Annotated in this window: 102 protein-coding genes and 2 pseudogenes (1 of these 104 only partly in view); 40 read left to right on the forward strand and 64 right to left on the reverse strand. The window is 64.6% G+C overall.

Translation table 11 applies throughout. From position 1 onward, the window contains the following. Positions 1 to 258: 258 nt before the first annotated feature. The 23 genes from J8G26_RS05840 to surE form a co-directional block, all read right to left on the reverse strand. Entirely contained in the window at positions 259 to 783 is a 525-nt protein-coding gene (locus J8G26_RS05840) for a phosphoribosyltransferase (RefSeq protein WP_210568265.1), read from the reverse strand. Between the two features lie 54 nt (positions 784 to 837). Next, positions 838 to 2,211 carry an adenylosuccinate synthase gene (locus J8G26_RS05845; RefSeq protein ID WP_210568266.1) on the reverse strand — a complete coding sequence of 458 codons (1,374 nt, stop codon included), beginning with the start codon at positions 2,209 to 2,211 and terminating at the stop codon, positions 838 to 840. Positions 2,212 to 2,223: 12 nt separating this feature from the next. Next, positions 2,224 to 3,387, reverse strand: coding sequence for an ATP phosphoribosyltransferase regulatory subunit (locus J8G26_RS05850; RefSeq protein ID WP_087744693.1), 1,164 nt, complete (start codon positions 3,385 to 3,387; stop codon positions 2,224 to 2,226). Positions 3,388 to 3,481: 94 nt separating this feature from the next. Continuing rightward, the gene (locus J8G26_RS05855) at positions 3,482 to 3,667 is read right to left on the reverse strand and encodes a DUF2065 domain-containing protein (protein ID WP_026436286.1); all 186 of its coding nucleotides are present in this window, start codon (positions 3,665 to 3,667) and stop codon (positions 3,482 to 3,484) included. Between the two features lie 16 nt (positions 3,668 to 3,683). Further along, the gene (gene hflC, locus J8G26_RS05860) at positions 3,684 to 4,592 is read right to left on the reverse strand and encodes a protease modulator HflC (protein ID WP_210568267.1); all 909 of its coding nucleotides are present in this window, start codon (positions 4,590 to 4,592) and stop codon (positions 3,684 to 3,686) included. Positions 4,593 to 4,601: 9 nt separating this feature from the next. After that, positions 4,602 to 5,966 (reverse strand): FtsH protease activity modulator HflK, encoded by a 1,365-nt coding sequence (hflK, locus tag J8G26_RS05865; RefSeq protein WP_210568268.1) that lies wholly within the window; start codon positions 5,964 to 5,966, stop codon positions 4,602 to 4,604. Positions 5,967 to 6,019: 53 nt separating this feature from the next. Further along, positions 6,020 to 7,195: a GTPase HflX gene (gene hflX / locus J8G26_RS05870; RefSeq protein WP_246881277.1), complete on the reverse strand. Its 1,176-nt coding sequence runs from the start codon at positions 7,193 to 7,195 to the stop codon at positions 6,020 to 6,022. Between the two features lie 60 nt (positions 7,196 to 7,255). Then, positions 7,256 to 7,510 (reverse strand): RNA chaperone Hfq, encoded by a 255-nt coding sequence (hfq, locus tag J8G26_RS05875; protein ID WP_086928773.1) that lies wholly within the window; start codon positions 7,508 to 7,510, stop codon positions 7,256 to 7,258. A 106-nt stretch (positions 7,511 to 7,616) separates the two neighbouring features. Further along, positions 7,617 to 8,960: a ribosome biogenesis GTPase Der gene (gene der, locus J8G26_RS05880; RefSeq protein WP_210568269.1), complete on the reverse strand. Its 1,344-nt coding sequence runs from the start codon at positions 8,958 to 8,960 to the stop codon at positions 7,617 to 7,619. Positions 8,961 to 8,973: 13 nt separating this feature from the next. Continuing rightward, positions 8,974 to 10,140: an outer membrane protein assembly factor BamB gene (gene bamB, locus J8G26_RS05885; protein ID WP_210568270.1), complete on the reverse strand. Its 1,167-nt coding sequence runs from the start codon at positions 10,138 to 10,140 to the stop codon at positions 8,974 to 8,976. Then, positions 10,137 to 10,823 carry a tetratricopeptide repeat protein gene (locus J8G26_RS05890; RefSeq protein WP_087744678.1) on the reverse strand — a complete coding sequence of 229 codons (687 nt, stop codon included), beginning with the start codon at positions 10,821 to 10,823 and terminating at the stop codon, positions 10,137 to 10,139. Before J8G26_RS05890 ends, bamB begins: the two co-directional genes overlap by 4 nt. Before the next feature lie 14 nt (positions 10,824 to 10,837). Next, positions 10,838 to 12,103 (reverse strand): histidine--tRNA ligase, encoded by a 1,266-nt coding sequence (hisS, locus tag J8G26_RS05895; RefSeq protein WP_232476547.1) that lies wholly within the window; start codon positions 12,101 to 12,103, stop codon positions 10,838 to 10,840. Between the two features lie 151 nt (positions 12,104 to 12,254). Then, entirely contained in the window at positions 12,255 to 13,526 is a 1,272-nt protein-coding gene (gene ispG / locus J8G26_RS05900) for a flavodoxin-dependent (E)-4-hydroxy-3-methylbut-2-enyl-diphosphate synthase (protein ID WP_087748205.1), read from the reverse strand. Between the two features lie 8 nt (positions 13,527 to 13,534). Continuing rightward, on the reverse strand, positions 13,535 to 14,479 hold the full coding sequence (locus J8G26_RS05905; protein WP_087744672.1) for a helix-turn-helix domain-containing protein: 945 nt from the start codon (positions 14,477 to 14,479) through the stop codon (positions 13,535 to 13,537). Beyond that, a complete protein-coding gene (pilW, locus tag J8G26_RS05910) occupies positions 14,472 to 15,305 on the reverse strand; it encodes a type IV pilus biogenesis/stability protein PilW (RefSeq protein WP_087744669.1) in 834 nt (277 codons plus the stop codon). Before pilW ends, J8G26_RS05905 begins: the two co-directional genes overlap by 8 nt. A gap of 26 nt (positions 15,306 to 15,331) precedes the next feature. Next, the gene (gene rlmN, locus J8G26_RS05915; RefSeq protein ID WP_087744664.1) at positions 15,332 to 16,453 is read right to left on the reverse strand and encodes a 23S rRNA (adenine(2503)-C(2))-methyltransferase RlmN; all 1,122 of its coding nucleotides are present in this window, start codon (positions 16,451 to 16,453) and stop codon (positions 15,332 to 15,334) included. A gap of 84 nt (positions 16,454 to 16,537) precedes the next feature. Then, positions 16,538 to 16,963, reverse strand: coding sequence for a nucleoside-diphosphate kinase (gene ndk / locus J8G26_RS05920; RefSeq protein WP_087744661.1), 426 nt, complete (start codon positions 16,961 to 16,963; stop codon positions 16,538 to 16,540). Positions 16,964 to 17,049: 86 nt separating this feature from the next. Next, positions 17,050 to 18,621, reverse strand: a complete 1,572-nt coding sequence (locus tag J8G26_RS05925; RefSeq protein ID WP_087744658.1) for a pseudouridine synthase — start codon at positions 18,619 to 18,621, stop codon at positions 17,050 to 17,052. Beyond that, the gene (gene scpB / locus J8G26_RS05930) at positions 18,618 to 19,358 is read right to left on the reverse strand and encodes an SMC-Scp complex subunit ScpB (RefSeq protein ID WP_087744655.1); all 741 of its coding nucleotides are present in this window, start codon (positions 19,356 to 19,358) and stop codon (positions 18,618 to 18,620) included. Before scpB ends, J8G26_RS05925 begins: the two co-directional genes overlap by 4 nt. A 153-nt stretch (positions 19,359 to 19,511) precedes the next feature. Next, the gene (locus J8G26_RS05935; protein WP_232476544.1) at positions 19,512 to 20,480 is read right to left on the reverse strand and encodes an RluA family pseudouridine synthase; all 969 of its coding nucleotides are present in this window, start codon (positions 20,478 to 20,480) and stop codon (positions 19,512 to 19,514) included. Between the two features lie 122 nt (positions 20,481 to 20,602). After that, complete coding sequence (locus J8G26_RS05940) at positions 20,603 to 21,481, reverse strand: peptidoglycan DD-metalloendopeptidase family protein (protein WP_210568271.1); 879 nt, start codon at positions 21,479 to 21,481, stop codon at positions 20,603 to 20,605. Positions 21,482 to 21,492: 11 nt separating this feature from the next. Further along, positions 21,493 to 22,257: a protein-L-isoaspartate(D-aspartate) O-methyltransferase gene (locus tag J8G26_RS05945; RefSeq protein ID WP_210568272.1), complete on the reverse strand. Its 765-nt coding sequence runs from the start codon at positions 22,255 to 22,257 to the stop codon at positions 21,493 to 21,495. Then, complete coding sequence (surE, locus tag J8G26_RS05950) at positions 22,257 to 23,039, reverse strand: 5'/3'-nucleotidase SurE (protein WP_210568273.1); 783 nt, start codon at positions 23,037 to 23,039, stop codon at positions 22,257 to 22,259. Before surE ends, J8G26_RS05945 begins: the two co-directional genes overlap by 1 nt. 125 nt (positions 23,040 to 23,164) lie before the next feature. Between surE and J8G26_RS05955 the strand changes: the two genes are divergently transcribed. The 4 genes from J8G26_RS05955 to J8G26_RS05970 all read left to right on the forward strand — a co-directional run bounded on the left by J8G26_RS05955 (position 23,165) and on the right by J8G26_RS05970 (position 29,376). Then, positions 23,165 to 24,139, forward strand: coding sequence for an NADPH:quinone oxidoreductase family protein (locus J8G26_RS05955; protein ID WP_087744644.1), 975 nt, complete (start codon positions 23,165 to 23,167; stop codon positions 24,137 to 24,139). A gap of 95 nt (positions 24,140 to 24,234) precedes the next feature. Further along, positions 24,235 to 25,761 carry a diguanylate cyclase gene (locus J8G26_RS05960; RefSeq protein WP_210568274.1) on the forward strand — a complete coding sequence of 509 codons (1,527 nt, stop codon included), beginning with the start codon at positions 24,235 to 24,237 and terminating at the stop codon, positions 25,759 to 25,761. Positions 25,762 to 25,800: 39 nt separating this feature from the next. Continuing rightward, positions 25,801 to 27,378 (forward strand): alkaline phosphatase D family protein, encoded by a 1,578-nt coding sequence (locus tag J8G26_RS05965; protein WP_210568275.1) that lies wholly within the window; start codon positions 25,801 to 25,803, stop codon positions 27,376 to 27,378. A 162-nt stretch (positions 27,379 to 27,540) separates the two neighbouring features. Continuing rightward, positions 27,541 to 29,376: a gamma-glutamyltransferase family protein gene (locus J8G26_RS05970; protein WP_210568276.1), complete on the forward strand. Its 1,836-nt coding sequence runs from the start codon at positions 27,541 to 27,543 to the stop codon at positions 29,374 to 29,376. 197 nt (positions 29,377 to 29,573) lie between these two features. Here the strand turns inward: J8G26_RS05970 and bioD are convergent, their stop codons facing one another. The 4 genes from bioD to J8G26_RS05990 form a co-directional block, all read right to left on the reverse strand. Further along, positions 29,574 to 30,347 (reverse strand): dethiobiotin synthase, encoded by a 774-nt coding sequence (gene bioD / locus J8G26_RS05975; protein WP_210568277.1) that lies wholly within the window; start codon positions 30,345 to 30,347, stop codon positions 29,574 to 29,576. Beyond that, entirely contained in the window at positions 30,344 to 31,561 is a 1,218-nt protein-coding gene (gene bioF / locus J8G26_RS05980) for an 8-amino-7-oxononanoate synthase (protein WP_210568278.1), read from the reverse strand. The genes bioD and bioF overlap by 4 nt, the downstream gene beginning before the upstream one ends. Beyond that, the gene (gene bioA, locus J8G26_RS05985) at positions 31,551 to 32,870 is read right to left on the reverse strand and encodes an adenosylmethionine--8-amino-7-oxononanoate transaminase (RefSeq protein WP_210568279.1); all 1,320 of its coding nucleotides are present in this window, start codon (positions 32,868 to 32,870) and stop codon (positions 31,551 to 31,553) included. The genes bioF and bioA overlap by 11 nt, the downstream gene beginning before the upstream one ends. A 254-nt stretch (positions 32,871 to 33,124) precedes the next feature. Further along, the gene (locus J8G26_RS05990) at positions 33,125 to 34,771 is read right to left on the reverse strand and encodes an acyl-CoA synthetase (protein ID WP_210568280.1); all 1,647 of its coding nucleotides are present in this window, start codon (positions 34,769 to 34,771) and stop codon (positions 33,125 to 33,127) included. Between the two features lie 160 nt (positions 34,772 to 34,931). Between J8G26_RS05990 and dnaG the strand changes: the two genes are divergently transcribed. Next, a complete protein-coding gene (gene dnaG / locus J8G26_RS05995; protein ID WP_210568281.1) occupies positions 34,932 to 36,908 on the forward strand; it encodes a DNA primase in 1,977 nt (658 codons plus the stop codon). Between the two features lie 263 nt (positions 36,909 to 37,171). Continuing rightward, positions 37,172 to 39,544, forward strand: a complete 2,373-nt coding sequence (rpoD, locus tag J8G26_RS06000) for an RNA polymerase sigma factor RpoD (RefSeq protein WP_087744623.1) — start codon at positions 37,172 to 37,174, stop codon at positions 39,542 to 39,544. Positions 39,545 to 39,722: 178 nt separating this feature from the next. Here rpoD and J8G26_RS06005 read toward each other — a convergent pair whose 3' ends face one another. From J8G26_RS06005 to J8G26_RS06015, 3 genes are all read right to left on the reverse strand, one after another. Then, positions 39,723 to 39,872 carry a hypothetical protein gene (locus J8G26_RS06005; RefSeq protein ID WP_232476494.1) on the reverse strand — a complete coding sequence of 50 codons (150 nt, stop codon included), beginning with the start codon at positions 39,870 to 39,872 and terminating at the stop codon, positions 39,723 to 39,725. Between the two features lie 273 nt (positions 39,873 to 40,145). Next, complete coding sequence (locus tag J8G26_RS06010) at positions 40,146 to 41,390, reverse strand: CaiB/BaiF CoA-transferase family protein (protein WP_210568282.1); 1,245 nt, start codon at positions 41,388 to 41,390, stop codon at positions 40,146 to 40,148. Positions 41,391 to 41,409: 19 nt separating this feature from the next. Beyond that, a complete protein-coding gene (locus tag J8G26_RS06015; RefSeq protein ID WP_210568283.1) occupies positions 41,410 to 42,375 on the reverse strand; it encodes a hydroxymethylglutaryl-CoA lyase in 966 nt (321 codons plus the stop codon). Positions 42,376 to 42,446: 71 nt separating this feature from the next. On the opposite strand from J8G26_RS06015, the pseudogene J8G26_RS06020 reads away from it, so the two are divergent. The 3 genes and pseudogenes from J8G26_RS06020 to J8G26_RS06030 all read left to right on the forward strand — a co-directional run. Further along, positions 42,447 to 42,623, forward strand: a pseudogene (locus tag J8G26_RS06020) (LysR family transcriptional regulator); the annotation flags it as partial. Between the two features lie 307 nt (positions 42,624 to 42,930). Continuing rightward, positions 42,931 to 43,236 (forward strand): winged helix-turn-helix transcriptional regulator, encoded by a 306-nt coding sequence (locus tag J8G26_RS06025; protein WP_005796313.1) that lies wholly within the window; start codon positions 42,931 to 42,933, stop codon positions 43,234 to 43,236. Between the two features lie 127 nt (positions 43,237 to 43,363). Continuing rightward, positions 43,364 to 43,720, forward strand: a complete 357-nt coding sequence (locus tag J8G26_RS06030; protein ID WP_210568284.1) for an FKBP-type peptidyl-prolyl cis-trans isomerase — start codon at positions 43,364 to 43,366, stop codon at positions 43,718 to 43,720. 109 nt (positions 43,721 to 43,829) lie between these two features. On the opposite strand, the gene J8G26_RS06035 is transcribed toward J8G26_RS06030, so the two are convergent. The 4 genes from J8G26_RS06035 to ppsA all read right to left on the reverse strand — a co-directional run bounded on the left by J8G26_RS06035 (position 43,830) and on the right by ppsA (position 49,347). Then, a complete protein-coding gene (locus tag J8G26_RS06035; RefSeq protein WP_210568285.1) occupies positions 43,830 to 44,309 on the reverse strand; it encodes a hypothetical protein in 480 nt (159 codons plus the stop codon). A 181-nt stretch (positions 44,310 to 44,490) separates the two neighbouring features. Then, on the reverse strand, positions 44,491 to 46,590 hold the full coding sequence (locus tag J8G26_RS06040) for a VC_2705 family sodium/solute symporter (protein ID WP_087744612.1): 2,100 nt from the start codon (positions 46,588 to 46,590) through the stop codon (positions 44,491 to 44,493). Beyond that, positions 46,583 to 46,909 (reverse strand): DUF4212 domain-containing protein, encoded by a 327-nt coding sequence (locus tag J8G26_RS06045; RefSeq protein WP_087744610.1) that lies wholly within the window; start codon positions 46,907 to 46,909, stop codon positions 46,583 to 46,585. The genes J8G26_RS06040 and J8G26_RS06045 overlap by 8 nt, the downstream gene beginning before the upstream one ends. 47 nt (positions 46,910 to 46,956) lie before the next feature. Next, on the reverse strand, positions 46,957 to 49,347 hold the full coding sequence (gene ppsA, locus J8G26_RS06050) for a phosphoenolpyruvate synthase (protein ID WP_210568286.1): 2,391 nt from the start codon (positions 49,345 to 49,347) through the stop codon (positions 46,957 to 46,959). Positions 49,348 to 49,538: 191 nt separating this feature from the next. On the opposite strand from ppsA, the gene J8G26_RS06055 reads away from it, so the two are divergent. Beyond that, positions 49,539 to 50,360 carry a pyruvate, water dikinase regulatory protein gene (locus J8G26_RS06055; protein WP_210568287.1) on the forward strand — a complete coding sequence of 274 codons (822 nt, stop codon included), beginning with the start codon at positions 49,539 to 49,541 and terminating at the stop codon, positions 50,358 to 50,360. A 254-nt stretch (positions 50,361 to 50,614) separates the two neighbouring features. On the opposite strand, the gene J8G26_RS06060 is transcribed toward J8G26_RS06055, so the two are convergent. The 4 genes from J8G26_RS06060 to ahpC all read right to left on the reverse strand — a co-directional run bounded on the left by J8G26_RS06060 (position 50,615) and on the right by ahpC (position 53,767). After that, positions 50,615 to 51,016, reverse strand: coding sequence for a type II toxin-antitoxin system VapC family toxin (locus J8G26_RS06060; protein WP_246881263.1), 402 nt, complete (start codon positions 51,014 to 51,016; stop codon positions 50,615 to 50,617). A gap of 84 nt (positions 51,017 to 51,100) precedes the next feature. Then, positions 51,101 to 51,286, reverse strand: coding sequence for a type II toxin-antitoxin system Phd/YefM family antitoxin (locus J8G26_RS06065; protein WP_246881264.1), 186 nt, complete (start codon positions 51,284 to 51,286; stop codon positions 51,101 to 51,103). Between the two features lie 178 nt (positions 51,287 to 51,464). Further along, complete coding sequence (gene ahpF, locus J8G26_RS06070; RefSeq protein WP_210568289.1) at positions 51,465 to 53,033, reverse strand: alkyl hydroperoxide reductase subunit F; 1,569 nt, start codon at positions 53,031 to 53,033, stop codon at positions 51,465 to 51,467. Between the two features lie 170 nt (positions 53,034 to 53,203). Continuing rightward, entirely contained in the window at positions 53,204 to 53,767 is a 564-nt protein-coding gene (gene ahpC / locus J8G26_RS06075) for an alkyl hydroperoxide reductase subunit C (RefSeq protein WP_210568290.1), read from the reverse strand. A gap of 212 nt (positions 53,768 to 53,979) precedes the next feature. Here ahpC and bfr point away from each other — a divergent pair, with 212 nt between their 5' ends. Continuing rightward, positions 53,980 to 54,456 carry a bacterioferritin gene (bfr, locus tag J8G26_RS06080; RefSeq protein WP_210568291.1) on the forward strand — a complete coding sequence of 159 codons (477 nt, stop codon included), beginning with the start codon at positions 53,980 to 53,982 and terminating at the stop codon, positions 54,454 to 54,456. 306 nt (positions 54,457 to 54,762) lie between these two features. Here the strand turns inward: bfr and J8G26_RS06085 are convergent, their stop codons facing one another. Continuing rightward, positions 54,763 to 56,655, reverse strand: a complete 1,893-nt coding sequence (locus tag J8G26_RS06085; RefSeq protein WP_210568292.1) for a B12-binding domain-containing radical SAM protein — start codon at positions 56,653 to 56,655, stop codon at positions 54,763 to 54,765. 169 nt (positions 56,656 to 56,824) lie between these two features. On the opposite strand from J8G26_RS06085, the gene J8G26_RS06090 reads away from it, so the two are divergent. Further along, on the forward strand, positions 56,825 to 57,148 hold the full coding sequence (locus tag J8G26_RS06090; protein ID WP_198314767.1) for a VF530 family protein: 324 nt from the start codon (positions 56,825 to 56,827) through the stop codon (positions 57,146 to 57,148). A gap of 85 nt (positions 57,149 to 57,233) precedes the next feature. On the opposite strand, the gene J8G26_RS06095 is transcribed toward J8G26_RS06090, so the two are convergent. From J8G26_RS06095 to J8G26_RS06105, 3 genes are all read right to left on the reverse strand, one after another. Continuing rightward, positions 57,234 to 58,202: an alpha-E domain-containing protein gene (locus J8G26_RS06095; RefSeq protein ID WP_087744593.1), complete on the reverse strand. Its 969-nt coding sequence runs from the start codon at positions 58,200 to 58,202 to the stop codon at positions 57,234 to 57,236. Further along, entirely contained in the window at positions 58,196 to 59,659 is a 1,464-nt protein-coding gene (locus J8G26_RS06100; protein WP_210568293.1) for a circularly permuted type 2 ATP-grasp protein, read from the reverse strand. Before J8G26_RS06100 ends, J8G26_RS06095 begins: the two co-directional genes overlap by 7 nt. A 98-nt stretch (positions 59,660 to 59,757) precedes the next feature. After that, complete coding sequence (locus tag J8G26_RS06105; RefSeq protein ID WP_246881280.1) at positions 59,758 to 62,229, reverse strand: DNA internalization-related competence protein ComEC/Rec2; 2,472 nt, start codon at positions 62,227 to 62,229, stop codon at positions 59,758 to 59,760. A 228-nt stretch (positions 62,230 to 62,457) separates the two neighbouring features. Here J8G26_RS06105 and J8G26_RS06110 point away from each other — a divergent pair, with 228 nt between their 5' ends. Further along, positions 62,458 to 62,916 (forward strand): RidA family protein, encoded by a 459-nt coding sequence (locus J8G26_RS06110; RefSeq protein ID WP_087748202.1) that lies wholly within the window; start codon positions 62,458 to 62,460, stop codon positions 62,914 to 62,916. Between the two features lie 21 nt (positions 62,917 to 62,937). On the opposite strand, the gene J8G26_RS06115 is transcribed toward J8G26_RS06110, so the two are convergent. The 4 genes from J8G26_RS06115 to J8G26_RS06130 all read right to left on the reverse strand — a co-directional run bounded on the left by J8G26_RS06115 (position 62,938) and on the right by J8G26_RS06130 (position 70,071). Then, positions 62,938 to 64,734, reverse strand: coding sequence for a methyl-accepting chemotaxis protein (locus J8G26_RS06115; protein ID WP_210568295.1), 1,797 nt, complete (start codon positions 64,732 to 64,734; stop codon positions 62,938 to 62,940). Between the two features lie 140 nt (positions 64,735 to 64,874). Continuing rightward, positions 64,875 to 67,229, reverse strand: a complete 2,355-nt coding sequence (gene parC / locus J8G26_RS06120) for a DNA topoisomerase IV subunit A (protein ID WP_210568296.1) — start codon at positions 67,227 to 67,229, stop codon at positions 64,875 to 64,877. A gap of 15 nt (positions 67,230 to 67,244) precedes the next feature. Beyond that, entirely contained in the window at positions 67,245 to 68,051 is an 807-nt protein-coding gene (locus J8G26_RS06125) for a lytic transglycosylase domain-containing protein (RefSeq protein ID WP_210568297.1), read from the reverse strand. 37 nt (positions 68,052 to 68,088) lie between these two features. Further along, entirely contained in the window at positions 68,089 to 70,071 is a 1,983-nt protein-coding gene (locus J8G26_RS06130) for a DNA topoisomerase IV subunit B (protein WP_210568298.1), read from the reverse strand. 122 nt (positions 70,072 to 70,193) lie between these two features. Here J8G26_RS06130 and J8G26_RS06135 point away from each other — a divergent pair, with 122 nt between their 5' ends. From J8G26_RS06135 to bamC, 5 genes are all read left to right on the forward strand, one after another. Then, entirely contained in the window at positions 70,194 to 71,411 is a 1,218-nt protein-coding gene (locus J8G26_RS06135) for an MFS transporter (RefSeq protein ID WP_087744583.1), read from the forward strand. Between the two features lie 29 nt (positions 71,412 to 71,440). Further along, positions 71,441 to 71,590 carry a hypothetical protein gene (locus tag J8G26_RS06140; protein ID WP_210568299.1) on the forward strand — a complete coding sequence of 50 codons (150 nt, stop codon included), beginning with the start codon at positions 71,441 to 71,443 and terminating at the stop codon, positions 71,588 to 71,590. A gap of 76 nt (positions 71,591 to 71,666) precedes the next feature. Beyond that, positions 71,667 to 72,218, forward strand: a complete 552-nt coding sequence (locus J8G26_RS06145; protein ID WP_087744581.1) for a class I SAM-dependent methyltransferase — start codon at positions 71,667 to 71,669, stop codon at positions 72,216 to 72,218. Between the two features lie 34 nt (positions 72,219 to 72,252). Continuing rightward, entirely contained in the window at positions 72,253 to 73,149 is an 897-nt protein-coding gene (gene dapA, locus J8G26_RS06150; RefSeq protein ID WP_087744579.1) for a 4-hydroxy-tetrahydrodipicolinate synthase, read from the forward strand. A gap of 44 nt (positions 73,150 to 73,193) precedes the next feature. Then, complete coding sequence (gene bamC, locus J8G26_RS06155; protein ID WP_087744577.1) at positions 73,194 to 74,285, forward strand: outer membrane protein assembly factor BamC; 1,092 nt, start codon at positions 73,194 to 73,196, stop codon at positions 74,283 to 74,285. 534 nt (positions 74,286 to 74,819) lie between these two features. On the opposite strand, the gene J8G26_RS06160 is transcribed toward bamC, so the two are convergent. The 3 genes from J8G26_RS06160 to J8G26_RS06170 all read right to left on the reverse strand — a co-directional run bounded on the left by J8G26_RS06160 (position 74,820) and on the right by J8G26_RS06170 (position 76,961). Beyond that, positions 74,820 to 75,107 (reverse strand): hypothetical protein, encoded by a 288-nt coding sequence (locus J8G26_RS06160; RefSeq protein WP_210568300.1) that lies wholly within the window; start codon positions 75,105 to 75,107, stop codon positions 74,820 to 74,822. A gap of 199 nt (positions 75,108 to 75,306) precedes the next feature. Next, positions 75,307 to 75,825, reverse strand: coding sequence for a hypothetical protein (locus tag J8G26_RS06165; protein WP_210568301.1), 519 nt, complete (start codon positions 75,823 to 75,825; stop codon positions 75,307 to 75,309). Then, positions 75,822 to 76,961 carry a cupin domain-containing protein gene (locus J8G26_RS06170; RefSeq protein WP_210568302.1) on the reverse strand — a complete coding sequence of 380 codons (1,140 nt, stop codon included), beginning with the start codon at positions 76,959 to 76,961 and terminating at the stop codon, positions 75,822 to 75,824. The genes J8G26_RS06165 and J8G26_RS06170 overlap by 4 nt, the downstream gene beginning before the upstream one ends. A gap of 54 nt (positions 76,962 to 77,015) precedes the next feature. On the opposite strand from J8G26_RS06170, the gene J8G26_RS06175 reads away from it, so the two are divergent. Then, positions 77,016 to 77,540, forward strand: a complete 525-nt coding sequence (locus tag J8G26_RS06175) for a peptidylprolyl isomerase (RefSeq protein WP_210568303.1) — start codon at positions 77,016 to 77,018, stop codon at positions 77,538 to 77,540. Between the two features lie 39 nt (positions 77,541 to 77,579). Here the strand turns inward: J8G26_RS06175 and J8G26_RS06180 are convergent, their stop codons facing one another. The 3 genes from J8G26_RS06180 to coaBC all read right to left on the reverse strand — a co-directional run bounded on the left by J8G26_RS06180 (position 77,580) and on the right by coaBC (position 80,128). Then, on the reverse strand, positions 77,580 to 78,134 hold the full coding sequence (locus J8G26_RS06180; protein ID WP_210568304.1) for a glycine zipper 2TM domain-containing protein: 555 nt from the start codon (positions 78,132 to 78,134) through the stop codon (positions 77,580 to 77,582). A 216-nt stretch (positions 78,135 to 78,350) separates the two neighbouring features. Then, the gene (gene dut, locus J8G26_RS06185; RefSeq protein ID WP_210568305.1) at positions 78,351 to 78,797 is read right to left on the reverse strand and encodes a dUTP diphosphatase; all 447 of its coding nucleotides are present in this window, start codon (positions 78,795 to 78,797) and stop codon (positions 78,351 to 78,353) included. A 107-nt stretch (positions 78,798 to 78,904) separates the two neighbouring features. Continuing rightward, positions 78,905 to 80,128 carry a bifunctional phosphopantothenoylcysteine decarboxylase/phosphopantothenate--cysteine ligase CoaBC gene (coaBC, locus tag J8G26_RS06190; RefSeq protein ID WP_087744568.1) on the reverse strand — a complete coding sequence of 408 codons (1,224 nt, stop codon included), beginning with the start codon at positions 80,126 to 80,128 and terminating at the stop codon, positions 78,905 to 78,907. Between the two features lie 92 nt (positions 80,129 to 80,220). On the opposite strand from coaBC, the gene J8G26_RS06195 reads away from it, so the two are divergent. The 5 genes from J8G26_RS06195 (at position 80,221) to J8G26_RS06215 (ending at position 85,130) form a co-directional block, all read left to right on the forward strand. Continuing rightward, positions 80,221 to 81,879 (forward strand): CTP synthase, encoded by a 1,659-nt coding sequence (locus tag J8G26_RS06195; RefSeq protein WP_210568306.1) that lies wholly within the window; start codon positions 80,221 to 80,223, stop codon positions 81,877 to 81,879. Between the two features lie 12 nt (positions 81,880 to 81,891). Next, complete coding sequence (gene kdsA, locus J8G26_RS06200; protein ID WP_087744564.1) at positions 81,892 to 82,749, forward strand: 3-deoxy-8-phosphooctulonate synthase; 858 nt, start codon at positions 81,892 to 81,894, stop codon at positions 82,747 to 82,749. Positions 82,750 to 82,846: 97 nt separating this feature from the next. Beyond that, the gene (gene eno / locus J8G26_RS06205) at positions 82,847 to 84,133 is read left to right on the forward strand and encodes a phosphopyruvate hydratase (RefSeq protein WP_210568307.1); all 1,287 of its coding nucleotides are present in this window, start codon (positions 82,847 to 82,849) and stop codon (positions 84,131 to 84,133) included. A gap of 132 nt (positions 84,134 to 84,265) precedes the next feature. Continuing rightward, the gene (locus J8G26_RS06210) at positions 84,266 to 84,544 is read left to right on the forward strand and encodes a septum formation initiator family protein (RefSeq protein ID WP_087744560.1); all 279 of its coding nucleotides are present in this window, start codon (positions 84,266 to 84,268) and stop codon (positions 84,542 to 84,544) included. Between the two features lie 43 nt (positions 84,545 to 84,587). Next, positions 84,588 to 85,130, forward strand: coding sequence for a hypothetical protein (locus J8G26_RS06215; protein WP_087744558.1), 543 nt, complete (start codon positions 84,588 to 84,590; stop codon positions 85,128 to 85,130). On the opposite strand, the gene J8G26_RS06220 is transcribed toward J8G26_RS06215, so the two are convergent. Together J8G26_RS06220 and J8G26_RS06225 are read right to left on the reverse strand one after the other, a co-directional pair. Continuing rightward, positions 85,120 to 86,112 (reverse strand): Hsp33 family molecular chaperone HslO, encoded by a 993-nt coding sequence (locus tag J8G26_RS06220; protein WP_087744556.1) that lies wholly within the window; start codon positions 86,110 to 86,112, stop codon positions 85,120 to 85,122. The two genes, J8G26_RS06215 and J8G26_RS06220, sit on opposite strands and share 11 nt — an antisense overlap. A gap of 38 nt (positions 86,113 to 86,150) precedes the next feature. Then, positions 86,151 to 86,675: a gamma carbonic anhydrase family protein gene (locus tag J8G26_RS06225; protein WP_087744554.1), complete on the reverse strand. Its 525-nt coding sequence runs from the start codon at positions 86,673 to 86,675 to the stop codon at positions 86,151 to 86,153. 95 nt (positions 86,676 to 86,770) lie between these two features. Here J8G26_RS06225 and J8G26_RS06230 point away from each other — a divergent pair, with 95 nt between their 5' ends. The 3 genes from J8G26_RS06230 (at position 86,771) to J8G26_RS06240 (ending at position 90,339) form a co-directional block, all read left to right on the forward strand. Beyond that, positions 86,771 to 87,574 carry a ferritin-like domain-containing protein gene (locus tag J8G26_RS06230; protein ID WP_210568308.1) on the forward strand — a complete coding sequence of 268 codons (804 nt, stop codon included), beginning with the start codon at positions 86,771 to 86,773 and terminating at the stop codon, positions 87,572 to 87,574. Between the two features lie 170 nt (positions 87,575 to 87,744). Continuing rightward, positions 87,745 to 88,944, forward strand: coding sequence for an HDOD domain-containing protein (locus J8G26_RS06235; RefSeq protein ID WP_232476540.1), 1,200 nt, complete (start codon positions 87,745 to 87,747; stop codon positions 88,942 to 88,944). A 111-nt stretch (positions 88,945 to 89,055) separates the two neighbouring features. After that, a complete protein-coding gene (locus J8G26_RS06240) occupies positions 89,056 to 90,339 on the forward strand; it encodes an HDOD domain-containing protein (protein ID WP_087744548.1) in 1,284 nt (427 codons plus the stop codon). A gap of 11 nt (positions 90,340 to 90,350) precedes the next feature. Here the strand turns inward: J8G26_RS06240 and xerD are convergent, their stop codons facing one another. Continuing rightward, on the reverse strand, positions 90,351 to 91,250 hold the full coding sequence (xerD, locus tag J8G26_RS06245) for a site-specific tyrosine recombinase XerD (protein WP_087744546.1): 900 nt from the start codon (positions 91,248 to 91,250) through the stop codon (positions 90,351 to 90,353). A 65-nt stretch (positions 91,251 to 91,315) separates the two neighbouring features. Then, a complete protein-coding gene (locus J8G26_RS06250) occupies positions 91,316 to 92,278 on the reverse strand; it encodes a tripartite tricarboxylate transporter substrate binding protein BugE (protein WP_087744544.1) in 963 nt (320 codons plus the stop codon). Positions 92,279 to 92,401: 123 nt separating this feature from the next. Between J8G26_RS06250 and J8G26_RS06255 the strand changes: the two genes are divergently transcribed. Next, a complete protein-coding gene (locus J8G26_RS06255) occupies positions 92,402 to 93,307 on the forward strand; it encodes an AEC family transporter (RefSeq protein WP_210568309.1) in 906 nt (301 codons plus the stop codon). A gap of 76 nt (positions 93,308 to 93,383) precedes the next feature. On the opposite strand, the gene queG is transcribed toward J8G26_RS06255, so the two are convergent. Beyond that, positions 93,384 to 94,445, reverse strand: a complete 1,062-nt coding sequence (gene queG, locus J8G26_RS06260; RefSeq protein WP_210568476.1) for a tRNA epoxyqueuosine(34) reductase QueG — start codon at positions 94,443 to 94,445, stop codon at positions 93,384 to 93,386. Positions 94,446 to 94,457: 12 nt separating this feature from the next. Between queG and tsaE the strand changes: the two genes are divergently transcribed. The 4 genes from tsaE (at position 94,458) to J8G26_RS06280 (ending at position 97,485) form a co-directional block, all read left to right on the forward strand. Continuing rightward, positions 94,458 to 95,000: a tRNA (adenosine(37)-N6)-threonylcarbamoyltransferase complex ATPase subunit type 1 TsaE gene (tsaE, locus tag J8G26_RS06265; protein ID WP_210568310.1), complete on the forward strand. Its 543-nt coding sequence runs from the start codon at positions 94,458 to 94,460 to the stop codon at positions 94,998 to 95,000. Then, a complete protein-coding gene (locus tag J8G26_RS06270) occupies positions 94,997 to 96,517 on the forward strand; it encodes an N-acetylmuramoyl-L-alanine amidase (protein ID WP_210568311.1) in 1,521 nt (506 codons plus the stop codon). Before tsaE ends, J8G26_RS06270 begins: the two co-directional genes overlap by 4 nt. Positions 96,518 to 96,552: 35 nt before the next feature. Continuing rightward, entirely contained in the window at positions 96,553 to 96,885 is a 333-nt protein-coding gene (locus J8G26_RS06275; protein WP_210568312.1) for a cupin domain-containing protein, read from the forward strand. Between the two features lie 360 nt (positions 96,886 to 97,245). Next, a complete protein-coding gene (locus J8G26_RS06280) occupies positions 97,246 to 97,485 on the forward strand; it encodes a glycine zipper 2TM domain-containing protein (protein WP_087744530.1) in 240 nt (79 codons plus the stop codon). A 73-nt stretch (positions 97,486 to 97,558) separates the two neighbouring features. On the opposite strand, the gene J8G26_RS06285 is transcribed toward J8G26_RS06280, so the two are convergent. After that, positions 97,559 to 98,206, reverse strand: coding sequence for a DedA family protein (locus tag J8G26_RS06285; protein WP_210568313.1), 648 nt, complete (start codon positions 98,204 to 98,206; stop codon positions 97,559 to 97,561). 98 nt (positions 98,207 to 98,304) lie between these two features. Here J8G26_RS06285 and mutL point away from each other — a divergent pair, with 98 nt between their 5' ends. Further along, on the forward strand, positions 98,305 to 100,344 hold the full coding sequence (gene mutL / locus J8G26_RS06290; RefSeq protein WP_210568314.1) for a DNA mismatch repair endonuclease MutL: 2,040 nt from the start codon (positions 98,305 to 98,307) through the stop codon (positions 100,342 to 100,344). A gap of 67 nt (positions 100,345 to 100,411) precedes the next feature. On the opposite strand, the pseudogene J8G26_RS06295 reads toward mutL, so the two are convergent. Continuing rightward, positions 100,412 to 100,603: pseudogene (locus J8G26_RS06295) on the reverse strand (glycerophosphodiester phosphodiesterase family protein); the annotation flags it as partial. 183 nt (positions 100,604 to 100,786) lie between these two features. On the opposite strand from J8G26_RS06295, the gene gdhA reads away from it, so the two are divergent. The 5 genes from gdhA to J8G26_RS06320 all read left to right on the forward strand — a co-directional run bounded on the left by gdhA (position 100,787) and on the right by J8G26_RS06320 (position 106,333). After that, positions 100,787 to 102,130, forward strand: a complete 1,344-nt coding sequence (gene gdhA, locus J8G26_RS06300) for an NADP-specific glutamate dehydrogenase (RefSeq protein WP_210568315.1) — start codon at positions 100,787 to 100,789, stop codon at positions 102,128 to 102,130. 120 nt (positions 102,131 to 102,250) lie between these two features. Continuing rightward, positions 102,251 to 103,384, forward strand: coding sequence for a PilT/PilU family type 4a pilus ATPase (locus J8G26_RS06305; RefSeq protein WP_143218432.1), 1,134 nt, complete (start codon positions 102,251 to 102,253; stop codon positions 103,382 to 103,384). A gap of 74 nt (positions 103,385 to 103,458) precedes the next feature. Next, positions 103,459 to 104,694: a multidrug effflux MFS transporter gene (locus J8G26_RS06310; RefSeq protein WP_246881265.1), complete on the forward strand. Its 1,236-nt coding sequence runs from the start codon at positions 103,459 to 103,461 to the stop codon at positions 104,692 to 104,694. Further along, positions 104,691 to 105,683 (forward strand): tRNA (adenosine(37)-N6)-dimethylallyltransferase MiaA, encoded by a 993-nt coding sequence (gene miaA / locus J8G26_RS06315; RefSeq protein ID WP_210568316.1) that lies wholly within the window; start codon positions 104,691 to 104,693, stop codon positions 105,681 to 105,683. The genes J8G26_RS06310 and miaA overlap by 4 nt, the downstream gene beginning before the upstream one ends. After that, the gene (locus J8G26_RS06320; protein ID WP_210568317.1) at positions 105,680 to 106,333 is read left to right on the forward strand and encodes an ABC transporter ATP-binding protein; all 654 of its coding nucleotides are present in this window, start codon (positions 105,680 to 105,682) and stop codon (positions 106,331 to 106,333) included. The genes miaA and J8G26_RS06320 overlap by 4 nt, the downstream gene beginning before the upstream one ends. A gap of 27 nt (positions 106,334 to 106,360) precedes the next feature. Here the strand turns inward: J8G26_RS06320 and J8G26_RS06325 are convergent, their stop codons facing one another. After that, the gene (locus J8G26_RS06325; RefSeq protein WP_087744515.1) at positions 106,361 to 106,789 is read right to left on the reverse strand and encodes an Hsp20/alpha crystallin family protein; all 429 of its coding nucleotides are present in this window, start codon (positions 106,787 to 106,789) and stop codon (positions 106,361 to 106,363) included. A gap of 166 nt (positions 106,790 to 106,955) precedes the next feature. Here J8G26_RS06325 and J8G26_RS06330 point away from each other — a divergent pair, with 166 nt between their 5' ends. Together J8G26_RS06330 and J8G26_RS06335 are read left to right on the forward strand one after the other, a co-directional pair. Next, positions 106,956 to 109,616, forward strand: coding sequence for an ABC transporter permease (locus J8G26_RS06330; protein WP_210568318.1), 2,661 nt, complete (start codon positions 106,956 to 106,958; stop codon positions 109,614 to 109,616). Between the two features lie 74 nt (positions 109,617 to 109,690). Further along, positions 109,691 to 110,890 carry a carotenoid 1,2-hydratase gene (locus tag J8G26_RS06335; protein ID WP_210568319.1) on the forward strand — a complete coding sequence of 400 codons (1,200 nt, stop codon included), beginning with the start codon at positions 109,691 to 109,693 and terminating at the stop codon, positions 110,888 to 110,890. Between the two features lie 39 nt (positions 110,891 to 110,929). Here J8G26_RS06335 and J8G26_RS06340 read toward each other — a convergent pair whose 3' ends face one another. The 4 genes in view from J8G26_RS06340 to J8G26_RS06355 are tightly spaced (at most 60 nt apart) and all read right to left on the reverse strand, a layout consistent with a single transcriptional unit that may run on beyond the window. Then, positions 110,930 to 111,925: a branched-chain amino acid ABC transporter permease gene (locus J8G26_RS06340; protein WP_087744509.1), complete on the reverse strand. Its 996-nt coding sequence runs from the start codon at positions 111,923 to 111,925 to the stop codon at positions 110,930 to 110,932. A 12-nt stretch (positions 111,926 to 111,937) separates the two neighbouring features. Then, positions 111,938 to 112,822: a branched-chain amino acid ABC transporter permease gene (locus J8G26_RS06345; protein WP_087744507.1), complete on the reverse strand. Its 885-nt coding sequence runs from the start codon at positions 112,820 to 112,822 to the stop codon at positions 111,938 to 111,940. Positions 112,823 to 112,857: 35 nt separating this feature from the next. Next, positions 112,858 to 114,054 (reverse strand): ABC transporter substrate-binding protein, encoded by a 1,197-nt coding sequence (locus J8G26_RS06350; protein ID WP_210568320.1) that lies wholly within the window; start codon positions 114,052 to 114,054, stop codon positions 112,858 to 112,860. A 60-nt stretch (positions 114,055 to 114,114) separates the two neighbouring features. After that, a protein-coding gene (locus J8G26_RS06355; RefSeq protein ID WP_210568321.1) for an ABC transporter ATP-binding protein crosses the window boundary here: on the reverse strand, positions 114,115 to 114,120 show its end. 720 nt of this gene lie beyond the right edge of the window; only the last 6 of its 726 coding nucleotides appear in the window; its start codon lies off the right edge, out of view; the stop codon is at positions 114,115 to 114,117.

The following is a 114,120-nucleotide window of genomic DNA, read 5'->3' on the forward strand; positions in this document are numbered from 1 at the left end:
TCAGAGTTTTTCAACCCCGTCAACCAAAAGGTCTTTGCACTCTCTTCACAAACCGCCGTCTCCAGCAACCCGCAAATACCAGCGAAGCCTTGAATTATATACCGGGTTTTTACCCCGCATCAACCAAAACCCCAACTTCTCGCTAAACCCTCTTGCCTCGCTACCCAGAACAGACCCAAAGGGCGCCTCTGAACAGCGAAGCCTTTTACTATAGCATGGAAATTCTGGCGAAACCAGCCCCTGCTGAACTATCTTCGCTCAAACCTTCCACTTCTCCAGCAACTTGTCGGGCCCCAGGCTGTCATACCCCTCGAACGGCTGGTGAATCCACGGATTCGTAGGCAAAAACTCCACCGAGTAGTCCGGCGTGAACATTGACAACCCCTTGGTCCAGATCACGGCGCTGCGCAATTCTGAAATAGGAGCGTAGCTCGTCTTCAACATGTCGATCACCGCGTGCAACGTGTGGCCGGAGTCCGCCAGGTCATCCACCAACAACACTCGCCCAGCGATTTCACCTTTGGGCGTTGTGATGAAGCGCGCGATATCTAGGTGCCCCTGCACCGTTCCGGCTTCTGCCCGATAGGAACTCGTTGACATGATTGCCAAAGGCTTGTCAAAGATACGACTCAGGATATCCCCTGGACGCAGCCCTCCGCGGGCCAAGCAGAGAATGGTGTCGAACTCCCATCCCGACTGATGCACCTTCAGCGCCAGCTTCTCGATAAGGCTGTGGTACTCGTCATAACTCACATAAAGGTGTTTGCCGTCTTCCGTCAACATGTTCGCTCCTGATTTAATAGCTGCTAGCGCACTGTAATCGAGCACGCAGAGAGGTTATGCCACGTAAGGATGGCGCATCAGGATGGTGTGATCGCGATCCGGACTTGTCGAAATCATGGCGATCGGCACGCCCGTGACTTCGGCAATGCGTTCCAGGTATTGCCGAGCGGCCAGGGGCAGCTTGGCATAGTCCGTGACGCCGACGGTGGAATCGCTCCAGCCTGGCAACGTTTCATAAATGGGTTGGCAACGGGCAATGTCATCGGCCCCCATTGGCAGCAGATCGATCAAGTCTCCGTCGAGCTCGTACCCGGTACACAGCTTCAACTCATCCAGACCATCGAGAACATCCAGCTTCGTAATACACAACCCTGACAAGCCATTGACCTGTGCGCTGCGCTTGAGCAAGGCGGCATCAAACCATCCACAGCGTCGACTGCGCCCCGTCGTCACGCCCTTTTCGGCGCCCACCGTGCTCATGTGATAGCCGGGCGTTCCCGGTTTTTCCCAATCCAGCTCAGTAGGAAAGGGACCGCCGCCCACGCGCGTGCAGTAGGCCTTGGTAATGCCAAGGATGTAATGCAGCATGCCGGGGCCGACGCCCGAACCCGCAGCAGCGTTGCCTGCGACGCAATTGCTGGAAGTGACATAGGGGTAGGTGCCATGATCCACATCCAGCAGGGTGCCTTGCGCACCTTCAAACAGCAGGTTGTCACCTGTCTGGTGTGCGTCGTTGAGCTCCCGCGAGACATCCGCCATCATGGGCTTGAGCAACTCGGCGTGCCTCATGGCCTCGGTGTAGACCGCATCGAACTGCACTTCGCCATCACGAAGATAAGGCGTAAGAGTGTCACCAAAAACGAATTTGGCAGACCCCAAAAAGGTTGTCAGCACGTGATTGTGCAAGGCAAGGAGTTCGCGCAATTTCGCGGCAAACCGCTCCGGGTATTTGAGGTCCTGTACCCGCAGGGCACGGCGGGCAATTTTGTCCTCGTAAGCAGGACCAATCCCTCTACCGGTAGTGCCAATCTTTTCCGTACCACCTTGTTCACGGGCTGCTTCCCGGGCCACGTCCAGCGCCGCATGGAATGGAAGTATCAACGGGCACGCCTCGCTGATGCGCAGGCGTGAACGCACTTCCACGCCGGCCTTCTCAAGCCCTTCAATTTCCTCGAAAAGCTTGGCTGCAGACAACACCACGCCGTTGCCGATGTAGCACTTGACACCCGGTCGCATGATGCCACTCGGGATCAGATGCAGCGCGGTCTTCACGCCATTGATCACCAGCGTGTGCCCTGCGTTGTGCCCCCCCTGAAAGCGGACCACGCCCTGCGCGCTCTCCGTCAACCAGTCCACCAGTTTGCCTTTGCCCTCGTCACCCCACTGGGTGCCGACCACGACCACATTGCGACCTTTGGTAACTTTCATCACAGACCCAATTCAATTGTCAGTTGCTTCAATAGCTTGCACGACCCACTGACCGGAGACTGATATCAGTTCTCGGTCGCAATGGAACTCATCAACTTCACTTTCATGCCCCGGCAGTACACAGACCACGGTCTCGCCGCGGCTACGCAAAGCTGCAATGGCAGCATGCACATCACCCGAGTCGCCCCAGGGCGCACGGATGGCGGCCTTGAGCGCACGCGGCGACACCACGCTGACCACCTGCTTGATATCAAGGCTGAAACCTGCCGCAGGTCGGTTGCGACCAAACACGGCGCCCACTTCGTCATAGCGACCGCCACGCACCAATGCGTCACTGGCTCCGGGCGCATAGATGGCAAAACGCGCTCCGCTGTAATAGGCGTAGCCCCGCAAATCAGCCAGGTCAAAACTGACGCGAACGCCTTCCAGACGGGACGCCAGCCACTTCAAATTCAAGAGCACCTCACGCACGCCAGCCGTACGCTTGAGGGCTTTTTCGGCCTCAATCAGAACACTGTCATCCCCATAGAGCTGCAACAGTGCAAGCAGCCCCTCACGGGATGCCACGGGAAAATCGCGGGCCAAAAACGCCAGTTCGCCGGAATCCTTGGTTGCCAATGCTGCATGGATGGCCTGAAGCAACGGGGCATCCACGGCAACGCCTGCGAGCAAGCTGCGAACAATGCGCACATCGGCAAGGTCCACGCTGGCGTCTTGCACATTCGCCACGCGCAAGCAATCCAGGGCCAGCAATGCCGCCTCAAGGTCTGCCTCCAGCCCGGCATGGCCATAAATTTCCGCACCAAACTGCAGGGGCTCACGCGTCGCATGGGGACGATCAGGCCGTGTGTGTACCACCGGGCCGCAATAACACAGACGAGTGACACCCTTACGGTTGAGCAGGTGGGCATCAATGCGGGCCACCTGGGGTGTAGTGTCGGCACGCAGCCCCAAGGAGCGGCCAGAGAGCTGGTCCACCAACTTGAAGGTCTGCAGGCCAAGCGCCTCACCGGTTCCGGTCAGCAAAGACTCCAGGTGCTCCAGCAACGGCGGCATGACAAGCTCATAGCCATAGCAGCGGGCCGTATCAAGCAGCCCGCGACGCAATTCTTCGATGTGCCGCGCTTCGGACGGCAAGACATCGGCAATGTGATCCGGCAGGACCCAAGCAGACATGGAAAAATGGGAAGGCTGTTAAAAACGCGATTCTACCGGCAGGGACGAAACCCACTGAAACTCCGCTCAGGCTCAGGAGGGACGTCCGGCAGAATCAGACAAGCAGCATCGCTATGCCAGACACGATGCACAGCAACGCAAAAAAACGAATCTGGCCATCGCGCAACTGCACCATCTGCGTAAAAACACGGCGCCAGCCAGCGGGTGACACGAACGGCAGGAGCCCCTCAATCACCAACACCAAAGCCAGCGCCGTCCAGAGACTATCGTTCAATTCCACGCGCACTGCCGGGGCGTTATTTGCGTGCCGGCTGCGCAGCAGGGGTAGCCGAGCCGCCCCGAAAAACCTTGAAGAAATCAGACGATGAAGGATCGAGCACCATCACGTCGCTCTTCTTGCTGAAACTTGCCTTGTACGCCTCCAGGCTGCGATAGAACTGCGCAAATTGAGGGTCGCGGCCAAAAGATTCGGCATAAATGCGCGCAGCCTCGGCATCCCCTTCACCCTTGACCTTCTGTGCATCACGGTAGGCATTGGCGATGGTGATCTCGCGTTGGCGATCGGCATCGGCACGGATCTTCTCCCCCTCCGCGCCCCCCGTCGAGCGCAACTCATTGGCCACGCGCTTGCGCTCCGCCTCCATCCGGCGATAAACGGATTCGGTGATTGCCTCGACATAGTCCACCCGGGTGATGCGGACATCCACCACGTCCACACCCCAAGGCTTAGCACCGCGGACGGTTTCCAGCACCTCGCGTTTCACGTCGGCCATCAAGTCCTCTCGCTTGAGCGACAGCAGCTCCTTGACGGTTCGCTTGTTGACTTCTTCCTGAAATGCATTGCGCACCACGCGATTGAGCTGCATTGCCCCAGCATTCTCATCCAGACCAACGTTGCGGATGTATTCAGTGGGCTCGGAAATGCGCCAGCGCACATACCAATCAATGACCACGCGCTGTTTTTCGGCCGTCAGCATGGGCTCGGTGTCGGTGCTGTCGAGCGTCAATAACCGCTTGTCGATATAAGACACATTCTGGAAAGGCGGCGGCAGCTTGAAATTCAGCCCGGGCTCCGTGATGACCTCCTTGATCTGCCCCAAGGCATACAAGACGCCGAACTGGCGCTGGTCCACCACAAAAAGCATCGAACTCATCAATGCGAGCACTACCAAAACGGTAGAAGCAATAAATCCAACTCTGTTCACAAGCTGCTCCTAGCGGGTTTCGCGGTCACGCGTACGACTGCTGTCACGCGCACGGGAATCGTTCGACGAACTGCCAGCCGGCGCCAATGGCGGCACGACCGCCGCCGCACCACCACTGACAGGAGCTTCGACGGCTCCAGGTGATTGCGCGACGTTCTGCATGATCTTGTCCAGCGGCAGGTAGAGCAGGTTGGAACCCTGCCGCGACTCCACCAGCACCTTGGTGACGTTGCCGTAAATCTGCTGCATGGACTCGAGGTACATGCGGTCACGCGTAACCTGGGGGGCCTTCTGGTATTCGGCCAGAACAGACGAAAACCGTTGTGCATCGCCCTGGGCCTGGGCCACGATGCGGGCCTTGTAAGCAGCCGCCTCCTCCTTAAGCCGGGATGCTGAACCGACTGCACGGGGAATGACGTCATTGGCGTAGGCCTCGGCTTCATTCTTGGCCCGCTCTCTCTCCTGGCCAGCCTTCAATACATCGTCAAACGACGCTTGCACCTGCTCCGGTGGACGCACGCCCCCTTGCTGCAGATTGATGCCGACGACCTCCACTCCGACCTTGTAGCGGTCGAGAATCGTCTGCATCAGTGCGCGTACCCGCGGAGCAATCTGGTCACGCTCTTCGGCCAAGGCCGTGTCCATGCGCATCTTGCCAACCACTTCGCGCACGGCAGTTTCTGCCGCTTGCACCACCGCATCTGCCGGATTCTTGCTTTCGAAAAGCCAGGCCCGTGCGTCGCTCAGGCGGTACTGGACTGCGAACTTGATTTCGACAATGTTTTCATCTTCGGTCAACATGGCCGACTCACGCAGGCCCGTGCTCTTGATGACATTGTCCCGCCCCACGTCGGCAGACCGAATCTGGGTCACAAAGACCAGTTCATGGCGTTCGATCGGATAAGGAAGGCGCCAGTTGAACCCCGCTCCCTTGGTGCTTTGGTACTTGCCAAACCGGGTAATGACGGCCTGCTGGCCTTCCTGAACGATGAAAATGCCGGTTCCCATCCAGATCACGAACACAATCCCGGCGATGAGTCCAATGCCCATGCCTGCGCTCTTCATGTCTGGCTGAAAACCACCACCATTGCCGCCACCAGGTCCACGCGATCCACCGCCCTTGTTGCCGAACAACCCTCCCAGCTTGCGATTGAGGTCGCGCCACAATTCGTCCAGATCCGGCGGCTGCCCAGCAGGCCCTTTGTCACGCCCACGGCCGCCCGCAGGCTGTGCCGGTGGACGCTCCGGATCGGGGCGGTTGCCATCCTCGGGCTTATCCTCGCCGCGCCCCCATCGTGGATCGTTCAGGTTGAACATCCCCCGGACGCGTTCCGGCAGCATGGCCCAGCGGGGGTTACGGTTTTGGAAATTCATGCGCAAAGTCTCTGGTTCTCTGGTGACATCGATTCAACCGGCATTGTGCCCAATCAAGGTGCCTGGATCGGGAATTCAGTGAGAGTGCCTGGGGTCATGTCGGACTGCGCCGCCAACACGGTCTGGGCCAATTTCTGCCGCAGCACATCCAGCCCCTCCCCGGTCCGCGCACTGACAAACAGGCGGTCGACCGGTCGTCCATCCAGCTCGTAAACATCCTGCAACATGGCGGGACGCTGCTCCGGTGGCACCGCATCCAGCTTGTTGAATACCAACAACTGGGGGATATCGGCGGCGCCGATTTCGTGCAGCACGCGTTGAACTTGATCGATCTGCTCAGGAAAGTTGAGGTTGGACGCATCCACTACATGCAGCAGCAAATCGGCATCCACGGCCTCTTGCAGCGTGGCCTGGAAGGCATCCACCAATCCGTGCGGCAAGTCACGAATAAAACCGACGGTGTCTGACAGCGAAACGGATCTACCGGCCTCCCCGAGATAAAGCTGCCGCGTCGTGGTGTCCAGGGTGGCAAACAGCTGGTCGGCGGCATACGCCCTGGCCTTTACCAAGGCGTTGAACAGGGTGGATTTGCCCGCGTTGGTGTAGCCCACCAAAGAAATGTTGAAAGTATCCCGCCTCTCACGCTGACGCCGTTGCGTCGAGCGCTGGCGCTTCACCTTGACCAGGCGCTCCTTGGTGCGCTTGACAGCGTCGCTGATCATGCGGCGATCCAGCTCGATCTGGGTTTCGCCCGGCCCTCCGCGCGCACCAATCCCGCCGCGCTGGCGCTCCAGGTGCGACCACCGACGAACAAGGCGTGTGCTCAGATACTGCAGACGCGCCAACTCCACCTGCAGCTTGCCTTCGTGGCTGCGGGCGCGCTGGGCAAATATTTCCAGGATCAACAGCGTGCGGTCGTTGACCGGCAACTCCAGATGGCGCTCAAGATTGCGTTGCTGTGCCGGACTCAATGTCTGGTCAAAAAGCACCTCCACAGCACCGTGCATCTGCGCAAGCGTGCGGATTTCATCTGCCTTGCCAGAGCCGACGAACAGCGCCGCGTCCGGTGCCTTGCGCTTGCACGTCAGGCGTGCGACAGGCTCCAGACCAGCGGTCTGCGCGAGCAGCCCCAATTCTTCAAGATTGGAGTCGAAATGAGGAAGACCAAAATCGACTCCCACCAACAGCACTGGAGCGCGGGGAGCGTTGATCGAATCAGAGGAACTCAAATGAACCGGCCCATCTTCTTGGCGGGCCGTTGCAGGCCAGCCGTGCAGTGACACCGCAAATCAGGCGCCGCTGTTGTCAGCATCCGGGGTATCAGCTGTCGAGAAATTGACCGCACGACCCGGCACAATGGTAGAAATGGCGTGTTTGTAGACCATCTGAGTCACCGTGTTACGAAGTAGCACGACATACTGGTCAAATGATTCAATTTGCCCCTGCAGCTTGATACCGTTTACGAGATAAATGGAAACCGGCACATGCTCCTTGCGCAGGGCGTTAAGGAAGGGGTCTTGCAGAAGTTGGCCTTTATTGCTCACGATATTCTCCGTGTTCAAGTGTTGTTGTAAACCAGCACCTTACCACAGCGTGCGCCGCAGTCAGGGCACACCCCCGCCAAATCCCTCCGGAATTCACGCTCTTGATTCAACTGTCGTCTTTGTCGGCAAAGGGGTTGTGAGAGGTCTTCATTTCGATGCGCAGGGGGGTTCCCACCAGATCGAATTCCTTGCGGAAACGCCCTTCCAGAAAACGCTTGTAGGCATCCGTCACATGCTCCAGAGAATTACCGTGGATCACGATGACCGGTGGATTCATGCCGCCCTGGTGGGCGTAGCGCATCTTGGGTCGGAACATGCCTGCACGCTTGGGTGCTTGAAACTGCACCGCCTCCAGCAGCACGCGCGTGAGCACTGGCGTAGACATCTTGCAGGTGGCCGCCTTGTGCGCCTGGGCGATCGAGGTCCAAAGTGGACCCAGACCTTGCCTCTTTTTTGCGGAAATGAAATGCATGGCCGCAAACTTCAGGAATGCCAGCCGGGTTTCAATAGACCGCTCCAGCAATTGGCGCTGGTAGTCATCCACGGCATCCCATTTGTTGACGGCCAGAACCACCGCGCGCCCACTCTCAAGGATGTATCCGGCAATATGCGCGTCCTGGTCCGTGACACCCTGGGTGGCATCCAGCAACAGCAAGACCACATTGGCGGACTCAATGGCCTGCAGGGTCTTGACCACCGAGAACTTCTCGATGGCCTCAAACACTTTCCCCTTGCGACGCAAGCCGGCCGTGTCGACCAGCTCAAACCGTTGGCCATTGCGCTCAAAAGGCACCGTGATGGCATCACGGGTGGTGCCCGGCATATCGAAAGCCACCAGGCGCTCTTCACCCAGCCAGGTGTTGATCAGCGTTGATTTACCCACATTGGGGCGGCCAGCCACAGCCAGCTTGATCACGCCCTTGTCGATGTCCTGCTCGGCATCGTCCGGCTCCGGCAGATGCAGCGATTCCAGGGCAAGATCGACCAGCCCGCGAATTCCCTGCCCGTGGGCAGCGGACACGGGGTAAACGTCACCAAGGCCCAGTTCGTAAAACTCAGCCAGTTGGATACCCTGCAGCATGCCCTCCGCCTTGTTCGCGACCAGAACACAGGGCTTGCCAAGGCGGCGCAGGTAGTTCGCAATATCGTGGTCCTGCGCCGAAACACCCGCACGGGCATCCACCACAAAAATCACCACATCGGCTTCCGCCACAGCCTGCTGCGTCTGTTTGGCCATCTCGCGGTAGATACCACTGGACGCATCCGGCTCGAACCCCCCGGTGTCAATCACGATGTACTCGTGCTTGCCTTGCTTGCCATTGCCATAGTGCCTGTCGCGCGTCAGTCCGGCAAAGTCGGCCACGATGGCATCCCTCGACTTTGTGAGGCGGTTGAACAACGTGGATTTTCCGACGTTCGGACGCCCCACGAGGGCGATAACTGGCTTCATTGAAAACAACCCATCAATCAGGACGGAAGCCGTATATCCCGCCATTGCGGGTGACAGCCACCAAAGTATCTGCAGCGACAACCGGCGCGGCGGCGATGCCGGAGGCATCTGTAGTCAATCGGTTCAAGGGACTGCCATCCTCGCGGGACAGCAGATGCACGAGCCCGGCATCATCCCCCACGACGACCGACCGCCCCAACAGCAATGGCGCCGTGAGCTTTCGAAATTTGAGCTGATCCGATGTCCAGGCGCGCGTGCCATCGGCTCGTCTCCAGGCCAGCAGCGACCCATTGCTCTCAGCCCCGAAAATAAGTTCGCCGTCGCCGTGGATGCCCTCGATTCCCGCGGCAAGCTGCGTCCATGCCACGGTGCCGCGCGCCGTATTCACGCATCCGACCGCTGCCTGGAATGAACGCGCACAAACACTGTCGCCGACACGCGAAACACGTCCCACCAGATCCACCAGGCGCTCTACATCGTTCGTGCCCCGAGCGCTGGCCAGGGGTGCTTCCCATCGCACGCTGCCATTGTCAGGATTGAAACCTACCAATCGGCCCGACAAGCCGACCACCAGCGTATCACCAACCGCCAAGAGCACCCCGGACTGACGCAATACCAGTGGCTCACCTGGGCGGGACTGAATCCACAAACGCCGCCCCGTCGCCGCATCATAGGCAGAAACCGACCGATCAGCTGACAGCACAAAAATGCGGTTTCCTGCAACCAGCGGGGCGGTGAAGGTCTGCGTCTGCAACGGCTTGCGCCACAGCTCACGCCCGGCCTCCATAGCCACCAGCATATTGCTGCGGGAAACAACGGCAGTCCACTTGCCGTCACTGCCAACACCTGCCGACAAGGGTTCACCCAGCGATGTGCGCCATAGATCCGCCCCCGAGCGGGCATCCAGAGCGACCACAACGCCATCCGCCGAGGCTAGTGTCACGACGTGGCCCGCGGCGTGAATATCCAGCGGCAACCCTGCAACGCTCCCGATACGCGCTGTCCAAACCTGGCGGACACCCAGAACGGGAACATTAGGCCCAAGATCCGCAGGCACTGGCTTGGAACTCCCACCCCAGAGAGAGCAGCCACTCAGAACAACCCCAATCAAAAGTACAGACACCACATGCTTCGCACGCGATATCCACTGTGGGGGAAACGGGGCTAGGGCGAATCTCATTTCTTGACCTCATCGGATACAACAACAGCCATGGCAGCGCCTTGTGGATGGACTCCCAATGCGTTGAGCTTGACCTCTACCAGGCGGCGATACTCCACACGGTCATCTAACGCCTTGAATGCGCGCCTGTACTCAGCGACGGCTTGGTCCTGCTTCCCCTGCAGCATCAATATGTCGCCCTTGCGATCAGCGACCACCGCCTCGAACTCTGCAGGAAATGATCCCGAGACCTGTTTGAGCGCTTCATCCAGCTCATTCAGATCCATCAGCACACTGGACAGACGCAAGCTGGCAAGCGCCTTGTAGCCATCATCATTGGCCTTTTCAGCAACCCAAGCCAAAGCTTCCCTGGCACCCTTGATATTGCCGGTGTCGAACATGGTTTTGGCAAGAATCAGCCCGGCTTGGGCTGCCTGGGTCGTTCCTGAATATTTGGAGCGAAGGTCACCGAATGCCTGTTCCATGCGCGCCTGGTCACCAGTGCTTGAAGCCACATCCACGGCATCAAAAAGTGCCGCAGCCTGCGTTGCCTGGCGATTTTGCCAATACTGGTAGCCATTCCACGCTGCTACTGAACCAAATACCAGCAGCGCCAAGCTACTGATCAATGTGCCCCAGGTATTCCAGAAATGCTTGAGTTGATCAAGCTGCTCTTGTTCTTCGAGATCGAGATGATTGGCCATGAATATGCTGGGGATTAACGGGAAATTTGGAGGGTGCTGGCCCACTCGGAAACATTATCAAGGCGGTGCTCAATCTGCGAACCACTGCCGTCTCGCAACGATTTGCACAAGACCATGCCACGCGCCAATTCATCGGATCCAAAAATCAGCGCGTGCCGGGCACCACTGGCGTCCGCTTTTTTGAACTGGGATTTCATGCTACCCATGCCTTCACCCGACGCTGGGGCACCATGCATCTGGACGCTGACGCCATGCGCCCGCAACTTCTCCAGCGTTGCAACGGCCACAGGCAAAGTGGTCACATCCGGGATGACGGCATAAACATCTGGTGATACTGGGGGAATGGCGCTGCCCTGCTCTTTCAGAAGCTCCAGCACGCGCTCCACCCCGAGCGCCCAACCTACTGCAGGCGCGGCCTTGCCACCAATCTGTTCAATCAGGTAGTCATACCGCCCACCGCCGCAAATGGTGCCCTGGGAGCCCAGCTGGTCGGTGACAAACTCAAACACGGTGAGATTGTAGTAATCCATGCCACGAACCAACCGTGGATTGACCTGCCAGGAAACTCCGTTGGCATCCAGGATGGCCTTCACTGCATTGAAGTGGCCCAGGGATGCCTCACCCAGGAAATCGATCAATCGCGGCGCCGCCTCGACAATCGCCTGCATGGCCGGATTCTTGGTATCCAGAATCCGCAGGGGATTGCTGTGCAGGCGCCGACGCGCCTCCTCATCCAGAGCATCCACATGACGCTCCAGATAGGCAATCAAGGCAGCGCGGTGCGCCTTGCGCTCGTCTGGCTGCCCGAGGCTATTGAGTTCAAGGCGCACATTTTGAAGGCCCAGTTCTTTCCATAACGCATTGGCCAGCAAAATCAATTCCGCATCCAGTTCCGCGCCCGGAAATCCGAGCGCTTCCGCACCAATCTGGTGGAACTGGCGGTACCGTCCGCGTTGCGGACGCTCATGCCGGAACATGGGCCCCATGTAGTACAAGCGTTTACCACCGTCGTACAGCATGGAGTGTTCAGCCACCGCACGCACCACGCCCGCCGTCGCCTCCGGCCGCAAGGTCAGCTGCTCGCCATTGAGACGGTCCTCAAAGGAATACATCTCCTTCTCGACGATGTCAGTCACCTCGCCCAGCCCGCGCACAAACAACGGCGTCGGCTCGACGATGGGGGTGCGGATGTTGCGATAGGCGTATCGCTCCATCAGCGCCCGCACCTTGCTTTCAAGCCACTCCCACCGCGCGGATTCGGGCGGCAATATATCGTTCATGCCTTTGACGGCGGTCAGCTTCTCAAGCCTCGCCACAGGGGTTCCTTTTTCAGTACTCACTGCGATATTTTTCTTTATGGACAGGGGAAGACAAAAAATGGGGCGCCCCCATGAAAGACAGCGGCGCCCTGAATAGGGGATATGGCCAGTCCTAGGCAGTTGCAGAAACTGCACCGAATCGCTTTTCTATGTAGTTTTCAACGATCTGGTGGAATTCATTGGCGATGTTGTCGCCCCGCAGGGTGAGGGCTTTTTCACCATCAATGAAAACAGGGGCAGCCGGCGCTTCACCGGTTCCAGGCAGGCTGATGCCGATATCCGCGTGCTTGCTTTCACCCGGGCCATTCACGATGCACCCCATGACCGCCACCTTGAGGCTTTCCACACCGGGATAGCGCACACGCCACACGGGCATCTGCGCACGAAGGAAATCATCAATCTGTTTGGCAAGGTCCTGGAACGTGGTGCTGGTGGTGCGGCCACAGCCTGGGCAGGCCGTCACGCTGGGCACGAAAATCCGCAACCCCAGCGACTGCAAAATCTCCGAGGCGACCACCACTTCCTGCGTCCGCGCTTCACCGGGTTGGGGCGTGAGCGACACGCGAATGGTGTCGCCGATGCCCTCTTGCAGCAGTATGGACAAGGCCACCGCCGAAGCAACCGTTCCCTTGGTCCCCATGCCGGCCTCCGTGAGCCCCAGATGCAGCGCATAGTCGCAGCGGCGCGCCAGTTCACGGTAAACCGAAACCAGGTCCTGAACGCCACTGACCTTGCACGACAGGATGATCTGATTGCCATCCATGCCCATATCTTCGGCGCGACGGGCCGACTCGACCGCGGAGGTAATCAACGCCTCGTACATCACCTGGCGCGCATCCCACGGAGTGGAGCGGCGGCTGTTGGCATCCATCAGGCTGGCCAGAAGCTCCTGGTCCAGGCTACCCCAATTGACGCCGATGCGAACCGGCTTGTTCCAGCGCATGGCCGCTTCGATCATCTGACCGAACTGTCGATCCCGCTTGTCACCCTTGCCGACGTTGCCCGGATTGATGCGGTATTTCGACAATGCCTGCGCACAATCCGGAAAATCCGTCAGAAGCCGGTGTCCGTTGTAATGGAAATCACCGACCAGGGGGACGCTTTCCCCCATGCGGTCCAGTTGCTCCCGAATGTAGGGAACCGCCGCTGCAGCCTCCGGCGTGTTGACGGTGATCCGGACAAACTCCGACCCCGCCTGGGCAAGCTCCTTCACCTGGATGGCCGTGCCGATGGCGTCCACCGTGTCCGTATTGGTCATGGACTGGACCCGCACAGGCGCATCACCCCCTACCGTGACAATGCGGGATCCCCACACCACCTGCGCTTGCCTGGAGCGGCGAGGTGCCGGTTTTGCCACATTGATCGGAGCGTTATCGCAAACCATGTTTTCCACTATTTCACCTCGAAGCGAGCGACGTTTTCACGGGACACGGGGCCGAGCGCAAAGGGCTTGCCGTGCACAAAAACTTCGGTAGCATCGGCGCGCCCAACCACTACCGCCAACGGTAACGCGCCAGACACAGAAACCGTCTCATTGGGTGCCAAATTGCGCTGCAACACCACGGCCCCCGTCGCCTCACGGACCTGTATCCACGACTCGCCGCGCGCCTTGAAAGCGAGAACACCGGCGGGCGCATCGGCAGCCGGCAACTCGGCAGTCGATGCCGCGACGAACGGCAAAGCAGCGACAGGCGCAGCGCCCAAAGCGGGCTCCGTCGGCTCACTGGCAGCAACCGCGGCTTCCACACCCGGTGCAGAAGCAGGGTTCACCGGCGCCGGCGCTGGAGCCACGGCTGCAGGACGGTCCTGCGCCCCATCTGCAACGGGCGTCGAAATCGTTGTGCGGGTCTCTGCCTGCTTGAACCAGGCCGACAAATCAGCATCCAGGCTGCGGGGCAGGAAAATCATCAGCGCCACCCCCACCAAGAGCAGGCCCACCGCCCACACCAGCGGTCTCGGCCCGGCAACGGCAAACGGCGCAGACGATGATTTACCCGTGAATCCCTTGACAGGCGCACTCAGGCTCGTATCCCCACTGGAAAGTCTCGGACCTTCTCCTTGGGGAAGCAGTGCCAAAACCGGCTGGGGGTCGATCTTCAGGGTGCGGCAGACACTGGATGCCAGCGCGCGCACAAAGACGATGTCCGGCAGTGCCGAAAAATCGTCCGACTCCAAGGCTTCGAGCTTGCCCACAGGAACCTTCAAGGCAGCGGCCAGAGCGGCAATGTGCAAGCCTGCGGCCTCTCGGGCATCTCGCAACAACGCGCCCGCAGTCACTCCCTGCACCGATGGGCCAGGCGATTCCGCCACCAGTTGCGCAACCATCGACTCACTCATTGAATGCCCCACGTTCAAAAGCACCCCACTCCCGTGAATCAGGAAACCGCTTGCGCAACTGATCGGCAAGCTGCCTCAAAGCCACGGTGTCACCCAAGGCACGCTCTACTTTGATCCCCAACCACAGGGACTCGGAATTGGCGTATTCGCTGTTATTAAGGCGCCGGATATAAAACTGCGCCCGACTCCATTCATTGCGTCGGAGCAGCAATGACGCCAGGTGGTACCCCACCACGGGGTTGGCAGCGTCCAGCTCGTAGGCCTTGATCAGGGATTGCTCGGCCTCGGCATACTGCGCAGCGCTGACTTGGCAAAGCCCCTTTGCCATTAGCGTCTTACTGCGGGCAAGGTAAGCGGGATTGTTCAGCGCACGGACAAATTGCTGATCCGCTTCTGCATACTTTTTCTGCTGACACAAAAGCCAGCCAAAGTTGTGCAACACATTGGAGTCACCAGGACGCAATGCCAGCGCCCGGCGAAAGCTTTCTTCTGCCTGCGCAAAATCATTGAGGCGCAAATAGATAAGGCCGCGCAGGTTATGGGCGTCGGCATAGGTCGCATCGGATGCCAGCGACTGCTTGACCTCGTCCAGGGCCACCGCGGTTTGCCCCATCTCGAAATAGTTCGCTGCCAGTTCCAGGCGGATTCGGGCGCGGCGCCGCGCCTCGGGCTCGTCGGATGGTGTGACCAGGTCTGCCGATGACTCCGTCGCAGAAGCCCCGCCGTTCGCCGCACATCCACCCAGCGCAAAAAAACAAGCCAGGGCACCACATGCCATGAGCGTCCAGCGGCCATATTGCCGCCAGCGTCCAGTCGATCCCACCATGTAGCGCCTCCTTCAAAAGTGGCGACCTAAGTCACCTGTTTGAGCACGATTGTGCGTTGCTTTGCCATGCGCTCCACCGCACGCGTGCGGTCTTTCACATCGCCCGCCAACTGGCCGCAGGCGGCATCGATATCATCCCCGCGCGTCTTGCGCACTGTCGTGACAATTCCCGCGTCGCTCAGCACTTTTGCAAAAGTTGCCACTTGCACCTGGGAAGAGCGCGTGAGACCCGATGCGGGAAATGGATTGAACGGAATCAGATTGAATTTGCAGCGAATCCCGCTGCCGCGCGATGGCTTGACCAGCTCGATCAGCTGGTGGGCGTGCTCGATCTGGTCGTTCACACCATCCAGCATGCAGTATTCGAAGGTAATGAAGTCCCGTGGCGCATGCTCGAGATAGCGGTGGCAGGCATCCAGCAATTCCCGGATCGGGTATTTGCGGTTGAGCGGAACCAGGTAATCGCGCAAGGTATCGTTGGGCGCATGCAAGGAAACGGCCAGCGCCACCGGACAGTCTTGTGCCAGGCGGTCCATCATGGGAACGACACCCGAAGTAGACACCGTAACGCGCCTGCGCGACAAGCCGTAACCATGGTCATCCAGCATCACCTTGAGCGCCGGCACCAGGGCTGAATAGTTCTGCAGCGGCTCACCCATGCCCATCATCACCACGTTGGAAATGATGCGGGACGATGTTCCAAGGCGCTTGCGCAAGGCGTGCTCGGCAAACCACAGCTGCGCCACAATTTCACCCGTGGTGAGGTTGCGGCTGAAACCCTGGTGCCCCGTTGAACAAAACCGGCAACCGACCGCGCAGCCTGCCTGAGACGATACGCACAGGGTTCCCCGGTCATCTTCGGGGATGAACACGGATTCGACGGCATTGCCGCCACCCACATCGAACAGCCATTTGACGGTGCCATCGGCGGACACATGTTCACTGATGACGGGCAGGGCCTGCACATGCGCACAGCCCTTGAGCTTGGCGCGCAAGGCAACGGCCAGATCGCTCATGTCATCGAAATCGCTGGCGCCCCGCTGGTGAATCCAGCGGAAAAGCTGCGTGGCACGAAAACGCTTTTCCCCGAGCTGCCCACAAAATTCGGCCAGCCCGTCGAGGTCAAAATCGAGAAGATTGGTTGTCATGGTTGCCGCGCCCGGAACAGGTCGCAGCCGTCCCCAGCACTTGCTTTCTCCAAGGAGATTGGAACGAGCGTGGGGACGATCATGTCAGCGCGCGTAAACGTTCATGCCGGCGAAGAAGAAGGCGATTTCCACTGCAGCGGTTTCAGGGGCGTCGGAGCCGTGCACGGCATTGGCATCAATGCTGTCTGCAAAATCGGCGCGAATGGTGCCGGCCTCGGCCTTCTTCGGATCCGTTGCGCCCATCAGCTCGCGATTCTTCAAAATAGCGTTTTCACCTTCCAGCGCCTGGATCATGACGGGGCCGGAGATCATGAAATCCACCAGATCCTTGAAGAATGGACGCGCCTTGTGCACAGCATAGAACTGCTCTGCTTCCAGACGAGAGAGGTGCGCCATGCGGGCAGCGACCACTTTCAGGCCAGCGGCTTCAAAGCGGGCATAAATCTGGCCGATGACATTCTTGGCCACTGCGTCGGGCTTGATGATGGAGAGAGTACGTTCGATAGCCATGTTGATTTCCTGGTGTGATGTTGCTGTATTTTTTGCCCGTCGGGCAAAGCTTTTGATTCTAACCGGGCAAGCAATCCCCGGCCGCCTTAGCGATTTCCTCCGCGACGCGGCCCGCCCCCCCCGGCACGCCCGCCGCCGCCCGTGCGGCGCTGATCCTGGCGGTGGCGCGAGAGGCTGTCCACACCAATGTAGCCCACCGATGTTTTCATGGGATCAGGCTGTGCGGTGCCGCGCTGGCGATCCGGATTGCCGCTTCGCGCACCTGAAGCATCGGATCGGCGAGGTGCCTGGCCACGGGGCCCACCCACCCCACCACCGCTGGCGCCCGGCGGACGCTTGCGGCCATCGCCCATGCGTTGACCGCCGCGACCGCGATATCGATTGCCCCGGTCTGCGCTGGCAGAACCCTCCTCGCCGCGGACTTCAGTGGCTTGCGGGCGCCCGGCGCCGGCGGCCTGCACCAGTGCGCGGATATCGCTGTCATCGAGCTCCAGCCAGGCACCCCGCTTCAGGCCACGGGGCAAGACCATTGCACCATAACGGATGCGAATCAGACGGCTGACGGCGTGGCCCACGGCCTCCAGCATGCGCCGGACCTCGCGATTGCGGCCTTCGGAAATGGTGACGCGATACCAGCAATTGGAACCCTCGCCGCCGCCGTCCTCGATGGAGCCAAACGCAGCCATGCCATCGTCCAGCCGGACGCCGTCCAGCAGTTGCTGCTTTTCTTCGTTGCTCAAGGCGCCCAGGACACGCACGGCATATTCCCGCTCCAGCCCAAAACGGGGGTGCATCAGCTGGTTGGCCAACTCGCCCGAGCTGGTGAACAGCAGCAAGCCCTCGGTGTTCAGATCGAGCCGCCCGACCGACTGCCATTTGCCCTGCTGCAAGCGGGGGAGCTTGCGAAACACCGTCGGCCGGTTCTGCGGGTCATCGTGGGAAACCACTTCGCCGACGGGCTTGTGGTACGCGATGACACGCGCTGGCGGTGGATCGATGCGATAGCGAATCGGCTTGCCATTCACCTTCACCTGATCGCCAAACTGCACGCGCTGACCGATGTGCGCAGGCTCGTTGTTCACCGAGATCCTGCCCTCCAGAATCAACTGCTCCATCTCCAGACGAGAGCCCAGTCCGGCCTGCGCAAGGACCTTGTGAAGCTTGGGCGTTTCCACCTGGGGCAACAAGACGCGCTTGGGGGGCACTGCCTCGGCGCTGACTTCATCGGCATCAAAACGGCCCGAAATGACGTCTTCGAATTGGTAGCCACCTGCGGCAGGTGGGGATCGCTTGCCACGCCCAGCGCCCTCGGCGTGGCGTGGCTTCGCCTGGGGCCTGGCGCCGGGCTCGCGATGGTCATCCGTCGACGGCGACTGTGCGCTGCCGGTGTCCGATGGCAAGTCGGCACCGTTCGATGAATCCGTGAATGCCACAGCGGGCACGGGATCCGTCGGCAGATTCGCCAGCGCATCCAATGCCTCGCCATCTCCGGGCAACACCGCCGAAAGCTGGGGCGCCACTTCCCCGACGGCACCAGCCATTGGCTCGGCTTTCTTGCGCGGGGTTTTGCGTGCCGCAGGTTTTTTTGCGGGCACCGCGCCTTCGGAATTCACCGCCGCGTGCGGTATGTTCTGAGGATCGGAAGTGGAATCGTTCATAAATTATTTCCCGGGACACCCCCTGGAGCATCCTCTTGTTCATCACGGAGATCCTTCTCCGCACTTTGCTTGGCCCGCATCTCCTGCGGCACCGCTTGGGGGGCCAACCCCGGCAACCCTTCGCTCACCGAGGCAAGAATGTCCGGGGTATCGCTTGCGTGCATCTCCAAGGCACCCTGCCGGCTTGCGACCGATGCCATGGCATCCAGAACCATGGCACTGCCCGCGGGGTCATCCAGCACCGGCAACTGGTCCAGCGACTGCAACCCCAGATCGTCCAGAAACTGTCGCGTGGTGGCAAACAACGCGGGCCGGCCCACTGTTTCGCGATGCCCGATAACCTCGACCCAACCCCGGTCCTCCAACTGCTTCACGATCAGGCTATTAACCGTGACCCCCCGGATATCTTCAATATCCCCACGCGTCACCGGCTGGCGGTACGCAATGATGGCCAAGGTTTCGAGCGTGGCCCTGGAGTAGCGTGGCGGCTTCTCCGGGTGAAGTTTGTCCAGGTATTCGCGCATTTCGGGGCGGCTTTGAAATCGCCACCCGGAAGCCACCTGGACCAGTTCGACACCCCGCAAAGCCCAGTCCTGCTGGAGTTCCTGCAAAAGGACTTTCAGCGTGTCCGACCCCAGCGCATCATCAAAAAGTACACGCAGCTCCCGCACAGCCATGGGCTGCGCAGCGCAGATCAGGGCGGTTTCGAGGACCCGTTTGGCATCCACCGTATTCATGGTTCAGCGATTCCGGGAAAAATTGGGCCACGCGTCGATTGCGGGCACTACACCAACTGCAGGAGTCAATCCATGGCGCACCAGGAAGAAACTCTGGAGCGACGCACCGGCTGGCGGGAAACCGCCTTCGGGCGAACACGGTCTGGCAGACCGTCAGGGCGGATTGTAGCCCAGGCCCCACTCAGACAGCGCTTGCCTCATATCGCCTGGCACTGGCGCATGGAACTCGAGCGCCTGACCCGAGACCGGGTGCGCAAAAGACAGCCGGTACGCGTGAAGCGCCTGGCGCTCCATTCCAGCGGCGACAGCCCCCCCGTAAAGGACATCGGACACCAGCGGATGCCCCAGGGATGCCATGTGCACGCGAATCTGATGGGTGCGTCCCGTGTGCAGCGTGCACTCCACCCAGCAACCGAGGTCGTTGCCCACGAGCCAGCGCACATCCGTGCGCGCGGGTTTGCCAGCCTGGCTGTCGAGATTGACCACGGCCATGCGCAATCGGTTGCGCGGGTCGCGTCCGATGGGCGCCTGCACCGTGCGGCTGCGAGGCCCTGTCCACGGCCGGTGCGCCAGCGCCAGGTATTGCCGGTGCACAGATCGCGCGGCGATCATGCGCACCAGTGTGTCCATCGTGGACCGGTCCCTGGCGACCACCATCAAACCACTGGTGTCCTTATCCAGGCGGTGCACGATGCCCGCGCGGGGCACCAACTGCGCCTTTTCGTCGCGCGCCAAAAGCCCGTTCAGCAGCGTTCCACCCCAGTTGCCCGGCGCGGGATGGACGACCAGACCCGCCGGCTTGTTGATGACCAGCAGATGTTCGTCCTCGTAAACCACGTTGATGGGCAACGACTCGGGACGAAAAGCCTGGCTTTGTAGCGTCGGGCGCATTTCGATCACCACAACTTCGCCTGCCTTCACCCGGACAGATGCCTTGGTCGCAGGACGACCATTCAGCGATACCAGCCCCTGCAACAAAAGCTGCTGCAAATAGTTGCGGGAAAATTCGGGCACGAGTTCGACCAGTGCGCGGTCCAGGCGGGCCCCATGTTGGGCTACACCCACCTCCACTTGCCGCAGTTCGGATTCCGCCTCGGCGGGGCCACTGAATTCGTCCGCCAGGTCTAAGCCGTCAGCACCGTCTGCCGAGCCCACATCCTGACCTGCCTCGAGTGCTGGTCTTTCGTCGGGACGGCCCTTATGGGAAGCACCAGGCACGGCGGGCAGCGCGGCAGTGCGCACGCTCAACGCGCCGGCAAGTAACGGACAGGGTCAACGGGTTTGCCCTGGCGGCGAATCTCGAAGTGGAGCTTGACGCGATCCGCGTCCGTACTGCCCATTTCCGCAATTTTCTGCCCCCGCCGCACAGTCTGGTCTTCTTTGACCAGCAACGCCTGGTTGTGCGCGTAGGCGGTCAAAAAGGTGTTGTTGTGCTTCAGGATGACCAGATTGCCATAGCCCCGCAAACCGGCGCCTGCATAGACCACCCGCCCATCGGCGGCCGCAAGGACAGGGTCACCGGCCTTGCCCGCTATGTCGTAGCCCTTGTTGCGGGCCTCATCAAACCCTGCCAGCAAGACGCCAGAGGCGGGCCAGATGAAAGGCACATCATCTTCCGATGACGCTGCTGCTGGAGCGGGTGCAGGAGCCGGGATTTGCGCAGGCACAGGCGCCGCACCGTTGGCGGCCGGCTTGGGTGCACTGGCGCCCGAGGCAGGATTGACAGCCGAAGATGCGACAGGGCGCGTCACCACACCCGTTTCGGTGGAGGACGCTACGGCAGCGGCCGATGGCGGCACCACGCGCAGCACCTGTCCCACTTCGATCAGATTGGCATTTTCCAGATTGTTCCAGCGCGCGATGTCCTTCCACCCCTGGCCATTTTCGAGACCGATGCGAATCAGCGTATCCCCGGCCTTGACAGTGTAATAACCCGGCTTTCCGGCGTTCTCGGCGCCCGGCAACGGCTTGACGGGTGCAACAACCACCCCAGGCGATGAGGATGCAGAAGACGTTCCACGCTCCTCCACCGGAGCCTTCGTCATCCGGGTTCCGCAGCCGGCCAGCACCAGCGCCGTCAACGCTACGGAGAACCCAACAACAAGACTACGCGATACCAACATAAGCATTCCCTTCAGGCAATCCCCGATTTTAGGGGGACAAAATGAACCGGCTCGAGAACGGTTTGTTTCAATCCGTGCGCGGTTTTGTCGATGACAAGCAACACTTGCTGCCCGCCGGCAAGCGCCATGGGCGCCACGAGGCGCCCACCCGGGGCCAACTGATCGCACCAGGCCTGCGGCACGGCCTCGCCACCGGCAGCCGCGATGATGGCGGCATAAGGCGCACCTTTTGCATAGCCTTGCATGCCATCGCCAAACAGCAAATGCACGTTGGCCAGCCGCAGATGGCGCAGGTTGTCACGGGCCTTTTCGTGCAGGCCGCGCAGACGCTCGACCGAATACACCTCGCGGGCAAGATGGCTGAGCACCGCCGCCTGGTAGCCGCAACCGGTGCCGATTTCAAGTACACGGCCCAGCCCACCAGCGCGCGCGCTTTCGGCACCCAAAAGCAATTCGCACATGCGCGCCACCACGCTGGGCTTGGAAATGGTCTGCGCCAGGCCGATGGGCAAACTGGTGTCTTCGTACGCCTGGTTCACCAGGGCACTGTCAACAAAGCGGTGCCGTTCCACCGCCGACATGGCCTGAAGCACTGCCGACGAAGAAATACCGCCCGTGGCGAGCTTTTGCACCATGCGGGCGCGCACCGCCGCCGAATCCAGTCCGACCCCCTGGGGCGCCGCCGGAGCACTGGGGCGCACTGGCGTGGGTACGGCTCTGGGTGTAGCGCCCCCCGTGCCATCCAGGCGGGCAGGAAACCCCGGTCTGCGCTGCATCACCGCTCTGGTGCCGCGGAGTCTGCAGCCACCAGGCGGGACGCAGTCTGCGCCCAATAGCCCAGATTGTCGTGGTCCGTGAGGTCCACCTTCAAAGGGGTGACCGACACATGCCCCTGGGCCGTGGCGTGAAAATCGGTGCCCTCGGCATCGTCCTTGGCCGCGCCAGCCCCGCCAATCCAGTACATCACCTCACCACGCGGGCTTTCCTGCACGATCACGCGCTCGGCCGCATGGCGGCGCCCCAGGCGGCACAGCTTTAACGGGCGCAAGGCCTGCAGCGGCATGTTAGGGATGTTGATGTTGAGCAACCAGGGCGCTTCGGCCACCAGGTTCTGCGCCATCATCTGCGCGACGATTTCGCGGGTCTTGTGCGCAGCCGCCTCGATTTCGCCCCAGCCTTTGTCCACCTGGGAGATCGCCATCGCCGGAATGCCGAAAAGATACCCCTCCATGGCAGCGCCCACCGTGCCCGAATAGATGGTGTCATCGCCCATGTTGGCGCCATTGTTGATGCCGGACACCACCAGATCGGGGCGGTATCCGAGCAGCCCCGTGAGGGCAATGTGCACGCAGTCGGCCGGCGTGCCGTTCACATAGCGAAAGCCGTTGGCGGCCTGGTGCACATACAGGGGCGAATGCAGGGTCAGGGCGTTCGACTTGGCACTGTTGTTGTGCTCGGGCGCAACCACCTCTACGTCGGCGATGGTCTTGAGCGCTTCGTATATGGCCACGATACCCGGGGCCTGGTAGCCATCATCGTTGGATAAGAGGATCTTCATGGTCACTGTGCGGATTGCAACCGATTGTAGGGGCCCGCCGGCCGCAACCTGCCCGTCGCTCGTGGGACATCGGGCGCCCGGGGGCCACCCCTATCATGCAGGCCACCATTGACAGGAGACACCCCATGCACGCTTGGCTTTGCACCAACCCCACCGGCGTTGACGCACTCACCTGGACCGAACTACCCACGCCCACGCCCCAAGCGGGCGAGGTGCTCATCGCGATCAAGGCCGCCAGCCTGAATTTTCCGGACCTGCTGATCGTGCAGAACAAGTACCAGATGAAGCCGCCCCTGCCCTTTGTGCCCGGCTCGGAATATGCCGGCGTGGTGCAGGCGGTGGGCGAAGGCGTCACGCACCTGCAGGTGGGGCAGCGAGTGGCCTGCCTGTCTGGCACCGGCGGCTTTGCCACCCACACCATTGCTCCGGCGGCCTTATGCATGCCGCTGCCCGAGGGGTTCTCGTTCGTGGATGCGGCGGCCTTCATCATGATCTACGCCACCTCGTACCACGCGCTGGTGGACCGCGCCCAGCTCAAGGCCGGAGAAACCGTGCTGGTGCTGGGCGCCGCCGGTGGCGTAGGCACGGCAGCCATCCAGATCGCCAAGGCCATGGGGGCGCGGGTGATTGCCGCCGCCTCCAGCGCCGAGAAATGCGCGCTGTGCACCTCGATTGGCGCCGACGCCACCATCAACTACAGCCAGGAAAACCTGCGCGAAGCCATCAAGACCCTGACCAATGGCAAGGGGCCGGACGTCATTTACGACCCCGTGGGCGGCGACTTTGCCGAGCCGGCCTTCCGCTCCATTGCGTGGCGCGGCCGCTATCTGGTGGTGGGCTTTGCCTCGGGGCCCATCCCGGCGCTGCCGTTCAACCTGGCACTGCTCAAGGGCGCGTCCATCGTGGGTGTGTTCTGGGGCGACTTTGCCAAGCGCGAGCCCAAGGCCAATGCCGCCATGATGGCCGAGCTGGCCCAGTGGTATGGCCAGGGCAAGGTCAAGCCCGTGATCGACCGCACCATGCCCATGGCGCAACTGCACGCGGCCTACACCCACATGGGCTCGCGCGGGGTGATGGGCAAGCTGGTCATGGTCAACTGAAATCGCGCCGCAAGGGCGGCGGGTGCGCGTTGCCTGGCGCCCGCCACGCTGTGTCACACTCGTGCACCACAGCCCCCTGACACGGATGCTCGCACATGGCGGACCGACAACCCTCTGAAATTGCCCGTGAAACGCTCAAGCAACTGGCTGTCCGCCGGCTCGCTCCCACACCAGACAACTATCTGGCGCTGTACGAAGAAATCGCCGGCGTCCGCACCCCGCCGGCTTTCCCAGAGGGGCCGCTGCAGCACATTCTGAGAGTGCTGCCGGGCCAGACGCCGGCGCAAAAGCGGCTGCTGGGCCAGCTGGAGCGGGCCGTGGAAAACAAGGACTGGTCCGCCCTGCAAAGCGTGCTGGTGGGCTACGCCAATCTGGGGCTCAACCCGGCCACCGCCGAACCCGTGGTGGCCCAAACCACTGTGTTAACCATCCTGCCCGAAGACCTGGCAGAGCTGCTGGCCCGCCTGATCGACAACACCCTGCCGGCGCTGGGCGAAGAAGATGCCCGCGTGCATGAAATGGCCCGGCAGCTGACCCAATTGCTGCGCGAACCCGCACCGCCCGCCTCCACCGTGCAGCTGATGCTGAGCAACTTCACCTACCGCCTGTCGTTTGCCACCGAGGACCAGGCCGCCATACGCGCCAGCCTGCTTGAGCTGCTGCACATGGTGTTCGAGAACATCGCCGCGCTGAGCGTGGAAGACCGCTGGCTCAACGGCCAGGCCGAGGCCCTCATGGCGGCCGCCACACCGCCGCTCACCCTACGCCGGCTGGACGACGTGCAGCGGCGCCTGAAGGACGTCATCTTCAAGCAGACCGAGGCCCACGCCCGCGCCATGGAGGCCCAAGAGCAGATGAAGGACATGCTGTCCACCTTCATCGAGCGCCTGGCAAAGATCACCGACTCCAGCACCACCTACCAGGACACGATGGAGCGCTGCGCCGACCTCATCGGCAAGGCCAGCACCCTCGAAGAAATTGCCCCCGTCCTGCAGGAAGTGATGCAGGCCACCCGCTCCATGGCACTGGACAGCCGGGCCGCCCACGATGAGCTGCACGAATTGCGGGAGCGCACCGAACTCAAGCGCGCACAGGTCGCGCAGCTGCAGCAGGAGCTTGACCGCGCCAGCGCCCAGGCACGCCACGACCCGCTTACCGGCTCGCTCAACCGCAAGGGACTGGAAGAGGCCATGGAACGCGAGCTGGCCCGAGCAACCCGCACCGGTGCGCCGCTGTGCGTGGCTTTGCTCGATATCGACAACTTCAAAACCATCAACGACCGGCTTGGCCACAATGCCGGCGATGCGGCGCTGCTGCACCTGACCCAGGTCACCCGCGAAGTCATGCGCCCCCAGGACCTGCTGGCCCGCTATGGCGGCGAAGAATTCGTGCTGGTCTTGCCCGACACCACCGCTGCCAACGGCGTCGCCGCCATGACGCGCCTGCAGCGCGAGCTGACCACCCGCTTCTTTTTACAGGGCAAAGAAAAAGTGCTGATCACCTTCAGCGCCGGCGTGGCCCAGCTGGGCGAAGGCGAAACCAGTGCCGATGCCATCCGCCGGGCCGACAAAAGCATGTACCTGGCCAAGCGCTCGGGCAAGAACCGCGTCATGGCCGCGTGATGGCCGCCTGATCCACCCGCCGGCCCCGCCCCCCGCACCGTGACACCCCTGCAACGCCGCGCCTTCCTGCAGCGTGCAGCCCTGGTGGCCACTGCCGGCGCCCTGCCCCGCTGGGCCTGGAGCACCAGCCCGCTGCAGCACGACCCCTTTGCCCTGGGCGTGGCCAGCGGCGACCCCACACCCGACGGCGTGGTGCTCTGGACGCGGCTGCTGCCCACGCCGTCCGGCCCACTCACCACACCGATCACGGTGCACTGGGAGCTGGCCGACGACCCGGCCTTCCGGCGCATCGTGCAGCGCGGGCAGGCCACGGCGCTGCCAGCCCTGGGCCACAGCGTGCATGTCGAGCTGACCGGGTTGGCCCCGGCCCGCTGGTACCACTACCGCTTCATGCTGGGCGACGCGGTTAGCGCCACGGGCCGCACCCGCACCACGCCCGCAGCCGATGCCCTGGACAGCCATCTGCGCCTGGCCTTTGCCTCGTGCCAGCGCTGGGAACATGGCCACTACGCCGCATGGCGCCACCTGTGCGCCGACCAGCCCGATCTGGTGCTGTTTTTGGGCGATTACATCTATGAATACGCATCACCGCCAGCCAGCACGGGCCTGGCCCGCGTGCACGCGCTGCGCCACGCCAGCACCCTGGCCGACTTTCGCGACCGCTACGCGCTGCACAAGAGCGACCCCGCCCTGCAGGCCGCCCATGCCACCTGCCCCTGGGCCGTGACCTGGGACGACCATGAAGCGCAGAACGACTACGCCGGCGGGCAAGGCAAAGGCAGCCAGGGCGATCCGGCGGCTTTCCTGGCCCTGCGCAGCGCGGCCTGGCAGGCGTTTTACGAAAACCTGCCCCTGCGCGCCGCCAGCCTGGTGGCGCCCGGCTTTGGCGCCCTGCAGGTGTACCGCCGCCTGCGCTGGGGCCGCCTGGCCCAGGTGCACCTGCTAGACACCCGCCAGCACCGCGAGTGGCAGGCCTGCCGCCCGGTTGACGCGGGTGGGGCAGCGGCCGTGCGCCCGCACGACTGCGCAGCCCTGGCCGACCCGCAACGCACCCTGCTGGGCGCCGCCCAGGAGCAGTGGCTCGATGCAGGCCTGGCAGCAGATGCCCAGCACGACCGCACCCGCTGGAGCGTAATCGCGCAGCAAACCCTGTTTTCGCCCCGCCGCTACCCCTCGGGCGTGGTCTCCACCGACAGCTGGGACGGCTACCCCGGTGCCCGCGCGCGCCTGCTGCAGTCGCTGGCCCGCCATGCCCCGCGCAACAGCGTGCTGCTGGGCGGCGACATCCACCAGAACTACGTCTGCCAGGTGCTGGCCGATGCCGGCTCAGACGGCCAGCCGCCTGCCGGGCCGGTGATCGCCAGCGAGTTCTGCGGCACCTCGATCAGTTCGCGCGCGGGCACCACGCAGGACAAGGTCGATGCCATCGCCCGCCACAACCCGCATGTGCTGCTGGCGCGCAGCGACCAGCGCGGCTACGGCCTGGCCGACATCACGCCGCAGCGCTGGACCACCACCTTGCGCGTGGTGAACGACCCCTTGCGCGCCGACAGTGGCGCGTCCACCCTGGCGCGCTTCGTGGTGGAAGACGGGCAGGCCGGGCCCGTGCCGGCATGAACCGATTAGCTCACTCATTGATAGCTATCAGCGCTTATCGGTAAAGCGCTAGAGGCCAAAAAGCCTCAAAACCAGCAGCACTGTTCCGCGATGTAACAAACACCAGGGCCCAGCCGCCCGCCCGCTACCATGGGTTCCCGCCCACCCCATGGAGAACGCAGGATGCCCAAGACCACCACCCTTCGCATTGCGCTGCTCGCTGCAGCCGCCCTGCTGGCCGGTTGCAACAGCGCCCCGCCGCTGGCCTACACCGTGCCCAGTCAGCCCGAGGGGTCGTCGGGCACCACCGAAAAGCCAGGCTGGGCCACCGAGAAGTTTGCCGTGGCCGCCGCCAACCCGCTGGCCACCGACGCGGGCTACCAGGTGCTCAAAGCCGGCGGCTCGGCCATCGACGCGGCCATTGCCGTGCAGATGGTGCTGACGCTGGTGGAGCCCCAGTCCAGCGGCATTGGCGGCGGCGCCTTTTTGCTGCATGCCGCAGGCGCGCGGGTCGAGGCCTATGACGGGCGCGAGACAGCGCCTGCAGCCGCCACCGACAAACTCTTCATCGGCGCAGACGGCAAGCCCCTGCCCTTCAACGACGCCGTGGTGGGCGGCCGCTCGGTGGGCGTGCCAGGCACGGTGCGCATGCTGGAGCTGGCGCACCGCGAGCACGGCAAGCTGGCCTGGGCGCAACTGTTCCAGCCCGCGATCCAGCTGGCCGAGGGCGGCTTCAAGGTCAGCGCCCGGCTCAACACCCTGTTGGCCAACGACAAATTCCTGTCGCAAGACCCGGTGGCCGCCGCCTACTTCTACGACGCCGCCGGCAAACCCCGGCCCGTGGGCCATGTGCTGAAAAACCCCGAGCTGGCTGCAGTGCTGCTGGCCATCGCGCGGCAGGGCTCCAAGGCACTGCTCGAGGGCGACGTGGCCCAGGCCATCGTGGCCAAGGTGCGCACGCACCCCACCAACCCGGGCCAGCTCAGCCTGGCCGACCTGGCGGGCTACCAGCCGAAAAAGCGCGAAGCCCTGTGCAGCAGCTACCAGGTCGCGCCCCACAACTACCGTGTGTGCGGGTTTCCCCCCCCCAGCTCGGGCGCCATTGCCATCGGCCAGATCCTGGGCATCCTCAAGCACACCAACGCGGCCACCCTGCCGCTGCAGGAAGGCCTGAACGGCCCCGCGCCCAGCGCCGACTGGCTGCACCTCTACACCGAGGCCGCGCGCCTGGCCTTTGCCGACCGCGCACTCTACGTGGCCGACCCCGATTTCGTGCAGCCCCCCGCCGGCAGCTGGATGAGCCTGCTGGAGCCCGCCTACCTGGCCAGCCGCGCCAAGCTAATCGGTGCGCAAAGCATGAAGGTGGCGCAACCCGGCACACCGGGCGCCGTGCGCACCAGCTTTGCGCCCATGCCCGAGCAGCCCGAGTACGGCACCAGCCACATCAGCATCGTGGACGCCTTCGGCAATGCGGTGGCCATGACCACCACCATCGAAGACCAGTTTGGTTCGCGCCAGATGGTGACCACCAACGCCGCGCGCAGCGGGGGCTTTCTGCTCAACAACGAACTCACCGACTTCAGCTTTGCCCCGACCGACGCGCAGGGCCAGCCCATTGCCAACCGCGTGCAGCCCGGCAAGCGCCCGCGCTCATCCATGGCGCCCACGCTGGTGTTCGACCAGGCCAGCGGCGAGCTCTTGATGAGCGGCGGCAGCCCCGGCGGCGCGGCCATCATCCACTACACGGCCAAGACGCTGTATGGCGTTTTCAACTGGGGCCTGATGCCCCAGCAGGCCATCAACCTGCCCAACTTCGGCACATTCAACGGCCCCACGCTGCTGGAAGAAAACCGCTTCCTGCCCGCCACGGTGCAGGCCCTGCGCGCACGCGGCGCCGAAGTGCGCGAGATGAACATGACCAGCGGCCTGCAGGCCATCACCCGCGGCCAGGCCCATGGCCAAAAGATCTGGCTGGGCGGCGCCGACCCACGGCGCGAAGGCGTGGTGATGGGCGACTGAGCGAGTTTTTTTAAGGCAAATGAGGCTCCAGCGCTTTCAGATCAAGCGCTAGAAGCTATTGAAAAAATAGCAAAACCCGCAACCACCCCACCAAAGTCACCAGAACGCACCGGGGGCGACAACCCCCGCACCCCCACGCGGTTTGCAACAACGGCCATGGCTCTGTCAGCGCGTCGCAGTCCCGCTGCCCCCGCCCCCTATGCGGCTTGCAGCAACGCCAGCGCCTGCGGCAAATGGGCGGCAATGGCGGCGGGGTGCGGCTCTGGCAGGCGGGGCACATGGCCCAGGAAGGGCGCTTGCAGGCCGGCCTCCAGCGCAGCCAGGTTGTCCGCCACATGCGGCATGGCGGCATCGACGGTGTTGGCCACCCAGCCGGCCAGGCGCAGGCCGCGCGCACGCACGGCTTCGGCGGTGAGCAGCGCATGGTTGATGCAGCCCAGGCGCAGGCCCACCACCAGCACCACCGGCAGCCCCAGGTCCACCGCCAGGTCGGCGGTGTCCCAGCCCGGAATGAGCGGCACGCGAAAGCCGCCCACGCCTTCGACGAACGCCATGTCGGCCCGCGCCGCCACGCCGCGCACGGCGGCCAGCAGCGTCTCGCGCACGATGGCGCGGCCCTCCAGGCGCGCGGCGATGTGCGGCGCGCAGGGCGTGCGCAGCTGCAGCGGGCCGACCTCGTCGTCGCGCAGGTCCATGTTGCTGGCCGCGCGCAGGCGCAGCACGTCTTCGTTGACCCAGCGGCCGTCCACGCAGTCCTGCCCCGCCGCCAGCGGCTTGATGGCGGCCGCGCGCAGGCCCGACTGCGCCGCCAGGTACGTGAGCGCGGCGGTGATGGCTGTCTTGCCGATCTCGGTGTCGGTGCCGGTGATGAAAAATGCCCCCCACGCTCCACCGCTTCGCGGGTCGCTGCCCCCCCGAGGGGGCTGCTTTCCATCTTGGGGCGGCCCGGCGATGAAAAAACCGCGTGTCATGCCAGCTCCTGCGCCGCATCGGCCAGTGCGGCCAGCAGGCGGTCGATGTCGGCCGCGCTGTGCGTGCCGCACAGGGTGATGCGCAGGCGCGCCGTGCCCGGGGCCACGGTGGGCGGGCGGATGGCTGGCACGCGCAGGCCGGCGCGGTCGAGGATGGCGGCCACCCGCAGCGCGGCGGCGTTTTCGCCAATGATGAGTGGCTGGATGGGCGTGTCCGACGCCACCAGCCGCCAGCCCAGGCGCGGATGGCGCGCCAGCAATTCGTCCACGCCAGCGCGCAGCTGCGCCTGCAGGCGCACCAGGTTGGCGCGGCGCTGCGCGCCCTCGTCGCCCGCCATCAGCGCCAGGCTTTGCAGCAGCGCATGGGCCACAGCGGGCGGCGCGGCGGTGGTGAAGATGTAGGCCCGCGCGGCCTGGATCAGGTATTGGATGACGGTGGGGTGCGCAGCCACGAAGGCCCCGGCCACACCAGCGGCCTTGCCCAGCGTGCCCACCATGATCAGCCGCTCGCTGCGCAGGCCAAAATGCGCCAGCGTGCCGCGCCCCTGCGGCCCCAGCACGCCAAAGCCATGGGCATCGTCCACCACCAGCCAGGCGTCGTGCCGTTCGGCCAGCGCCAGCAGGGCATCGAGCGGGGCCACGTCGCCATCCATGCTGAACACCGCATCGGTGACGATCAGCTTGATGCGGGCCGTGCACGCGCCCAGCAGCGCGTCAAGCTGCGCCACGTCGCAGTGGGCGTAGCGCTGCACCGGCGCCTTGGCCAGGCGCGCGCCGTCGATCAGCGAGGCGTGGTTGAGTTCTTCCGAAAAAATCACCGCATCGGCATCGCCCAGGGCCGTCAGCACCGCCAGGTTGGCCATGAAGCCGGTGCAAAAAAACAGCGCCTCGGCGTTCGGAATGGCGGGCGCCACCGTGGCCGCCAGGGCACGCTCCAGCGCCGCATGCGCACTCGAATGCCCGCTGATGAGGTGCGACGAGCCCGAGCCAGCGCCGTACAGGCGCGCGCCCTCGGCCAGCGCCTCGGCCAGCGCGGGGTGGGCGGCCAGGCCCAAATAGTCGTTGCTGCAGAACATCAGCAGCTCGCGCGATTGCCCATCGGCACCGCGCACGCGCTGCACCGGCGCGGTGGCGCTTTCGGCTTCGCGCAGCACGCGTGTCAGGTCCTTGGCGGCGATGGCCTGCAGTTTGTGGTTCAGGTGGTCAAGCAGCATGGTCGATTACCTCCGCCAGCGTGGCCATCACGGCCTGAAAAAGGAACTGCGCCGTGGGCGCATCGATGAGATAAGGCGGCATCAGGTAAACGGTGGCGCCGATGGGACGGATCAGCAGTTCGTGCGCACGGGCCGCCAGGTGAAAGCGCTCGGCAAACCGCTCACCAGGCTCGCGCACATCGAACGCCAGGATCATGCCGCGCTGGCGCAGGTGGTGCACGCGCGGGTCGGTGGCCAGCGGCGCGAAGGCCTCGGCCAGCAGCCGGGCCTGCACACGGTTCTTCTCCAGCACCTGGTCGGCGGCAAAGCGGTCGAGCACGGCATTGGCCGCCGCGCAGGCCAGGGCATTGCCGGTGTAGGAATGCGAGTGCAGAAAGCCGCGCCCCACCTGCTCGCTCCAGAAGCTCTGGTACACCGTTTCGGTGGTCAGCACCAGCGACAGCGGCAGCGTGCCGCCGCTGATGCCCTTGGACAGCGTGATGAAGTCGGGCCAGCCGCACGCGCCCTGTTCAAACGCAAAGAAGCTGCCGCTGCGCCCGCAGCCCACCGCGATCTCGTCGGCGATGAGGTGGATGTCGAACTCGTCGCACAAGGCTCGCACCGCGCGCAGGTACGAAGGCTCGTGCATCGCCATGCCGGCGGCGCACTGCACCAGCGGCTCGATGATGAGGGCGGCGACATGGCCGCGCCGCTCGGTCAGCACGCGGCGGAGGTCGGCCAGCGCGCGGGCCTCGGCGTCCGGGCCCTGGCGCGTGTCGGGCGAATCGACGATGTGAGCGCGCATCAGCAACGGGTCGTAGGCATCGCGGAACACCGCCACGTCGGTCACGGCCAGCGCGCCGATGGTTTCGCCGTGGTAGCCGTTGCGCAGGCAGACAAACTCGCGCTTGTCCGCCTGGCCCCGGTTGCACCACGAGTGAAAGCTCATCTTCAGCGCGATCTCGACGGCCGAGGCGCCGTCGCTGGCAAAGAAGGCGTGGCCCAGCGCGCCGCCAGTCAGGGCCGAGAGCTTTTCCGCCAACTCGACCGCGGGCGCATGGGTGCAACCGGCCAGCATCACATGGGGCAGGGTTTCGAGCTGCTGCGTGATGGCGGCGCGGATGCCGGCATCCGAGTGCCCGAACAGGTTGACCCACCAGGAGCTGTTGGCGTCGAAATAGCGCCGGCCTTCCAGATCGAAAAGCCAGGGGCCCTCGCCCCGGGCAATGGCCAGCGGCGGGGTGACGGCGGCGCGCGCCATCTGGGTGCAGGGGTGCCAGACCGCAGCCAGGCTGCGGGCAGCCAGTTCAGGGGAGTTCAGGGACTTCAATCAACAACTCACTCGCCCGGGCAACCGGGCACGGATGGAGGGCAGGCGCCACCCATGGGCGCAGGGGGATGAAAAACCGCGGCAAGTATCGCACCCGGTCTTCACGGTGCTTGCGCAGCGTGATCCGAGCACCCGGGCAGGCGGGGCAAAATTTGAACGAAATAGGGCTATAGCCCTTATGCATAAAGCGCTGACAGCTATATAAAAAAGAGCACCCAACGGTGCTCTTTGCGGGGTCGGCCGCGCTAACGTGGTCAGACGTTGATCGCCGTGGCCGAGCCGGCCTGCTTGCGCAGCTCGAACTTCTGGATCTTGCCCGTGGCGGTTTTGGGGATTTCGCCAAACACCACGGCGCGCGGCACCTTGAAGCCGGCCAGGTGCTTTTTGCAGTGCTGCACGATGTCATCGGCGGTGGTCTGCGCGCTGGCTTTCAACTCGACGAAGGCGCAGGGGGTTTCGCCCCACTTCGCGTCGGGCTTGGCCACCACGGCGGCGGCCAGCACGTCGGGATGGCGGTAGAGCACGTCTTCGACCTCGATGGACGAGATGTTCTCTCCACCCGAGATGATGATGTCCTTGCTACGGTCCTTGATCTTGATGTAGCCGTCGGGGTACTGCACGGCCAGATCACCGCTGTGGAACCAGCCGCCGGCAAAGGCTTCTTCGGTGGCCTTGGGGTTCTTGAGGTAACCCTTCATGGCGATGTTGCCCTGGAACATGATCTCGCCCATGGTTTCGCCGTCCCAGGGCACGGGCTGCAGGGTTTCGGGGTCGAGCACCCGGGCCGCGCGCTGCAGGTGGTAGCGCACGCCCTGGCGGGCATTGAGGCGGGCGCGCTCGCCGATGTCAAGGTCGTTCCACGCACCGTGCTGGGCGCACACCGTGGCGGGGCCATACACCTCGGTCAGGCCATAGACATGGGTCAGATCGAACCCCAGTTTTTCCATGCCCTCGATCATCGACGCGGGCGGCGCGGCACCGGCCACCATGGCTTTCACGCCCGAGGGCAGGCCCACTTTCAGGGCGGCGGGCGCGTTGACCAGCAGGCCGTGCACGATGGGCGCGCCGCAGTAGTGCGTGACGCCGTGGTTGCGGATGGCATCAAAAATCGCCTGCGCCTCCACCCGGCGCAGGCAGACGTTGACACCGGCGCGCGCCGCCACCGTCCACGGAAAACACCAGCCGTTGCAGTGGAACATGGGCAGCGTCCACAGATAGACGGCGTGCTTGGGCATGTCCCACTCCAGCACGTTGCTGATGGCGTTGGTGGCCGCGCCCCGGTGGTGGTAGACCACGCCCTTGGGGTTGCCGGTGGTGCCGGACGTGTAGTTGAGGGCAATGGCGTCCCATTCGTCGGCGGGCAGCTGCCAGGCGAATTGCGGGTCGCCGCCGGCCAGAAATTCTTCATAAGTGCGCTGACCCAGGCGCTGGCTGGCGGGGCCATACAGCGCGTCTTCCACATCAATCAGCAGCAGCGGCGCCTGGCTCTGGCGCAGCGCCAGGGCCTTGGCCAGGGTGGGCGCGAACTCCGGGTCCACGATCACCGCCTTGGCCTCGCCGTGGTCGAGCATGAAGGCGATGGCCTCGGGGTCGAGCCGCGTGTTCAGCGCGTTGAGCACGGCGCCCGCCATGGGCACGCCAAAGTGCGCCTCCACCATGGGCGGCGTGTTGGGCAGCATCACTGCCACGGTGTCGTTCTTGCCGATGCCCGAGCGTGCCAGCGCGCTGGCCAGCTGGCGGCAGCGCGCGTAGGTTTGCGCCCAGGTCTGGCGCAGATCACCGTGCACGATGGCCAGGCGGTCGGGGTAGACCTCGGCGGTGCGCTCGATGAAGCCCAGGGGCGACAGGGGCGCGAAGTTGGCCTCCGTGCGGGGCAGGTGCTGGTCGTAGATGCTGGTCATGGTGGGCTCTCCGATTCGGAACCCTCGCACTGTATCCGCCCCCTGATCGGCCGGCGCAGGGGAATGACCCGGAGACCACGAATATGGGCGCTATCGTGCGCGTGCGCAGCCGCAAAGCCGTGGGCTGAGGCGCGCGGGCTGGATCGTTCAAAATAGCCGGGTGTCCATCCCCCAATCTTTCATCCAGGAACTGCTCGCCCGCGTTGACGTGGTGGACATCGTGGGCCGCTACGTTCAGCTCAAGAAAGGCGGCGCCAATTTCATGGGGCTGTGCCCCTTTCATGGCGAGAAATCGCCCTCGTTCAGCGTCAGCCCCGCCAAGCAGTTCTATCACTGCTTTGGTTGCGGCAAGAACGGCAACGCCATCAGTTTTCTGATGGAGCACGCCGGCATGGGCTTCATCGAGGCCGTGCAGGACCTGGCCCAGCAGGTGGGCCTGCAGGTGCCCGACGATGACATTTCCCCCCAGGAGAAGGAACGCGCCGCCGCCGCCCGGCAAAAGCAGGCCACGCTGACCGATGTGCTCGAAAAAGCCGCCCACGCCTATCGCCAGCAGTTGCGCATATCGCCCCGCGCCGTGGCGTATTTCAAGGGCCGGGGCGTGTCGGGCGCGGTGGCCAAGCGCTATGGGCTGGGCTATGCCCCCGAAGGCTGGCGCAGCCTGGCCAGCGTTTTCCCGCACTACGACGACCCGCTGCTCGAAGAAAGCGGGCTGGTCATCGTGAACGACGAGGACGGCGGCAAACGCTACGACCGCTTCCGCGACCGGGTGATGTTCCCCATCCGCAATGTGAAGGGCGAGTGCATCGGCTTTGGCGGGCGCGTGCTGGGGGACGACAAGCCCAAATACCTCAATTCGCCGGAAACCCCGGTGTTCCACAAGGGCCGCGAGCTCTATGGCCTGTTCGAGGCGCGCACCGCCATCCGCGAGCAGGGCTTTGCGCTGGTCACCGAGGGCTACATGGACGTGGTGGCGCTGGCGCAGCTGGGTTTCCCGAACGCCGTGGCCACGCTGGGCACGGCCTGCACGCCCGAACATGTGCAAAAGCTGCTGCGCTTCACCGACGCCGTGGTCTTCAGTTTTGATGGCGACGCCGCCGGCCGCCGGGCAGCGCGCAAGGCGCTCGACGGCGCCCTGCCCCATGCCAGCGACACGCGCAGCATCAAGTTTCTGTTTCTGCCGCCCGAGCACGACCCCGACAGCTTTGTGCGCGCCCATGGCACCGACGCCTTTGCCCGCCACATTGGCGATGCCGTTCCGCTCAGCCGCTTCCTGGTTGACGCCGCTAGCGAGGGCTGCGACCTGGGCACGGCGGAGGGCCGCGCGCACATGGCCAGCAATGCCCGGCCGCTGTGGAGCGCCCTGCCCGAGGGCGTGCTGCGGCGCCAGGTGCTCAGCGAACTGGCCCAGCTGGCCCACCTGGACGCCCACGAGCTGTCCGACCTCTGGAGCAAAACCGCCGCCCAGGAGACCGCGCGCCACCCCGGCGCGAGCGCCCCGCAACGCCAGGCCGCCGCCCCGGCGGACGAGCCCCCGTGGGGCATGCCTGCCGAAGCCGGCTGGCAAACGCCCGGCGGCGGCGCATACGGCTCGCCCCAGAAGCCGCCCTATCGCAAAAGTGGCGACTGGAAGGGCGGCAGCTGGAAAAAGAAGGACGCCGCGCCCTGGCCGCCCCAGCCACGCCTGCCGCGCACGCCCACCGCCAGCCGCGCAGACCACGCCGCGCGGCTGCTGCTGTCGCACATGGCGTTTCTGGACGACCTGACGCACGACGACCAAGCCGCGCTGTGCGCCCTGCCCGCCCCGCATGGCCCGCTGTTCAGCTGGCTGGAAGGGCAGTTTCACGAGCACGGCCCGCTGGCCTGGGCCCTGCTGCGGGAAAGCCTGCGCGGTCACCCGTGTGAGGCCCTGGCGGTGAAAGTGATGACCGGCGCGCACGCGCAGACCGAGGGCGATCTGCACGAATTGCGGCTGGAGCTGCGCGATCTTCTGAACCGCATGCTGATCGAAGACATCAACGCCCAGCAAAAGGCCCTGATCCTGCTGGCGGCACAAGACCCCACGGCGCTGGAACGCTACCGCGCCCTGGAACAGCGGCGCAACGCGCTGCAGGGCATATTGCCGCGCACCCCTTGAAATCCCGTGCCGTCGGTATAATGTAGGGTTTTTCGGCAAGAGCGACAGCAGCACCTCCGAGCCGGGCCACGCATACAGCCGCGCACCTATGCGCTGATGGGCCCACTTATCGCAAGGACTGCACACCAAATGTTCGCCCAGACATCTTGCCCCTGAGGATCACTCCTCCAACTGCAGCAGCTTTGCTTTTGCAGTGCCACCCGCGCCGGGATCTGTGGCGCTTGCGTTTTCTTTGTGTCCGTTTTTGACTCCGAGGTTGTTCCATGCCTGCTCAAAAGTCCGCGAAGCCACTCAAGTCCGCTCCAGGCACTGCCGCAAAAGCTGTCTCCAAAACCGCTGCCAAAGCACCGGCCAAAGCCGCACCCGCCAGGGCTGCTGCCGCCGCCCCTGCCCCGGCTGCCAAGAAAGTGAAAAACGTGCCCGTGAAAAGTTCTGCCGAGTTGATCAAAGCTGCCGATGAATTGCTGAAAAAGAAGCCTGCCCGCGCTGCGGCGGCCCCGTCCGACGGCGACGAAGCCCCCAAAAAGCGCCCTGGCCGCCCCGCCAAGGCGGCCGGCACCGCCGAGGCCAAGGCCCCGGCCAAGCGCGGTCGCAAGCCCAAGGCGGGTGCCAGCGAAGCCAGCGGTGACGACGCAGACCTGTCCGACATCGAAGCCGACCTCGAAGGCGAAGTCGAGCCAGAAGCAGAAGCCGCCACCCCCACGGCCGAGAAGGTCAAGCCCCTGCGCATGAAGATCAGCAAGGCGAAAGAACGCGCCTTGATGAAGGAATTCGGCCTGGACGAAACCGTCCTGTCGGAAGAAGACATGGCCAAGCGCCGTGCGCGCCTGAAGACCCTGATCAAGCTGGGCAAGACGCGCGGCTACCTCACGCACGTTGAAATCTCCGACCACTTGCCCGACAAGCTGGTCGATGCCGAAACCCTCGAAGCCGTCATCACCACGCTGAACGACCTGGGCGTGGCGGTGTACGAGCAGACGCCCGATGCCGAGGCGCTGATCATCACCGACAACGCCCCCGCCGGCGCCACCGAGGAAGAAGCCGAAGAAGCCGCCGAAGCCGCCCTGTCCACCGTGGACAGCGAATTCGGCCGCACCACCGACCCCGTGCGCATGTACATGCGCGAAATGGGCACGGTCGAGCTGCTCACGCGCGAAGGCGAAATCGAAATCGCCAAGCGCATCGAAGGCGGCCTGATGGCCATGATGGAGGCGATCAGCGCATCGCCCGCCACCATTGCCGAGATCCTGAACATGGGCGAGGAAATCCGCGAGGGCAAGGTCGTCATTTCGACCATCGTGGACGGTTTCTCCAACCCCAACGAGGCCGACGACTATGTGGCCGAAGAAGACTTCGACGAATTCGACGAAGCCGACGATGACGACGGCAAGGGCGGCTCCAAGGCACTGACCAAAAAGCTCGAAGAACTCAAGAAGCAGGCGCTGGAGCGCTTTGACAAGCTGCGCGAGCTGTTCGAGACAGTCCACAAGATCTACGACAAGGAAGGCTACGGCACGCCCGCCTACGTGAAGGCCCAGGCCGCCCTGTCGGAAGAGCTGATGACCATCCGCTTCACGGCCAAGACCATCGAGAAACTGTGCGACATGGTGCGCGGCCAGGTCGATGATGTGCGCAAGAAAGAGCGCGAGCTGCGCCGCATCATCGTGGACAAGTGCGGCATGCCCCAGGAAACCTTCATCAAGGACTTTCCGCCCAACCTGCTCAACCTCAAGTGGGTGGAAAAGCAGGCTGCGGCCGGCAAGCCCTGGTCGGCCATCATGGCACGCAACATTCCGCCCATCCAGGATCTGCAGCAAAAGCTGACCGACCTGCAATCGCGTGTGGTCGTGCCGCTGGCCGAGCTCAAGGGCATCAACAAGCGCATGAACGAGGGTGAATCGACCTCGCGCGATGCCAAGAAGGAAATGATCGAGGCCAACCTGCGCCTGGTGATCTCCATCGCCAAGAAGTACACCAACCGTGGCCTGCAGTTCCTCGACCTGATCCAGGAAGGCAACATCGGCCTGATGAAAGCGGTGGACAAGTTCGAATACCGCCGCGGCTACAAGTTCTCGACCTATGCAACGTGGTGGATCCGCCAGGCCATCACAAGGAGCATTGCCGACCAGGCGCGCACCATCCGCATCCCGGTGCACATGATCGAAACCATCAACAAGATGAACCGCATCAGCCGCCAGCACTTGCAGGAGTTCGGCTTTGAGCCCGATGCGTCCATCCTGGCGGCCAAGATGGAGATCCCCGAGGACAAGATCCGCAAGATCATGAAGATCGCCAAAGAGCCGATCTCGATGGAAACGCCCATCGGCGACGATGACGACAGCCACCTGGGCGATTTCATCGAGGACGGTGCCAACACCGCCCCCATCGAAGCCGCCATGCAGGCCGGCCTGCGCGACGTGGTCAAGGACATCCTCGACGGCCTCACGCCCCGCGAAGCCAAGGTGCTGCGCATGCGCTTTGGCATCGAGATGACCAGCGACCACACGCTGGAAGAAGTGGGCAAGCAGTTTGACGTGACCCGCGAGCGCATCCGCCAGATCGAAGCCAAGGCGCTGCGCAAGCTCAAGCACCCGAGCCGCTCGGACAAGCTGCGCAGCTTTATCGATTCGCTGTAAACCGCATCGCTCGGCCCCTGGCAACAGGGCCTGCCGCAGGCGCCCCAGCCACCCTCACGGTGCTGGGGCGTCGTGCTTTGGGGGAGACACGATGGAGCTCGGTTCTGTCAAAAAATTGCGCGAAATAGGCCTCAAGCGCTTGATGGATAAGCGCGACATGCTATTTAAAAATGAGCATTCAGTCCAGCTTGAGACCGGCCTGCTTCACCAGCCGGGCCATGCGGCTGGCTTCGCTGCGAAAGAAGGCAGCCGTGGCATCGGGCGGCGGGCTTTGCAACGGGTAGCCCTGTGCCAGCAATGTTCTTGAACACACTGGGGTTGACCACATGGTTGCTGGAGACCATGCCGAGCACCAAGCCGTCCTGGGGCGCCTTGTCTCCATCGTTGTCATTGGGTCGTTGTTCCATGGGCGCCGTGCGAAGCCCCCAAACCGGAGCGCTCAGAGGCTGAGCGTTTTTCGGCCGTGCCCGAAAGGCGCGTCAAAACGCGCCGGGTCTAGGCGCAAAACACAGCCATAGCTCGGGCTATGGCGAGTATTTGCAACGACGAGCCGGTGTGTTTTGGCGTGCAAGGCGGGCATGGATCAAAGACTCTCAGCCTCTCAGGCCACGGCGCCTTGCGCCTGCAGGGCCTGCACCTGCTCAAGGCTGTAGCCCAGCTGCTCCATGAGTTCGGCGGTGTGCTGGCCCAGCACCGGGGGCTGCAGCCGCACACCCAGCCGCTGGCCATCCATGCGCAAGGGGAACAGCGTGGTGCGCGCGGTCTGGCCGGCGCGCTCGCCATCGGGCAGCGTGATGTCGGCCAGGCCGCCGGTGGCGTTGAGGTGCGGGTCGTCAAACAGCTGCTCGGGCCGCAGGATGGGTGCAAAGGGCAAGCCATTTTTCTCGAAGATAGCGGCCAGCTCGGCAGCGCTGTGACGGGCCAGCCGCTGGCGCAGTTCGGGCAGCATCGTGGCCCGCGCGCGCACCCGGTCGTTGTTGGTGGCCAGCAGCGGGTCGGCCTTGAGGTCGGCATAGCCCATGGCATCGCAGAAGGTGATCCACTGCGCATCGCTCACAGCGGCCAGAAAAATCTGCTCGCCATCCTTCACACTGAACACGTCGTACAGCGCCCAGGACGAGATGCGGTCGGGCATGGGCGCGGCGGGCTGGCCGGTGACGGCGAACTGCATCATGTGCTGGCCCACCAGAAACACGTTGTTCTCGAACAGGGCCGAATCCACCTCTTGCCCGCGCCCGGTGATGCCGCGCTGCATCAGTGCCGCCATGGCCCCGATGGCGCCAAACATGCCGCCCATGATGTCGTTCACGCTGGTGCCCGCGCGCAGCGGGTCGCCGGGGCGGCCGGTCATGTAGGCCAGGCCGCCCATCATCTGCACCACCTCGTCGAGCGCGGTGCGGTGCTCGTAGGGGCCGGGCAGAAAACCGGTGTGGTTCACATAGATCAGGCGCGGATTGAGCGGGCTGAGCGCGGCGTAGTCGAGGCCGTATTTGCCCATCACGCCGGGTTTGAAGTTCTGCGCCACCACGTCGGCCGAGGCTGCCAGCCGGCGCGCCACCTCCAGCCCATCGGGGCTGCGCAGGTCGAGCGCAATGCTCTTCTTGTTGCGGTTGAACATGGGGAAAAAGCCCGCGCCTGCGCCCAGCAGGTGGCGCGTGCGGTCGCCATCCACCGGTTCGACCTTGATGACTTCGGCCCCCAGATCGGCCAGCACCATGCCGCAGGTGGGGCCCATGACCATGTGGGTGAACTCCACCACGCGCAAGCCCGCCAGGGGCAAGGAGCGCGATGCGGGATCGGGGGTGGCAGAAGAAGCAGGGGCAAAAGAAGCAGGGGCAGAAGTCATGGGGCTCACGATAAGGGATTCAGAGGGGCCAAGCTGCCACGCCAGCGGGCACACAGGCAGCAGCGGCCGCCTGCGGTTTGGGCAAGCCGGCCTGCCACAGCGTGCCATGCAAGGTTTCACCGGCCAGCCAGCCGGCCACGCGCTGGCGCAGGGCCAGCAGCGCGGGCACATCAAGGCCGGTGTGGACGCCCATGCGTTCGAGCATGAAGACCAGGTCTTCGGTAGCCACGTTGCCACTGGCGCCGGGGGCATGCGGGCAGCCGCCAATGCCGGCCAGACAGGCATCGAAGCGCTCGATGCCGGTCTGCCAGGCCGCATAGGCATTGGCCAGCCCCATGCCACGGGTGTCGTGAAAGTGGGCGCACCACAGGCACTCACCCACCAGGGCGCGGGCTTTTTCAAACAGGCGCTGCACGCTGGCCGGGTCGGCATAACCCACGGTGTCGGCCAGGCTCACGCGGTCGGCGCCGGCGTCGAGCAAGGCCTGCATCAGGCGCAGCACCTCGCTCTCGGCCACTTCGCCTTGCAGCGTGCAGCCAAAGGCCGTGCCCACACCGCCCTCGATCAGGGTCTTGCGACCCAAGGCGTCGCGCTGGGCACGGATGCGCGCCACCTCGGCCACTACCTCGTCGGGCGTCTTGCGCAAGTTGGCCAGGCTGTGGGCGTGGCTGGCCGACAGCGGCACGATCATCAAGTCGGCCCCGCACTCCAACGCCCGCTCGGCGCCCTTGAAGTTGGGCACCAGCACCGAGGCGAACAACCCAGGCAGGGTTTTGGCATGGGCCAGCACCTCGGCGGTGTCGGCCAGCTGCGGCAGCAGACGCGCGGGCACGAACGAGCCCACCTCGATCTCGCGCTGGCCAGCGGCGTAGGCCGCATCGATCCATTCCAGTTTGCGCTCGGTGGGCAGCACGGTGGCAATGCTCTGCAAGCCGTCGCGCAAACCGACCTCGCGGACAACAGCCCGCGAGGGGCCGCGAACCAATGGCGGGGGGGGATGACGGGGCGTGGCTCACGGAATGTCTCCAGGGTGCGTTTGCCCGATTTTAGAAATTCCCGCGCGAAGTGGCCGAGCCTTTTGCCCTGACGGCGCCGGTACGCATCGTCCCCCTGAGCGATGCCTGGGCCCAGCGGCGCTTTGCCGTGTGCTTTCGCAGCAGCCATGCGCTACCGCCCTGCGCGCGGCTGCTGGTGGACCACCTGGCACGCGCCGGTCTGCCTGCTGGCGGCTGAGACGTGTTCACGGTCTGAGCAGCGCCAGCTGGCACAGCCCTGGGAAACCCCGAAAAAATGCCTCTTGCAGGCACTGATGGGTGCGCTGAAAGTGCCCTTCCCGACATCCATCGCGTTCGTGGCCCGCATGCAACACTTTGAATTGATTTAGGGCTTTTTAAGAGTCAGGCGCATGTGTACCGTACCTTAAGAGCTACCAAACTTGTAGCAAAACAGGTTCCGCGCTATAGTCGCAGCGCCCCTCGGACATGGTGCCTGTGGCGCCACCCCGAACTTTGACCCAACACTCGCGCGAGGAGAAGCATCCATGAGCTCCAAAGAAAATGCCGCCATCAACCAGCTGTTTGAACGGCTCGAATGCCGTTACGCACTGCGCGTGCTCTGGGCCCTGCGCGATGGCCATCCCCAGACCTTCCGGCTGCTGCAAGACAGCGTCGGCGGCATCACACCCAACACGCTGAACACCCGCATCAAGGAATTGCGCGAGGCCGGCTTTGTCGACCATGGCAGTGACGGCTACACCGTCACCCCCTCGGGCTCCGACCTGCTCAAGCGCCTGAGCGACGTGCAAGCTTTCGCCACACGCTGGGTGGCTGGCCGCGCCAAGAAATAAAAAGCGGCACGCCGTGCCTGCACCGGCCCCGCCCGGGATGCCGGATAAAATCTTTATCTAAATAGCTTCTAGCGCGCTACAGTAAAGCGCCAGAAGCTATATTTTTAATAGCAATCAAGGAATTCCCATGGCATTGACCACCACCGCATCCGGCCTGCAATACGAAGACACCAACGTGGGCGATGGCGCTGAAGCCACCAAGGGCAGCCAGGTAACGGTGCATTACACCGGCTGGCTCTACAACAACGGCGAACAAGGCGCCAAGTTCGACTCCAGCCGCGATCGCAACGACCCCTTCGCTTTCTCGCTGGGCGCTGGCATGGTCATCAAGGGCTGGGACGAAGGTGTGCAAGGCATGAAGATCGGCGGCCAGCGCACCCTGATCATCCCGGCGGCATTGGGCTATGGCGCGCGCGGCGCCGGTGGCGTGATTCCCCCGAACGCCACGCTGAAGTTCGATGTGGAATTGCTGGGCGTGCGCTGAAACAGCACCCCACCCTTCCTTTTCAGCAAGCGGCCTGCGGGGCCGCTTTTTTGTTTTTTGATCCCGCCTGGTTGAAACCAGGCCAGCGGGCCAGCCAAGAAATACAGCGTCAGCTGAACAAGGCCTTTTCCAGTCGGGCGAATTTGGCATCGCCCACGGCATCCCTGATCTTCGGGGCCAAGGCCGCGAGGTCGTCAAAACTACCCGCACCTTCCAGGGCCAGATTCAGGCGAAAGCCACGCAAACCCAAGCCAGAGGTCAGCTCGGTGGCGATGAGATAGGCGCTCTGGTAGCGCTCCACGTCCGACCGACCGCTGATCTCTTCCGACAGCTCCAGCGACGACAAACCATCACCCCCACCCGTTGACAAGCGCGCAGCAGTCTGCCCGGCAGCAGGCGCCAGCAAACCCCGCACCAGCATGGCCTGCACGTCGTCCTGCGTGATCCCCATCGCAGCGGTGGCTGCAAGCACTTCGGCGGTCGATCGTTTGCCATCAAACAGAATGAATGCCGTACGCTGGCGGGACGTCAACCCCCGTTGCCGATCCTTGAGCGCCTCTTGTCCGGCTTGCGTCTTGACCAGTAACATGTTCCTACTCCAAAAGTGGGAGCTACGCGGCACCAGCGGTGTACGCAACTTTTCGAAACAGTCTCGCAGGTATGCCGGGCGCTGGGTATTCGGGTTTTTCCACATCACCCAAGTCAGAACGCCTTGACAAACCTGCCGTGGCCAGCCGGTCACTCCTTCACCGAGCCAACGCAGCAGGCGCTCACATCTCGGAGCGCACCCGGGGCAGCGCGGGCGCCGGCCGGGTGATGCGGCTCACCACGGCGGCCACGATCAGCCCCACCGGCACTCCGAACACCCCTGCAGAAATGGGCTGAATGCCGAACCACAGGCCATCCGCCAGCAGCCAGCCCGCCCAGGCGCGCAAGACCGGCGTATGGGAAAGCATGTAGTACACCGCAACGCCCAGCCCCGCCAGCATGCCCGCCACGGCCCCCTGGCGCGTGGTGCCGCGCCAGAAAATGCCCAGCACCATCACCGGCACAAAGGCCGACGCGGCGAGGGAAAACGACGCCGACACCAGCGGCAAAATCTCGGCCGGCTTGAGCGCGGCCACGAATGCCGCCGCCAGCGCCACGGCCAGCAAGGTGAACTTGGTCAGAATCACGCGCTGCTCGGGCGACGCCTCCCGCGGACCACCGCGGTAATAGAGGTCGCGCACCAGCGCATTGCTGATGGTCAGCAGCAGCCCGTCGGCCGTGGACAACGCCGCCGCCAGCCCGCCCGCGGCCACCAGGCCCGAGACCACGTAAGGCAAGCCCCCCAGCTCTGGCGTGGCCAGCATGATGAGGTCGGCGCCCAAGCGGATCTCGCCAAACTGCACCAGGCCGTCGCCATTCACATCCTCCACCGACAGCAGCGAGGCGTCCACCCGGGCCCATTGGGCCATCCAGTGGGGCAGGTTCTCGAAACTGCTGCCCACCAGGTTCTGCATGACCTCGAACTTCACCAGCACCGCCAGCGCCGGCGCGCTGAGGTACAGCAAGGCGATGAAAAACAGCGACCACGCCACCGAAGACCGCGCCGCAGCCACCGAGGGTGCGGTGTAGTAACGGGTCAGCAGATGCGGCAGCCCCGCCGTGCCCACCATCAGGCAGAACATGAGCGCCAGAAAATTGCGCCGCGTCAGCTCGTACTCCTGCCGCTCATGGGGCGTGCCGTCAGGGTTGCCTGCGAAGGCCTGGCTGTGCAGCGGCAGGCCGCCCAGGGGCTTGGCTCGTTCGTAGTTCTCGCGCATTTCGCGCGTCCAGCGCTCGCGTGCGGATGCCGCATCCCTGGGCAGCGCAACCAGCTCGCGGCTGGCGGAAACGATGAGGCCCACATCGGCATTCTGGGCGCGCAGAGTGCGGACGCGTTCGCGCCCCTTCTCGCGCTCGCGTTCGAGTGCGCCTTCCACGTCCTGCAGGCGCGCCTCATAGTCCTGAGCGCGCCGCAGGTAGGCCCCCACCACCTGGTGCTCTGCCGGCGAATCGAGCAAATGCTCTTCCAGATCGGCAATTTTGCTCAGTTGCGTGCCATAAACCAGGGGCGCCAGCGGATTGCCCAGCTGTTTGTAGGCCAGCCACGACACCGGAATCAGAAACGCCAGCAGCAGCACCACATACTGCGCCACCTGCGTCCAGGTGATCGCGCGCATGCCCCCGAGGAACGAGCACAGCAGCACGCCGCCCAGCCCCAGCATGATGCCGATCTCGAACTGCACACCGGTCAGACGGGACGCAATCAGGCCCACGCCATAGATCTGGGCCACCACATAGGTGAAGGAGCACAGCACCGCCGCCAGCGCGGCAATGATGCGCGGCCAGCGTCCGCCAAAGCGCACATGAAAGAAGTCTGGCACCGTGTAGAGACCCATGGCACGCAGATGCGGGGCGATCAGCATCGCCACGAGGCAAAAGCCGCCGGTCCAGCCCAGCAGGTAGGCCAGCCCGCCGGCCTGCCCACGGGCGCCAGAAAAACCCTGCAGATACAGCGCACCCGACAGGCTGATGAACGAGGCCGCGCTCATCCAGTCGGCTGCCGCCGCCATGCCGTTGTACATGGGCGGAATGCGGCGCCCCGCCACGTAATACTCTTCAGGATCGGTGGTGCGGCCATACACACCGATACCGGCATAGACCATCACCGTGAGAAACAGAAAGATCGGGCCGATCCAGTGCCGCGACAGCCCCTGCTGCTCGGCCCAGGCCATCAGTGCCAGAAACGCCACCACTCCCACCACATAAAGGGCAAAGATGCGGTGCAGGCGCCAAAGGTAGGCCTGGTCATCCGTTCCGTGGCCAGCAGCCCCGGGCTCAGCCATGGGGTTGGGCCTGTGCGGTGGCCAGCGCAGCAGTCGCCCGTGCGGCATCCTGGCGTTCAAACCGGTTCATGGCCCAGCAGTAGGCCACCACGATGGCAATGAACATCAACATGGCTCCCTGGGCGGCGATCCAGTAACCCAGGGGCCAGCCCGCCACGACGAACGCTTGCAGATCGCGGGCAAAGAACATGGCCACAAAAGACACCAGCGCCCACACCAGCAGTAGCCCCGCCTTGAGCCAGAGGTGGCGCACATCGTGCAGGTCGGGCGGGAAGGGGCCCGCCAGTTCGGGCTCGTGGTTTTTTGTCAGGGGCCGCATCCAGGGTGCTCACTACCGTGGGTTGGACAAGGGCGGCCCCTGCGCACTCAGCGTGCGAGTTGCTGCCAAGTGGCGATCACGCTGTCGGGATTGAGCGAAATCGACGAGATGCCTTCCTTGGCCAGCCACTGCGCAAAGTCAGGGTGGTCGCTGGGGCCCTGGCCGCAGATGCCGATGTACTTGCCCTGCGCCAGGCAGGCCTTGATGGCCTGGTGGATCAGTGCTTCCACGGCCGGGTCGCGCTCGTCAAAGTCTTGCGCCAGCAGCTCCAGGCCCGAGTCGCGGTCCAGGCCCAGGGTGAGCTGGGTCAGGTCGTTGGAGCCGATCGAGAAGCCGTCGAAGAACTCCAGAAAGCGCTCGGCCAGGATGGCGTTGCTGGGCACTTCGCACATCATGATGACCTTGAGATCGTCCTTGCCACGCTGCAGGCCGTGCTGGGCCAGCAGCTTGGTCACGCGCTCGGCCTGGCCCAGCGTGCGCACAAAGGGCACCATCACCTGCACGTTGGTCAGGCCCATGTCGTTGCGCACGCGCTTCAAAGCCTCGCACTCCATGGCAAAGGCTTCGCCGAAGTCTGCGCTGATGTAGCGCGCCGCGCCGCGAAAGCCCAGCATCGGGTTTTCTTCCTCGGGCTCGTAGCGGCTGCCGCCAATCAGCTTGCGGTATTCATTGCTCTTGAAGTCCGACAGGCGCACGATGACGGGCTTGGGCCAGAAGGCGGCCGCGATGGTGGCCACGCCTTCGGCGACCTTGTCCACGTAAAAAGCGCGGGGCGATGCATGGCCGCGGGCCACCGACTCCACGGCCTTTTTCAGGTCGTTGTCGATGTTCGGATAATCGAGGATCGCCTTGGGGTGCACACCAATGTTGTTGTTGATGATGAACTCGAGCCGCGCCAGGCCCACGCCCTCGTTGGGCAGCTGGGCAAAGTCAAACGCCAGCTGGGGGTTGCCCACGTTCATCATGATCTTGGTTTGGATGGCGGGCATCTCGCCGCGCTGCACCTCGGTGACCTCGGTTTCGAGCAGGCCGTCGTAGATGCGGCCGGTGTCGCCTTCAGAGCAGCTTACCGTGACCAAGGTGCCGTCTTTCAGGCGCTCGGTCGCGTCGCCACAGCCCACCACGGCCGGGATGCCCAGCTCGCGCGCAATGATGGCGGCGTGGCAGGTGCGGCCACCGCGGTTGGTGACGATGGCGCTGGCGCGCTTCATCACGGGCTCCCAGTTGGGGTCGGTCATGTCGGTCACCAGCACGTCGCCGGGCTGCACCTTGTCCATCTCGGAAATGTTGTGCACCAGGCGCACAGGGCCGGTGCCGATCTTCTGGCCAATGGCACGGCCTTCGGCCAGCACGGCGCCCTGGCCCTTGAGCTTGTAGCGCAGCTCGGCCTGGCCCTTGGCCTGGCTCTTCACCGTTTCGGGGCGCGCCTGCAGGATGTAAAGCTGGCCGTCGGTGCCGTCCTTGCCCCACTCGATGTCCATGGGGCGGCCATAGTGCTGCTCGATGACCACGGCGTAGTGCGCCAGCAGTTCGACATCGGCATCGGTGAGCGAATAGCGGTTGCGCTGCTCGGTCGGCACGTCGATGGTCTTGATGAGCTTGCCCGAAGCGGCTTTTTCCTCGGGCGTGGCAAACACCATCTGGATCAGCTTGGAGCCGAGGTTGCGGCGGATCACGGCCTTCTTGCCGGCCTTGAGCATGGGCTTGTGCACATAGAACTCGTCGGGGTTCACGGCGCCCTGCACCACGGTTTCGCCCAGGCCGTAGCTGCTGGTGATAAAAACCACGTCTTCAAAGCCCGATTCGGTGTCGATGGTGAACATCACGCCGGCCGCGCCCAGGTCGGAGCGCACCATGCGCTGCACGCCGGCCGACAGGGCCACCACGTCGTGCGCAAAGCCCTTGTGCACGCGGTAGCTGATGGCGCGGTCGTTGTAGAGGCTGGCGAACACCTCTTTCATCTTGTGCAGCACCTCGTCAATGCCATGCACGTTCAAAAAGGTTTCCTGCTGGCCGGCAAAGGATGCGTCGGGCAGATCCTCGGCCGTGGCAGACGAGCGCACGGCAAAGCTGGCCTCGGGGTTGCCTTCGGACAGGGTGGCAAAGGCCTCGGCAATGGCCTTTTGCAGATCGGCCGGGAAAGGCTGGGCCTCGACCATGGCACGGATCTCGGCGCCCACGGCGGCCAGGGCGCGCACGTCTTCGGTGTCGAGCGCGGCCAGCTTGGCGCTGATCCGGTCGGCCAGGCCGTCGTGCGCCAAAAACGCGCGGAACGCATGGGCCGTGGTGGCAAAGCCCGTGGGCACGCGCACGCCGTGCGGCAGCTGCGAGATCATCTCGCCGAGGGAGGCGTTTTTGCCGCCTACCGACTCGACGTCGGTCATTCTCAGGTTTTCAAACGGAACGACCAAGGCGGTCGGGCTGAAAAGTGCAGACATGGGAAAGCTCCAGAAGTTAAAACCGGGTCTGCGCGCCCGCCCGCAAGGGGCAAGGGGCGAGCGGCCATGCACGGGCTGCAGCTTTGTGGTTGTGGTTGTCGGCCGACCGGGTGCATGGCGAGAATTGGATAATTGACACAATTGTAGGCTTGCCGCTGTGGCAACCGGCACACGCTCTTGAAAAGGCCCCCATGCACTCGCGCACCGTATTCTTTGTGTCAGACGGCACCGGCATCACCGCCGAAACATTCGGCAACGCCATCCTGGCCCAGTTCGAACTGGCACCGCGCCGCGTGCGCCTGCCGTTCGTGGACACCGAGGACAAGGCCCATCAGGCCGTGCGCCAGATCAACCACACCGCAGAGCTGGAGGGCAAAAAACCCATCGTTTTCACCACCCTGGTGAACATGGAAGTGCTCAAAGTCATCCAGGAGGGCTGCAAAGGCATGCTGCTGGACATGTTCGGCACCTTCGTGCACCCGCTGGAACAAGAGCTGGGAATCAAGTCGCACCACCGGGTGGGGCGCTTTTCGGATGTGAGCCGCAGCAAGGAATACACCGACCGCATCGAGGCCATCAACTTCAGCCTGGCGCACGACGACGGCCAGAGCCACCGCGACCTGGCCGGCGCCGACGTGATCCTGGTGGGCGTAAGCCGCAGCGGCAAAACCCCCACCAGCCTGTACCTGGCCATGCAGCACGGCCTGAAATCGGCCAACTACCCACTGATCCCCGAAGACTTTGACCGCCGCCAGCTGCCCCCCGCACTGATGCCCTTTCGCAAAAAAATCTTTGGCCTGACGATCAGCCCCGAGCGGCTGTCCGAAATCCGCACCGAGCGTCGGCCCGACTCGCGCTACGCCAGCCTGCAAAACTGCCGCCACGAAGTGGCCGAAGCCGAGGCCATGATGCGCCGCGCCGGCATCCGCTGGCTGTCCACCACCACCAAATCCATCGAAGAGATCGCTACCACCATCTTGCAAGAGCTGCAGCCGGACCGGTTGGTGTATTGAAGTGCGGGCGTAGCGTGGCATCAACGCCGGGCCAAGGTCTGCCCCCTTCAAAAGTGAACAATCCATGCGTAATGTGGTGAATCTCAGTTACCAACGGGTTGCCGAAATTTGCCTCATTTTTTATAGCTGCAAGCGCTTATTCCATAAGCACAAGAACCCAATTGAGCTTGAAACCCAAGACGGTGCACTGCTGCAGCGCAGATGATCAAACGCACCGACATCTCGGGGCGGCAACCGCCCGCGCGCCTGCCAACCTACGCAGGCACAAATGGATTGCAGACATCGAAGCCCAGCGCCTGAAAATTGACCACGTTGCGCCTAGCCACGGTCAGCCCATGCACCCGGGCCGTGGCGGTGATCATGGCGTCTTCATAAAGCACATCGGACTTTCGGTGCATCAGCCGCGCCCAGGCCCTGAAGGTGGCGACATCCATCGGCAAAACGTTGTAAGCCCCTGCCAACAGTTCCAGCCAGGCCTCGATTTCAGCGGCTTTGGCGGGGTTTTGTTCGCGCGTAATTTCAATGTCCGCCTGTATCTCGCCCAAGGTGACGGCGGACAGATACAGCTGCGCATCGTCTATCGCTTGCAGCCATGCCAGCACAGCACCATGCGGGCGCTGTTTGCGCAGCTCCGAGACCACACTCGTGTCCAGCAAGTCCGCGGCCGTCACTGTTGGGCCTCTGGCGTGCGACGTTGGGCCTGGCCACGGACGGGCACGATGAGATCGACGCGGGCCTGGTCAAACAGCAGCAGTTGCTTGAGCCGAGGGGCGTGCAGCCGATTGCAAGCGCCGCCACTCGGCCACCGGCACCAGCACGGCCGCCTCGGCGCCGCGCCGGGTGACCAATTGCGGCCCCTGCGTGAGGCACGCATCCAGAAACTCGCTAAACCGTGCTTTCGCATCCTGAACAGGCCATGTGTGCATGACAATCTTTCAACAAACCAGTTATCTGACTAGATTGATCATGTTGTTGAACCCTGTGAAATCCAATCCGCTCCTATGAAGAAAGCGGCGGTGCTGCTCCACACAGCCCCGCCGCTTTCAATTTGATAGCTGCTAACGCTTATTCCATAAGCGCTAGAGCCCGATACAACCTAAATACTCAAGCAGATACGCCGCTACGGATCAGGTGATCAAACGCGCTCAGCGCGGCCGTGGCGCCAGCGCCGGCGGCAATCACGATCTGCTTGTAAGGCACGGTGGTGCAGTCGCCGGCAGCAAACACGCCGGGCACATTGGTGTGGCCCCGGGCGTCGATCTCGATCTCGCCAAACTTGCTCAGGGCCACCGTGCCCTTGAGCCAGTCGGTGTTGGGCACCAGGCCGATCTGCACGAACACGCCTTCGAGCGGCACCAGGTGCTCATCGTTCGTGGCGCGGTCCTTGAATTTGAGGCCGTTCACCTTGCCATCGGCCCCCGGGATTTCGGTGGTCTGCGCATTGGTGTGGATGGTCACGTTGGGCAGGCTTTGCAGCTTGCTCACCAGCACGGCGTCGGCCTTGAGCTGGTCGGCAAATTCCACCAGCGTGACGTGCTGCACCAGGCCCGCCAGGTCAATGGCGGCCTCGACACCCGAGTTGCCACCGCCAATCACCGCCGTGCGCTTGCCCTTGAACAGCGGGCCGTCGCAATGCGGGCAATAGGCCACGCCCTTGTTCTTGTACTCGGCTTCGCCGGGCACGTTGACGTTGCGCCAGCGCGCGCCGGTGGACAAAATCACCGACTTTGCCTTCAGCGAGCCGCCGTTGGACAGCTTCACCTCGATCAGGCCGCCGGGCTCGGCGGCAGGAATCAGCGCTTGCGCCTGCTGCAGGTTCATGATGTCCACGTCATAGGCGCGGGTGTGGGCTTCGAGGGCGGCAGCAAACTTGGGTCCGTCGGTCTCCAGCACCGAGATGTAGTTTTCAATGCCCAGGGTATCGTTGACCTGGCCGCCGAAGCGCTCGGCGACCACGCCGGTGCGGATGCCCTTGCGGGCGGCATACACAGCGGCCGCAGCGCCTGCGGGGCCACCGCCAACAATCAGCACGTCATAGGGCGCCTTGGCCGAGAGCTTGGCGGCCTCTTTGGCGGCGGCGCCGGTGTCGAGCTTGGCCACGATTTCTTCGAGCAGCATGCGGCCCGAGCCGAACACTTCGCCATTCAGGAACACCATGGGCACGGCCATGACTTCGCGGCGGTTCACTTCCTCCTGGAAGGCGCCGCCTTCGATCACCGTGGTCTTGATGCGCGGGTTGCGGATGGCCATGAGGCTCAGCGCCTGCACCACGTCGGGGCAGTTGTGGCAGCTCAGGCTCATGTAAACCTCGAAGTTGAAATCGCCTTCGAGCGCGTCGATCTGGTCCAGAACGTCCTGTTCGGCCTTGGGCGGATGGCCGCCCGTCCACAGCAGCGCCAGCACGAGGGACGTGAATTCATGGCCCAGCGGCAGACCGGCAAAGCGCAGCTGGCTGGCGCTGCCCACGCGCTGCAGCGTGAACGAGGGCTTGCGCGCGTCGTTGCCGTCGGTGCGCAATGTGATCTTGTCGCTGCGCAGCGACTGGATAGTTTGCAACAGGTCCAGCATTTCGCGGGCGGTGTCGCTGTCGTTGAGGGATGCCACCAGCTCGAACGGCTGCTGCACGCGTTCCAGGTATGCCGAAAGTTGGGTCTTGAGTTGTTCGTCGAGCATGGTGGTGTCCTTGTAGATTGGAGTTGTGTGGATGTGCCTGGGGCGCTTGTAGCGCCCTGCGCACTGAATTTCGGGCGAAAAAAAGCCGGACGGCATGGCGCCAAGCGCCACAGCGTCGTCCGGCTGGGGAGCGCCACCAGGGGCGCTCTGCCGTGTTGCGGCTTGGTGGCTTAGATCTTGCCGACCAGATCCAGCGAGGGAGCGATGGTCTTGGAGCCTTCGTTCCACTTGGCGGGGCACACTTCGCCGGGGTGGGCAGCGGTGTACTGGGCGGCCTTGAGCTTGCGCAGGGTTTCCTTCACGTCGCGGGCGATTTCGTTGGAATGCACTTCCATGGTCTTGATCACGCCATCGGGGTTGATGATGAAGGTGCCGCGCAGTGCCAGGCCTTCTTCGTCGATGTGCACGTCAAAAGCGCGGGTCAGCTGGTGCGTTGGGTCGCCCACCAGCGGGAACTTGGCCTTGCCCACGGCGGGCGAGGTTTCGTGCCAGACCTTGTGCGAGAAATGCGTGTCGGTGGTGACGGCATAGACCTCGGCACCGGCCTTCTGGAACTCGGCGTAGTTGTCAGCGGCGTCTTCCACTTCGGTGGGGCAGTTGAAGGTGAAGGCTGCGGGCATGAAGATCACGACCGACCACTTGCCCTTGAGGGATTGTTCCGTCACGTCGATGAACTTGCCGTTGTGAAATGCCTGGGTCTTGAAAGGCTGGACTTGCGTGTTGATCAGGGACATTGCTGTTTCCTTTGGTGGTTGGTGAACTGAACAGGACTGAAGTTTAGGCTTTTTGAGCCCATCAATCTAATTGATTGAATTGATTGAATCAATTGAGCATTGCTATTTAATGACAGCGCCACAGACCGCTTTGCCCCCACAAGGGCTTGTGTTGCGCAAGCGGTGTAGGGCCGCGACAATCACAGCCGAACCAACACACCAAGGAAACCACCATGAAGGGTGACGCACAAGTCATTGGCCATCTGCAGGCCCAGCTCAAGAACGAACTCACGGCCATCAACCAGTATTTTTTGCACTACCGCATGCTCAAGCACTGGGGTTTCGACAAGCTGGCCAAGAAGGAATATTCCGAATCCATCGGTGAGATGAAGCACGCCGACTGGCTGATGGACCGCATTTTCATGCTCGACGGCCTGCCCAATCTGCAGGAGCTGGCCAAAATCCAGGTCGGTGAAGACGTTCCCGAGATCCTGGCCTGCGACCTGCGCTCAGAACAAGGCGCCCAGGCCACCATCAAGGACGGCATTGCCCATTGCGAAACCGTGCGCGACTATGTCTCGCGCGACCTGCTGCAAAAGATCCTGGACGACACCGAGGAGCACATCGACTTCCTCGAAACCCAGATCGACCTGATCGCCAAGGTGGGGCTGCAGAACTACCTGCAGTCGCAGATGGGCGAAGTGGAGTAACCCTAGAAACGGCAATTGACCGCTTTGCATCCTTGGCAAAGCCGCATGAAATCGACGCTGGATGGCTTCGATGGCGCTCACCGGGTGGATGAGAGCGCTATGCACCTGCCGTTTCTAACGGTAACGCGGCGACTGCATGGCTGATGCGGCGCGTCGATTTTTAAGTGTTTTAGGCCTCTAGCGCATACACAGCAAGCGCCAGTAGCTATTAAAAAAAGAGCATTTCTACAGCAGGGTGCCCGCCGTGGAGCGCGCAGATCCAGCGCCCAGCGGCCCATGCACCCGCCCGCAAAGTCACCCGCGCGCTCACCCGCGCTCGCGCAGCGCCCGCTCGATGCGGTTGCGCTGCACGGTGGTCTTGGGCACCTTGAAGGGGAACCAGCTGCGCACGTCTTCTTCGAGCCCGATGCCGTGCATGTAGTTGTAGATGGCTTTCTTGAGCGCGCCGCCCAGCGCGTCGTGGTCCACGCCCGTGGGGTCGTGAAAGCCGATGTCGTTCTTGGCAAAGCTCACGGGCGGCAGGGGCTGCAGGGTGACACCGTAGTCTTCGGGGTGCTGGCCTACGGGCGAGTGCACGGTGCAGGCAAAGCGGTGGAAAAACCCGCTCTGGATGCAGCCATTGGCAAACAGCTGGCGCACGTATTCAAGCGCGTCCACGGTGTCCTGCACGGTCTGCGTGGGAAAGCCATACATGAGGTAGGCGTGCACCAGAATGCCCGCATCGGTGAAGGCCCGCGTCACGCGCGCCACCTGGTCCACCGACACGCCTTTTTTCATCAGCGTGAGCAGCCGGTCAGAGGCGACTTCGAGCCCGCCCGAGATGGCGATGCAGCCGCTGTCGGCCAGCAGGTTGCACAGCTCGGGGCTGAAGGTTTTTTCAAAGCGGATGTTGCCCCACCACGATATGCCGGCATTGCGCGCGATCAGTTCGGTGGCCAGCGCCTTCAGGGCCTTGGGCGGCGCGGCTTCATCGACAAAGTGAAACCCGGTCTGCCCGGTTTCGTGCACTATTTGTGCGATGCGGTCGGCCAGCACGGTGGCTGACGCGCCTTCGTAGCGGCCGATGTAGTCCAGGCTCACGTCGCAAAAACTGCACTTCTTCCAGTAGCAGCCATGGGCCACGGTGAGCTTGTTCCAGCGCCCGTCGCTCCACAGCCGGTGCATGGGGTTGAGCATGTCCAGCAGCGACAGGTAGCTGCCCAGCGGCAGGCCATCCCAGGTGGGCGTGCCCACCTCGGCAAAGGCGATGTCGGGCTCCATCATGTTGATGTACTGCACGGCGCCCGCAACATCGCCACCCTCAGCGCCATCTTCAGCGCGCACAAAGGTGCGCACCAGCCGCTGGCGGCTGCGCTGGCCCTGCAGGTGCTCCAGCAGCGCGAGTAAAGGGCGCTCGCCGGCGTCCAGCGTGACGTAGTCAAAGTAGTCGAACACACGCGGCTCGGTCAGCTCGCGCAGCTCGGTGTTGACAAAGCCACCGCCCAGCACCGTGACGATGTGCGGGTGCTGCGCCTTGAGGGTCTGCGCAATGCGAAACGCCGCATAGGCCGCGCCCGGGAACGGCACCGACAGCAGCACCACGGTGGGCGCATGGCGCTCTACCGCGGCCAGCGTCAAATCGCGCAGCGTGTCGTCCACCAGATTGGGCGGCGCCGCCAGCGCCTGGGCCAGCGGCTCGAAGGTGGGCTGGCTGCCAGCCAGCGATTCGGCGTACCGCACAAATTCAAAGCGCGGATCGACCGCGTCGCGCAGCACATCGGCCAGGTCGTTCAGGTACAGCGTGGCCAGGTGCTTGGCGCGGTCGTGCAGGCCCAGTGCGCCAAAGGCCCAGCCCAGCGGGTCGCCACCCTCGTCATCCACATAGACATCCAGCGATGCAAAGCGCGGCCCCTCCGGCAAAAAGTTGCGTCCCACGATGCGGTGCGCCAGCGTCGAATCGCGCCCCTGCAAAAAGGCAATGGCGGGCCCAATGGTGGCCAGGTAGCGATCGCGCTGCGCCGTAAACTCCTGCATGGCGGGGCTGTGCTTTTTGGCGGGCACCGCATCCACCCGTGCCGCCACGGCGCGAAGGCCTGCGGGCGACAGCAATTGCAGCACCAGCGCCAGCGCCAGGTCTTCCTGCATCGCAGCAACCCCGCGCGAGCGCAAAAACCCCGTGAGGTACGCAGTGGACGGATAAGGGGTGTTGAGCTGCGTCATCGGTGGGATGACGGACAGGACGCGAAGAGGAGGCTGGGCGGGCATGGGAAATGGACAGGGTGACCGCCAATGCAAGGCGGGTGCTGAGGCGGATGCTGACGGGTCGTGATTATGGGCGCCCGCTCCCAACGGCGCTGCCTTGGCCCGCAATCGCCTTATGCTTGCGGCCATGAACGCCCAAGAGCCCCGCCCCACCCCAGCCCCTGAAAACCCAGCAACCCAGAACGACAAGGCGCCCCCCGCTGCCCGCCCCGCGCAACCCCACAACCCCTTGCACGGAGTGACGCTGGAGGCCATGGTGGTGGGCCTGGCCGACTATTTTGGCTGGCAAGGGCTGGGCGAGCGCATCCCGGTGCGCTGCTTTCAAAGCGACCCCAGCGTGTCATCGAGCCTGAAATTCCTGCGCAAGACGCCCTGGGCGCGCGAAAAGGTCGAGAGCCTCTATCTGTTCATGCTGCGCGACCAGCGGCGCAACGCCCAGGACTCCAACTGAAGCGGGCCGAGAGCCTTTCGGCCACGGCAAAAAACGTTCAGCCTCTTGCGCCAGCGCTCACATCCGGGTGCAAAAACCAGGTGCTTCAGTCGCCCGCAGCCACCAGGAAGTCGCGGCTGATCCCCCCGCCCAGTTCGTTCACCCGGTCGAGAAACTGCGTCAGATAGGCGTGCAAACCTGTGGCCAGGATTTCATCGATGCGCCCATATTGCAGCTCCGACAGCAAGCGACCGGCGCAGCGCTGCGTCTCGGCCGACTGCTCGTTGGCCACAACCGCCAGGTTGTCCACCACCTCGCGCAGGCTGGCGTGCAGCGAGCGGGGCATGTCGCGGCGCAGGATCAGCAGGTCGGCCACGCGCCCCGGGGTGATCACGTCGCGGTACACCTTGCGGTACACCTCGAACGCTGAAACGCTGCGCAAGATGGCGCTCCAGTGGTAGAAGTCGTTCTCCTGGTTGCGCTCGCTGGAGCGGCCAAAAAAGTCGTTGTTCACGGCATGGAACTTCACATCCAGCAGGCGCGCCGTGTTGTCGCTGCGCTCCAGAAAAGTGCCCAGCCGCAAAAAATGAAAGGCTTCGTCCTGCAGCATGGTGCCCAGCGTGACCCCGCGTGACAAGTGCGAGCGGTACTTGACCCATTCAAAGAACTGGCCTGGATCGCGCTCGAAGGAGCCACCTTCGAGGCCTTCGAGCTGCCGGGCCAGCTCCAGCCAGGTTTGGTTCTGCGTTTCCCAGACTTCGGTGGTCAGCGCACCGCGCACCGCCCGCGCGTTCTCCCGCGCAGCCCGCAGGCACGACAGGATGGAGGACGGATTGTCGCCATCGCGCACCATGAATTCGAGCACCTTGGCAGGGGTGACATCCCCGTGCTTTGCGGTGTAGGCGGGAATCAGCTCGCTGATCGACAACAGCCCCAGCCAGCCCTCCTGGGCCATGGCGGCCGACTGCGGCAGCAGCGATGTCTCATAGCTCACGTTGAGCATGCGGGCGGTGTTCTCTGCCCTTTCCGTATATCGTGACATCCAGAACAGATGATCGGCAGTGCGGCTCAGCATGGTTCACCTCCTTCTTGTCCCAGCACCCAGGTGTCCTTGGTGCCGCCGCCTTGCGACGAGTTGACGACCAGCGAGCCCTCCTGCAAGGCCACGCGCGTGAGGCCGCCTGCCACCATCTGCACCTCGCGGCCGCTGAGCACGAAGGGGCGCAGGTCAATATGGCGCGGGGCGATGCCGCTGTCCACAAAGGTCGGGCAGGTGGACAGGCTGAGCGTGGGCTGGGCGATGTAGCCCGCCGGATTGGCCAGCAAGGCGCGGCGGAATTCTTCGATTTCGGCCCGCGTGGCGGCCGGGCCGATGAGCATGCCGTAACCGCCGGCGCCGTGCACTTCCTTCACCACCAGTTCAGACAGGTGCGCCAGCACATACTGCAGGTCGTCGGGCTTGCGGCACATCCAGGTGGGCACGTTGTGCAGGATCGGCTCTTCACCGAGGTAAAAACGGATCATCTCGGGCACATAGGGGTACACCGATTTATCATCGGCCACGCCCGTCCCCACGGCGTTGCAGATGCCCACATTGCCCGCGCGGTAGGCGTCCATGAGGCCCGCGCAGCCCAGCGTGGACGTGCGGCGAAACACTTGCGGATCGAGGAAGTCATCGTCCACCCGCCGATAGATCACATGCACCCGCCGCAAGCCGCGCGTGGTGCGCATGTACACAAAGCGGTCCTTGACCACCAGGTCCTGCCCCTCCACCAGCTCCACCCCCATCTGCTGTGCGAGAAAGGCGTGCTCGAAATAGGCGCTGTTGTGCATGCCGGGCGTGAGCACCACCACCGTGGGTTCAGCCACCGTGGCCGGGGCACTGGCGCGCAGGGTTTCGAGCAGCAGGTCGGGGTAATGCGCCACGGGCGCCACCGCATGCGCGCTGAACAGCTCGGGGAAAAGCCGCATCATCATCTTGCGGTTTTCCAGCATGTAGGAAACCCCCGAGGGCACGCGCAGGTTGTCTTCCAGCACGTAGTAAACGCCCTCCCCCTGCGCATTTGCGGCCCGCACGATGTCGATGCCGGCGATGTGCGCATAGATGTCTCTGGGCACCTGCACGCCGGCCATCTCGGGGCGGTACTGCGCGTTGTTCAGCACCAGATCGGACGGAACAATGCCCGCACGCAAAATGTCCTGCCCGTGATAGACATCATGGATGAAGCGGTTGAGCGCCGTGACCCGCTGCACCAGGCCGCGCTGCATTTGCGCCCACTCATGGCCGGGGATGATGCGGGGAATCAGGTCGAACGGAATGAGCCGCTCGTTGCCGGCCCCGCCTTCGTCCTTGGCGCCATAGACCGCAAACGTGATGCCCACGCGCCGAAAGATCATCTCGGCTTGGGCCCGTCGGGCCTGCATGGCATCAGCGGGCTGGCGCGCAAGCCACTGACCGTAGCGCTTGTAGTGCTCGCGCACATTGCTGCCATCAAAGGGCAGCATGGCGTACATCTCGTCGAATTTCTGCATGAGCGGGCCTCCTGGGATCAGGATAGCAAGTTGCGCGCCCACCGTCTTGTTCCATGGCAAGCAACAACCCGGGCCACAGACCCCGGCACCAGCGCCCGCTATGGCGCCATGTGGTGCTGCCAGTAGCGCTGCCCGGCTTCCCGCTCGCAACGCACCTGCAGGGGCTGCGCCGAACGCCAGGTGGCCGCGCCGCAGCGCGCGGACTCCACCACCCGAATCTGCCGCTCCTGGTAGCGCCCCAGTACCTCGGGCGCCGGGTGCCCAAAACGATTGCGGTAACCGGCCTGCACCAAGGCGGTGCGTGGTTGCACGGCATCCAAAAACGGCGCGCTCGATGAAGTCTTGCTGCCGTGGTGTGGCACCAGCATCACATCGGCGGCCAGCGGTGCCGCACCCGCCACCAAAGCCTGCTCCTGCACCTGCTCGATATCCCCCGCCAGCAAGGCCACCGCGGGCGCAGGCCCCTGGGTTGCAATGCGCAAGACGCAGCTGGCGGCATTGGTGTGTGTGGCGAGCGCGGGGCGTGCGGTGCCTGCGCCATCGCCCGCTGCCGGGTGCAGCACCTCGAAGGCCACGCCATCCCAATCCCAGCGCTGCCCCGCCACGCAGGGCGTGGCCGGGCGCAGCACCTGCAGTTCATGCGCTGCTTCGATCGATCCCGTCAGGGCCGCCTGGGGTTGCTGTGCCAGCACGGCGGCCGCGCCACCGGTGTGGTCGGAATCCCGGTGGCTCAGCATGAGCAGATCCACCCGCTCGCCCAAAGCGCGCAGCAGGGGCACCAGCACGCGGTGGCCTGCATCGCTTTCGCGGCTGAAGCGTGGGCCCGCGTCGTACAGCAGCGCATGCGTGGCGGTGCGCACCAGCACGGCGTTGCCCTGGCCAATGTCGGCCGCCAGCAGCTCGAACTGGCCCGGCACAGGCCGCGCCGGCTGCCACCACAGCGCGGGCAGCAGCAAAGGCAACGCCAGCGCACGCACCGCCCAGGGCACGCGCATGGCCAGCAGCGCGCCGCCCACCACCGCCGCCACCCCCGCCCACAACGGCGCCATCGGAACAAACGCCACGGCCAGGGGCCAGGCCGCAAGCCACTGCAGCAAAACGGCCAGGGGCTGCACTGCCCATGCCGCCAGGCTCCATAGCGGCGCCCACAGAACACCCGCCAGCGCCAATGGTGTGACCACCAGCGTGACCCACGGAATCGCCAACAGATTGGCCGCAAACCCCACCAGAGACACCTGACCAAACAGCAGCAGGGTGAGCGGCGTCAACGCCAGCGTGACCACCCATTGCTCTCTCAAAAGTGCATAAAAATGGGCTTTAGCGCTTATCCCATAAGCGCTACCAGCTATGTTATTGGTAGCAAATAACACCGCCACCGCCACAAAACTCAACCAAAATCCCGCCTGCCACAGCGCCCACGGGTCCACCGCCACCACCACGGCGCAGGCCAACAACCACACCTGCGGCCAAGGCCAGCGGCGCCCGCTGAGCTGCAGTGCGGCGATGGTTGCCAGCATCAGCACGGTGCGCTGTGCGGGCACGCCCCAGCCACTGAAAAGCGCATACAAGCCGGCCAGCAAGACGCCTGCAAGCAAGGCTGCAGTGGGCGCCGGCAGCGCCAGGCACAACCGCGCCGAACGGCACCACAGCCGCCGAACCACCAGCGCGGCCAGCCAGGCAAACAGTGTGATATGCAGGCCCGAGATGCTCATCAGGTGTGCCACGCCGGTGGCGCGGAACACGTCCCAGTCGGCGCGGTCAATCGCACGCTGGTCGCCCGTGACCAGGGCCACCACCACGCCGGCAACACGCGCCGGGCCATCCTCGCCGACTGCGGCCCTGCCGGCGAGGCGGGCCACGATGGCGTCCCGCACCGCCTGGCGCGCACGCTCGACGGGGTGACGCCAGGTGCTGGCAAGCCGCACCGGGGGTGCATCGTTGGCGCCGGTGCGCACATAGCCCGTGGCCTGCACGCCCTGCTCCCACATCCAGAGTTCGAAATCGAAGCCATGGGGGTTGCGCGCACCATGGGGCGCCTTGAGGCGAACCGTCATCTCCCAGCGCTCGCCGGCCCGCAGCGTGGGCGGTTGCCGCGATGCGTCGGCAGGCTGGGCCATGTCGAGCGCCGCATCGCCGTACCACGACACATCCACCAACGGGGGCAACGCCACCGCAGTGCCTTGCCACAACGCAGACTCGATCTCCAGACGCAGGCGCACGCCCGCTTCGTTCACCTGCGGCATGGCGGCGATCACGCCGGTCACGCGCAGGTCGCGCCCCTCCAGCCCCGGCGACAGCGCATGGGACGCATAGGCACCGGCGCGCAGCCCGCACAAGGCAAACAAGGCCATGGCCCCGGCGCAGGCAGCAAAGCCCAGGGCCCCGACATGGCGCCAGCGTCGCCCGGCAGCCTGAGAGCGATGCGCCACCCACGCCCGACACCAGCCGCTGGCCAGCCACGCGACGCCCCCCAAGGCCAGCAACACGCCATAAACCGGCCAAGGCCACAGCACGGGCTGCTGCAGCTGCAGCGCCGCCCCCACCAGGGTCCCCAACAAACACGCCGGCATGCGCCATGCACCCAGCACGGCCCGCTCCTCGTGCGGGTCCGACGCGGCTGGATGGAATGCGCTGGAGGCTATGGGCGGCATGGGCACATGCTAAACCCACCCCGCGATGCCGAAATGGGCCATGCGCGCGCGTGCATGTGTAACACTGGCGACCTCTGCACCGGCACCCGGGCTCGGCGCTTTTGCCCGCGCCTGACCGGAAATTTCTCTATCCCCTTCAAGGAAACCATGAGCGTTTACGACAAGCTGAAAGAACTGAACATCACCCTGCCGCCCGTGTCCGTGCCGGCCGCCGCCTATGTGCCGTATGTGCAGACTGGCAATCTGGTGTTCCTGAGCGGCCACATCGCACGCAAGGACGGCAAGCCCTGGGCCGCCCAGTTTGGCCGCGATATCACCACCGAAGAAGGCAAGGCCGCCGCTCGCGCGGTGGCCATTGACCTGATGGGCACGCTGCACGCGGCTTGCGGCGGCGACCTGAACCGCGTCCAGCGCATCGTGAAGGTAATGAGCCTCGTCAACTCCACCGGCGACTTCACCGAGCAACACCTGGTGACCAATGGCGCCAGCGAACTGCTGGGCCAGGTGTTTGGCGAGAAGGGCGTGCACGCACGCAGCGCCTTTGGCGTGGCACAGATTCCGATGGGTGCGTGCGTGGAAATCGAATTGATCGCCGAGCTGGCCTGAAAGCCGACCGGCACCCGCTTCTTAAAAAGTTTCCCAGTCGTCATCTCCACCCTGCGCCACGGCGGCCACACGGGGCGCTGGCACGGGTGCGGATGACTTGCGCGGCTGTGGGGCAGACGGCGCTGCTGCAGTGGGCTTGGTTCCAGCGCCCGCCAGCTGCTGTGCGGAAGGCTTGCTCACCACCACAGTGCGTTGCGCCCTGGCTGCGGTTCCTGCAACGCCGGCCACCGGCGCCGGCACGGCGCGGGCCACGGGGGCCTGCACGCCATAAGCGGCCGCGTTGACCTTGAACACCGACACCATCTGCGCCAGCTGCTCGGCCTGCTCGCGCAGGCTTTGCGCGGCAGAGGCACTTTCTTCGACCAGCGCGGCGTTTTGCTGCGTCATCTGATCCAGGTTGCCCACCGCCTGGTTGACCTGGGCAACGCCCACACTTTGCTCGGTGGATGCGGCGGTGATCTCGCCAATCATGTCGGTCACGCGCTGGACGGACTGCACGATGTCGGCCATGGTGCCGCCGGCATCCGCCACGAGCCGGGAGCCGGTGTCCACCTTTTCCACCGAGGCATTGATCAGCTGCTTGATCTCCTTGGCGGCCTCGGCGCTGCGCTGCGCCAGGCTGCGCACTTCGCTGGCCACCACGGCAAAACCGCGCCCCTGCTCACCAGCGCGCGCGGCCTCCACTGCGGCATTGAGCGCCAAGATGTTGGTCTGGAAGGCAATGCCATCGATCACGCCGATGATGTCGGCGATTTTCTTGCTGCTGTGGTTGATCTCGTCCATGGTGGCGACCACTTGCGTCACCACCTCGCCGCCCCGGCGCGCCACGCCGGTGGCGCCCACGGCCAGGCTGCTGGCCTGCTGGGCGCTGCTGGCGCTTTGTTGGATGGTGCTGGTGAACTGCTCCATGGCAGCCGCGGTTTCCTGCAGGTTGCTCGACGTCTGCTCGGTGCGGGCAGACAGGTCGTGGTTACCGGTGGCGATTTCGGCGCTGGCCGTGGCAATGCTGTCGGTGCTTTGGCGCACCTGGTGCACCACACGGCCCAGGGCGTCGCTCATGGCGTATTGCGACCGCAGCAAGTCACCGAATTCATCGCCACGCGTGATGGTGGCCTGCATGCTCAGGTCGCCCGCGGCAATGCGGGCGGCGAGCTCATTGGCCTGGGCCAGGGGCTGCTGAATGCTGCGGATCAAAAAATAAGCCCCGCCAATGATGGCCAGCAGCAAGACGGCCACCGCCGTGGCGCCGATCTTCACGGTCAACATGCGAGAGGCGGCCATCTCAGCCAGGTTCGTTTGCGCTGTCTGCTGCTGCATTTGCACAAAGTCGCGCAATGTCTGCAGATAGGCGGTGACCGCAGGGTTGTAGGCTTGCTTGACCAGGGCCACCGCCTGCTCGGCCTGCCCATCGGCCTTGAGTTGACGGGCCTGCACCCGCAGGTCAGTCATGGTTTTTCGCGCCGCCGCAATCTTGGCCATCTGTGCCTTGTCCTGCTCCGACAAAGCCATGCCTTCCAGGGACTTCTGCACTTCGCTGATCTGCGCCGACGTGGCCGCGATGACGTCCTTGAACTCCAACTCCACCGCCGGATCGCTGCTGACGATCAGCGCCTGCGTGCGCGCAGCATTGGTCTCGGTCAGGCCCGCCCAGCGGATGGCCGAAGAGACCCGGGCCCCCATTTCCTTCGCCGCCGCGTCGGCCTGCACCTGCACCTTGGCGGAGCGGTACCCCGAAAAAACCACCACCGCGATCAGCATGACCACGATAAATGCAACCGCCAGCCACAGCTTGTGGGCAATGCGAAGTTGGTTCAGCATCATTTGTCTCCCGTACTCAGATTGTTTGTCACCGATAGTGCGTGATATTTCATTTTTCTACAAATCCCGAGCATCCCCCAGGGACGCCCCACCTGCGCAGAGAATGCCGGCGAACGGCAGCGCGGATGCCGACACAGCAACTATTCGACGCGCGCCACGGATGACGGCTTGAACCCCAGGTCTGCGACCTTGCCCTTGCGGCCCCGGGCTGCACGGGCATTGTTGAGCGAGCGGATCTCCAGCGTTTCTTCGCGCGCCTTGCCGCCCCGGCCCACGCCCTCGATACGGATGCTGCGCGTGTAGGCGGCGGCACCCGCGAGCTGGTCCTTGGGCTCCAGGTCGATCAGCACCAGGCCGCGACCGCCGTTGGCCAGGGTCTTGAGCTCACTGATCTCGAACGTCAGGATGCGGCCGCCCGCCGAGGCACAGGCCACATGCGTGGCGGCAGGCAGCGGTTGCCCGCCGGTGCTGCCCGCCGCATGGGAAGGCGGGCACACGGTCTCGCCCTCGCCCAGGGTCAGGAAGGACTTGCCGCCCTTCTGGCGCGACACCAGGTTGTCCACGCTGGCCAAAAAGCCATAGCCGCCCGAATTCGACAGCAGCAAGGTGGCACTGGCCGGGCCCGCAAAGTAGTGCAGCAGCTGCGTGCCCGATTCCAGTTCGATCAAGGTGGTCACCGGCTGGCCGTCGCCGCGCCCGCCGGGCAGCAGCGCCACCGGCACCGAATAGACCCGGCCATTGCTGCCAAACGCGATCAGCTGGTCCACGGTGCGGCATTCAAACGTGGCATAGAGCCCATCGCCCGCCTTGAAGGCGAAGCTGGCCGCCTCGTGGCCGTGGCCGTTGCGGGCACGCACCCAGCCTTTTTGCGAAACCACCACCGTGACGGGCTCGTCCACCACCTTGACCTCGGCCACGGCCTTCTTTTCGGCCTGGATCAGCGTGCGGCGCGGGTCGGCAAAGGTCTTGGCGTCTGCCTCGATTTCCTTGACCATGGTGCGGCGCAGCGAGCCGGGGTTGTTCAGGATGTCTTCGAGCTTGCCCTGGCTTTCGCGCAGTTCTTTCAGTTCCTGCTCGATTTTGATGGCCTCCAACCGCGCCAATTGGCGCAGGCGGATTTCAAGAATGTCTTCGGCCTGCCGGTCGCTCAGCGCAAAGCGCGCAATCAGCGCCGCCTTGGGCTCGTCGGCCTGGCGGATGATGGCGATCACCTCGTCGATGTTGAGCAGCACGGTCTGCCGCCCTTCAAGGATGTGGATGCGATCGAGCACCTTGGCCAGGCGGTGCTGCGTGCGGCGCGTGATGGTGGTCTGGCGGAAGGCAATCCACTCTTCCAGCATCAGCCGCATGGATTTCTGCACGGGCTTGCCATCGAGCCCGACCATGGTGAGGTTGATGGGGGCCGAGGTTTCGAGGCTGGTGTGCGCCAGCAGCGCGGTGATCAGCTCTTGATGCGGCGTTTTGCCCGTCTTGGGCTCGAACACCAGGCGCACCGGGGCGTCCTTGCTGGATTCGTCGCGCACCACATCGAGCACGGCCAGCACGCTGGCCTTCAGTTGCGTCTGGTCCTGGCTCAGCGCCTTTTTGCCGGCCTTGACCTTGGGGTTGGTGATTTCTTCGATTTCTTCGAGCACGCGCTGCGTGCTCACACCGGGCGGGAGCTCGTTGACCACCAGTTGCCACTGGCCGCGCGCCAGCTCTTCGATCTTCCAGCGCGCCCGCACTTTGAGGCTGCCCCGGCCGGTGCGGTAGGCGTCGGCAATGTCGCCGGGGCTGCTGATGATCTGGCCGCCGCCGGGGTAGTCGGGCCCGGGCACCAGCGCGAGCAACTCCTCCTGGCTCAGCGACGGCGTCTTGATCAGCGCGATGCAGGCGTCGGCGATCTCGCGCAGGTTGTGGCTGGGGATTTCGGTGGCCAGGCCCACGGCAATGCCGCTGGCGCCATTGAGCAGCGCAAACGGCAGGCGCGCGGGCAGCTGGCGGGGCTCTTCGGTACTGCCGTCGTAGTTGGGCATGAAATCGACCGTGCCTTCGTCGATTTCGTCGAGCAGCAGGCTGGTGATGCGCGACAGGCGCGCCTCGGTGTAGCGCATGGCCGCAGCGCCGTCGCCGTCGCGGCTGCCGAAGTTGCCCTGGCCGTCGATCAGCGGGTAGCGCTGGGCAAAGTCTTGCGCCATGCGCACCAGCGCGTCGTAGGCCGACTGGTCACCGTGCGGGTGAAAGCGGCCCAGCACATCGCCCACCACGCGGGCGCTTTTGACGGGCTTGGCCGCCGTGCTGCGCGTGGGGCCGCTGTAGCCCAGGCCCATGCGGTCCATCGAATACAGAATGCGCCGCTGCACGGGCTTGAGGCCATCGCACACATCGGGCAGCGCGCGGCCCTTGACGACGGACAGCGCGTATTCCAGATAGGCGCGCTGGGCATAACCGGCCAGGTCCAGGGAGTCGCCGCCGTCGCCGGCGGTGGTGAAATCGAGAGTGGGTTGATCGCTCATTCGTTGGGGTTCGGTTCAGTCACGTTCTGGGGCAGTGCCCGAGAGTTCCATGCGCACGCGGCCGGGTGTGACGCGCTGGGCCAGCGCAGATGCAGGCGGTTTGAGCTGGGCGTACAGGCCGAGCACGGTGCGCACATAGTTCTGGGTTTCCTTGTAGGCCGGAATCCGGTTGCCCGCCCGTTGCACCGCGCCCTCGCCCGCGTTGTAGGCGGCCAGGGCCAGGTCCAGGCGGCCGGGAAACAGATCGAGCAGATAGCGCAGGTAGCGGGTGCCGGCAGACACATTCACCGCCGGGTCCACCAGCTTTTGCGCCACCGTCCGGCGGGCATCCGCCGCCACGCCGAAGCGTCCTGCCGTGGCCGGCATCACCTGCATCAGGCCGATGGCCCCTTTGGGTGACACGGCGCTGGCGTCAAACCCCGACTCGGTGGCGATCAAGGCCTGCAGCAGTTCATAGTCCACCCCCTGGTGGCTGGCCGATGCGCGCAGGTGGTGTTTGACGCGCTTGTAGTCGGGCGAAATGTCAAAAAAAGCCAGCAAGCGCGCGCCGGCCACGGGCAGCGCCACCGGCGACGGCAGAGCCTGCTGCGAGGACTGCAACGCACCCTGCGCCCCATCGCGCGACGAATCAAACTGCGTGCCGCGAAAAAACAGCTGATAGCGCGCATCCGTCTGCTCTGCAGCGAAGTGGGTCACGCCGCGCTCGTCCACAAAAGCCCACAGGTCGGCATGTGCTGACTGCTGCGTTATCAATAGCAGCAGGGGCACAGCCAGCAAGCGCAAACGACCGAAAAGGCCTAAAAATCGAAGGATCGTGGACATGGCAGGCACCGGCAGTGGGTGGTCAGAATATCCGAGGTCAGATATCCACTTCCACCGCGTCGCCATGCAGCTCCATCAGCTCGCGGCGCGAAGCGGCCTCGCCCTTGCCCATGAGCTTGGTGATGAGCCCTTCGGTGGCGGCAAAGTCGGTGCCGCCCAGCTGCACGGGCAACAGGCGCCGGGTGTCGGGGTTGAGCGTGGTCTCCCACAGCTGCTCGGCGTTCATCTCGCCCAGGCCCTTGAAGCGGCTGATCTGGCATTTTTCGCGCGGCACGCCATCTTTCTCGCATTTGTCGAGGATGGCGGTGAGCTCGCCTTCGTCCAGCGCATACATCTTGGCCGCCGGCTTTTTGCCGCGCGCGGGCACGTCCACGCGAAACAGTGGCGGGCGCGCCACATAGATGTGGCCGGTCTCAATCAACTTGGGAAAGTGCCGGAAGAACAGTGTGAGCAGCAACACCTGGATGTGCGAGCCATCCACGTCGGCGTCACTCAAGATGCAGACCTTGCCATAGCGCAGGCCCGACAGGTCGGGCGAGTCATCAGGGCCGTGCGGGTCCACCCCCATGGCCACCGAGATGTCGTGGATTTCGTTGTTGGCAAACAGCCGGTCGCGGTCCACCTCCCAGGTGTTGAGCACCTTGCCGCGCAGTGGCAGCACGGCCTGGTTCTCCTTGTCGCGGCCCATCTTGGCGCTGCCGCCGGCCGAATCGCCCTCGACCAGAAACACTTCGTTGTAGGCAATATCGCGGCTCTCGCAATCGGTGAGCTTGCCTGGCAGCACGGCCACGCCCGAGCCCTTGCGCTTTTCGACCTTCTGGCCGGCCTTCTGGCGCGTCTGCGCGGCCTTGATGGCCAGCTCGGCCAGCTTCTTGCCGTATTCGACATGCTGGTTGAGCCAGAGCTCGAGCGCCGGGCGCACAAAGCCGCTCACCAGCCGCACCGCGTCGCGCGAGTTCAGGCGCTCCTTGATCTGGCCCTGGAACTGCGGGTCCAGCACCTTGGCTGAAAGAACATAGCTGGCCCGCGCAAACACGTCTTCGGGCATCAGCTTCACGCCCTTGGGCAACAGGCTGTGCAGCTCGATGAAGCTTTTGACGGCATTGAACAGGCCATCGCGCAGGCCGCTTTCGTGGGTGCCGCCGGCGCTGGTGGGGATCAGGTTGACATAGCTTTCGCGCACGGGCGGGCCGTCTTCGGTGAAGGCCACGCACCACGAGGCGCCCTCACCCTCGGCAAAGTTGTCGTTGCCACTGTCGGCAAAGCCATCGCCCTCGAACAGCGGGATCACCGGCTCGCCGTTGAGCGTCTGCTGCAGGTAGTCGCGCAGGCCGCCCTTGTATTGCCAGGTTTGCGTATCACGCGTCTTCTCGTTGACCAGCGAGACCTGCACGCCGGGCATCAGCACCGCCTTGCTGCGCAGCAGGTGGGTGAGCTCGCCCAGCGGCAAAGTGCTCGATTCAAAGTATTTGGCGTCGGGCCACACGCGCACCGTGGTGCCCTGCTTGCGCTCGCCCGCCTCCAGGGCGCGGGTGACCAGGGGCTCGACCACGTCACCACCAGAGAACACCAGGCGCGCCACTTGCCCTTCGCGGTGGCTGCTGGCCTCCAGGCGCGTGGCCAGCGCGTTGGTCACGCTCACGCCCACGCCATGCAGGCCGCCCGAGAAGCTGTAGGCGCCGCCCTTGCCTTTGTCGAACTTGCCGCCCGCGTGCAGGCGGGTGAAAACCAGCTCGATCACCGGCGCCTTTTCTTCGGGGTGCATGCCAAACGGAATGCCGCGCCCATCGTCTTCGATGCCCACCGAGCCGTCGGCGTGCAGCGTGACCTTGATCTTTTTCCCGTAGCCGGCCAGCGCCTCGTCGGCGGCGTTGTCGAGCACTTCCTGGATGATGTGCAGGGGGTTGTCGGTGCGGGTGTACATGCCCGGGCGCTGCTTGACGGGCTCCAGGCCCTTGAGCACACGGATCGAACCCTCGGAATATTCGCTGGCGGACACAGAAGACGGTTTGGCAGACATGGGGCGGATTGTAGTGCCGCAGCGCCGCAGGAACTGGATAAATACCCAGCCATCCTCCATGGTGCCATCCCGGGTCATGCAGGCGTCAGGCAACGGGGTGGAAGATTGGCTACATTTCCCGCATGCCTACGAATCCTCCCAAACTGTCGATGTTCCAGGTGCTGGCGTGCGGTGCCGCCATCGTGACGCTGTCCATGGGCATTCGCCATGGCTTCGGCCTGTGGCTGCAACCCATCACCCAGGAAATGGGCTGGACGCGGCAGTCGTTTGCCCTGGCGATTGCGATCCAGAACCTCTCGTGGGGAATCATCGGCATCTTTGCGGGCATGGCCGCAGACCGGTTTGGCGCCTTTCGCGTGCTGATGGGCGGGGCGGTACTGTATGGACTGGGCCTGGCCGGCATGGCGCTGTCGCCGACGCCCACCGTGTTTGCCCTCACCGCTGGCGTGCTGATCGGCGCGGCCCAGGCCGGCACCACCTATGCCGTGATCTACGGCGTGCTGGGCCGCCAGATTGCGCCCGAAAAGCGCTCGTGGGCCATGGGCGTGGCGGCGGCGGCCGGCTCGTTTGGCCAGTTCCTGATGGTGCCGGTGGAAGGCTGGCTGATTGCCGGGCTGGGCTGGCAGCAGGCGCTGCTGGCGCTGGCGCTGATGGTGCTGCTCATCATTCCACTGGCTTTTGGCCTGCGCGAGCCGGGGTTTCACGGATCGGCCCCTGCCCAGCGCGACCAGTCGATTGCGCAGGCGCTGGGTGAAGCGTTCCGCTACCCCAGCTTTCTGTTGCTGACGGCAGGGTATTTTGTCTGCGGCTTTCAGGTGGTGTTCATTGGCGTGCACTTGCCCAGCTACCTGCGCGACCACGGCCTTTCGCCCCAGGTGGCCAGCTATGCGCTGGCGCTGATCGGGCTGTTCAATGTGTTTGGCACCTACATTGCGGGCACGCTGGGCCAGCGCATCCCGAAGCGCAACATATTGGCCTTCATCTACTTTGCGCGGGCCGTGGTCATCACCGTTTTTCTGCTGGTGCCGCTGTCGCCGCTGTCGGTGTATGTGTTTTCGGCCGTAATGGGGGCGCTGTGGCTATCCACCGTGCCGCCCACCAATGCCACGATTGCGCAGATTTTTGGCGTGCAGCACCTGTCGATGCTGGGCGGCTTTGTCTTCTTCAGCCACCAGGTGGGCAGCTTCATGGGGGTGTGGCTGGGCGGCTATCTGTATGACCGCACCGGCAGCTACGATGTGGTGTGGTACATCGCGATCGGGCTCGGCATCTTTGCCGGGCTGGTGAATCTGCCCATCAAGGAAGCCCCCATCCAGCGCGCCACGCCGCAGCCCGCCTGACAGCCATCAACACCATTTTCGCAACGGCCATGCACACCCCCTCTGCGCGCTTCACATCCCGCCCTGCCCGGCTGCTGGGCTGGGTGGCCGCCGTGCTGATCTTGCTGGCGGTGTTTGCGCTGTACACGCAGTCAAGCTTCATGGTCATGCTGGCAGACCAGCTGTGGGCATGCTTCTGAGAAGTTCAAGCCTTTTTGGCCGTTAGCGCTTATACACAAAGCGCAAGCAGCTATTGTTTGTATAGCAACACACCCCATGCACGGCACTGAAGCCCCTTCCGACTGGGTTCGCCGCTGGTCACCCCTGGCACCACCGGGCAGCACGGTGCTGGATGTGGCCTGCGGCGCGGGCCGCCACCTGCGCTGGATGCACGAACACGGCCATCCCACCGTGGGCGTGGACCGCTCTACCGATGCCGTGGCGGCCTGCGCCGCCTGGGGCGACATCCACTGCGCCGACATTGAAGCAGGCCCCTGGCCTTTTGCTGGCCGCCAGTTTGGCGCAGTGATCGTCACCAACTACCTCTGGCGCCCGCTGCTGCCCACCTTGGTCAACAGCGTGGCCCCTGGCGGCGTGCTGATCTATGAAACCTTCGCCAGCGGCAACGAAACCGTGGGACGCCCCGCGCGCGCCGACTTTCTGCTGCAACCGGGCGAACTGCTCGCCGCCTGCGCGGGCCTGCGCACAGTGGCCTACGAAGACGGGTTTCTGGGGTCACCCGCACGTTTCGTGCAGCGCATTGCCGCCGTGCGCGAAACCCCGCACCCAAGCCAGCCCGTCCGATACCGCCTGGACCTTGCGGTCTAGTTAGAATGCCCTTTTACCGTTTTCACTTGCGGACATGACCTCTTCTTCCGTCCCCCTTACCGGCAGCATCGTCGCCCTTGTCACCCCCATGCACGAGGACGGTAGCGTGGACTACCCCACCCTGCGCAAACTGATCGACTGGCACATCGCCGAGGGCACCGACTGCATCGGCGTGGTGGGCACCACGGGCGAGTCGCCCACGGTCAATGTCGAGGAGCATTGCGAGATCATCCGCGTGGCCGTGGAACAGGCGGCCAAGCGCGTGCCCATCATGGCCGGCTGCGGCGCCAACTCCACCGCCGAGGCCATTGAACTCGCCAAGTTTGCCAAGAACGTGGGCGCCGACAGCCAGCTGCAGGTGGTGCCCTACTACAACAAGCCCACGCAAGAAGGCCAGTACCAGCACTTCAAGGCCATTGCCGAAGCCACGGGCGACCTGCCCATCGTGCTGTACAACGTGCCCGGCCGCTCGGTGGCAGACATGCTGCACGACACCGTGCTGCGCCTGGCCCAGGTGCCCGGCATCATTGGCGTCAAGGAAGCCACGGGCAACATCGAGCGTGCCCAATGGCTGATCCGCGATGTGCCAAAGGGCTTCGCCGTGTATTCGGGCGACGACCCCACCGCTGTGGCCCTGATGCTGTGCGGCGGCCATGGCAACATCAGCGTGACCGCCAACGTGGCGCCCCGCCTGATGCATGAATTGTGCGTGGCCGCACTGGCCGGCAACGTACAACGCGCGATGGAAATCCAGTTTCAGCTGATGCCGGTGCACAAAAACCTGTTCATCGAAGCCAACCCCATTCCCGTCAAATGGGCCATGGCCCGCATGGGCCTGTGCACAGGCACCATGCGCTTGCCCATGACCCCCCTGAGCCAGGGCCACGAAGCCACCGTGGAAGCCGCCCTGCGCGCCAGCGGTCTGCTGTAAGCCGACTGCCCTGCCACACCCCTAGACACTCTGAGGATTTCCGCGTGAATCACACTGCACGATTGGGCCTGCTGGGCCTTGCCATGGCCCTGTCCGCCTGCTCCGTACTGGAAAACGACAAGATCGACTACAAGAGCGCCACCCAGGGGGCCACGCTGGAAGTGCCCCCCGACCTGACGCAGCTATCGCGAGAAAATCGGTACGCAGTGCCCGGCACCGCGGTGTCTGCCGCAGCCTTCCAGGCGGGCCAGAACACGAAGACATCCACCACCTCCAGCGCAGCAGCCACCAAAATCGGCGATGTCCGCATCGAACGCAACGGCAACCAGCGCTGGCTGGTGATTGACCGGCCTGCCGACCAGTTGTGGGAGCCCGTGCGGGAATACTGGCTGGAGAACGGCTTCAACCTGGCCATCGATCAGCCCGATCTGGGCATCCTGGAGACCGACTGGGCGGAAAACCGCGCCAAGCTGCCCCAGGACATCATCCGCTCCACCATCGGCAAGGTGTTTGAATCGCTGTATTCCACCGGCGAGCGCGACAAGTTCCGCACGCGCCTGGAGCGCAATGCGGCCGGTGGCACCGAAATCTATATCACCCACCGAGGCATGGTCGAGGTCTACACCAGCACCGCCAAGGACAGCACCATCTGGCAGCCCCGCGCCGCCGATCCCGAACTGGAAACCGAATTCCTGCGCCGGCTGATGGTCAAGCTGGGTGTGAGCAAAGAGCAATCGCAGGCCGTTGCAGCAGCACCGGCCTTGAAGGCTGCCACGGTGCGCATGACCTCGGCAAACAATGTGCCCGTGATGCAGATGGATGAAGGTTTTGATCGAGCATGGCGCCGCGTCGGCCTGGCCCTGGACCGCACCGGTTTCACCGTGGAAGACCGCAACCGCAATGACGGCCTGTATTTTGTGCGCTACGTGGCACCAGGAACCGACAAGAAGGAGCCCGGCTTCTTCAGCAAACTGCTGGGTGGCGGATCTGCCGCCACACCGCCTCTGAAGTACCGCGTGTTGGTGCGCAGCCAGGGTGAAGCCACCACGGTGTCCGTGCTGAACGAGGGCGGAGCTCCTGAGTCGTCTGCCAACGCCGAACGCATCCTGCGCGTGCTGGCCGACGACCTGAAATAAAGCCAGCCTACCAATGCTGCGCTTTCGCAGCTTGGGCAGCGGCAGCTCAGGCAATGCCACCGTGGTGGAGGCTGGCGACGGATTGCATGTCCGTCGCATGCTGGTGGACTGCTGCTTCGGCATCCCGCTCATGATCCGGACATGCTCAAGGCATCCGGCTACCCCGCTTTTCTGAAGCGACGCATTACGGGTAAGCATAGACATCTCGCCAACCACGCCGCCGGCATCCTGGCAGCCGTTCGGCACCCAGGACTGAACCGCGTGGTGACGGCCCACCTCAGCGCGCAGAACAATCAGCCCCGACTGGCATAAGAGGCACTTGCACATGCGATGGAATGGCCCAATCACGACGTAGACATTGCATTGGCCACCGTTGGCACAGACTGGATCAATGCGGCACAGCCGCTGTAGTTGGCGCCACATGCAAGCGGCGGCTGCGCCGCCAACAAAAAAGCCCCGCACCTGTGACAGGCCGGGGCTTTCAAACCTCAGGAACTCCAGCAAAGCTGGCAGCCCCTGAAATTCATGCGTGCTTTACTTGGCAGCAGAAGCAGCGGTGGCTGCAGCGGCAGCAGCAGCGTCCACAGCAGTCTTGGCTTCGGTTGCGGCGGTGGCAGCAGCGTCGACAGCAGTCTTGGCAGAGTCATCAGCAGAAGCAGCTGCTTCAGCGGCAGGTGCTACTGCTTCAGCGGCAGGTGCAGCAGCAGCTGCAGGCGCTTCGACAGGAGCGGGGGCAGGAGCAGCAACAGGCTCTTCCTTCTTGCCGCAAGCGGCGAGGGCGGCAGCAGCGATCAGGGTAGCCAGAACGAGGGATTTCTTCATTTCAATTTTCCTAGTTGGACAGACAAAAAACCGGAATTGCCACCACGACCGGCTTCTGAGGCCATTGACGCGTTGGCGGAATGCATTTGCATGCGTTTCAGCGCAGTCAGCAATTATATTGGGGTTTCGTCAATCCCGACTAACGCTGACTTGTCGCACACACCGCATTTCATTTTTCATGCATTAAGCACTATCAACGTTACAACCCCAAAGTGGTTGACGGAAAACCCGGTGAACTTTTGCTTCGCAACCATTCATTGAGCGATTCCCGCAGCAAAACGCGCCGCTCCGGCTCAACGCCGGAAACCCCCACGCAACGCAAGGGATCAAGGCGGTGCAGCACCCAGGCGGGTGACCACAAAGCACTGAGAAGGTCCAGCGGGTCTGCCGACGGACTGCGCCGGCAGGTGATGATGTGATCCCATGTGCTGCGCCATCGAACAAAGCGCGCGTGCCGCCGAATGACTTCATCAAACGTGCAAGCCAGCATGGTGAATCGCCGGCCACTGTGCGCCCACTGCTGCAACGACTCGATCACGGCAAGTTCGCCCAGCGGCCAGTCATGGAAATTGACGTCACTCACCACAATTTCCGACCAGCCATCGCGGGCCGCCGTGGCCAGGCCATCGCGCACCAGCTGCATGAACGCCTCCCGGCCACTGAACCGACCAGAAGGCAAGTCGGGCAGCGGTTGCGCTGCGGGTGGCGCATCGGTCATGGGGTTTCCTGGGAATCCTTGCGGGAATGGGCCCAGCCAGCGTCGCACCAGGCAGACAGCAACTCCAGGGCATCATCGCTTGCACGCGCCAGGTCGCGGCTGCGCAACCGGCGCTCATCCGCCAGGCGCCGCATCAGCGTCGCATCGCGGCCTGCCGCGCGGTAGCTTTCGCCATTGATGAAGACATGGTGTGCGTCGTACATCATGCGGGTGCGTCGATCGAGTTCCACCCCCTCCAGCATCACGCCCGCGCCATGGGGCTCAAACCACACGCTGGGCTTGGGCTCGGTCAGGTATTCACCCAGCGCCCGCTCCAGCACCAGCGGCTCGCTCAATGCGCGTTGCAATGCCTCACGGGCAAAGTCGTGCAGCCGCTCCGGGATGGCTGCGGGCTGCTCCACGGCGTCCTGGCCCGCGTCACGGTAGCGAACGGGCGCATCGTCCTCGCCCGCATCCTCTGCCACCCGCACCAGGAGTTCCTGCGCCAGCTCGGCGCGCGCCGGTGCCCGGAACCCGATCGAATAGGTCATGCATTCCCCTTCGGCCACGCCATCGTGGGCGTAGCGGGGCGGCAGGTACAGCATGTCACCGGGCTCCAGCACGAACTCTTCCTCGGGCTCGAACTGCGCCAGCACCTTCAGCGGAATATCGTCCCGCAAGCTCAGGTCTTTTTGCCGACCGATGCGCCAGCGGCGGCGGCCATGGGCCTGCAGCAAAAATACGTCGTAGCTATCAAAATGCGGGCCCACACCGCCACCATCACTGGCATAGCTGATCATCAGATCATCGAGCCGCGCCTCTGGAACAAACCGGAATTGCTGCAGGATGGCGTGCACCTGGTCGTTGTGCAGATCAACACCCTGCACCAGCAAGGTCCAGTCGGGCTGCTGCAGGGCCGGCAAGGCCCGGCGCGAAAAGGGGCCATGGCGCAGCTTCCAGGCATCCTTGACCTGCTGCACCAGCCGGGATTCCACGCCCTCCTGGGCAGCCAGCGCAAACAGCCCGGCGCGCGACACGGGCGGCGTGAACCGGGGGATGGCCTGGCGCACCAGCAAGGGCTTTTTCTGCCAGTGCCGGCGCATGAACTGCGCAGGGGTCAGGCCGCCGAGCAGGGTGAGGGGTTGCTGGATATCCATGAAAACCTGTCCGCCCCATGACAGGGCCATTGATCAAACTGCGACAATTCTCCTATGGAAATTACCCAACAATGTGTGGTCGCACTGACCTGGACCCTGAAAGACACCCTTGGCGAAGAACTGGACGTGCTCGACGACCCGGTGGAATTCCTGGTGGGCGGCGACGATCTGCTGCACCGCATCGAGGAAGCCCTGCAAGGCCACGGCCCGGGCGCCACGCTGGCGCTGCACCTTGAGCCCGAGGATGCCTTTGGCGACTTCAACGACCAATTGCTGTTTCTGGAACCGCGCAACCTCTTCCCTGCGGAAATCGAGGAAGGCATGACGTTCGATGGCAGCGCGCTGCCCGAAGGTGTCAACCCCTCGGCGCCCCGCAGCGGGCTTTACACCGTCACGGAAATCTATCCCGAGCACCTGGTGCTGGACGGAAACCATCCGCTGGCCGGCATTGCCCTGCGGCTGCAACTGACAGTGCAGGGCGTGCGCGAAGCCACCGAAGACGAGATTGGCAAAGGCACGGCCGGCACCGGTTTCTTTCGCATTCAACCCCAGGCACCCGGCAACTCGCTGCTGCATTGAAAGGGCGGCCCTTGCAGGCCACCCATTGGCACGATCGGGTTACTGACGGGAAATCTGACCGTTGTACAGACGCACCCGGTCGCCTGGGCGCAGATCGCCCGGATTGCTCACGTCGTAGGAACGGTAGCCGCCCTGGTCGAGCTGGATCGAGATGCGGTACCCCTGCACCTCGCCGCCGCCGGTGTTGTTGCGCCCTTCAATGGCGTTACCCGCCAACGCGCCACCGATCACGCCGACCGCAGTGGCCGCAGTGCGGCCCGAGCCTCCACCCACCTGGTTGCCCAGCACGCCACCCACCACGGCGCCGAGCACGGCACCTGCGCCAGTGGTCTGCCCCTGGCTGCGCGCACCCTGCAGCACCTCGATATTGGCAACGCGGCCGTATTCGGTGCCCATGGGCTGGTTCGAATAGGCCGGCGCATTGCTTTGGTAGCCGCCGGAGGAATATCCGCCCGACGGATATTGCGCTGGGGACTGGGTTGGGGACTGGGTTGGGTATTGCGAGGGGTAGGGCTGCTGCGGCGCGCAGGCTGCCAGCGCTCCCAGCAAAAGGACAGAGCCCACCAGGGTGGCGGAACGTGTGATCTGGCGCATATCAGTTCTCCTTCAATATTTCAGTGGGTGCGGTGCCATGGCGCAGTCGCTCACTGCACCGCCGAATGAATCAATTGAAGCACGGGCCCGAGGCTCCCCTGGACGGCGAAGCACGAACGCACAGGTCGGCACCGGGCGCGTCGCTTTGTAGGAACGCGCCGACACGTTAGCGCAGAAACCCGCCCCCAAGCCCGGTGCCGTCCCCGGTGCCGCCGCCTACCCCTTGCCCGTGGAGCCGTAGCCGCCCTCGCCACGCTCGGTGGCCTCGAACTCGGTCACCACATTGAACTGCGCCTGCACCACCGGAACGATCACCAACTGGGCCAGTCGCTCCAGGGGCTCCAGCGTGAAAGGCACGGTGCTGCGATTCCAGGCACTGACCATGAGCTGCCCCTGGTAATCGCTGTCGATCAGGCCCACCAGATTGCCCAGCACGATGCCGTGCTTGTGTCCCAGACCCGAGCGCGGCAGGATGAGCGCAGCATAGCCTGGGTCTTTGATGAACACGGCAATGCCCGTGGGCACCAGGTGCCAGGCGTTGGGCGCCAGCACCAAGGGCGCATCGATGCAGGCCCGCAGGTCCAGGCCCGCACTGCCCGGCGTGGCATAGGTCGGCAACTGATCCGCCATGCGCGGATCAAGAATCTTCACGTCAATCTTCACTTTTTGCTTTCTCAATGCGCTGCATAGCGCGCGAAATCGCCATCGGGCGGCGTGCCGCACTCGGGCCGCGCCTGATGGAACATGCGGCGGCTCTTGAAATGCCTTGGTCAGTCGTGTTGACGCGGCAACCGCGCCGCGATCTCGGCAATCAGCTGGCGGGCCAGCACGCGCTTGGAGGCCCTGGGCAGCTCGCGATGCCCCTGCGCATCGACCAGCAACAGTGCGTTGTCGTCCTGCCCGAAGGTGGCGGGGCCAATATTGCCCACCAGCAAGGGCACGCCCTTGCGCTGGCGCTTGGCCGTGGCGTGCTGCAGCAGATCGTGGCTTTCGGCCGCGAAACCTACACAGAACAAATCGCCCACCAGCGCATGCGGCGACTGGGCCACGGTGGCAAGGATGTCGGGGTTTTCGACAAAGCCCATTACCGGCGTCTGGCCCGAGCCATCCTTCTTGATCTTCTGGGTGGACGGCGCGGCGGGCCGCCAATCGGCCACCGCCGCTGTTGCTATAAAAATGGAAGCTATCTGCGCACGCTGGTCAACGGCTGCAAGCATTTCCTGTGCCGATTTCACATCCACGCGGTGCACGCCACGCGGCGTTGGCAAATGCACCGGCCCGGCCACCAGGGTGACCTCGGCGCCGGCCTCGCGGGCTGCGCGCGCTATGGAAAAACCCATCTTGCCGCTGGACAGATTGGTGATGCCGCGCACCGGGTCGATGGCCTCGAAGGTCGGGCCGGCCGTGATCAACACCTTGCGGCCGGACAGCAGCTTGGGCGCAAAAAAAGCCACCAGCTCTTCCAGCAACTCCAGAGGTTCGAGCATGCGCCCGTCGCCCGTCTCGCCGCAGGCCTGGTCGCCGTTGCCCACGCCCAGCACCACAGCGCCATCCTGAGCCACCTGGGCCAGGTTGCGCTGCGTGGCCGGGTGGGCCCACATCTCGCGGTTCATGGCGGGCGCCAGCAGCAAGGGCACGCGCTCTTGTGGCCGCGCCAGGCACAGCAGGCTGAGCAGCTCATCGGCCCGCCCCTGCGCCAGCCGCGCCACAAAGTCGGCGCTGCAGGGCGCGATCAGAATGGCGTCGGCCTCGCGGCTCAGGTTGATGTGGGGCATGTTGTTGGGCTCGCGCGCATCCCATTGCGAGCCATGCACCGGCCGGCCCGACAGCGCCTGCATGGTGACTGGCGTGATGAACTGCGCGGCCGCCTCGGTCATCACCACCTGCACGGTGGCGCCCTCCTTGATGAGCTGGCGGCACAGATCGGCCGCCTTGTAGCAAGCCACGCCTCCGCTCAGACCCAGAACAATGTGTTTGCCAGCAAGCTCATTCATGGGCGCGAATTTAGCAGACGAAGAAAGCCCTGCCAGACAGGGCACTTGCGGGGGGCCATCTATAATCCCAATTTCCCACCACCAAAAAAGACATGACCAAATTTGTCTTCGTCACCGGCGGTGTGGTGTCTTCCCTCGGTAAGGGAATCGCCTCAGCCTCCCTTGCCGCGATCCTCGAATCGCGGGGACTCAAAGTCACCCTCATCAAGCTTGACCCCTACATCAACGTAGATCCGGGCACCATGTCGCCGTTCCAGCACGGCGAGGTTTTCGTGACCGACGACGGCGCAGAGACCGACCTGGATCTGGGCCACTACGAGCGTTTCATCGAAACGCGCATGAAGAAAACCAACAACTTCACCACGGGCAAAATCTACCAGTCCGTGCTGGAGAAAGAGCGCCGCGGCGACTACCTGGGCAAGACCGTGCAGGTCATCCCCCATGTCACCAACGAGATCCAGGAATTCATCCAACGCGGCGCCGGCGTGGGCACACCCGATGCCGTGGATGTAGCCATCGTCGAAATCGGCGGCACCGTGGGCGACATCGAATCGCTGCCGTTCCTCGAAGCCGTGCGCCAGATGAGCCTGCGCATGGGCCCCAACAACACGGCCTTTGTGCACCTGACCTACCTGCCCTGGATTGCGGCAGCGGGCGAGCTCAAGACCAAGCCCACCCAGCACACCGTGCAAAAACTGCGCGAAATCGGCATCCAGGCCGACGCCCTGCTGTGCCGCGCAGACCGCCGCATTCCGGATGAAGAGCGCGCCAAGATCTCGCTGTTCACCAACGTGCCCGAATGGGGCGTGATCAGCATGTGGGACGTGGACACCATCTACAAGGTGCCCCGCATGCTGCACGAACAGGGCCTGGACGGCCTGATCTGCGACAAGCTGCGCCTGAACACCCCGCCCACCAGCCTCAAGCGCTGGGACGACCTGGTGTTTGAGACCGAGCACCCTCAAGGCGAGGTCACCATCGCCATGGTGGGCAAGTATGTGGACCTGTCCGACAGCTACAAGTCGGTCAACGAGGCCCTGCGCCACGCCGGCATGCGCAACCATGTGCGCGTGAAGATCGACCATGTCGACTCCGAAACCATCGAGGGTGCCGACGCCGCCGCCAAGCTCGCCAAGTACGACGCCATCCTGGTGCCCGGCGGCTTCGGCCAGCGTGGTGTGGAAGGCAAGATCGCCACGGCCCAGTTCGCCCGCGAGCAAAAAGTGCCCTACCTGGGCATCTGCCTCGGGATGCAGGTGGCCACCATTGAATACGCCCGCCATGTGGCGGGCCTGGCCCACGCCAACAGCACCGAGTTCAACCCCGCCACGCCCCACCCCGTGATCGCCCTGATCACCGAGTGGAAGGATGCGGACGGCACCATCAAAAAGCGCGATGAAAACTCGGATCTGGGCGGCACCATGCGCCTGGGCGCGCAAAGCTCGGATGTGGCGGCCGACACGCTGGCGCACAGCATCTATGGCGATGTGGTGACCGAGCGCCACCGCCACCGCTACGAAGCCAACGTGAACTACCTGGACCAGCTGCGCAAGGCAGGCCTGGTGATTTCGGCGCTGACGCAGCGCGAGCACCTGACCGAAATTGTCGAGCTGCCGCAAAGCGTGCACCCCTGGTTCATCGGCGTGCAGTTCCACCCCGAGTTCAAGTCCACGCCCTGGAACGGCCACCCGCTCTTCAACGCCTTCATCAAGGCAGCGGTCGAGCACCAGCAAGCCGCGAAAAACGCATAAGAGGACCCCACCATGCAGCTGTGCGGATTCAACGTTGGCCTCGACCAGCGCTTCTTCCTGATCGCGGGCACCTGCTCCATTGAAGGCCTGCAGATGTCGCTGGACGTCGCGGGCCAACTCAAGGAAGCCTGCACCGCTTTGGGCATTCCCCTGATCTACAAGGGCTCGTTCGACAAGGCCAACCGCTCTTCTGGCACCAGCCAGCGTGGCGTGGGGCTGGATGCGGGCCTGAAGATCCTGGACGAGGTGCGCCGCCAGCTGCAGCTGCCCATCCTGACCGACGTGCACGACGCATCCCAGGTCGCCGAAGTGGCCAGCGTGGTCGATGTGCTGCAAACCCCCGCCTTTCTGTGCCGCCAGACCGACTTCATCCGCGCCGTGGCGCAGTCCGGCAAACCGGTGAACATCAAGAAGGGCCAATTTCTGGCGCCCTGGGACATGAAGAACGTCATCGACAAGGCCCGCGCTGCAGCGGCCGAAGTCGGCCTGTCGGAAGACCGCTTCCTGGCCTGCGAGCGCGGAGTGAGCTTTGGCTACAACAACCTCGTGGCCGACATGACCAGCCTGGCCGAGATGCGCAACTCTGGCGCACCCGTGGTGTTCGACGTGACCCACTCGGTGCAAAAGCCCGGTGGCCTGGGTGCCGTGAGCGGCGGCGCCCGCGACATGGTGCCGGTGCTGGCCCGTGCCGGCGTGGCCGTCGGCGTGGCGGGCCTGTTCATGGAAACCCACCCCCGGCCCGCCGAGGCCTGGTCGGACGGGCCGAACGCCGTGCCGCTCAAGCACATGCGGGCCCTGCTCGAAACGCTGGTGGCGCTCGATGACGTCACCAAGCAAAGCGGGTTCCTGGAAAACAGCTTCAGCGCCTGATTCGCAGTATATTTTTGATAGCTAACAGCGCTTATTCCATAAGCGCTACAGGCCAAAATGGCTTGAAAAATTTAAAACTTCCCACCAAAGGAAAACCATGAGTGCGATTGTTGACATCGTAGGCCGTGAAGTGCTGGACAGCCGCGGCAACCCCACCGTTGAATGCGACGTGCTGCTTGAATCGGGCGTGATGGGCCGCGCGGCCGTGCCCTCGGGCGCCTCCACCGGCTCGCGCGAAGCCATCGAGCTGCGCGACGGCGACAAGAGCCGCTACCTGGGCAAAGGCGTGCTCAAGGCCGTGGAGCACATCAACACCGAAATCAGTGAAGCCGTGCTGGGCCTCGATGCCTCCGAGCAGGGCTTTCTGGACAAGACCCTGATCGACCTCGACGGCACCGACAACAAGAGCCGCCTGGGCGCCAACGCCATGCTGGCCGTGTCGATGGCCGTGGCCCGCGCCGCGGCCGAAGAATCGGGCCTGCCCCTGTACCGCTACCTGGGCGGCATGGGCAGCGTGCAGTTGCCCGTGCCGATGATGAACGTGATCAATGGCGGCGCGCATGCCAACAACAGCCTCGATCTGCAGGAATTCATGATCATCCCCGTGGGCGCGCCAAGCTTTCGCGAAGCCGTGCGCTGGGGCGCCGAGGTGTTCCACGCGCTGAAAAAAATCATCCACGACAAGGGCATGAGCACCGCCGTGGGTGACGAAGGCGGTTTTGCGCCCAGCGTCGAAAACCACGAAGCCGCCATCCAGCTGATCCTGCAGGCCATCGAAGCCGCTGGCTACACGGCAGGCGAGCAGATCGCCCTGGGCCTCGACTGCGCGGCCAGCGAGTTCTACAAGGATGGCATGTATGTGCTCGAAGGCGAAGGCGGCCTCCAACTCACCGCCCAGCAATGGACCGACATGCTGGCATCGTGGTGCGACAAGTACCCCATCATCAGCATTGAAGACGGCATGCACGAAGGCGACTGGGACGGCTGGAAGATCCTGACCGAGCGCCTGGGCCACAACGTGCAGCTGGTGGGCGACGACCTGTTCGTGACCAACACCAAGATCCTGAAAGAAGGCATCGACAAGGGCATCGCCAACTCGATCCTCATCAAGATCAACCAGATCGGCACGCTGACCGAAACCTTCGCCGCCATCGAGATGGCCAAGCGCGCCGGCTACACCGCCGTGATCTCGCACCGCTCGGGCGAAACCGAAGACAGCACCATTGCCGACATCGCCGTGGGCACCAATGCCGGCCAGATCAAGACCGGCTCGCTGTCGCGCTCGGACCGCATCGCCAAGTACAACCAGCTGCTGCGCATCGAGGAAGACCTGGGCGAAATTGCCCACTATCCGGGCCGCGCCGCGTTCTACAACCTGCGCTGAGCCATGCCGTCATCCACCTGGCTTCGCTGCGCTTTCCTCACGCCTGCCTGGCGGCGTGGGGTGGCGCGCCAGCGGCTGGGTGGAACGCAAAACGCGCTTGCGTCTTGCGGGCGCAGCCGTACCATTTAGGCCATGGTGTCCCGTCTTGTGCCCGTTGTCCTGCTGGCTTTGCTGGCAGCCCTGCACGCCCAGCTCTGGCTGGGCCGGGGCAGTATTCCCCGCGTGCAGGAAATGCAGCGCCAGCTGGCCGCGCAAACGGCGGCCAACGACCAGGCCCGCCAGGCCAACGAGCGCCTGAACTCCGAGGTGCACGACCTCAAGGAGGGGCTGGACATGGTGGAAGAAAAGGCACGCAGCGAGCTGGGCATGGTCAAGCCCAACGAGGTTTACGTGCAATACACGCCCCGCTGACCCGCCGGGCCTGGCCTCTACCCATCTACCCACGCTCCCCACCGTGCCTGCGCAGCAGACCATTGCCCTGCTGGGAGCGCCCGGCACCGGCGCCCCCGAGCTGGCCGAAGCCATCAACCGACGGCTAGAAAACTTCGCGATGACGGCGCAGGTGATTGCCGTGACTGCAGTGACTGCAGTGACTGCAGTGACAAACGCCACGCAGCTGCCCACCGAAATCCGCGACACCCTGCACCGCGCCGCCACCACCTTGCTGATGGGGCTGGATACGCCCTGCCCCGCGCCCGAACAAGCCCGGCGCGAGGCCTTTGACACACAACTGCGCACCATGCTGGCACATGCCGGCGTGCGCTATCTGGTGGTGTACGGCCAAGGCGCCAAACGGATCGCAAACGCCTTGAAAGCTATTGAATCAATAGCTAAACCCGCATTACCGGCAAGCGCTTGCGACCTGCTGGAGCAAAAACCCCTGCGCCTGCGCGCCTGGGATTGCGAGAAATGCAGCGACCCCGAATGCGAGCATCGCCTGTTCAGCGCCCTCACCGGCCGGGGCGCGGCCAGCCGGGTCGGCCGGCTTACTGGATGACAGGGGGCACCGGCGGCTGGCTGACAGTGGGCGAGACAAAAATCTGCGCCGCATCCACCGCGTCAAAGCGGTATTGCTGGCCACAGAACTCGCAACCCACCTCGACGTCATCGCGCTCGGCCAGGATGCTTTCGATCTCGTCCCGGCCCAGGCTGCGCAACATGTTGCCCACGCGCTCGCGGTTGCAGCTGCAGGCAAAGTGCGGGCCGGTGGCACCCACCTGCGGCTCGAACCGCAGCAGTTTTTCTTCCCAGAAGAGGCGGCGCAGGATGGTGTCCACATCCAGGGTCAGCAACTCTTCGCGGGTCAGGCTCGATGCCAGGTGGGCAATGCGGTTGTAGTCCTCGTTCCGGCCGATCTGGTCTTCGTTTTCGCGGTGCGTCAGACCCCCAGCCAGGTTGCCCTCGCCCTTGAGGGGCATGCGCTGGATCAGCAGGCCGGCCGCCACGGTGTCGTTGGCGGCCAGCACCAGCACGGTGTCAAGCTGCTCGGATTGCAGCATGTAGTGCTGCAGCACGTCCGACAGGCGCTCCAGCTTTTCGTGGTGGTCGCCATGCAGCGGCACCACGCCCTGGTAGGGCTGCTGGCCCGGGTGCCGGTCCTTGGGGTCGAGCGTGATGGCGCAGCGCCCGCCGCCGGCCACATTGAGCATCTGGCTCAGGCGCGCATCGTCGGCCACGGGGCCGTTCACCGTGGCGGTGGCGCGCAGGCTCAGGTCAGACTGCACCTCGGCCACCGCCAGCTTGACCGGGCCGTCGCCAAACACCTGCAGCACCAGCGCGCCGTTGAACTTGATGTTGGACTGCATCAGCACGCCGGCCGCCGCCATTTCACCCAGCAGCTCGCGCACGGGCGCGGGATAGGGGCCGGTGGTGGTGTTGCTGGCGCGGCGGTGCAGGATGTCGGTCCAGGCCTCTGTCAGGCGCACGAGCATGCCGCGCACGGGCATGCCATCGAAAAGAAACTTGTGGAGTTCAGACACGCAGGGGTTCCAGAAGAAATAAGGGGCCGTAGCGGCGTTCAGCCGATTTTGCGCAGGCCGGATTGGAAGCGGCGCGCGTTGTCGATGTAGTGCTGCGCGCTCTGGCGCAGGCCTTCGATCTGCTCGGGGGTCAGTTCGCGCACGGCCTTGGCGGGGCTGCCGATGATCATGGAGCCATCCGGAAACTCCTTGCCCTCGGTCACCAGCGCGCCGGCGCCCACCAGACAGTTCTTGCCGATTTTGGCGCCATTGAGCACGATGGCGCCGATGCCGATCAGCGTCTCGTCGCCAATGGTGCAGCCGTGCAGCATGACCTGGTGGCCCACGGTCACGCGCTCACCCACCACCAGCGGCTTGCCGAAGTCGGCATGCAGCACGCTGGCGTCCTGGATGTTGCTGCCCGCGCCGATGGTGATGGCCTCCGTATCGCCGCGCACCACGGTGCCAAACCACACGCTGGCATCCTCGCCCAGCGCCACATTGCCAATCACCTGCGCGCTGTCGGCCACCCAGGCCGATACCGCCACGCGCGGGGCCGCGCCATCGAGTTCGTAAATCGCCATGCACCACACTCCGTAAAAAAGGGATCTGCCTGTTGGTTACAACGCCGATGCTCTGGCCTTCAGCCCAACCCCACGCAGGGCCTAGAATTGTAAGGATGGAGCTTCGCCAACGTGCACTGCAGGTCTTGTGCCTCACAGACCCGGAACAAAAAACGGCTGCAGCGCTTGATCTTCATGCGCAAGCAGCTACGCTTTCAATAGCAGAACAAGCCCCCACAGCACCGGCGGATGTTGGCGCCCTGCCCGGCCACCCCGAGCGACCCACCCTGCTGCGCCACACCGAGGTCGCCCGCCGCTCCCCGGCCACCGCCGAAGGGCGCGCCGTTCTCATCCATGCCATTGCGCACATCGAGTTCAACGCCATCAACCTGGCCCTGGATGCAGTCTGGCGCTTTGATGGCATGCCGCAGGCCTATTACCTCGACTGGCTGCGCGTAGCGGCCGAAGAGGCCCAGCACTTTGGGCTGCTGCGCGAGCATCTGCGCCGCCAGGGGCATGACTACGGCGACTTCCCTGCCCACCAGGGCCTGTGGACCATGTGCGAGAAAACGCAGCACGACATCGTGGCCCGCATGGCCCTGGTGCCGCGCACCATGGAAGCGCGCGGGCTGGACGCCACGCCGCAAATACAGCGCAAGCTGCGCCAGGTGGGCACGCCCGATGCGCTTGCGGCGGCCGCCATTCTCGACACCATCCTGCACGACGAGGTGGGCCATGTGGCCATTGGCAACCACTGGTACCGCTGGCTGTGCGCGCGCCAGGGGCTGGACCCCGAAACCCTGTACGGCCAGCTGGTGCGCCAGTACGATGCACCGCGGCTCAAGCCCCCGTTCAACGAAGCCGCCCGCCGCAGCGCGGGTTTTACCGAAGCCGAATTGCGGTGGCTGCAGCAGGGCTGATGCTGAGCACTGGTTCACGATCTGACACCCGCACTGCCCGATTTTTCTACAATCAATCCATGCCGTCATGGCTTTTTGGCACGCCGAAAATAGACCCCCCATTCATGCCCACACACCCTGACAGCAGCGCCTCCTCGCCCCCACCGCCCCAAAGCCAATCGTCCGTCGCCATGATTGCGCGGCAGGCGATCGTGAACGCCCAGCACGTAGTGGTGGGCTATGAGCTGTTCAACCGGTCTCGCAGCGGCACTGGGCACACGGCCGCCACCGATGTCATTTTGGTGTTTACCGCCCTGTCCCATGCGGGCACCGAAGAGCTGGTGGGCAAGAAGCTCATCTTCGTCAATTGCACCCATGAAAGCCTGGCGGGCGGGCACCTCGAATTGGTGGAACCGGACAAGGTTGTCCTCGAAATTCCGCCGCTGGGCCACACCGCCGGCGCCGAGGTGGTGGCCCGCCTGCCCATTCTGGCGGCGCTGCGCGAGCGCGGCTTTCACCTGGCGTTCAACCACACGGTGCTGGAATCGGCCTACGCCCCCTGGCTGCCGCTGGCCGACTACATCAAGCTCGATCTGTCGGTGCTCGCCCTCGACCAGCTGGCCGTGCTGATCAACTATGCCGGCCGCCACTCGCAGGCCGAACTCATTGCCGAGAAGGTTGAAACCGCGCAGCAGTACGACATGGTTTCCAGCCAGGGCATCGAGCTGTTCCAGGGTTACTGGTTCGCCCGCCCCGCGCTCATCGAGGCCAAGCTGCTCCCCGCCGCGCAGGCCAGCATCATCCAGCTCATCAATCTGGTGCGCAAGCAGGCCAGCACCGATGACATTGAGGAAGTGTTCAAGAAAGACGCAGGGCTGGCATTCAACCTCATGCGGCTCATCAACTCGTCAGGCTTTGGCCTGAACCGCGAGATCACATCCTTCCGCCAGGCCGTGATGCTCATGGGCCTGAAAAAGCTTTTCCGCTGGGCGGCCCTGCTGCTCACCACATCACGCACAAGTGGCACGCCTTCATCGGTGGGCCAAACGGCCGTGGTGCGAGGGCGGCTCATGGAACTGCTGGCACTGGAAACCCTGCCCCCCGAAGAGGCCGACCTGGCCTTCGTGGCGGGCATCTTCTCGCTGCTGGACGTGATGCTGAACATGCCCATGGCGTCGGCGCTCGGCCTGCTGAGCGTGCCCGATGAGGTTTCGGATGCCCTGCTGCACCGCACAGGTTTTCTGGGTGATCTGCTCACGCTCGCCGAGGCCTGCGAATCCAGCGACGACTCGGTGTTTGACCGCGCAGCCGGCACCCTGCACCTGTCCAGCCAGCAAATCAACTTCGCCCATCTGCAGGCACTGGCCTGGGCTGACCAGATCACGGACTGAGAAGGCGTGAAAACCCCGACATGCCCGCACATCCCGCCAAAGCGCTCCCGTGCGCAGGCACGGGTCTAAAATGACCCGGAGCCCCCCCCCAACACCCTTCACAGCGAATTCATGTCGAGCACACCAGAACCAGACACCCCGGAAGCCTGCGTCGCGGCCCCCGAGAGCATGGAGGCCGACAATCTGGCCATCATCGCGCGCCAGGCCATCGTGGATGCGAACCGCACTGTCTATGGCTACGAGCTGTTCGACCGATCCACAGCGACCGACTCCCACACCGCCGCCAGCGATGCCGCCCTGCTGTTCAATGCCTTGTCGTATGCCGGCACCGAAGCTTTGGTGGGCAAGAAGACGGTTTTCATCAACTGCACGCATGAAAGCCTGGCAGGCGGCCACCTGGAACTCATCCACCCCGACAAGGTGGTGCTGGAAGTGCCCCCGCTCGCCGACGGCGCCACGGTCGAAGACATTGAGGCCCGGGTTGCCACGCTGGATGCCTTGCGCACGCGCGGTTTCCGGCTGGCGTTCGACCAGAACGTGCTCAAGCGCAGCTATGTGTCGTGGTTGCCACTGGCAGGTTTCATCAAGCTCGACATGCAGGCCTTCAAGCCCGAACTGGCGAGCCCGCTGGTCCAATTTGCCGGCACCAACAGCCAGGCCACGCTGATTGCGGAGAAGGTGGAAACCCACGAGCAATACCAGCTGATGGCGGACCTGGGGGTCAAGCTGTTCCAGGGCTACTGGTTCGCCAAGCCCGCGCTGGTCAAGGCCACCACCATCCGCCCGTCGCAAGCCACCATCATCCAGTTGATTAACCTGGTGCGCAAACAAGCCAGCACGGCCGAGATCGAAGAGTTGCTCAAGAAAGACCCCACGCTGTCTTTCAACCTGCTGCGCTTCATCAATTCCTCGGGCTTTGGCCTGTCGTGCGAGGTCACCTCGTTCCGCCATGCCGTGATGATCCTGGGCCTCAAGAAACTGTTCCGCTGGGCCGCCTTGCTCATGACCACCTCGCGGGCCGGCGGCGCCCCGCCAGCGGCGGGAACCACTGCGGTGGTGCGGGGCCGCCTGATGGAATTGCTGGCGGCTGAACTGCTCCCCCCCGAGGAATGCGACAACGCCTTTGTGGTGGGCGTTTTCTCGCTGCTCGATGTGATGCTGGGCGTGCCGCTGGAAAAAGCCCTGGCATCGGTGGCACTGCCCCAAACGGTGACGGACGCACTGCTGCATGGCACCGGTGTATTTGCACCGTTTCTCGAACTCACACGCGCTTGCGAAAGCGGCGACGAAGTGGCCTTTGCCAAGGCAGCAGAGGCGCTGCACCTGTCCAACCGCCAGGTCAACTGGGCCCACCTGCAGGCCCTGACCTGGGCCGAGAGCCTGGGCGAGGCTTAACCCGGGCCCACTCACCCCCGCGGATGGTGGCTTGCGTGCAGCGCCTTCAGGCGTTCGCGCGCCACATGGGTGTAGATGGTGGTGGTGGAAATATCCACATGGCCCAGCAGCAGCTGCACCACCCGCAGATCGGCACCATGGTTGAGCAGGTGGGTGGCAAAGGCATGGCGCAGCGTGTGCGGCGACAGGGGCACAGTGATGCCCGCCACCGCCGCCCACTTCTTGACGATCATCCAGAACATGACGCGCGTCATGCCCGCTCCGCGCTGGGTGACAAACAGGTCCTCGGTCTGCTGGCCGCCCAGAATCACGCCGCGCGATTCGTGCAGGTAGCGATCGATCCACAGCCGCGCTTCCTCACCAAACGGCACCAGGCGCTCCTTGCTGCCCTTGCCCATCACCCGCAGCACGCCTTCATTCAGGCCAAGCTGAAAGGTCTTGAGCGTGACCAGCTCGGTCACCCGCAGCCCGCTGGCATACATCAGCTCCAGCATGGTGCGGTCGCGCAGGCCCAACGGGGTGCCCACATCGGGGGCGTTCAGCAGCGCCTCCACCTGTGCCTGAGACAGGGTTTTGGGCACGCGCAGCGGCTGGCGTGCCGCCTGCAGCCGCACCGTGGGATCGGCGCTGATGCGCCCCTCGCGCAGGGCCCAGTGAAAGTAGCGCCGCAGCACCGTCAGGCGCCGGTTGGCCGACGTGGCCCGCGTCTGGGCATGGCGCTCGGCAAAGTAGGCCTGCAGGTGGTGCTCGGCCGTGTCATCCAGTGCCAGCCCAGGCTGCTGGCCGGCCAGCCAGGTGGCATACAGCGTGAGGTCGCGCCGGTAGGCGGCCAGCGTGTTGCGTGCCAGGCCGTCCTCCAGCCACAGGGCGTCCACAAAGGTATCGATGGCGGTCAAACTGGCAGCAAGCATCTAAAAACGATAGCACGTAAAAAAGCCGCCCAGATTGCGGGCGGCTGGCGTGGCAAGGCGTGCAGTTAATCCAGCGTGAGCTTTTGCTTCGCCACCACATCCTTGTAGACCGCGTATTCGGCTTTGATCTGCGCGGCAAACTGGTCGGGGGTGTTGCCCACAATGAGCGAGCCCGTGTCTTCAATGCGTTTTTTCACGGCCGGATCTTCCAGGGCCTTGCGCACGGCGGCGTTGACCTTGTCGACGATGTCCTTGGGCAAGCCCTTGGGGCCCACGATGCCGTAGTAGGCCATGCGGTTCACCGGCTCCAGGCCCAGCTCCTTGAAAGTGGGCACATTGGGCAGGGACGGCACGCGCTGGGATGCTGCCACCACGATGGGCACCAGGCGGCTTTCCTTGATGAAGGGCAGCGCCGAAGGCAGGTTGTCAAAAATCATGGGCACCTGGCCGGCCACGGTGTCGTTCAGGGCGGGGCCTGCGCCCCGGTAGGGAATGTGCGTCACAAAGGTGCCCGAGAGGTTCTTGTACAGCTCCATCTGCAGGTGGCCAATGCCGCCGGTGCCCGAGGACGAGTACGAGTACTTGCCGGGCGACTTCTTCAGCTCGGCCACGAAGGCCTTGTAATCCTTGGCCGGGAAGCTGGGATGCACCGCAATGATGTTGGGCGTGGCGGCGATGTTGATGATGGGCGTGAAATCGGTCAGCGGGTTGTACGGCGTCTTGGGGTTGATGGCCGGATTGGCTGCCGTGGTGGACACCGTGGCAATGCCAAGCGTGTAGCCATCGGGGGCCGACTTGGCCGTTTCATTGGCGCCCACGATGCCGCCGCCACCCGATTTGTTTTCCACGATCACGCTCTGGCCGAGCGCGCGGCCCAGCGGGTCTGCAATGACGCGGGCGATGATGTCGGTGGTGCCGCCAGGTGCAAACGGCACCTGCAGCTTGATGACCTTGGTGGGATAGCCCTGGGCCGCGGCGGCGCCCGTAGCGGCCGCAAGGGTGAGAGCGAGCCATTGACGACGGTGCATTCGATTCTCCTTTTTGGGGGGTTACAAGCCTCCATGTTATGCGCATTCACCAGCCGTCCTGTCCAAAGATTCCCCATAGGGGCTAACCCGCAGAAAGCAGCGCCGTCAGGTATTCTCGGCCCCGTGAATTACGCCCAACTCCTCCTCCCCGACTTCACCCTCATCCTCTTGGGCTACCTGGTCTGCCGCTACACCGCCCTCAACCGCTCCGTCTGGCAGCCCGTGGAGAGCCTGGTGTACTACCTGCTGTTTCCCGTGCTGCTGTTCCAGTCCATCGTGAAAAGCCCGGTGGACATCCGCGCAGCGTCGGGCCTGATCAGCGCAGGCGTGCTGTCGGGCCTGGCCGGCATTGCACTGGCCTACAGCCTGCCGCACTGGCCCTGGCTGGGCAAGCGCATCGACGCCCGCGACCACGCCGCCAGCGCGCAGGTGGCGTTTCGCTTCAACTCCTTCATCGGCCTGGCTCTGGCCGAGCGCCTGGCCGGCGCGCAGGGCCTGCTGATGATTGCCGTGCTGATCGGTGTGTGCGTGCCGCTGTTCAACGTGGCCGCCGTGTGGCCCATGGCGCGCCACGGCCAGCACGGCTTTGCGCGCGAACTGCTGCGCAACCCCCTGATCGTTGCCACCGCCTCGGGGCTGGTGGCCAACCTGCTGGGCTTTCGCATTCCCGATTGGCTGGAACCCACGGTAAGCCGCATCAGCGCGGCCTCGCTGGCACTTGGCCTGATGGCGGCGGGCGCGGGCATGCAGTTCGGCCTGCTCACGCGCAGCAAGACGCTGAGCACCGCCGTGCTGTCGATTCGCCACCTGGTGCAGCCGCTCATCGCCTTTGCCATGGCCCAGCTGTTCGCGCTCAACCCGGTGCAGACCACCGTGCTGCTGGCGTTTTCGGCCCTGCCCACCGCGTCCACCTGCTATGTGCTGGCGGCGCGCATGGGCTACAACGGGCCGTATGTGGCGGGGCTGGTCACGCTGTCCACGCTGCTGGGCGTGGTGAGCCTGCCTTTTGCGCTGGGGTTCTTGCGCTGACGCCTGCCGCCAGCGACGCAAGCACTATCAATTAAATAGCTACCAGCGCTTATATACAAAGCGCCAGAGCCACTTTTCACTCCAAATCAAGCGCCCACGTCACATGCTCGCGCACCAGCGCACTGGCGTCCTCGGCGCGGGACTGCAGCGCCGCGCGCACCCCGGCATCGCCCGTGGCACGCAGCGCATTGCCCAGCGCCACCGCGACGTTGCGCAGCCAGCGTTCATGCCCGATGCGGCGGATGGGGCCGCCCTCGGTCATGCGCAAAAAGGTGGCCTCGTCCCAGGCAAACAGGTGCACCAGCTGCTGGCCCGCCAGCCCCTTGCGCTCGTCAAAATCCGGCAGGCGGCTGACCTGCGCAAACTTGTTCCAGGGGCAGATCAGCTGGCAATCGTCGCAGCCATAGATGCGGTTGCCCATCAGCGGGCGCAGCTCCAGCGGAATCGGCCCGGCGTGCTCGATGGTCAGGTACGAGATGCAGCGCCGCGCATCCAGCCGGTGCAGCGCGATGATGGCCTGCGTGGGGCACACGTCCATGCAGGCGCTGCAACTGCCGCAGTGCGCCGTGACGGGCTCGCTGGGCGGCAGGGCCATGTCCACGTAGATCTCGCCCAGGAAAAACATCGAGCCCGCTTCGCGATTGAGCACCAGCGTGTGCTTGCCGCGCCAGCCCTGGCCGCTGCGCGCGGCCAGTTCGGCCTCCAGCACCGGCGCCGAATCGGTGAACACGCGGTGGCCAAAAGGCCCCACGGCCGCGCCAATGCGGTCGCTGAGCTTTTGCAGGCGCGCGCGCAGCACCTTGTGGTAGTCGCGCCCCCGCGCATAGACCGACACAATGCCCTCTTGCGGGCGCGCAAGGCGGGCAAACTCGACGGCCTGCCAACCGCCTTGTGCCTGCTGGGGCGCTGGTGTAAGAGTGTCGCGCGGCAAATAATCCATGCGCGCGGTAATCACGCTCACGGTGCCCGGCACCAGCTCGGCCGGGCGGGCACGCTTGAGGCCATGCGCAGCCATGTAATGCATGTCGCCATGGAACCCTTGGGCCAGCCACTGCATCAACCCCGGCTCGGCGGCAGACAAATCCACCCCCGCCACGCCAATTTGGGAAAATCCCAGTTCACGGGCCCACTCCCGCATTTGAGGAACGAGTTGACTGTTGCACCACATATCGGCCGGATTGTAGAAACCTCCGCCCCACAAGCGCCTGCCGACAGCGCCCGCGTGCTGACCTGGCACAGCGAGGACGACACGGCGGCGTTTGCCAGCGCCTTGGCCGCACAGCCCCTGCTGGCCAATGCCTTCCTCACGCTGCATGGCGACCTGGGCGCCGGCAAGACCACGTTGGTGCGCCACCTGCTGCGTGCACTGGGCGTGCAGGGCCGCATCAAAAGCCCCACGTATGCCGTGGTCGAGCCGCACGAGGCGCCGGGCCTACCCCCCCACGCCACGACGGTGTGGCACTTCGACTTCTACCGCTTTGACGACCCGCGCGAATGGGAAGACGCGGGTTTCAGGGATATTTTTGCCAGCCCGGGCCTCAAGCTGGCAGAATGGCCCGAGAAGGCTGCAGCGCTTACCCCGTCTGCTGACCTTGCTATACACATTGAAGCAATTGACGAAACCGAAAGGCAAGTCACGCTGCTTGCCCACACGCCCCTGGGCCGCAGCCTGCTGCAAGGAATGACCGCATGACACCCGCCCCAGACCAGCCACGGCACGCAACACCGTCCGCAACGCCGTCCGCACCCTCGCGCCGCACCCTGCTGCAGGCCGGCAGCCTGGTGTTGCTGCTGGGCGCGCAGCAGATTGCGCGGGGTGCCACCATTCTGGCGGTGCGCGTGTGGCCGGCGCCCGAGTATTCGCGCGTCACCATCGAATCCGACGGGCAACTCACCACCAAGCCATTTTTTGTCACCACCCCGCCGCGCCTGGCGGTGGACATCGAAGGCATCGACCTCAGCCCCGAGCTGCGCGAACTGGTGGCCAAGGTCAAGGCCGATGACCCCAACATTGCGGGCATCCGCGTCGGCCAGAACACGCCGGGCGTGGTGCGCCTGGTGATCGATCTCAAACAGGCCGCCAAGCCCCAGGTGTTCACGCTGGCGCCCGTGGCCGCCTATGGCCACCGGCTGGTGCTCGACCTGTACCCCGCCGAGCCCGTGGACCCGCTGGAAGCCCTGATTGCCGAGCGCCTGCGTGATGCGCCCACAGCGCCCACAGCCACCACCACCGCCCCCCCTTCACCCACCGTGGCCCCAACGCCTGCCAGCACCGTGGCGGGCGCGCCGCCAACGGCCACGGCCGCCCGGCCACCCGCCGACAAAGACCCGCTGGGCGAGCTGATGGCCCAGCGCGCCACACGCGCGCTGCCGCCCGAGGCCCCGCAGGCCGTACCCGCCCCGGCAGCAGTCGCCACCGCCGCCGCGGCACAGGCACAGCCCCCCGCACGCAGCCCGGCCAGCCCCCGGGCCACAGCCACCCAAACCGACCGCATCATCATCGTGGCGCTGGACCCCGGCCATGGCGGCGAAGACCCCGGCGCCATCGGCCCCGGTGGCACCCGCGAGAAAGACGTGGTGCTGCGCGTCGCCCACCTGCTGCGCGACCGCATCAACGCCACCACCGTGGGCGGCAACCCCATGCGCGCCTACCTCACGCGCGACGGCGATTTTTTCGTGCCGCTGGGCACCCGCGTCGAGAAGGCGCGGCGCGTGCAGGCCGACCTGTTTGTCAGCATCCATGCCGACGCCTTCACCACACCCGCCGCGCGCGGCGCCAGCGTGTTTGCGCTCAGTCAAAGTGGCGCCTCCAGCACGGCGGCGCGCTGGCTGGCAAACAAGGAGAACCAGGCCGATCTGGTGGGCGGCATCAACGTGCAGTCAAAAGACCAGCATGTGCAGCGCGCCCTGCTCGACATGAGCACCACCGCGCAGATCAACGACAGCCTCAAGCTTGGCACGGTGCTGCTCGGCGAGATCGGCAATGTGGGCAAGCTGCACAAGCCGCGCGTGGAGCAGGCCGGCTTTGCCGTGCTCAAGGCCCCCGACATCCCCAGCGTGCTGGTCGAAACCGCCTTCATCAGCAACCCCGAGGAAGAAGCGCGCCTGCGCAGCACCGCCTACCAGGTGCAACTGGCGGATGCGCTGATGCGCGGCATCACACGCTATTTCGCCAAGAACCCGCCGCTGGCGCGCAGCCGGTCGGTGTAGGGATGATCCGTTGACCAGGCTGCACAGGAGACCCCATGGCACTTACCCACACCCCTTCTGGTCAGGTCGTCAGTGTGCTGCCCCTTGGCGACCGCCTGGCACAGGCCACCACCAGCGCCCTCCTCAAGGCGGGCCAGCTGGAAGTCATGCGCGTGGTGCTGCCCGCCGGCAAGCGCATGCGCGAGCACCAGACCCCCGGTGAAGTGACCGTGCAGTGCATTGAAGGCACGGTGGAATTCAAGGCCGGCGGGGCCACGCACCTGCTGCGTGCGGGCGACCTGGTGCACCTGCAGCCACGGGCATTGCACGCGCTGACGGCCGTGGAAGACGCCTCGCTGCTGGTCACCATCTGCCTGGCGCCGGGCTGAGAGGCTGAGAGTCTTTCATCCATGCCCGCCTTGCACGCCAAAACACACCGGCTCGTCGTTGCAAATACTCGCCATAGCCCGAGCTATGGCTGTGTTTTGCGCCTAGACCCGGCGCGTTTTGACGCGCCTTTCGGGCACGGCCGAAAAACGCTCAGCCTCTGAGCGCCAACGCGCCCCACGGGGCCCTGGGCCGGGCGCGCCCTGCTCGCCTCTCTGCCTTCTGTCCTACGCCGGCTGGCCGGTGCTTCCTACAGCGCCCCATGCGATAGCGCGCGATAGTGGACCTGTGCCCCGTGGCGGCCCTGACTGCGTTGCCAGTCCCGGTCGTGCCACACACCATCCAGCCAAAGGACTCCTACCATGAACATCCGTCTTACCGTTATCGCCTCTGTCATTTGCGCCGCCACCCTGGCCCTGGGCGGCTGCGCCTCCAATCCTTCCAATGCCCAGATCGGGACCGGCGTGGGCGCCGTGGTGGGCGGGGTTGCCGGCAATGCCGTGCTCGGCGGCACGCTGGGCACCGTGGGGGGCGCCGCAGCCGGCGCCCTTATCGGCAATGAAATCGGCAAAGACCGCGATCAAAGCCAGCCCCGCCGTTAAGCCATCGGCTTGAAAAGAAAAAAGCGTGCCTGGCGCGGAATCACTCCGCGCCAGGCACGCTTTTTTTTACTGTTCAGGCCGCGTTGGCCTTGCGGCTGGCGCGCCAGGCGCCAAACGCCGCGATCAGGCCGGGAATCAAGACCAGCGCCAAAATGATCTGGCCCAGGTTTTCCTTCACCCAGGCAAAGTTGCCAAAGAAATACCCGGTGGAGCAGAGCCCCAGCACCCACAGCAAGGCCCCGCCCACATTGAAGGCAGTGAACTTGCCCCGCCCCATCTGCGCCACACCGGCCACGAACGGCGCAAAGGTGCGAATGAACGGCATGAAGCGCGCAATCACGACGGTGATGCCGCCATAGCGCTCGTAAAAATCATGGGCCTGGTTGAACGCACGGCGGTTGAACCAGCGCGAGTCTTCCCACTGGAACACCTTGGGGCCGAAATGCCGGCCGATCGAATAGTTGCACTGGTCGCCCAGGATCGCCGCCGCAATCAGCACGGCGCAGGCCAGCGGAAAACTCATCATCCCGGCCCCGCACAGCGCGCCCACAATGAACAGCAGCGAGTCGCCCGGCAAAAACGGCATGACCACCACGCCGGTTTCCACAAACACAATCAAAAACAACAAGGCATACACCCAGGCCCCATAGCTGGCGACAAAGGCTTCGAGGTATTTGTCGACATGCAGGATGAAGTCGATCAGAAAGGTCACTAATTCCATGGGGGGGTTCCGGCAAGACAAAGGCAGCGTGCATTATCCCCACCGGCCCGCGTCGGCCCGCGCGATGCCCCTTCTCGCCCCCGCCCTAAAATCGCGCGGTGAACGACGCCTTGACCTCCCCACCGCCCCGCCGCCCCATCCGCGACCTGCCCGACGAGCTCATCAGCCAGATCGCCGCCGGCGAAGTGGTGGAACGCCCCGCCTCCGTGGTGCGCGAACTGGTGGACAACGCGCTCGACTCCGGCGCCACACAGATCACCGTGCGCCTGCTGGCCGGCGGCGTGCGGCTGATCGCCGTGGAAGACGACGGCTGCGGCATTCCGCACGATGAGCTGCCCATCGCCCTGCGCCGCCACGCCACCAGCAAGATCACCAGCCTGAACGACCTGGAAACCGTGGCCACCATGGGTTTTCGGGGCGAGGCGCTGGCGGCCATCGGCTCGGTGTCGGAAATGGCGCTGCTGTCACGCCCCGCGCACCAGACTGGCGCCTTCCTGCTGGATGCCCGCAGCGGCGAGCTGCGCCCGGCGGCGCGCGGCACCGGCACCACGGTGGAGGTGAAAGAGCTGTTTTTTTCCACCCCGGCGCGCCGCAAGTTCTTGAAGACCGACGCCACCGAGCTGGCCCACTGCATTGAATCGGTGCGCCGCCATGCGCTGGCGCGGCCCGATGTGGGCTTTGCCATCTGGCACGAGGGCAAGCTGGTCGAGCAATGGCGCGCCACCTTTGTGCCCGGCGATGCCAACATGCAGGACGCCCTGGCGCGCCGCCTGGCCGATGTGCTGGGCGAAGATTTTGTGGCGCAATCCGTGGCCGTGCAGCACCGCGCCGGGCCCGTCACCGTGACCGGCCGTGCGGGCCTGCCCGACGCCGCCCGCTCGCGCGCCGACCAGCAATACTGCTATGTCAACGGCCGCTTCGTGCGCGACAAGGTGCTCACGCACGCGGCGCGCAGCGCCTACGAAGACGTGCTGCACGGCCACAAGCAGCCCGTGTATGCGCTGTATGTCGAGATCGACCCGGCGCGCGTGGACGTGAACGTGCACCCCACCAAGATCGAAGTGCGCTTTCGCGACAGCCGCGAGGTGCACCAGGCCGTGCGCCACGCGGTCGAAAACGCACTGGCGGCACCGCGCGCCGCCGCACTGGCCGCCGCCGCTGCCACCCCTGCGCAGACCGAGTTAGGCACAGAAGATTTCAAGCCAAAACAGCCTCTAGCGCAGATGTGGAAAGCGCAAGCAGCTATCAAATTTGAAGAGCGCGGCCACCATGTGGCGGACCTTCAGGCACTGTGGGGCCACACGGCAATGCCTGCAACGCCGCCGACAGAGCCCCAGTGGGCACCCCATGCGCCCGCAGCGGCGTGGATGCACGCAGCGGCATCCACCGCCCCGCCTGCAAACACTGGCGGCCCAGACGGCACCCCGGCGAGCGCCGCAGCAACCCAGGCGACAGGCAGCCACACCGAGGCCACCTGGCCCTTGGGCCGCGATGGCAATGCAACCGCTTGGCCCCTGGGCCGCGATGGCAACGAAACCGCTTGGCCCCTGGGCCGCGCGGTGGCCCAGCTGCATGGCGTGTACATCCTGGCCGAAAACGCGCAGGGGCTGGTGATCGTGGACATGCATGCCGCCCACGAGCGCATCGTCTACGAGCGCCTCAAGGCCCAGGTGGACAGCGGCGCGCGCATTGCCAGCCAGCCGCTGCTGATACCCGCCACGTTTGCCGCCACGCCCGAAGAAGTGGCCACCGCCGAAGAATCCGCCGAGGTGCTGGCCACGCTGGGCCTGGAAGTGGTGCCCTTCTCGCCCAAGACCCTGGCGGTGCGCGCCGTGCCCACCACACTGGCCACAGCGTCAGGTTTTGGCGACGCCGTGGAACTGGCCCGCAGCGTGCTGGCCGAGCTGGCCGCCCACGACGCCAGCACCGTGGTGCAGCGCGCGCGCAATGAGATTTTGGGCACCATGGCCTGCCACGGCGCGGTGCGCGCCAACCGCAAGCTCACCATCGACGAGATGAACGCCCTGCTGCGGCAGATGGAAACCACCGATCGCTCAGACCAGTGCAACCACGGCCGCCCCACCTGGCGCCAGCTCTCGATGAAAGAGCTGGACGCGCTGTTCCTGCGCGGACGATAGTCGGCCACGACACAAAGAGAAAGGCCCGCAATGCGGGCCTTTCTCTTGATCTTCCACCGAAAACAGCTCAGTTGTCGCGCGCGGCCTTGGCGTTGTCCGGGAAATCGCTGAACACTCCATCCACACCCAGGTTGTAGAACAGCTTGTATTCGGCCTTGGGGTCGCCCTTGAAGTCCGATGCCAGGCGCTTGGCCTCGCTGCGGAAGGTGTAGGGGTGCACCATCAGGCCGGCGGCGTGGGCGTCTTTGACCACGTTGGTGGGCGCCATCGCGCAACATGCACGCGCACCAAAACAGATCACCAACACGCACCAAAAACTGGCATTTCGCATGAACAATGCCCCACCATCGTGCGCAGTTATGCATGAGCACATGTCTTTTTGACATAATTCGGGGCCGCAACGCCGCATTCTTCGTTTTTTTGCACAGAAAGTCTCTTTTCCATGAAGTACGAGTCCGTCGACAGCTTCCTCGCGCAGGTCGCACAGCGCAACCCTGGCCAACCTGAGTTTCTGCAGGCTGTCACCGAAGTCATGGAAAGCCTGTGGCCCTTCATCGAAAAGCACCCCCGCTACGCCGAGCACGGCCTGCTGGAGCGGCTGGTGGAGCCCGAGCGCGTGGTGATGTTCCGCGTGTCGTGGGTGGACGACCATGGCGCCGTGCAAGTCAACCGCGGCTACCGCATCCAGCACAGCATGGCCATTGGCCCCTACAAGGGCGGCCTGCGCTTTCACCCCTCGGTGAACCTGTCGGTGCTCAAGTTCCTGGGGTTCGAACAGACCTTCAAGAACGCGCTGACCACGCTGCCCATGGGCGGCGGCAAGGGCGGCTCCGATTTCGACCCCAAGGGCAAGAGCCCCGGCGAAGTCATGCGCTTTTGCCAGGCCTTTGTGTCGGAGCTGTTCCGCCATGTGGGCGCCGACACCGATGTGCCAGCCGGTGACATTGGCGTGGGTGGCCGCGAGGTGGGCTACATGGCCGGCATGTACAAGAAGCTCAGCAACCGCGCCGACTGCGTGTTCACGGGCAAGGGCCTGTCGTTTGGCGGCTCGCTGATCCGCCCTGAGGCCACCGGCTACGGCACGGTGTACTTTGCGCAAGAGATGCTCAAGACCCGCGGCCAGTCGTTTGATGGCAAGACGGTGTCGGTGTCCGGTTCGGGCAACGTGGCGCAATACGCCGTGGAAAAGGCCATGTCCCTGGGTGCCAAGGTGGTGTCGGTGTCCGACTCCAGTGGCACGGTGTACGACAAGGACGGTTTCACGCCCGAAAAGCTGGCCATCCTGATGGAAGTGAAGAACCACAAATACGGCCGTGTCAACGACTACGCCCAGCTGGTGGGCGCAGAGTTCAAGGCCGGCAAGACGCCATGGCATATCCCCGCGGACGTGGCCCTGCCCTGCGCCACGCAAAACGAGCTCAACGCCGCAGATGCCGCCACCCTGATCAAGAACGGCGTGCTGTGCGTGGCCGAAGGCGCCAACATGCCTTCCACCATCGAAGCGGCCAAGGCGTTTGAAGCCGCTGGCGTGCTGTACGCACCCGGCAAGGCATCGAATGCCGGTGGCGTGGCCACCTCGGGCCTGGAAATGAGCCAGAACGCGGCCCGCCTGTGCTGGCCCGCCGAAGAAGTGGACGCCCGCCTGCTGCAGATCATGCAAGGCATCCATGCCGCCTGCCTGAAATACGGGCAGCGCGCCGACGGCACGGTCAGCTACATCGACGGCGCCAACATCGCCGGCTTTGTGAAGGTGGCCGACGCCATGCTGGCACAGGGCGTGGTGTAAGCCACCCACGCGCATTCGCGCACCCAACCCAAGGGGCTTCGGCCCCTTTTTTATTGCTCGGGGGTGATGGCAGGCTATGCTCCCATTCGATACAAATTGCCACAAGTCACGGGATTCACAGTGGAAATATTCAGCTTTCTGAACGCCATGGTCGAAAAGGGCGGTTCCGACCTGTTCTTCAGCGTGGGTGCGCCCGTCAACCTCAAGATTGAGGGCGTCACGCATCCGCTGAAAATGCCTGCGCTGCACCCCGGGCAGGTCAAGCAGCTGGCCTATTCGGTCATGAACGAAAAGCAGATCAGCGAGTTCGAGGCCAGGATGGAGATGAACCTCTCCATCTCGGCCGAAAACCTGGGGCGCTTTCGGGTGAATGTGTTTGTGCAGCGTGGCGAAACCGGCATGGTGATTCGCTACATCAAGAACAAGATTCCGCCGCTGGCCGCGCTGGGCCTGCCGCCGATCCTTGAAAAACTCGTGCTGCGCAAGCGCGGGCTGGTGCTGGTGACCGGGGCCACCGGTTCGGGCAAGTCCACCACACTGGCCTCGATGATCAACTACCGCAATGAAAACGTGACGGGGCACATTCTCACCATCGAAGACCCGCTGGAGTTTCTGCATGCCCACAAGCGTTCGGTGGTGGACCAGCGCGAAGTCGGCATCGACACCCTGTCGTACGAAGAGGCGCTCAAGAATGCGCTGCGCGAGGCGCCCGACGTGATCATGATCGGCGAGATCCGCGACCGCAACACCATGAAGCAGGCCATTGCCTATGCGGAAACCGGCCACCTGTGCCTGTCCACGCTGCACGCCAACAATGCCAACCAGGCGATGGAACGCGTCATCAACTTCTTCCCCGAAGACGCCCACCACCAGCTGCTCATCGACCTGAGCCTGAACCTGGCGGGCGTGGTGTCGCAGCGGCTCATTCCGGGGCTGCACGAAAAGCTGGTGCCCGCGGTCGAGGTGATGCTCAACTCGCCCTACATCTCCGACCTGATTGCCAAGGGCGAGTTCTCGGGCATCAAGGAGACCATGGGGCGCAGCACCGAAATCGGCATGTGCACCTTCGACCAGGCGCTGTATGCGCTCTACACGGATGGACGGATTTCGCTGGAAGAGGCCCTGCACAATGCCGATTCGCGCACCGACCTGGCGCTGCGGGTGCGGCTGGCTGCTGGCGTAAACACATCGGACGCGGGGGAGTTGTCCATCGACACGTCCACACCCTTCCAGTCGGCGTCGCGCCTGTCCTGAGCACGCCATCCGGCGGTGTGCGCCGGGGCCTGGCAAGGCTCTGGCCCGCCCTGGCATCTGATACCCTCCCGCGCATGTCTGACGCTTCCACTGCCCCGGCACGCACGGGCGCTGCGGCCATGCCGGCCTGGCTGGTCATTGCGCTGCTGGCGCTGCTGCTGGGCCTGCAGCCGGTCACCACCGATCTGTATCTGCCCGCGCTGCCTACCCTCAAGGCGCAACTGCAGGCCAGCATGGCGCAATCGCAGCTCACGCTCACGGCGTTGCTGCTGGCGTTTGGCTGCTCGCAACTGGTGTGGGGGCCGCTGTCGGACCGCTGGGGGCGCCGCCCCATCCTGCTGGCGGGGCTGGTGGCCTATGTGCTGGCGGCGCTGGGCTGTGCCCTGGCGCAATCGATGGAAGCGCTGATCTTCTGGCGCGCCGTGCAGGGCGCCGCCATGGGCGCCGGCGTGATGGGCGCGCGCGCCGTGGTGCGCGACCTGTATGCCCCGGCGGAAGGAGCGCATGCCATGTCGCGCGCCCTCACGGGCCTGGGCATCATTGCCTGCCTGAGCCCACCGCTGGGCGGCCTGCTGGCGGGCCACCTGGGCTGGCGCGCCACCATGGCGGCGCTGGGCTGCTTTGGCGGTGTGGCGCTGCTGCTGATTTTGCTGCGCTTTGAAGAAACCCTGGCCCGCCCCAACCCGCTGGCGCTGCGCCCCGCGCACCTGCTGCGCACCTGGGCGCAGATCCTGCGCCACCCCACATTTCTGGCTTTTTCGGCCATCACCACCTTCACCTATGCGGGCCTGTTCACCTACCTGGCGGCCTCGTCGTTCACTTTCATCCAGGTGCTGGGCTGGAGCCCCACGGCCTATGGCTTGCTGCTGTCGTGCAATGCGGCGATGTACATCACCGGCACCTTTTTGTGCCGGCGGCTGCTGGTGCGCTGGGGCCTGCGCCGCAGCATGGCGCTGGCCGGCCTGCTGAGTGCCACGGGCGGCACGCTGATGGGCGTGGCGGCACTCGCCGGCGTGCAAAGCGGCTGGGCCTATGCCCTGCCCTTTCTGCTGTTCCAGATGGCGCACGGCATCCACATGCCCTGCGGCCAGAGCGGTGCCGTGGGCCCGTTCCCCCAGGCGGCCGGAACCGCCGCCGCGCTGAACGGCTTTGTCATGATGCTGGTGGCGTTTGGCATGGGCCAATGGCTGGGCCAGCGCATGGACGGCACGGTGCTGCCACTCGCCCTGGGCGTGTGGTTCTGGAGCCTGTGCCTCGCCCTCACCGCCTGGACGCTGGTGCAAAAATTCGGCGGGCCCGCCAAGGCATGAACACCCCCCTGCCCACCATCGCCATCGCGGGGCCCACGGCCTCGGGCAAGACAGCCGGCGCCCTGGCATTGGCCGCCGTGCTGGCGCCGCGCCTGCCGGTCGAGATCATCAGCGTGGATTCGGCCCTGGTGTACCGGGGCATGGACATTGGCACGGCCAAGCCCACGCGCGCCGAGCTGGCCGCCGTGCCGCACCACCTGATCGACATCCGCGACCCGCTGCAGGCCTACAGCGCCGCCGAGTTCGTGCAGGATGCCGAGCGGCTCATTGGCGAGATCCGCGCGCGCGGCGCCCTGCCGCTGCTGGTGGGCGGCACCATGCTGTATTTCAAGGCTCTGTTCGACGGCATCGACGACATGCCCCCCGCCGACCCCGCCGTGCGCGAGCGTCTGGAAGCCCAGGCCGCGCAGATCGGCTGGCCCGCGATGCACGCCGAGCTGGCCCGCGTGGACCCCGCCACCGCCGCCCGCCTGGCGCCCGCCGACAGCCAGCGCATCCAGCGCGCGCTGGAGGTGTGGCATGTCTCCGGCCAGCCCATCTCGCACTTTCACACGTCAAAAAAGAGAGCTACTAACGTAGATCCCATAAGCGCCACCACCCTTTTTTCCTTGGAACCTGACGACCGCGCCTGGCTGCACGAGCGCATCGCCCTACGCTTTGACGCCATGCTGGCGCAAGGCTTTGTGGACGAAGTGCGCCAGTTGCGCGCGCGCGGCGACCTGCACCCCGACCTGCCCTCGATGCGCTGCGTGGGCTACCGCCAAGCCTGGGAAGCACTCGATGCCCAGGCAGCGGCAGGCCCCGGGGCGCCGCTCGACCTGGCCGGCCTGCGCGAGCGCGGCATGGCCGCCACGCGCCAGCTTGCCAAGCGCCAGATCACCTGGCTGCGCAGCATGCCCCAGCGCCACGCTATTGCCTGCGACCCGCCCGATGCCACCGCGCGCCTGGTGCAGGCGGTGCTGCAGCGCCTGGAGGGCACCGCGCCATGAGCGGCCCGCTGCGCGTCGAGGCGCTGGCCAAGCACTACGGCGGCACGCCGGTGTTTGCCAACGTGCAGTTCACGGTGCAGCCGGGCGAATTCGTGGCCATCGTGGGCGACTCGGGCGTGGGCAAATCCACCCTGCTCAACTGCCTGGCGGGGCTGGACCGGTGGGATGCCGGGCGCATCGTGCACGGCGACACCGATCTGGCGCCGCTCGACGAAACCCAGCGCGCCCTGTGGCGGCGCGCCCATGTGGGGTTTGTGTTCCAGGCCTTCCATGTGTTGCCCCACCTGGACGTGGCGCAAAACGTGGCCTTGCCACTGATGCTGCTGGGCCGCACCGAGCCCGATCGGGTGCAGCAGATGCTGGCGGCCGTGGGCCTGGCCGACCTGGGCGAGCGCCTGCCGCAGCAACTGAGCGGCGGCCAGCTGCAGCGCGTGGCCATTGCCCGCGCCCTGGTGCACCGCCCCGCCCTGCTGCTGGCCGACGAGCCCACCGGCAACCTCGACCCCGGCACGGCCGCGCGCGTGATGGACCTGCTGCTCGCGCAAACGCGCGAGCACGGCGCCTCGCTGGTGCTGGTCACGCACTCCGACGCCGCCGCCGCGCGCGCCGACCGGCGGTTGCGGCTCACGGCCGAGGGCATCGCCGGCTGAGCACGCGGCCGGGCCAGCCACAGTCAGCTATTCAATGCTGAGCCGCTGCGCGCTGCCGCCCTGCTTCTTGGGCAGCGTGAGCGTGAGCACGCCGTTGTCGTATTTGGCCTTGGCCTGGGCGGCGTCCACATCGACGGGCAACTGGAAGCTGCGCGCCACCGAGCCGAAATAGCGCTCGGAGCGCAGCACCTTCTCGCCCTCGGTCTTTTGGTCATGCTGGCGCACCTCGGCGCGCAGGCTGACCACATTGCCTTCGATCGAGACCTGGATGTCTTCCTTGGGCACGCCCGGCACCTCGGCATGCACGGTGTAGCCGCCATCGGTTTCCTTCACGTCCACCTTGATCTGCGCGGGCGATGGAACGCCTTCGCCATGCAGTGGGCGCACATAAAAACCGGGGGCGATGTCCTTGAAGAAGTCATCAAACAAACTGCCACGGGTAACCAGAGAATTCATGGTGAAGCTCCTGAACGTGAGGGTTGGACAACCGGGCCGGCAAGGAAGCGCTGGCCCCGTTCCAAAAATACGACCGGCTTGGCCCGATTTCAAGGGCCGCACCGGCTGCGTTTGATCTGCATCAACCGCCTTACCTCGCCTGGCGCCGCGCCCCCACAATCGGGCCATGCTTGCTCTGCTTCGCACCTTCTCCTGGCAGGAGCTGCGCCACCACCCCTGGCGCAGCGCCGCGGCGGTGGCCGCCGTGATGCTGGGCGTTGCGCTGGCGTTTGCCGTGCAGGTGATCAACAGCTCGGCCCTGGACGAGTTTTCGCAGGCCGTGCGCGCGGTCAACGGCCAGCCCGATCTGGAGCTGCGCGCCATGCAGGGCCCGCTGCCCGAAGCGCTGTACGGGCCACTGGCCAACCACCCCCAGGTGCTGCGCGCCAGCCCGTGGCTGGAGCTTTCCACGCTGGCCCAGGTGGACCCATCGGAGGCCACGCCGCCGGGCACCGCACCCACGCCCGCACCCGCCCGCGTGGTGCTGCGGGTGGTGGGCGCGGATGCGCTGCTGCTGCCGGCCGTGGCGCCCGCGCTCATGCCGCGCGCCTTTGCATCCAGCGAGCGACTGGCCATGCTGGCGCCGGCCACGGTGTTTCTCAACGCGGCGGCCTTGCAGGCGCTGGGCCTGGCGACGGATGGCCGTGGCGCGGCCACGCTGCGGCTGCACACCGGCCTGCCGACTTCGACTTCAACATCCACATCGCACCGGGTGCGCGTGGCCGGCACCGTGGCCGCGGGCGGCGCGCCGCTGGCCGTGATGGACATCGGCGCTGCGCAAGACCTGTGGGGCCAGGCGGGGCGCCTGACCCGCATCGATCTGCAACTGCAACCGGGCACCGACCGCGCCGCATTCCGGCAGGCGCTGCAGTCACTGCCCGGCTGGCCCGCCAACGCCATGCTGGCCGAGCCTGGCGATGCCGTGCAGCGCATCGGCAACCTGTCGCGCGCCTACCGCGTCAACCTCACGGTGCTGGCGCTGGTGGCGCTGTTCACGGGGGCATTTCTGGTGTTTTCGGTGCTGGCCCTCAGCGTGGCGCAGCGCGCGCCCCAGTTTGCGCTGCTGGCCGTGCTGGGCGCCACGCCGCGCCAGCGCCTGGCGCTGGTGCTGGTCGAGTCGGCCGTGCTGGGGCTGGTCGGCAGTGCCGCCGGCATTGCGCTGGGCACGGCGCTGGCGGCCACCGCATTGCAACTGCTCGGTGGCGACCTGGGTGGTGGCTACTTTGCCGGTGTGCAACCAGCGCTGCAATGGAGCGGCCCGGCAGCGCTGCTCTATGGCGCGCTGGGTGTTGCCGCCGCGCTTGTGGGCGGGTGGTGGCCCGCCCAGTCGGCCCGCCATCTGCCGCCAGCGCAAACACTCAAGGGACTGGGCGCCGCAACCAGTGCCGAGACGGGCGCTACCACTGGTATTGTTTTGATAGCTTGCGGCGTTTTACTGGCAAGCGCCCCTCCCCTATTCGACATTCCTTTGGCCGCCTACTTCGCGATTGGCTTACTGCTGGTGGGCGGCATTGCGCTGCTGCCCTGGGGCATGGCCTGGCTGCTGCAGCGCCTGCGCCCGCTGGTAGTCGGCCGCCTGCTGCTGGTGCTGCCGCTGGAGCGCGCGCGCCGCATGCGCGGCACGGCTGCCATCGCCGTGGGCGGCGTGGTGGCCAGCCTGAGCCTGGCCGTGGCGCTGACGGTGATGGTGGCCAGCTTTCGCGGCTCGGTCACCGAATGGCTTGATGTGGTGCTGCCGTCCCCGCTGTATGTGCGCTCGGCCCTGAGCGCGGCGGGGGGCGAGGCGGCCTTGTTGCCGCCCGGGTTCGACCTGGCCGTGGCGCAGCTGCCCGGTGTGGCCCGCGTGCAGCCCCTGCGCGCCAGCCCGCTGCAGCTGGATGCCACGCGCCCCGCACTCACGCTGCTGAGCCGCCCGCTGGCCAGCGACCCGGCCCGTTCGTTGCCCCTGGTGGGCGCGGCGCTGCCGGTGCCCGCAGGCCGCATGGGCATCTACATCAGCGAAGCGGTGGTGGACCTGTATGGCCTGCAGCCCGGCATGGACTGGCCTGCGCTTTCAAGGTCTTTCAGCCCGATAGCCCAGGAAGGACAAGCGCAACCAGCTATATTTTTTATAGCGGGCGTATGGCGCGACTATGTGCGCCAGTCAGGCGCCGTGGCCATGGACCGCGCCGACTACCTGCGCCTGACGGGCGACACACGCGCCAGCGACCTGGCGCTGTGGCCACGCGATGGCACCGATCTGGCGCAGCTGCAGCAGGCGATTCGTGCGCTGGCCGAGCCCGGTGCGGCAACCGACACAGCAACAGGTGCGGGCGCAGCCGGGCTGGAGTTTGTGTCGTCCGGCGCCATCCGCGAGCGCTCATTGCGCATCTTCGACCGCAGTTTTGCCGTCACCTACTGGCTGCAGGCCGTGGCCATTGGCATCGGCCTGTTTGGCGTGGCAGCCAGCTTCAGCGCGCAGGTGCTGGCGCGGCGCAAAGAGTTCGGCCTGCTGGCGCACCTGGGCCTGACCCGCCGGCAGATCCTGGCCGTGGTGGCCGGCGAAGGCGCGGCATGGACCGGCGTGGGCGCGGCGGTGGGCGTGCTGCTGGGCCTGGCCGTGGCCTGGGTGCTGGTGCATGTGGTCAATCCGCAGAGCTTTCACTGGACCATGGAGCTGCGCGTGCCCGCCGCCCGCCTGCTGGCACTGTGCGCCGCCGTGGTGGCCTCGGGCACCCTCACCGCCTGGCTGGCGGGCCGGGCGGCAGCGGGGCAGGATGCGGTACTGGCGGTGAAGGAAGACTGGTAGCGGCAGCCCGGAGGCCCCCTCAGCCCCTCGGCCCGGTCCGTCGGCGACGCAGCCATTGGGACACAATCGGCGCCATGACTGCGCAGCCACCCTCTTTCGCCCCCCACGGTGCGGCCTGCGGCCTGGCCCTCTGCACCCGCCGCCAATGGCTGGCGCTGACGCTGGGAGCGGGGGCGACGCTGGCGCAGGCGCTGCCCGCGCGGGCGCTCGACTTTCCGCGCGACCATGGCAGCCACCCCGATCTGCACACCGAATGGTGGTACCTCACGGGCCATGCGCAGGCCGCGGGCCGCCTGTGGGGGTTTCAGGTGACGTTCTTTCGTTCGCGCGTGGACGCCACGCAAGGCCTGCGGTCGGCCTTTGCGGCCAAGCAGTTGCTGTTCGCCCACGCGGCCCTGACCGACGTCAAAGGCCAGCGCCTGCACCACGACCAGCGCATTGCCCGCGCCGGCTTTGGCGTGGTGCAGGCCAGCGAGGCCGACACGGCCGTCCGGCTGCGCGACTGGTCGCTCACCAGGACCGCGCTGCCCACCAGCACCCGGCGTGCCGCACCCGACAGCAGCGCCGGTCCAGGCCCGGCCACTACGGGCAGCCGATACGCCGCGCGGGTCGAGGGCGATGGCTTCGGGCTCGACCTGCAATGCGATACCGCCCAGCCACCGCTGCTGCAGGGCCGCCAGGGCCTGTCCCGCAAAGGCCCCGAAACCAGCCAGGCGAGCTACTACTACAGCCAGCCGCAACTGGCGGTGAGCGGCAGCATTGTGCTGAATGGACGGCGCATGGCCATCGAAAGCGGCAGCACCGCAAGCGGCAGCACGGCCAACCGCGCCTGGCTGGACCATGAATGGAGCGACGCGCTGATGCACCCCGAGGCCGTAGGCTGGGACTGGATTGGCATGAACCTCCACGATGGCGGCGCGCTCACGGCGTTTCGCTTGCGGCGCGCCGATGGCTCAACGCTGTGGACGGGTGGCTCGTTCCGCCCGGCGCGCCAGCAGACCCAGGTATTTGCCGACAACACCGTGGTGTTTGCCGCACAACGCCACTGGAGCAGCCCCTTGAGCGGCGCCCGCTATCCGGTGCAGTGGCAGGTGACAACCTCCGCTGGCCAGTTTGGTGTGCATGCGCTGCTGGACGACCAGGAGCTCGACAGCAGCAGCTCTACCGGGGCGATTTACTGGGAAGGCCTGTCCGAGTTGCGCAATGGCGCGGGCGAAACAGTTGGCCGGGGCTATCTGGAAATGACGGGATACAAAAAGCCGCTGCGCCTGTGACGCAGCGGCCTTTACAAAGCGCGCAAGAAAACGTGAAACTCAGCCCTTGCTGCCGGCCTTGCGGCGGGCCAGCCAGGCAATGATTTCACCCATGATGCCGCGGCGGAATGCCAGCACGCAGACCACAAAAATCAGGCCTGTCACCATGGTCACCGACTCACCCAGAGTGTTGAACCACTCCACGCTGGTCAGCGTGGCCAGAAAACCGCCAATCTCGCCCAGCTTGTTCTCCAGCAACACCACCACGGCCGAACCCACCAGCGGGCCCGACAAGGTGCCCAGGCCGCCCACCAGCGTCATCAGCACGACGTGGCCCGATGCCGACCAGTGCACATCGCTGAGTGTGGCAAACCCCAGCACCAAGGTTTTAAGCGAGCCGGCCAGCCCCGACAGCGCAGCCGACAGCACGAAAGCCAGCAGCTTGAAGCGATTGGTGTCGTAGCCCAGCGAAATGGCACGCGGCTCGTTTTCCTTGATGGCCTTGAGCACCTGGCCATAGGGCGAGTGCACGGTGCGCACGATCAGCAAAAACGCCGCCACCACCACGATAAACACCACGTAGTACATGGCCATGTCGTTCTGCAGATCCAAAACGCCAAACAGCTTGCCGCGGGGTACGCCTTGCAGCCCGTCTTCACCGCCAGTAAAGGGCATCTGCAGGCAGATGAAAAACAGCATCTGTGCCAGGGCCAGCGTGATCATCGTGGAGTAGATGCCGGTGCGGCGGATGGCAAAGAAACCCACCACCAGACCCAGCAAGGCGCCGCTGGCCGTGCCCAGCAGCAGGCCTATTTCGGGCGTAAAGCCCCACACCTTCATGGACTGGCCCGCCACGTAGGCCGAGCCCCCCAAAAAGGCAGCATGGCCGAAAGACAACATGCCGGTGTAGCCCAGCAGCAGGTTGAAGGCCGCAGCGAACAGCGCGAAGCACATCAGCTTCATCACGAATACCGGGTAGGCACCCAGCAACGGCGCCACCAGCAGGCCAATGAACAACAGGCCGTAGCCAAAAGCAGTAAGGTTCTTGGAATTCATGTGAGCAGCCCCTTATTTTTCTTTGCCGAACAGGCCGGCGGGGCGAATCAGGAGAACGATGACCATGATGACGAACACCACGGTCGAGGATGCTTCGGGATAGAACACCTTGGTGAATCCTTCGACGATGCCCAGGCCCAGCCCGGTCAGGATGGAACCCATGATGGAACCCATGCCACCGATCACCACCACGGCAAACACGACGATGATGAGGTTCTGACCCATCAGCGGGGACACCTGGTACACCGGCGCGGCCAGCACACCGGCAAAGGCCGCCAGACCGGCACCAAACGCATAGGTCAGCGTGATCATCAGCGGCACGTTGACGCCAAACGCCTCCACCAGGCGCGGGTTCTCGGTGCCCGCACGCAGGTAGGCGCCCAGCTTGGTCTTCTCGATCACGTACCAGGTGGCAATGCACACCGTGATGGAAGCCACCACCACCCAGGCACGGTAGTTGGGCATGATCATGAAGCCCAGGTTGGTGGCCCCTTCGAGCAGCTCGGGCGTGTCATAACCCAGGCCCGAAACGCCATAGATCGAGCGAAAGATCCCCTCGATCAGCAGCGTCAGGCCCAGTGTCAGCAGCAGGCCATACAGATGGTCCAGCTTGTAGATCCAGCGCAGCAGCAGCCTCTCGATCAAAACCCCGAACACCCCCACCACCAGCGGCGCCAGCACCAGCATCAACCAGTAGTTGATGCCAAAGTAGTTCATGGCCATCCAGGTAATCACGGCCCCCATCATGAACAGCGCACCGTGCGCAAAGTTGATGACGTTGAGCAGGCCGAAGATCACGGCCAGCCCGAGGCTGAGGATTGCGTAAAACGAGCCATTGACCAGCCCCAACAGGAGCTGGCTCAAAAGGCCCGGCAATGAGACACCAAAAATTTCCATGGCAGGCGGCAGAGGGTGAGGGTCAGGTCAGGAGCTTATTTCCACAGAGCGCACTTGCTCTCGGCCTTGGTCGTGAAGATCTGGTCGCCCGGAATCTTTTTGACGACCTTGAAGTAATCCCAAGGCTTGGTCGACTCCGAGGGCTTCTTCACTTGCAGCAGGTACATGTCGTGCACATAGCGGCCATCCGGGCGCAGCGTGCCGGAGGCGTAGAAGTCATTCATCGGCATGGCGCGCCACGCGGCCATGACCTTGTCGGCGTCCACACTCTTGGCTGCCTGAACGGCCTTGAGGTAATTCATGGTGGCCGAGTAATCAGCCGCCTGAATCGAAGTGGGCATGCGCTTGGTCTTGTCGAAGAAACGCTTGCCGAACTTGCGGGTCTCGTCGTTCAGGTCCCAATACCAGCTGCTGGTGAATTGCAGGCCTTCGGTGTTCTTGAGACCCAGGCTGTGGATGTCGGTAATGAACAGCAGCAGGCCCGCCATCTTCATGGTCTTGTCAATGCCGAACTCCTTGGCGGCCTTGATGGCGTTGATGGTGTCGCCACCCGCATTGGCCAGACCGAGAATTTGTGCCTTGGAGTTTTGTGCCTGCAACAGGAACGACGAAAAATCTGATGCATTGAGCGGGTGACGGACAGAGCCCGCAACCGTTCCGCCCTTGGCCTTGACGGCGGCAGAGGTGTCCGCTTCGAGTGCCTGACCAAAGGCATAGTCAGCTGTCAGGAAAAACCAGCTCTTGCCGCCCGCATCCACAATGGCCGAGCCGGTGCCGCGGGCCAGCGCCACGGTGTCGTAGGCGTAGTGCACGGTGTAGGGGGTGCATTGCTCATTGGTCAGGGCCGATGAGCCGGCGCCACTGTTGACATAGACACGCTTCTTTTCCGCAGCCACCTTGGCGGCAGCCAGCGCCGTGCCCGAGTTGGTGCCACCGAACAGCATGGTCACGCCCTGTGTGTCGATCCATTCGCGCGCCTTGGAGGCGGCGATGTCGGCCTTGTTCTGGTGGTCCGCGCTGATCAATTCGACCGGCATGCCCAGCACCTTGCCGCCAAAGTCGTCGATGGCCATCTGAATCGCCACGGCACCGTTCTTGCCCTCCACGTCGGCATACAGGCTGGACATGTCGGTGATGAAACCGATCTTGACTTTGTCCTGCGCGTGGACGGCCGAAGTGGCCAGGCCTGCGGCGCCCAGCATCAGTGCCAGCGCTTTGAGTTTGTTTTTCATGAATGTCTCCTGTTGTGGTGAGGGGGATTGCAAAAACACGGGGCTGAGCGGCCTGACCGCTCAAAC

Source organism: Acidovorax sp. JG5 (genome assembly GCF_017939685.1).
In the GTDB taxonomy this organism is placed as follows: Bacteria; Pseudomonadota; Gammaproteobacteria; order Burkholderiales; family Burkholderiaceae_C; genus Acidovorax.

Bases quoted from the DNA above. Each gene is read 5' to 3' on its own strand.
- J8G26_RS06285 (WP_210568313.1), bottom strand. From the start codon at position 98,206: ATGGAATTAGTGACCTTTCTGATCGACTTCATCCTGCATGTCGACAAA.
- J8G26_RS05940 (WP_210568271.1), bottom strand. From the start codon at position 21,481: ATGTTGGTATCGCGTAGTCTTGTTGTTGGGTTCTCCGTAGCGTTGACG.
- J8G26_RS06270 (WP_210568311.1), top strand. From the start codon at position 94,997: ATGACACCCGCCCCAGACCAGCCACGGCACGCAACACCGTCCGCAACG.
- J8G26_RS06030 (WP_210568284.1), top strand. From the start codon at position 43,364: ATGGCATTGACCACCACCGCATCCGGCCTGCAATACGAAGACACCAAC.
- J8G26_RS06095 (WP_087744593.1), bottom strand. From the start codon at position 58,202: ATGCTGAGCCGCACTGCCGATCATCTGTTCTGGATGTCACGATATACG.
- J8G26_RS05955 (WP_087744644.1), top strand. From the start codon at position 23,165: ATGCACGCTTGGCTTTGCACCAACCCCACCGGCGTTGACGCACTCACC.
- miaA (WP_210568316.1), top strand. From the start codon at position 104,691: ATGAACACCCCCCTGCCCACCATCGCCATCGCGGGGCCCACGGCCTCG.
- pilW (WP_087744669.1), bottom strand. From the start codon at position 15,305: ATGGTGGGATCGACTGGACGCTGGCGGCAATATGGCCGCTGGACGCTC.
- J8G26_RS06045 (WP_087744610.1), bottom strand. From the start codon at position 46,909: ATGCGGCCCCTGACAAAAAACCACGAGCCCGAACTGGCGGGCCCCTTC.
- J8G26_RS06175 (WP_210568303.1), top strand. From the start codon at position 77,016: ATGGAAATTACCCAACAATGTGTGGTCGCACTGACCTGGACCCTGAAA.
- ahpC (WP_210568290.1), bottom strand. From the start codon at position 53,767: ATGTCCCTGATCAACACGCAAGTCCAGCCTTTCAAGACCCAGGCATTT.
- rpoD (WP_087744623.1), top strand. From the start codon at position 37,172: ATGCCTGCTCAAAAGTCCGCGAAGCCACTCAAGTCCGCTCCAGGCACT.
- J8G26_RS06025 (WP_005796313.1), top strand. From the start codon at position 42,931: ATGAGCTCCAAAGAAAATGCCGCCATCAACCAGCTGTTTGAACGGCTC.
- J8G26_RS06065 (WP_246881264.1), bottom strand. From the start codon at position 51,286: ATGCACACATGGCCTGTTCAGGATGCGAAAGCACGGTTTAGCGAGTTT.
- hisS (WP_232476547.1), bottom strand. From the start codon at position 12,103: ATGAACGATATATTGCCGCCCGAATCCGCGCGGTGGGAGTGGCTTGAA.
- J8G26_RS05850 (WP_087744693.1), bottom strand. From the start codon at position 3,387: ATGTCTGCTTGGGTCCTGCCGGATCACATTGCCGATGTCTTGCCGTCC.
- J8G26_RS06345 (WP_087744507.1), bottom strand. From the start codon at position 112,822: ATGGAAATTTTTGGTGTCTCATTGCCGGGCCTTTTGAGCCAGCTCCTG.
- scpB (WP_087744655.1), bottom strand. From the start codon at position 19,358: ATGAATACGGTGGATGCCAAACGGGTCCTCGAAACCGCCCTGATCTGC.
- J8G26_RS06280 (WP_087744530.1), top strand. From the start codon at position 97,246: ATGAACATCCGTCTTACCGTTATCGCCTCTGTCATTTGCGCCGCCACC.
- J8G26_RS05840 (WP_210568265.1), bottom strand. From the start codon at position 783: ATGTTGACGGAAGACGGCAAACACCTTTATGTGAGTTATGACGAGTAC.
- J8G26_RS06040 (WP_087744612.1), bottom strand. From the start codon at position 46,590: ATGGCTGAGCCCGGGGCTGCTGGCCACGGAACGGATGACCAGGCCTAC.
- surE (WP_210568273.1), bottom strand. From the start codon at position 23,039: ATGAAGATCCTCTTATCCAACGATGATGGCTACCAGGCCCCGGGTATC.
- J8G26_RS05990 (WP_210568280.1), bottom strand. From the start codon at position 34,771: ATGACCAGCATCTACGACCAGCACCTGCCCCGCACGGAGGCCAACTTC.
- eno (WP_210568307.1), top strand. From the start codon at position 82,847: ATGAGTGCGATTGTTGACATCGTAGGCCGTGAAGTGCTGGACAGCCGC.
- J8G26_RS05945 (WP_210568272.1), bottom strand. From the start codon at position 22,257: ATGCAGCGCAGACCGGGGTTTCCTGCCCGCCTGGATGGCACGGGGGGC.
- J8G26_RS06085 (WP_210568292.1), bottom strand. From the start codon at position 56,655: ATGACGCAGCTCAACACCCCTTATCCGTCCACTGCGTACCTCACGGGG.
- ispG (WP_087748205.1), bottom strand. From the start codon at position 13,526: ATGGTTTGCGATAACGCTCCGATCAATGTGGCAAAACCGGCACCTCGC.
- J8G26_RS06325 (WP_087744515.1), bottom strand. From the start codon at position 106,789: ATGAATTCTCTGGTTACCCGTGGCAGTTTGTTTGATGACTTCTTCAAG.
- J8G26_RS05890 (WP_087744678.1), bottom strand. From the start codon at position 10,823: ATGGCCAATCATCTCGATCTCGAAGAACAAGAGCAGCTTGATCAACTC.
- J8G26_RS06310 (WP_246881265.1), top strand. From the start codon at position 103,459: ATGTCTGACGCTTCCACTGCCCCGGCACGCACGGGCGCTGCGGCCATG.
- J8G26_RS06230 (WP_210568308.1), top strand. From the start codon at position 86,771: ATGGAGCTTCGCCAACGTGCACTGCAGGTCTTGTGCCTCACAGACCCG.
- xerD (WP_087744546.1), bottom strand. From the start codon at position 91,250: ATGCTTGCTGCCAGTTTGACCGCCATCGATACCTTTGTGGACGCCCTG.
- J8G26_RS06240 (WP_087744548.1), top strand. From the start codon at position 89,056: ATGTCGAGCACACCAGAACCAGACACCCCGGAAGCCTGCGTCGCGGCC.
- J8G26_RS06035 (WP_210568285.1), bottom strand. From the start codon at position 44,309: ATGTTACTGGTCAAGACGCAAGCCGGACAAGAGGCGCTCAAGGATCGG.
- J8G26_RS06135 (WP_087744583.1), top strand. From the start codon at position 70,194: ATGCCTACGAATCCTCCCAAACTGTCGATGTTCCAGGTGCTGGCGTGC.
- J8G26_RS06130 (WP_210568298.1), bottom strand. From the start codon at position 70,071: ATGTCTGCCAAACCGTCTTCTGTGTCCGCCAGCGAATATTCCGAGGGT.
- J8G26_RS06090 (WP_198314767.1), top strand. From the start codon at position 56,825: ATGAACGCCCAAGAGCCCCGCCCCACCCCAGCCCCTGAAAACCCAGCA.
- J8G26_RS06170 (WP_210568302.1), bottom strand. From the start codon at position 76,961: ATGGATATCCAGCAACCCCTCACCCTGCTCGGCGGCCTGACCCCTGCG.
- J8G26_RS06210 (WP_087744560.1), top strand. From the start codon at position 84,266: ATGGTGTCCCGTCTTGTGCCCGTTGTCCTGCTGGCTTTGCTGGCAGCC.
- J8G26_RS06235 (WP_232476540.1), top strand. From the start codon at position 87,745: ATGATTGCGCGGCAGGCGATCGTGAACGCCCAGCACGTAGTGGTGGGC.
- J8G26_RS06335 (WP_210568319.1), top strand. From the start codon at position 109,691: ATGACTGCGCAGCCACCCTCTTTCGCCCCCCACGGTGCGGCCTGCGGC.
- ppsA (WP_210568286.1), bottom strand. From the start codon at position 49,347: ATGTCTGCACTTTTCAGCCCGACCGCCTTGGTCGTTCCGTTTGAAAAC.
- J8G26_RS06225 (WP_087744554.1), bottom strand. From the start codon at position 86,675: ATGGCGATTTACGAACTCGATGGCGCGGCCCCGCGCGTGGCGGTATCG.
- J8G26_RS06100 (WP_210568293.1), bottom strand. From the start codon at position 59,659: ATGCAGAAATTCGACGAGATGTACGCCATGCTGCCCTTTGATGGCAGC.
- J8G26_RS06350 (WP_210568320.1), bottom strand. From the start codon at position 114,054: ATGAAAAACAAACTCAAAGCGCTGGCACTGATGCTGGGCGCCGCAGGC.
- J8G26_RS05925 (WP_087744658.1), bottom strand. From the start codon at position 18,621: ATGAACGATTCCACTTCCGATCCTCAGAACATACCGCACGCGGCGGTG.
- queG (WP_210568476.1), bottom strand. From the start codon at position 94,445: ATGCGGGAGTGGGCCCGTGAACTGGGATTTTCCCAAATTGGCGTGGCG.
- ahpF (WP_210568289.1), bottom strand. From the start codon at position 53,033: ATGCTCGACGAACAACTCAAGACCCAACTTTCGGCATACCTGGAACGC.
- J8G26_RS06275 (WP_210568312.1), top strand. From the start codon at position 96,553: ATGGCACTTACCCACACCCCTTCTGGTCAGGTCGTCAGTGTGCTGCCC.
- J8G26_RS06160 (WP_210568300.1), bottom strand. From the start codon at position 75,107: ATGAAGAAATCCCTCGTTCTGGCTACCCTGATCGCTGCTGCCGCCCTC.
- der (WP_210568269.1), bottom strand. From the start codon at position 8,960: ATGAAGCCAGTTATCGCCCTCGTGGGGCGTCCGAACGTCGGAAAATCC.
- bioD (WP_210568277.1), bottom strand. From the start codon at position 30,347: ATGACACGCGGTTTTTTCATCGCCGGGCCGCCCCAAGATGGAAAGCAG.
- J8G26_RS06195 (WP_210568306.1), top strand. From the start codon at position 80,221: ATGACCAAATTTGTCTTCGTCACCGGCGGTGTGGTGTCTTCCCTCGGT.
- kdsA (WP_087744564.1), top strand. From the start codon at position 81,892: ATGCAGCTGTGCGGATTCAACGTTGGCCTCGACCAGCGCTTCTTCCTG.
- J8G26_RS05905 (WP_087744672.1), bottom strand. From the start codon at position 14,479: ATGAGTGAGTCGATGGTTGCGCAACTGGTGGCGGAATCGCCTGGCCCA.
- J8G26_RS06005 (WP_232476494.1), bottom strand. From the start codon at position 39,872: ATGTGGTCAACCCCAGTGTGTTCAAGAACATTGCTGGCACAGGGCTAC.
- J8G26_RS06250 (WP_087744544.1), bottom strand. From the start codon at position 92,278: ATGCACCGTCGTCAATGGCTCGCTCTCACCCTTGCGGCCGCTACGGGC.
- J8G26_RS06110 (WP_087748202.1), top strand. From the start codon at position 62,458: ATGAGCGTTTACGACAAGCTGAAAGAACTGAACATCACCCTGCCGCCC.
- J8G26_RS06105 (WP_246881280.1), bottom strand. From the start codon at position 62,229: ATGCCGGCGTGTTTGTTGGGGACCCTGGTGGGGGCGGCGCTGCAGCTG.
- J8G26_RS06125 (WP_210568297.1), bottom strand. From the start codon at position 68,051: ATGTCCACGATCCTTCGATTTTTAGGCCTTTTCGGTCGTTTGCGCTTG.
- dapA (WP_087744579.1), top strand. From the start codon at position 72,253: ATGACCTCTTCTTCCGTCCCCCTTACCGGCAGCATCGTCGCCCTTGTC.
- hflK (WP_210568268.1), bottom strand. From the start codon at position 5,966: ATGAATTTCCAAAACCGTAACCCCCGCTGGGCCATGCTGCCGGAACGC.
- J8G26_RS06055 (WP_210568287.1), top strand. From the start codon at position 49,539: ATGCACTCGCGCACCGTATTCTTTGTGTCAGACGGCACCGGCATCACC.
- J8G26_RS06165 (WP_210568301.1), bottom strand. From the start codon at position 75,825: ATGACCGATGCGCCACCCGCAGCGCAACCGCTGCCCGACTTGCCTTCT.
- bfr (WP_210568291.1), top strand. From the start codon at position 53,980: ATGAAGGGTGACGCACAAGTCATTGGCCATCTGCAGGCCCAGCTCAAG.
- J8G26_RS06010 (WP_210568282.1), bottom strand. From the start codon at position 41,390: ATGACTTCTGCCCCTGCTTCTTTTGCCCCTGCTTCTTCTGCCACCCCC.
- ndk (WP_087744661.1), bottom strand. From the start codon at position 16,963: ATGGCTATCGAACGTACTCTCTCCATCATCAAGCCCGACGCAGTGGCC.
- coaBC (WP_087744568.1), bottom strand. From the start codon at position 80,128: ATGAATGAGCTTGCTGGCAAACACATTGTTCTGGGTCTGAGCGGAGGC.
- J8G26_RS06145 (WP_087744581.1), top strand. From the start codon at position 71,667: ATGCACGGCACTGAAGCCCCTTCCGACTGGGTTCGCCGCTGGTCACCC.
- J8G26_RS06140 (WP_210568299.1), top strand. From the start codon at position 71,441: ATGCACACCCCCTCTGCGCGCTTCACATCCCGCCCTGCCCGGCTGCTG.
- bamB (WP_210568270.1), bottom strand. From the start codon at position 10,140: ATGAGATTCGCCCTAGCCCCGTTTCCCCCACAGTGGATATCGCGTGCG.
- J8G26_RS06330 (WP_210568318.1), top strand. From the start codon at position 106,956: ATGCTTGCTCTGCTTCGCACCTTCTCCTGGCAGGAGCTGCGCCACCAC.
- J8G26_RS06340 (WP_087744509.1), bottom strand. From the start codon at position 111,925: ATGAATTCCAAGAACCTTACTGCTTTTGGCTACGGCCTGTTGTTCATT.
- rlmN (WP_087744664.1), bottom strand. From the start codon at position 16,453: ATGACAACCAATCTTCTCGATTTTGACCTCGACGGGCTGGCCGAATTT.
- J8G26_RS05845 (WP_210568266.1), bottom strand. From the start codon at position 2,211: ATGAAAGTTACCAAAGGTCGCAATGTGGTCGTGGTCGGCACCCAGTGG.
- gdhA (WP_210568315.1), top strand. From the start codon at position 100,787: ATGAAGTACGAGTCCGTCGACAGCTTCCTCGCGCAGGTCGCACAGCGC.
- bioF (WP_210568278.1), bottom strand. From the start codon at position 31,561: ATGCTGCTTGACCACCTGAACCACAAACTGCAGGCCATCGCCGCCAAG.
- J8G26_RS06180 (WP_210568304.1), bottom strand. From the start codon at position 78,134: ATGCGCCAGATCACACGTTCCGCCACCCTGGTGGGCTCTGTCCTTTTG.
- J8G26_RS05960 (WP_210568274.1), top strand. From the start codon at position 24,235: ATGGCGGACCGACAACCCTCTGAAATTGCCCGTGAAACGCTCAAGCAA.
- J8G26_RS06115 (WP_210568295.1), bottom strand. From the start codon at position 64,734: ATGCTGAACCAACTTCGCATTGCCCACAAGCTGTGGCTGGCGGTTGCA.
- parC (WP_210568296.1), bottom strand. From the start codon at position 67,229: ATGAGCGATCAACCCACTCTCGATTTCACCACCGCCGGCGACGGCGGC.
- J8G26_RS06320 (WP_210568317.1), top strand. From the start codon at position 105,680: ATGAGCGGCCCGCTGCGCGTCGAGGCGCTGGCCAAGCACTACGGCGGC.
- J8G26_RS05970 (WP_210568276.1), top strand. From the start codon at position 27,541: ATGCCCAAGACCACCACCCTTCGCATTGCGCTGCTCGCTGCAGCCGCC.